Origin of the sequence: Streptomyces sp. NRRL B-1140 (assembly GCF_001280065.1) — a bacterium.
In the GTDB taxonomy this organism is placed as follows: domain Bacteria; phylum Actinomycetota; class Actinomycetes; order Streptomycetales; family Streptomycetaceae; genus Streptomyces.
In genome coordinates, this window is the sequence record NZ_LGEA01000002.1 from 1 (window position 1) to 112,189 (window position 112,189).

Annotated in this window: 103 protein-coding genes and 2 pseudogenes; 52 read left to right on the top strand and 53 right to left on the bottom strand. The window is 72.3% G+C overall.

Annotated elements, in window-relative coordinates:
- On the bottom strand, positions 1 to 1,208 hold a 1,208-nt coding region (locus ADK65_RS01960; RefSeq protein WP_053668021.1), incomplete at its 3' end, for an FAD-binding dehydrogenase.
- A gap of 17 nt (positions 1,209 to 1,225) precedes the next feature.
- Positions 1,226 to 1,864: a TetR/AcrR family transcriptional regulator gene (locus ADK65_RS01965; RefSeq protein WP_053668022.1), complete on the bottom strand. Its 639-nt coding sequence runs from the start codon at positions 1,862 to 1,864 to the stop codon at positions 1,226 to 1,228.
- Positions 1,865 to 1,981: 117 nt separating this feature from the next.
- On the opposite strand from ADK65_RS01965, the gene ADK65_RS01970 reads away from it, so the two are divergent.
- The 3 genes from ADK65_RS01970 to ADK65_RS01980 all read left to right on the top strand — a co-directional run bounded on the left by ADK65_RS01970 (position 1,982) and on the right by ADK65_RS01980 (position 4,739).
- Entirely contained in the window at positions 1,982 to 2,605 is a 624-nt protein-coding gene (locus ADK65_RS01970; protein ID WP_053668023.1) for an alpha-ketoglutarate-dependent dioxygenase AlkB, read from the top strand.
- Between the two features lie 113 nt (positions 2,606 to 2,718).
- A complete protein-coding gene (locus ADK65_RS01975) occupies positions 2,719 to 3,465 on the top strand; it encodes an MBL fold metallo-hydrolase (protein ID WP_053668024.1) in 747 nt (248 codons plus the stop codon).
- 41 nt (positions 3,466 to 3,506) lie between these two features.
- Positions 3,507 to 4,739 carry a DUF4032 domain-containing protein gene (locus tag ADK65_RS01980; RefSeq protein ID WP_053668025.1) on the top strand — a complete coding sequence of 411 codons (1,233 nt, stop codon included), beginning with the start codon at positions 3,507 to 3,509 and terminating at the stop codon, positions 4,737 to 4,739.
- 16 nt (positions 4,740 to 4,755) lie between these two features.
- Here ADK65_RS01980 and ADK65_RS01985 read toward each other — a convergent pair whose 3' ends face one another.
- Complete coding sequence (locus tag ADK65_RS01985; RefSeq protein WP_053668026.1) at positions 4,756 to 5,637, bottom strand: universal stress protein; 882 nt, start codon at positions 5,635 to 5,637, stop codon at positions 4,756 to 4,758.
- Between the two features lie 186 nt (positions 5,638 to 5,823).
- Between ADK65_RS01985 and ADK65_RS01990 the strand changes: the two genes are divergently transcribed.
- From ADK65_RS01990 to ADK65_RS02005, 4 genes are all read left to right on the top strand, one after another.
- The gene (locus ADK65_RS01990) at positions 5,824 to 7,500 is read left to right on the top strand and encodes an FAD-dependent oxidoreductase (protein ID WP_053668027.1); all 1,677 of its coding nucleotides are present in this window, start codon (positions 5,824 to 5,826) and stop codon (positions 7,498 to 7,500) included.
- Positions 7,497 to 8,942, top strand: coding sequence for an ATP-binding protein (locus ADK65_RS01995; protein WP_053668028.1), 1,446 nt, complete (start codon positions 7,497 to 7,499; stop codon positions 8,940 to 8,942). The genes ADK65_RS01990 and ADK65_RS01995 overlap by 4 nt, the downstream gene beginning before the upstream one ends.
- The gene (locus ADK65_RS02000; protein WP_053668029.1) at positions 8,939 to 9,292 is read left to right on the top strand and encodes a UBP-type zinc finger domain-containing protein; all 354 of its coding nucleotides are present in this window, start codon (positions 8,939 to 8,941) and stop codon (positions 9,290 to 9,292) included. Before ADK65_RS01995 ends, ADK65_RS02000 begins: the two co-directional genes overlap by 4 nt.
- Positions 9,293 to 9,410: 118 nt before the next feature.
- Positions 9,411 to 12,335: a helix-turn-helix transcriptional regulator gene (locus ADK65_RS02005; protein WP_053668030.1), complete on the top strand. Its 2,925-nt coding sequence runs from the start codon at positions 9,411 to 9,413 to the stop codon at positions 12,333 to 12,335.
- Between the two features lie 17 nt (positions 12,336 to 12,352).
- Here ADK65_RS02005 and ADK65_RS02010 read toward each other — a convergent pair whose 3' ends face one another.
- Entirely contained in the window at positions 12,353 to 13,606 is a 1,254-nt protein-coding gene (locus ADK65_RS02010; RefSeq protein WP_053668031.1) for an SGNH/GDSL hydrolase family protein, read from the bottom strand.
- Positions 13,607 to 13,821: 215 nt separating this feature from the next.
- Between ADK65_RS02010 and ADK65_RS02015 the strand changes: the two genes are divergently transcribed.
- The 5 genes from ADK65_RS02015 to ADK65_RS02035 all read left to right on the top strand — a co-directional run bounded on the left by ADK65_RS02015 (position 13,822) and on the right by ADK65_RS02035 (position 19,923).
- Positions 13,822 to 14,499, top strand: a complete 678-nt coding sequence (locus ADK65_RS02015) for an AIM24 family protein (protein ID WP_053668187.1) — start codon at positions 13,822 to 13,824, stop codon at positions 14,497 to 14,499.
- Between the two features lie 172 nt (positions 14,500 to 14,671).
- Positions 14,672 to 15,727, top strand: a complete 1,056-nt coding sequence (locus ADK65_RS02020; RefSeq protein WP_053668032.1) for a tetratricopeptide repeat protein — start codon at positions 14,672 to 14,674, stop codon at positions 15,725 to 15,727.
- A complete protein-coding gene (locus tag ADK65_RS02025; protein WP_420708942.1) occupies positions 15,724 to 16,839 on the top strand; it encodes a polyprenyl synthetase family protein in 1,116 nt (371 codons plus the stop codon). The genes ADK65_RS02020 and ADK65_RS02025 overlap by 4 nt, the downstream gene beginning before the upstream one ends.
- Before the next feature lie 126 nt (positions 16,840 to 16,965).
- Entirely contained in the window at positions 16,966 to 17,925 is a 960-nt protein-coding gene (locus ADK65_RS02030) for a threonine/serine dehydratase (protein WP_053668033.1), read from the top strand.
- Between the two features lie 330 nt (positions 17,926 to 18,255).
- Positions 18,256 to 19,923, top strand: coding sequence for a serine/threonine protein kinase (locus ADK65_RS02035; protein ID WP_053668034.1), 1,668 nt, complete (start codon positions 18,256 to 18,258; stop codon positions 19,921 to 19,923).
- Here ADK65_RS02035 and ADK65_RS02040 read toward each other — a convergent pair.
- A complete protein-coding gene (locus ADK65_RS02040; RefSeq protein WP_053668035.1) occupies positions 19,915 to 21,366 on the bottom strand; it encodes a serine hydrolase domain-containing protein in 1,452 nt (483 codons plus the stop codon). The two genes, ADK65_RS02035 and ADK65_RS02040, sit on opposite strands and share 9 nt — an antisense overlap.
- Before the next feature lie 72 nt (positions 21,367 to 21,438).
- On the opposite strand from ADK65_RS02040, the gene ADK65_RS02045 reads away from it, so the two are divergent.
- Complete coding sequence (locus ADK65_RS02045; protein ID WP_053668036.1) at positions 21,439 to 22,410, top strand: LLM class F420-dependent oxidoreductase; 972 nt, start codon at positions 21,439 to 21,441, stop codon at positions 22,408 to 22,410.
- Here ADK65_RS02045 and ADK65_RS36695 read toward each other — a convergent pair.
- A complete protein-coding gene (locus tag ADK65_RS36695) occupies positions 22,307 to 23,002 on the bottom strand; it encodes a hypothetical protein (protein ID WP_078955769.1) in 696 nt (231 codons plus the stop codon). The two genes, ADK65_RS02045 and ADK65_RS36695, sit on opposite strands and share 104 nt — an antisense overlap.
- Positions 23,003 to 23,149: 147 nt before the next feature.
- On the opposite strand from ADK65_RS36695, the gene ADK65_RS02050 reads away from it, so the two are divergent.
- From ADK65_RS02050 to ADK65_RS02060, 3 genes and pseudogenes are all read left to right on the top strand, one after another.
- Positions 23,150 to 24,190, top strand: coding sequence for a hypothetical protein (locus ADK65_RS02050; protein WP_053668037.1), 1,041 nt, complete (start codon positions 23,150 to 23,152; stop codon positions 24,188 to 24,190).
- Positions 24,191 to 24,252: 62 nt separating this feature from the next.
- The gene (locus tag ADK65_RS02055) at positions 24,253 to 24,678 is read left to right on the top strand and encodes an SsgA family sporulation/cell division regulator (RefSeq protein WP_053668038.1); all 426 of its coding nucleotides are present in this window, start codon (positions 24,253 to 24,255) and stop codon (positions 24,676 to 24,678) included.
- A gap of 83 nt (positions 24,679 to 24,761) precedes the next feature.
- Positions 24,762 to 25,394, top strand: a pseudogene (locus ADK65_RS02060) (DUF2238 domain-containing protein); the annotation flags it as partial.
- Here the strand turns inward: ADK65_RS02060 and ADK65_RS39065 are convergent.
- Positions 25,395 to 25,892 carry a DUF6328 family protein gene (locus ADK65_RS39065; RefSeq protein ID WP_234352775.1) on the bottom strand — a complete coding sequence of 166 codons (498 nt, stop codon included), beginning with the start codon at positions 25,890 to 25,892 and terminating at the stop codon, positions 25,395 to 25,397.
- A 148-nt stretch (positions 25,893 to 26,040) separates the two neighbouring features.
- On the opposite strand from ADK65_RS39065, the gene ADK65_RS02065 reads away from it, so the two are divergent.
- Positions 26,041 to 26,388, top strand: coding sequence for a hypothetical protein (locus tag ADK65_RS02065; RefSeq protein WP_053668039.1), 348 nt, complete (start codon positions 26,041 to 26,043; stop codon positions 26,386 to 26,388).
- Positions 26,389 to 26,397: 9 nt separating this feature from the next.
- Here the strand turns inward: ADK65_RS02065 and ADK65_RS02070 are convergent, their stop codons facing one another.
- Positions 26,398 to 27,381, bottom strand: a complete 984-nt coding sequence (locus tag ADK65_RS02070; RefSeq protein ID WP_053668040.1) for an aldo/keto reductase — start codon at positions 27,379 to 27,381, stop codon at positions 26,398 to 26,400.
- A 139-nt stretch (positions 27,382 to 27,520) separates the two neighbouring features.
- On the opposite strand from ADK65_RS02070, the gene ADK65_RS02075 reads away from it, so the two are divergent.
- Positions 27,521 to 29,245, top strand: a complete 1,725-nt coding sequence (locus ADK65_RS02075) for a cholesterol oxidase substrate-binding domain-containing protein (RefSeq protein WP_053668041.1) — start codon at positions 27,521 to 27,523, stop codon at positions 29,243 to 29,245.
- On the opposite strand, the gene ADK65_RS02080 is transcribed toward ADK65_RS02075, so the two are convergent.
- Positions 29,242 to 29,826 carry a TetR family transcriptional regulator gene (locus ADK65_RS02080; protein WP_053668042.1) on the bottom strand — a complete coding sequence of 195 codons (585 nt, stop codon included), beginning with the start codon at positions 29,824 to 29,826 and terminating at the stop codon, positions 29,242 to 29,244. The genes ADK65_RS02075 and ADK65_RS02080 overlap by 4 nt on opposite strands.
- Entirely contained in the window at positions 29,823 to 31,313 is a 1,491-nt protein-coding gene (locus tag ADK65_RS02085; RefSeq protein WP_053668043.1) for an MFS transporter, read from the bottom strand. Before ADK65_RS02085 ends, ADK65_RS02080 begins: the two co-directional genes overlap by 4 nt.
- Positions 31,314 to 31,731: 418 nt before the next feature.
- Here ADK65_RS02085 and melC1 point away from each other — a divergent pair, with 418 nt between their 5' ends.
- Positions 31,732 to 32,103, top strand: coding sequence for an apotyrosinase chaperone MelC1 (gene melC1 / locus ADK65_RS02090; protein WP_053668044.1), 372 nt, complete (start codon positions 31,732 to 31,734; stop codon positions 32,101 to 32,103).
- Between the two features lie 32 nt (positions 32,104 to 32,135).
- Positions 32,136 to 32,957, top strand: coding sequence for a tyrosinase MelC2 (melC2, locus tag ADK65_RS02095; RefSeq protein WP_053668045.1), 822 nt, complete (start codon positions 32,136 to 32,138; stop codon positions 32,955 to 32,957).
- Here melC2 and ADK65_RS02100 read toward each other — a convergent pair whose 3' ends face one another.
- Both ADK65_RS02100 and ADK65_RS02105 read right to left on the bottom strand, forming a co-directional pair.
- Positions 32,958 to 33,671 (bottom strand): ribonuclease H family protein, encoded by a 714-nt coding sequence (locus ADK65_RS02100; RefSeq protein ID WP_053668046.1) that lies wholly within the window; start codon positions 33,669 to 33,671, stop codon positions 32,958 to 32,960.
- Positions 33,672 to 33,722: 51 nt separating this feature from the next.
- Positions 33,723 to 34,520, bottom strand: coding sequence for a VOC family protein (locus ADK65_RS02105; RefSeq protein ID WP_053668047.1), 798 nt, complete (start codon positions 34,518 to 34,520; stop codon positions 33,723 to 33,725).
- Between the two features lie 163 nt (positions 34,521 to 34,683).
- Here ADK65_RS02105 and ADK65_RS02110 point away from each other — a divergent pair, with 163 nt between their 5' ends.
- Positions 34,684 to 35,583 (top strand): SGNH/GDSL hydrolase family protein, encoded by a 900-nt coding sequence (locus ADK65_RS02110; RefSeq protein WP_053668048.1) that lies wholly within the window; start codon positions 34,684 to 34,686, stop codon positions 35,581 to 35,583.
- 17 nt (positions 35,584 to 35,600) lie between these two features.
- A complete protein-coding gene (locus ADK65_RS02115; protein ID WP_053668189.1) occupies positions 35,601 to 36,491 on the top strand; it encodes an aminoglycoside phosphotransferase family protein in 891 nt (296 codons plus the stop codon).
- Between the two features lie 52 nt (positions 36,492 to 36,543).
- Here the strand turns inward: ADK65_RS02115 and ADK65_RS02120 are convergent, their stop codons facing one another.
- On the bottom strand, positions 36,544 to 37,026 hold the full coding sequence (locus ADK65_RS02120; protein ID WP_053668049.1) for a VOC family protein: 483 nt from the start codon (positions 37,024 to 37,026) through the stop codon (positions 36,544 to 36,546).
- A gap of 122 nt (positions 37,027 to 37,148) precedes the next feature.
- Here ADK65_RS02120 and ADK65_RS02125 point away from each other — a divergent pair, with 122 nt between their 5' ends.
- The 3 genes from ADK65_RS02125 to ADK65_RS02135 all read left to right on the top strand — a co-directional run bounded on the left by ADK65_RS02125 (position 37,149) and on the right by ADK65_RS02135 (position 39,734).
- The gene (locus tag ADK65_RS02125) at positions 37,149 to 38,354 is read left to right on the top strand and encodes an epoxide hydrolase family protein (RefSeq protein ID WP_053668190.1); all 1,206 of its coding nucleotides are present in this window, start codon (positions 37,149 to 37,151) and stop codon (positions 38,352 to 38,354) included.
- A 136-nt stretch (positions 38,355 to 38,490) separates the two neighbouring features.
- Positions 38,491 to 39,132, top strand: a complete 642-nt coding sequence (locus ADK65_RS02130) for an ATP-dependent Clp protease proteolytic subunit (RefSeq protein ID WP_053668050.1) — start codon at positions 38,491 to 38,493, stop codon at positions 39,130 to 39,132.
- Complete coding sequence (locus ADK65_RS02135; protein ID WP_053668051.1) at positions 39,132 to 39,734, top strand: ClpP family protease; 603 nt, start codon at positions 39,132 to 39,134, stop codon at positions 39,732 to 39,734. Before ADK65_RS02130 ends, ADK65_RS02135 begins: the two co-directional genes overlap by 1 nt.
- A gap of 22 nt (positions 39,735 to 39,756) precedes the next feature.
- Here ADK65_RS02135 and ADK65_RS02140 read toward each other — a convergent pair whose 3' ends face one another.
- A complete protein-coding gene (locus ADK65_RS02140) occupies positions 39,757 to 40,170 on the bottom strand; it encodes a helix-turn-helix domain-containing protein (protein ID WP_053668052.1) in 414 nt (137 codons plus the stop codon).
- A 227-nt stretch (positions 40,171 to 40,397) separates the two neighbouring features.
- On the opposite strand from ADK65_RS02140, the gene ADK65_RS02145 reads away from it, so the two are divergent.
- Positions 40,398 to 41,285 (top strand): RNA polymerase sigma factor SigF, encoded by an 888-nt coding sequence (locus tag ADK65_RS02145; protein ID WP_053668053.1) that lies wholly within the window; start codon positions 40,398 to 40,400, stop codon positions 41,283 to 41,285.
- Between the two features lie 141 nt (positions 41,286 to 41,426).
- Here the strand turns inward: ADK65_RS02145 and ADK65_RS02150 are convergent, their stop codons facing one another.
- Positions 41,427 to 41,891, bottom strand: coding sequence for an ATP-binding protein (locus tag ADK65_RS02150; protein WP_053668054.1), 465 nt, complete (start codon positions 41,889 to 41,891; stop codon positions 41,427 to 41,429).
- Positions 41,892 to 42,078: 187 nt separating this feature from the next.
- On the opposite strand from ADK65_RS02150, the gene ADK65_RS38740 reads away from it, so the two are divergent.
- The 3 genes from ADK65_RS38740 to ADK65_RS02160 are packed head-to-tail and all read left to right on the top strand — an operon-like array spanning position 42,079 to position 43,213.
- Complete coding sequence (locus tag ADK65_RS38740) at positions 42,079 to 42,219, top strand: hypothetical protein (protein WP_199825555.1); 141 nt, start codon at positions 42,079 to 42,081, stop codon at positions 42,217 to 42,219.
- Positions 42,216 to 42,800, top strand: a complete 585-nt coding sequence (locus ADK65_RS02155; RefSeq protein ID WP_053668055.1) for a PRC-barrel domain-containing protein — start codon at positions 42,216 to 42,218, stop codon at positions 42,798 to 42,800. The genes ADK65_RS38740 and ADK65_RS02155 overlap by 4 nt, the downstream gene beginning before the upstream one ends.
- Positions 42,797 to 43,213: a PRC-barrel domain-containing protein gene (locus ADK65_RS02160; RefSeq protein WP_053668056.1), complete on the top strand. Its 417-nt coding sequence runs from the start codon at positions 42,797 to 42,799 to the stop codon at positions 43,211 to 43,213. The genes ADK65_RS02155 and ADK65_RS02160 overlap by 4 nt, the downstream gene beginning before the upstream one ends.
- Positions 43,214 to 43,223: 10 nt before the next feature.
- Here ADK65_RS02160 and ADK65_RS02165 read toward each other — a convergent pair whose 3' ends face one another.
- Positions 43,224 to 44,402, bottom strand: a complete 1,179-nt coding sequence (locus tag ADK65_RS02165; protein WP_053668057.1) for a DUF6777 domain-containing protein — start codon at positions 44,400 to 44,402, stop codon at positions 43,224 to 43,226.
- 179 nt (positions 44,403 to 44,581) lie between these two features.
- Between ADK65_RS02165 and ADK65_RS02170 the strand changes: the two genes are divergently transcribed.
- Positions 44,582 to 45,883 (top strand): streptophobe family protein, encoded by a 1,302-nt coding sequence (locus ADK65_RS02170; protein WP_078955770.1) that lies wholly within the window; start codon positions 44,582 to 44,584, stop codon positions 45,881 to 45,883.
- A 9-nt stretch (positions 45,884 to 45,892) separates the two neighbouring features.
- Here the strand turns inward: ADK65_RS02170 and ADK65_RS02175 are convergent, their stop codons facing one another.
- Genes ADK65_RS02175 through ADK65_RS02190 form a run of 4 tightly spaced genes read right to left on the bottom strand, consistent with a single transcriptional unit; the run spans position 45,893 to position 50,767 of the window.
- A complete protein-coding gene (locus tag ADK65_RS02175; RefSeq protein WP_053668059.1) occupies positions 45,893 to 46,888 on the bottom strand; it encodes a serine/threonine-protein kinase in 996 nt (331 codons plus the stop codon).
- Positions 46,885 to 47,952: a hypothetical protein gene (locus ADK65_RS02180; protein ID WP_234352780.1), complete on the bottom strand. Its 1,068-nt coding sequence runs from the start codon at positions 47,950 to 47,952 to the stop codon at positions 46,885 to 46,887. Before ADK65_RS02180 ends, ADK65_RS02175 begins: the two co-directional genes overlap by 4 nt.
- A gap of 9 nt (positions 47,953 to 47,961) precedes the next feature.
- A complete protein-coding gene (locus ADK65_RS02185; RefSeq protein WP_053668060.1) occupies positions 47,962 to 50,301 on the bottom strand; it encodes an FHA domain-containing protein in 2,340 nt (779 codons plus the stop codon).
- Positions 50,302 to 50,356: 55 nt separating this feature from the next.
- Positions 50,357 to 50,767 carry a hypothetical protein gene (locus tag ADK65_RS02190; RefSeq protein WP_053668061.1) on the bottom strand — a complete coding sequence of 137 codons (411 nt, stop codon included), beginning with the start codon at positions 50,765 to 50,767 and terminating at the stop codon, positions 50,357 to 50,359.
- Between the two features lie 346 nt (positions 50,768 to 51,113).
- On the opposite strand from ADK65_RS02190, the gene ADK65_RS02195 reads away from it, so the two are divergent.
- A complete protein-coding gene (locus ADK65_RS02195; protein ID WP_053668062.1) occupies positions 51,114 to 51,497 on the top strand; it encodes a nuclear transport factor 2 family protein in 384 nt (127 codons plus the stop codon).
- A gap of 74 nt (positions 51,498 to 51,571) precedes the next feature.
- Here the strand turns inward: ADK65_RS02195 and mgrA are convergent, their stop codons facing one another.
- Positions 51,572 to 52,564, bottom strand: coding sequence for an L-glyceraldehyde 3-phosphate reductase (mgrA, locus tag ADK65_RS02200; protein ID WP_053668063.1), 993 nt, complete (start codon positions 52,562 to 52,564; stop codon positions 51,572 to 51,574).
- Between the two features lie 117 nt (positions 52,565 to 52,681).
- Here mgrA and ADK65_RS02205 point away from each other — a divergent pair, with 117 nt between their 5' ends.
- From ADK65_RS02205 to ADK65_RS02215, 3 genes are all read left to right on the top strand, one after another.
- Positions 52,682 to 53,599, top strand: coding sequence for a LysR substrate-binding domain-containing protein (locus ADK65_RS02205; protein WP_053668064.1), 918 nt, complete (start codon positions 52,682 to 52,684; stop codon positions 53,597 to 53,599).
- 67 nt (positions 53,600 to 53,666) lie between these two features.
- On the top strand, positions 53,667 to 55,163 hold the full coding sequence (locus ADK65_RS02210) for a carotenoid oxygenase family protein (RefSeq protein WP_053668065.1): 1,497 nt from the start codon (positions 53,667 to 53,669) through the stop codon (positions 55,161 to 55,163).
- An 83-nt stretch (positions 55,164 to 55,246) separates the two neighbouring features.
- Positions 55,247 to 55,762: a mycothiol transferase gene (locus ADK65_RS02215; protein ID WP_053668066.1), complete on the top strand. Its 516-nt coding sequence runs from the start codon at positions 55,247 to 55,249 to the stop codon at positions 55,760 to 55,762.
- Here the strand turns inward: ADK65_RS02215 and ADK65_RS02220 are convergent.
- Positions 55,744 to 56,823: an adenosine deaminase gene (locus ADK65_RS02220; protein WP_053668067.1), complete on the bottom strand. Its 1,080-nt coding sequence runs from the start codon at positions 56,821 to 56,823 to the stop codon at positions 55,744 to 55,746. The two genes, ADK65_RS02215 and ADK65_RS02220, sit on opposite strands and share 19 nt — an antisense overlap.
- Before the next feature lie 41 nt (positions 56,824 to 56,864).
- Positions 56,865 to 57,257: a VOC family protein gene (locus tag ADK65_RS02225; RefSeq protein WP_053668068.1), complete on the bottom strand. Its 393-nt coding sequence runs from the start codon at positions 57,255 to 57,257 to the stop codon at positions 56,865 to 56,867.
- 138 nt (positions 57,258 to 57,395) lie between these two features.
- Here ADK65_RS02225 and ADK65_RS02230 point away from each other — a divergent pair, with 138 nt between their 5' ends.
- The 3 genes from ADK65_RS02230 to ADK65_RS02240 all read left to right on the top strand — a co-directional run bounded on the left by ADK65_RS02230 (position 57,396) and on the right by ADK65_RS02240 (position 59,311).
- On the top strand, positions 57,396 to 57,800 hold the full coding sequence (locus tag ADK65_RS02230) for a tautomerase family protein (RefSeq protein ID WP_053668069.1): 405 nt from the start codon (positions 57,396 to 57,398) through the stop codon (positions 57,798 to 57,800).
- Between the two features lie 90 nt (positions 57,801 to 57,890).
- The gene (locus ADK65_RS02235) at positions 57,891 to 58,757 is read left to right on the top strand and encodes a GNAT family N-acetyltransferase (protein ID WP_053668070.1); all 867 of its coding nucleotides are present in this window, start codon (positions 57,891 to 57,893) and stop codon (positions 58,755 to 58,757) included.
- A 95-nt stretch (positions 58,758 to 58,852) separates the two neighbouring features.
- Positions 58,853 to 59,311, top strand: coding sequence for a pyridoxamine 5'-phosphate oxidase family protein (locus ADK65_RS02240; RefSeq protein WP_053668071.1), 459 nt, complete (start codon positions 58,853 to 58,855; stop codon positions 59,309 to 59,311).
- A gap of 7 nt (positions 59,312 to 59,318) precedes the next feature.
- Here ADK65_RS02240 and ADK65_RS02245 read toward each other — a convergent pair whose 3' ends face one another.
- From ADK65_RS02245 to ADK65_RS02260, 4 genes are all read right to left on the bottom strand, one after another.
- Positions 59,319 to 60,227: an oxidoreductase gene (locus ADK65_RS02245; protein ID WP_053668072.1), complete on the bottom strand. Its 909-nt coding sequence runs from the start codon at positions 60,225 to 60,227 to the stop codon at positions 59,319 to 59,321.
- Between the two features lie 55 nt (positions 60,228 to 60,282).
- Positions 60,283 to 61,650: a phospholipase gene (locus ADK65_RS02250; RefSeq protein ID WP_053668073.1), complete on the bottom strand. Its 1,368-nt coding sequence runs from the start codon at positions 61,648 to 61,650 to the stop codon at positions 60,283 to 60,285.
- A 69-nt stretch (positions 61,651 to 61,719) separates the two neighbouring features.
- On the bottom strand, positions 61,720 to 62,610 hold the full coding sequence (locus tag ADK65_RS02255; RefSeq protein ID WP_053668074.1) for a glycoside hydrolase family 19 protein: 891 nt from the start codon (positions 62,608 to 62,610) through the stop codon (positions 61,720 to 61,722).
- A 226-nt stretch (positions 62,611 to 62,836) separates the two neighbouring features.
- Positions 62,837 to 63,274, bottom strand: coding sequence for a MarR family winged helix-turn-helix transcriptional regulator (locus ADK65_RS02260; RefSeq protein WP_053668075.1), 438 nt, complete (start codon positions 63,272 to 63,274; stop codon positions 62,837 to 62,839).
- Between the two features lie 79 nt (positions 63,275 to 63,353).
- Here ADK65_RS02260 and ADK65_RS02265 point away from each other — a divergent pair, with 79 nt between their 5' ends.
- Together ADK65_RS02265 and ADK65_RS02270 are read left to right on the top strand one after the other, a co-directional pair.
- Entirely contained in the window at positions 63,354 to 64,463 is a 1,110-nt protein-coding gene (locus ADK65_RS02265; protein WP_053668076.1) for a substrate-binding domain-containing protein, read from the top strand.
- 68 nt (positions 64,464 to 64,531) lie between these two features.
- Entirely contained in the window at positions 64,532 to 65,581 is a 1,050-nt protein-coding gene (locus tag ADK65_RS02270; protein WP_053668077.1) for an acyl-CoA dehydrogenase family protein, read from the top strand.
- Positions 65,582 to 65,804: 223 nt separating this feature from the next.
- Here the strand turns inward: ADK65_RS02270 and ADK65_RS02280 are convergent, their stop codons facing one another.
- The 4 genes from ADK65_RS02280 to ADK65_RS38745 all read right to left on the bottom strand — a co-directional run bounded on the left by ADK65_RS02280 (position 65,805) and on the right by ADK65_RS38745 (position 68,168).
- Positions 65,805 to 66,956: an LLM class flavin-dependent oxidoreductase gene (locus ADK65_RS02280; protein WP_053668079.1), complete on the bottom strand. Its 1,152-nt coding sequence runs from the start codon at positions 66,954 to 66,956 to the stop codon at positions 65,805 to 65,807.
- Between the two features lie 43 nt (positions 66,957 to 66,999).
- On the bottom strand, positions 67,000 to 67,554 hold the full coding sequence (ssuE, locus tag ADK65_RS02285; RefSeq protein WP_053668080.1) for an NADPH-dependent FMN reductase: 555 nt from the start codon (positions 67,552 to 67,554) through the stop codon (positions 67,000 to 67,002).
- 188 nt (positions 67,555 to 67,742) lie between these two features.
- Positions 67,743 to 67,826, bottom strand: coding sequence for a putative leader peptide (locus ADK65_RS39865; protein WP_350710819.1), 84 nt, complete (start codon positions 67,824 to 67,826; stop codon positions 67,743 to 67,745).
- A gap of 165 nt (positions 67,827 to 67,991) precedes the next feature.
- The gene (locus tag ADK65_RS38745; RefSeq protein ID WP_199825563.1) at positions 67,992 to 68,168 is read right to left on the bottom strand and encodes a hypothetical protein; all 177 of its coding nucleotides are present in this window, start codon (positions 68,166 to 68,168) and stop codon (positions 67,992 to 67,994) included.
- Between the two features lie 227 nt (positions 68,169 to 68,395).
- On the opposite strand from ADK65_RS38745, the gene ADK65_RS02290 reads away from it, so the two are divergent.
- Complete coding sequence (locus ADK65_RS02290) at positions 68,396 to 68,836, top strand: SPW repeat protein (protein ID WP_053668081.1); 441 nt, start codon at positions 68,396 to 68,398, stop codon at positions 68,834 to 68,836.
- 80 nt (positions 68,837 to 68,916) lie between these two features.
- Here the strand turns inward: ADK65_RS02290 and ADK65_RS02295 are convergent, their stop codons facing one another.
- Positions 68,917 to 69,693 (bottom strand): GNAT family N-acetyltransferase, encoded by a 777-nt coding sequence (locus ADK65_RS02295; RefSeq protein ID WP_053668082.1) that lies wholly within the window; start codon positions 69,691 to 69,693, stop codon positions 68,917 to 68,919.
- Positions 69,694 to 69,841: 148 nt separating this feature from the next.
- Between ADK65_RS02295 and ADK65_RS02300 the strand changes: the two genes are divergently transcribed.
- Together ADK65_RS02300 and ADK65_RS02305 are read left to right on the top strand one after the other, a co-directional pair.
- Positions 69,842 to 70,327 carry a nucleoside deaminase gene (locus ADK65_RS02300; RefSeq protein WP_053668083.1) on the top strand — a complete coding sequence of 162 codons (486 nt, stop codon included), beginning with the start codon at positions 69,842 to 69,844 and terminating at the stop codon, positions 70,325 to 70,327.
- A gap of 159 nt (positions 70,328 to 70,486) precedes the next feature.
- A complete protein-coding gene (locus ADK65_RS02305; protein WP_053668192.1) occupies positions 70,487 to 71,221 on the top strand; it encodes a methyltransferase in 735 nt (244 codons plus the stop codon).
- Between the two features lie 10 nt (positions 71,222 to 71,231).
- Here the strand turns inward: ADK65_RS02305 and ADK65_RS39715 are convergent, their stop codons facing one another.
- Positions 71,232 to 71,909 carry a chaplin gene (locus ADK65_RS39715; RefSeq protein ID WP_078955771.1) on the bottom strand — a complete coding sequence of 226 codons (678 nt, stop codon included), beginning with the start codon at positions 71,907 to 71,909 and terminating at the stop codon, positions 71,232 to 71,234.
- A 298-nt stretch (positions 71,910 to 72,207) separates the two neighbouring features.
- On the opposite strand from ADK65_RS39715, the gene ADK65_RS02315 reads away from it, so the two are divergent.
- The 3 genes from ADK65_RS02315 (at position 72,208) to ADK65_RS02325 (ending at position 76,619) form a co-directional block, all read left to right on the top strand.
- Entirely contained in the window at positions 72,208 to 73,776 is a 1,569-nt protein-coding gene (locus tag ADK65_RS02315) for an alpha/beta hydrolase (protein WP_053668085.1), read from the top strand.
- A 50-nt stretch (positions 73,777 to 73,826) separates the two neighbouring features.
- Positions 73,827 to 74,921: a hypothetical protein gene (locus ADK65_RS02320; protein WP_053668086.1), complete on the top strand. Its 1,095-nt coding sequence runs from the start codon at positions 73,827 to 73,829 to the stop codon at positions 74,919 to 74,921.
- A gap of 285 nt (positions 74,922 to 75,206) precedes the next feature.
- Positions 75,207 to 76,619 carry a PP2C family protein-serine/threonine phosphatase gene (locus ADK65_RS02325; protein WP_053668087.1) on the top strand — a complete coding sequence of 471 codons (1,413 nt, stop codon included), beginning with the start codon at positions 75,207 to 75,209 and terminating at the stop codon, positions 76,617 to 76,619.
- 23 nt (positions 76,620 to 76,642) lie between these two features.
- Here the strand turns inward: ADK65_RS02325 and ADK65_RS02330 are convergent, their stop codons facing one another.
- Positions 76,643 to 78,136: a hypothetical protein gene (locus ADK65_RS02330; protein WP_053668088.1), complete on the bottom strand. Its 1,494-nt coding sequence runs from the start codon at positions 78,134 to 78,136 to the stop codon at positions 76,643 to 76,645.
- Between the two features lie 232 nt (positions 78,137 to 78,368).
- Between ADK65_RS02330 and ADK65_RS02335 the strand changes: the two genes are divergently transcribed.
- Positions 78,369 to 79,508: an aminoglycoside phosphotransferase family protein gene (locus ADK65_RS02335; RefSeq protein WP_053668089.1), complete on the top strand. Its 1,140-nt coding sequence runs from the start codon at positions 78,369 to 78,371 to the stop codon at positions 79,506 to 79,508.
- A gap of 68 nt (positions 79,509 to 79,576) precedes the next feature.
- On the opposite strand, the gene ADK65_RS02340 is transcribed toward ADK65_RS02335, so the two are convergent.
- The 8 genes and pseudogenes from ADK65_RS02340 to ADK65_RS02375 form a co-directional block, all read right to left on the bottom strand.
- Positions 79,577 to 80,074 carry a hypothetical protein gene (locus tag ADK65_RS02340; protein WP_053668193.1) on the bottom strand — a complete coding sequence of 166 codons (498 nt, stop codon included), beginning with the start codon at positions 80,072 to 80,074 and terminating at the stop codon, positions 79,577 to 79,579.
- A gap of 112 nt (positions 80,075 to 80,186) precedes the next feature.
- Positions 80,187 to 80,861 (bottom strand): CGNR zinc finger domain-containing protein, encoded by a 675-nt coding sequence (locus tag ADK65_RS02345; RefSeq protein WP_078955772.1) that lies wholly within the window; start codon positions 80,859 to 80,861, stop codon positions 80,187 to 80,189.
- A gap of 75 nt (positions 80,862 to 80,936) precedes the next feature.
- Positions 80,937 to 81,131: pseudogene (locus ADK65_RS02350) on the bottom strand (universal stress protein); the annotation flags it as partial.
- Positions 81,132 to 81,290: 159 nt separating this feature from the next.
- Positions 81,291 to 81,533, bottom strand: coding sequence for a DUF397 domain-containing protein (locus ADK65_RS02355; protein ID WP_053668092.1), 243 nt, complete (start codon positions 81,531 to 81,533; stop codon positions 81,291 to 81,293).
- Between the two features lie 82 nt (positions 81,534 to 81,615).
- A complete protein-coding gene (locus ADK65_RS02360; protein WP_053668093.1) occupies positions 81,616 to 82,782 on the bottom strand; it encodes a thiolase domain-containing protein in 1,167 nt (388 codons plus the stop codon).
- Positions 82,779 to 83,843, bottom strand: a complete 1,065-nt coding sequence (locus ADK65_RS02365; protein ID WP_053668094.1) for a thiolase domain-containing protein — start codon at positions 83,841 to 83,843, stop codon at positions 82,779 to 82,781. Before ADK65_RS02365 ends, ADK65_RS02360 begins: the two co-directional genes overlap by 4 nt.
- Positions 83,840 to 84,781: a Zn-ribbon domain-containing OB-fold protein gene (locus ADK65_RS02370; protein ID WP_053668095.1), complete on the bottom strand. Its 942-nt coding sequence runs from the start codon at positions 84,779 to 84,781 to the stop codon at positions 83,840 to 83,842. The genes ADK65_RS02365 and ADK65_RS02370 overlap by 4 nt, the downstream gene beginning before the upstream one ends.
- Positions 84,782 to 84,893: 112 nt before the next feature.
- A complete protein-coding gene (locus ADK65_RS02375) occupies positions 84,894 to 85,694 on the bottom strand; it encodes a crotonase/enoyl-CoA hydratase family protein (RefSeq protein ID WP_053668096.1) in 801 nt (266 codons plus the stop codon).
- A gap of 174 nt (positions 85,695 to 85,868) precedes the next feature.
- Here ADK65_RS02375 and ADK65_RS02380 point away from each other — a divergent pair, with 174 nt between their 5' ends.
- Complete coding sequence (locus tag ADK65_RS02380; RefSeq protein WP_053668097.1) at positions 85,869 to 87,488, top strand: acyl-CoA synthetase; 1,620 nt, start codon at positions 85,869 to 85,871, stop codon at positions 87,486 to 87,488.
- 117 nt (positions 87,489 to 87,605) lie between these two features.
- The gene (locus tag ADK65_RS02385; protein ID WP_053668098.1) at positions 87,606 to 89,411 is read left to right on the top strand and encodes a hypothetical protein; all 1,806 of its coding nucleotides are present in this window, start codon (positions 87,606 to 87,608) and stop codon (positions 89,409 to 89,411) included.
- Here the strand turns inward: ADK65_RS02385 and ADK65_RS02390 are convergent.
- The 3 genes from ADK65_RS02390 to ADK65_RS02400 all read right to left on the bottom strand — a co-directional run bounded on the left by ADK65_RS02390 (position 89,383) and on the right by ADK65_RS02400 (position 92,574).
- A complete protein-coding gene (locus ADK65_RS02390) occupies positions 89,383 to 90,105 on the bottom strand; it encodes an alpha/beta fold hydrolase (protein ID WP_053668099.1) in 723 nt (240 codons plus the stop codon). The two genes, ADK65_RS02385 and ADK65_RS02390, sit on opposite strands and share 29 nt — an antisense overlap.
- Positions 90,106 to 90,179: 74 nt before the next feature.
- A complete protein-coding gene (locus ADK65_RS02395; protein ID WP_053668100.1) occupies positions 90,180 to 91,013 on the bottom strand; it encodes an alpha/beta fold hydrolase in 834 nt (277 codons plus the stop codon).
- Between the two features lie 58 nt (positions 91,014 to 91,071).
- Positions 91,072 to 92,574 carry an acyl-CoA synthetase gene (locus tag ADK65_RS02400; protein WP_053668101.1) on the bottom strand — a complete coding sequence of 501 codons (1,503 nt, stop codon included), beginning with the start codon at positions 92,572 to 92,574 and terminating at the stop codon, positions 91,072 to 91,074.
- Positions 92,575 to 92,760: 186 nt separating this feature from the next.
- On the opposite strand from ADK65_RS02400, the gene ADK65_RS02405 reads away from it, so the two are divergent.
- Positions 92,761 to 95,199: a penicillin acylase family protein gene (locus tag ADK65_RS02405; protein ID WP_053668102.1), complete on the top strand. Its 2,439-nt coding sequence runs from the start codon at positions 92,761 to 92,763 to the stop codon at positions 95,197 to 95,199.
- A 58-nt stretch (positions 95,200 to 95,257) separates the two neighbouring features.
- On the opposite strand, the gene ADK65_RS02410 is transcribed toward ADK65_RS02405, so the two are convergent.
- Positions 95,258 to 96,808: an acyl-CoA synthetase gene (locus ADK65_RS02410; RefSeq protein ID WP_053668103.1), complete on the bottom strand. Its 1,551-nt coding sequence runs from the start codon at positions 96,806 to 96,808 to the stop codon at positions 95,258 to 95,260.
- Positions 96,805 to 97,917 (bottom strand): NAD(P)H-dependent flavin oxidoreductase, encoded by a 1,113-nt coding sequence (locus tag ADK65_RS02415; RefSeq protein WP_053668104.1) that lies wholly within the window; start codon positions 97,915 to 97,917, stop codon positions 96,805 to 96,807. Before ADK65_RS02415 ends, ADK65_RS02410 begins: the two co-directional genes overlap by 4 nt.
- A 149-nt stretch (positions 97,918 to 98,066) precedes the next feature.
- Between ADK65_RS02415 and ADK65_RS02420 the strand changes: the two genes are divergently transcribed.
- Positions 98,067 to 99,848, top strand: coding sequence for a serine hydrolase domain-containing protein (locus ADK65_RS02420; RefSeq protein ID WP_053668105.1), 1,782 nt, complete (start codon positions 98,067 to 98,069; stop codon positions 99,846 to 99,848).
- 4 nt (positions 99,849 to 99,852) lie between these two features.
- Here the strand turns inward: ADK65_RS02420 and ADK65_RS02425 are convergent, their stop codons facing one another.
- The 3 genes from ADK65_RS02425 to ADK65_RS02435 all read right to left on the bottom strand — a co-directional run bounded on the left by ADK65_RS02425 (position 99,853) and on the right by ADK65_RS02435 (position 104,635).
- Entirely contained in the window at positions 99,853 to 101,430 is a 1,578-nt protein-coding gene (locus ADK65_RS02425) for a phytoene desaturase family protein (protein ID WP_107092199.1), read from the bottom strand.
- A gap of 63 nt (positions 101,431 to 101,493) precedes the next feature.
- Positions 101,494 to 103,725 (bottom strand): serine/threonine-protein kinase, encoded by a 2,232-nt coding sequence (locus ADK65_RS02430; RefSeq protein ID WP_053668107.1) that lies wholly within the window; start codon positions 103,723 to 103,725, stop codon positions 101,494 to 101,496.
- A 61-nt stretch (positions 103,726 to 103,786) separates the two neighbouring features.
- Positions 103,787 to 104,635 (bottom strand): oxygenase MpaB family protein, encoded by an 849-nt coding sequence (locus ADK65_RS02435; protein ID WP_053668108.1) that lies wholly within the window; start codon positions 104,633 to 104,635, stop codon positions 103,787 to 103,789.
- 172 nt (positions 104,636 to 104,807) lie between these two features.
- Here ADK65_RS02435 and ADK65_RS02440 point away from each other — a divergent pair, with 172 nt between their 5' ends.
- Complete coding sequence (locus ADK65_RS02440) at positions 104,808 to 106,319, top strand: ABC transporter substrate-binding protein (RefSeq protein ID WP_053668109.1); 1,512 nt, start codon at positions 104,808 to 104,810, stop codon at positions 106,317 to 106,319.
- Positions 106,320 to 106,324: 5 nt separating this feature from the next.
- Positions 106,325 to 108,079, top strand: coding sequence for an ABC transporter permease subunit (locus ADK65_RS02445; protein WP_053668110.1), 1,755 nt, complete (start codon positions 106,325 to 106,327; stop codon positions 108,077 to 108,079).
- Positions 108,080 to 108,128: 49 nt separating this feature from the next.
- On the opposite strand, the gene ADK65_RS02450 is transcribed toward ADK65_RS02445, so the two are convergent.
- From ADK65_RS02450 to ADK65_RS02460, 3 genes are all read right to left on the bottom strand, one after another.
- Positions 108,129 to 110,501: a glycoside hydrolase family 65 protein gene (locus ADK65_RS02450; protein WP_053668111.1), complete on the bottom strand. Its 2,373-nt coding sequence runs from the start codon at positions 110,499 to 110,501 to the stop codon at positions 108,129 to 108,131.
- The gene (locus tag ADK65_RS02455) at positions 110,498 to 111,373 is read right to left on the bottom strand and encodes a universal stress protein (protein ID WP_053668194.1); all 876 of its coding nucleotides are present in this window, start codon (positions 111,371 to 111,373) and stop codon (positions 110,498 to 110,500) included. Before ADK65_RS02455 ends, ADK65_RS02450 begins: the two co-directional genes overlap by 4 nt.
- Before the next feature lie 131 nt (positions 111,374 to 111,504).
- On the bottom strand, positions 111,505 to 112,182 hold the full coding sequence (locus ADK65_RS02460) for a helix-turn-helix domain-containing protein (protein ID WP_053668112.1): 678 nt from the start codon (positions 112,180 to 112,182) through the stop codon (positions 111,505 to 111,507).
- Positions 112,183 to 112,189 lie beyond the last annotated feature (7 nt).

The window sequence follows — 112,189 nt, forward strand, 5'->3', positions numbered from 1 at the left end:
GCCGCGGTGACGAAGTCGGCGCCCTTGCGCAGGAACGCGTCGACCGGTCCGGGCGCGCCCTTGCCGAGGATGCGTTCCTTGAGGAATCCGGCACGGTCCTTGGCCGTGATGTCGGGGTTCTGCTCGGAGCCCGACAGGGCGAACTCCTTCTCGATGATCTTCTGCGTGAGGATGAACCAGGAGTGGTCGTACCCGGCGATGTCCTCGGTGGTGCGCAGGTGCTTCAGAGTGCCGAGCGTGTCGTAGCCCGGCAGGAAGGGTCCGGGCAGGCGGCGGCCGAGGGCGTCGAACCACATCGAGGACGGCCCGGGCAGGATGCGGATGCCGTGGCCGGGCCAGATCGGGTCCCAGTTCTGCAGTCCCTCGGTGTAATGCCACATGCGGTCGCGGTTGACCAGCCGGACGCCCGCCTCGGCGCTGATGTCGAGCATCCGCCCGTCGACGTAGGCGGGGACGCCGGTGACCATCTCGCGCGGCGGAGTGCCGAGGCGTTCGGGCCAGTAGCGGCGGACGATGGCGTGGTTCGCGCCGATGCCGCCGCTGGTGACGATGACGGCCTGGGCGGTCAGTTCGAACTCGCCGACGGCGTCGCGGCTGGAGGCGACACCCCGGGGGGCGTTGTCCTCGGCCAGAACCGTGCCGCGCACGCCCCGGGCGGTGCCGTTCTCGACGACGAGCGCGTCGACGCGGTGGCGGTGGTGGAAGGTGAGCAGTCCGTCGCGGGAGGCCTGCTTGGCGTACCGCACGAACGGTTCGACGACGCCGGTGCCGGTGCCCCACGCGACGTGGAAGCGGGGCACGCTGTTGCCGTGCCCGTGCGCCGTGAGGTCGCCGCGTTCGGCCCAGCCGACGGTCGGCAGGAACGTGATGCCGTGCCCGTCGAGCCAGGACCGCTTCTCCCCCGCGGCGAACTCCACGTAGGCGCGGGCCCAGCGCACGGCCCAGGAGTCCTCGTCCTCCAGCCGGTCGAAGCCGGCGCTGCCCCGCCAGTCGCTCCAGGCGAGGTCGAAGGAGTCCTTGACGCCGAGGCGCCGCTGCTCCGGCGAGCCGACGAGGAACAGCCCGCCGAAGGACCAGAAGGCCTGGCCGCCGAGATTGCCCGCGTTCTCCTGGTCGACGAGGGCGACCCGCCGGCCCTTGCTGGTCAGCTCGTGCGCCGCGACCAGCCCGGCGAGTCCCGCTCCGACGACGATGACATCGGCATCCATGGCGACCGTTCCCTTCCTCAGTGCTTCGTGTGTTCGGGGGTGCCGCTGCCGTCGGTCAGCAGGGCCGTGAGGAGCTGCTTCAGCCAGCCGCGGGCGTGTTCCAGGTCCCGGTCCAGCAGCAGTTGCGTGGTGACGCCGTCGTACGCGGCGACGACGGCGTGGGCGGCGCCGTCGATGTCGCCCAGCACGGCGGGCAGCGCGGTGTGCCCGCGGGCGCGGCCGAGCCGGTCGGCGATGGCACGCCGCAGCCGCGCGCGGTGTTCGAGCAGGCTGCGCGCCACCTCCGGGTCGCGGGCGGCGTGCACGAGGAAGTCCGTTTTCACCAGGAGCCAGTCGCGGTCCAGGAGCAGCACGTCGGTGACGCGGTCCACGGCGGCGGGCACGTCGAGGTCGGGTCCGTCGAGGGCGAGCGCGCCGGACACCTGCTCGGCGATCAGGTCGGCCCGTTCGCGGTACAGGGCGAAGAACAGCTCGTCGAGACTGGAGAAGTTGGAGTAGAAGGCACCCCTGCTGTAGCCGGCGGCCTCGCAGACCTCCTCGATCGAGACGTGGCCGAAGCCTTTGGCCGCGAACACGGAGAAGGCCGCCCGGAGGAGGTTGGCGCGAGTGTGCGCCCGGCGCCTGGTCACGCGTCCGGCGGTCCCCTCGGCGGCCATGCCCGGCCTCCCCTCGATCCTTCGGGCTTTTCGATACACGACTGTATTGGATACATGAATGTATCGAAAGACCATCTCACCCTGAACACATTTTCGATTTTGGGGTACGCTGGCGGCATGCACCTCCAGGGCTCCCTCTTCGACCAGGCCGAAGAACTGCGGCTCGGGCCTCTGGACGGGATCAGCCGCAGCGACCTCGGTTTCGGCGCCTGGCTCGACGTGCTTCCCGGGTGGCTCAGCGGCTCGGCCGAACTGTTCGAGCAGCTGGCGGCCGAGGTTCCGTGGCGCGCCGAACGGCGGAAGATGTACGACAACGTCGTGGACGTCCCCCGCCTCCTCGCGTTCTACGGCGCGGACGATCCGCTGCCGCACCCCGTGCTGAATCGGGCGAGGGACGCCCTGAGCTCCCACTACGGCGAGGAACTGGGCGAGCCCTTCACGACGGCCGGGCTGTGCTACTACCGCGACGGCCGGGACAGCGTGGCCTGGCACGGCGACCGCATCGGACGCGGAGCCCGCGAGGACACGATGGTCGCGATCCTGTCCGTGGGCGCGCCCCGCGATCTGCTGCTGCGCCCGATGCGGGGCGGCCGCGAGACGGTGCGCCGTCCGCTGGGCCACGGCGACCTCGTCGTGATGGGCGGCTCCTGCCAGCGCACCTGGGAGCACTCCGTGCCCAAGAGCACGCGGGCCACGGGCCCGCGCATCAGCATCCAGTTCCGTCCGCACGGCGTGCACTGAGCCTGCCGAACGCCCACCCCCCACCGGCCCGTTGAGACGAACCCGGCGATTGGGCCGACCGGGGGTTCTGCTTTGCTTTCCCCGTCGGGTGGGACCACACGAGGCGGGCGATCATGCGGGCGGACGTACATCACGTCGCGGACGGCACCTATCTGGTGCACGGCTCCGACACCAACTGGGTGATCCTCACCGAGGGGGACGCCGTGACGCTGGTCGACACCGGCTACCCCGGCGACCGGGAGCAGGTCCTCGCCTCGCTCGCCGAGGTCGGTGCCTCACCGGAGGCGGTCGCGGCCGTGCTGATCACCCATGCGCACAACGACCACCTGGGCTCGGCCGAGTACCTGCGCACCGCCTACGGCACGCCCGTGTACCTGCACGAGGCCGAAGTGCCGCACGCCCGGCGCGACTTCCTGCACCAAGTGTCCCTCGGGACGGTGCTGGGCAACGGCTGGCGACCGGGCGTGCTCCCGTGGGCGGTGCACGCGCTGCGCTCCGGCGGCACGAGGCACAACCCGGTGACGGCCCCCGAGCCGTTCCCGCGGTCCGGCGCCCTGGACCTGCCCGGACGGCCGGTTCCGGTGCACACGCCGGGTCACACCGACGGGCACTGCGCCTATCACCTGCCCGGCGCCGGCGTGCTGATCTCCGGGGACGCCCTGGTCAGCGGGCACCCCACCGCGCGGCTGGAGGGGCCGCAGCTGCTGCCGGACATGTTCCACCACGAGCGGCCGCGGGCCCTGGCCTCCCTGGACGTCCTGGCGGAGCTGGAGGGCGAGCTGCTGCTGCCCGGGCACGGACCGGTCCACCGCGGGCCGGTGCGGGACGCCGCTCTGAGGGCCCGGGAACGCGCCCTCTAGTCTGATGTGACGATCGGCGGCGAGACAAGGACACCCGGCCCATGGCACTGCAGATCAGCGCGACCAACCCGGAGCACCCCGCGCTCCTGCTCGAACTGCCGTGGGACGTGCCCCTGGAGGAGTGGCCGGAGGAGTACCTGGTGCCGCTGCCGCGCGGCATCTCCCGGCACGTCGTGCGCTACTCCCGGGCGGGCGACGAGGTGATCGCCGTCAAGGAGCTGGCCGAGCGCCCGGCGCTGCGCGAGTACGACATGCTGCGCGACCTGGACCGGCTCGGCATCCCGTCGGTGGACCCGCTGGCCGTGGTCACCGGCCGCACCGACGCGAGCGGCGCCCCGCTGGAGAGCGTCCTGGTCACCCGGCACCTGGGCGGCTCGATGCCGTACCGCTCGATGTTCGAGACGACCATGCGCCCGGCCACCATGCACCGGCTCATGGACGCGCTCGCCGTGCTGCTGGTGCGGCTGCACCTGGCCGGGTTCGCCTGGGGCGACTGCTCGCTGTCCAACACCCTCTTCCGGCGCGACGCGGGCGCCTACGCCGCGTACCTGGTGGACGCTGAGACCGGTGACCTGCATCCGCAGCTCAGCACGGGACAGCGCGAGTACGACCTCGACCTCGCCCGCGTGAACATCAGCGGGGAGCTGCTGGACCTGGAGGCGTCCGGGGCGCTGCACCCGTCGGTGGACCCGATCGAGTTCGGCATGGAGATCTGCGCCCGCTACCGCGGCCTGTGGGACGAGCTGACCCGGGCCTCCGTCTATCCGGCGGGCAAGTACCACTACATAGAACGCCGGATCCGCCGTCTGAACGACCTCGGGTTCGACGTCGCCGAGATGCAGATCGAGCACGCCTCGAACGGCGACACGGTCAGCTTCGTGCCCAAGGTCGTCGACGCCGGTCACCACCAGCGGCAACTGCTGCGCCTGACCGGCCTCGACACGGAGGAGAACCAGGCCCGGCGGCTGCTGAACGACCTGGAGAGCTGGATGGCGACCCAGGACGACTACGCGCCGGGCGATCCTCTCGGAGCGCGTCCCGAGGTCCTGGCCCACCGCTGGGTGCGGGAGGTCTTCCGCCCGACCGTGCGGGCCGTGCCGCTCGAACTGCGCGGCACGATGGACCCGGCCGAGATCTACCACCAGCTCCTCGAACACCGCTGGTACATGTCCGAGCAGGCCCAGCACGACATCGGTCTCGACGCGGTGGTCGAGGACTACATCCAGAACATCCTGCCCAAGGCCAGTAAGACGCTGCAGCCGACGGCGGAGTGAGGAGGAGCCGGGGCCCTCACCCGTGCGGCACCACCGCCACCGGGCAGTCGGCGTGGTGCAGCATCCCGTGGGCCACCGAGCCGATGCGCGCCCCGACGGCCGTGCGGTGGGCCCGGCGGCCGACGACCATCAGCTGAGCCGTCCCGGCCACCGACAGCAGCACCTGACCGGCACTGCCCATCTCCACGTGTTCCTCGACCGGCACACCGGGGAAGCGGTCCCGGAACGGCCGGACGGCGGCGGCCAGGCTCTTCCGCTCGTACGGCTCCAGTCCCCCCGCCTCGTCGAGGAGCTTCAGTGAGCCCGGGCTGTAGGCGAAGACGGGCGGCAGGTTCCAGGCCCGTACGACCCGCACGGTCGCCCCGCGCGCGGCGGCCGTCTCGAAGGCGAAGCGCAGCGCGTCGGCGCTGTCTTCCGGGTCGCCCTGCTGGCCCACGACGATCTCCCGCCCGGCGGCCTCCGACGAGGACTGGTCCCCGGCCCGCACGAGCACCACGGGACGGGTGGCCTCGGCGATCACCTGCTGGCCGACCGAGCCGACCAGGAAGCCGACGATGCGGCCGTGCCCGCGCGAGCCGAGGACGAGCATCTCGGCGTCGGCCGCGGCGTCGGCCAGGGTGTCGGCGACGGCCCCCTCGATGACGTCCGTGGTCACCTCGAGGTCCGGGTGCCGTTCGGTGACGGTCCCGACGGCCTCGGTCACCGCGCCGTGCACCCACTCGGCCTGGCTGTCCGCGTCCGTGGCGACCGCGGTCTCGATCAGCTCCGGCGTCTGGAACCGCCAGGCGTGCACCACGCGCAGCGGCCGGTCGCGCCGCACCGCCTCCCGCGCCGCCCAGGCGAGGGCCGCGAGGCTCTCCTGCGATCCGTCGACCCCTGCGGTGATCGGGCGTGTCATCCGGCTGCCTCCCTGTGGAACGTCACTGTGCCGCCCAGTCTTCACCACCGCCGCCGCTGCCCGCGCCCGACGGAGCCGATCTCCGTATCGGAGCGCCGCGCGGCGATCGAACATACGATGGGCGGAGGTCGGCGCGGTGCCCCGGGGACGCCGTGCCGTGAGTCGACCGCCCGGAGTGGGGGACGTATGGCACAGGCCGCCGATTCGGCGCGGACCGTCATCATGACCGTGGACGACGACCCGGGCGTCTCCCGGGCCGTGGCCCGGGACCTGAGGCGGCGGTACGGCGCGTCGTACCGGATCGTGCGGGCGGAGTCCGGCACCTCGGCGCTGGAGGCGCTGCGGGAGCTCAAACTGCGCGGCGATCTCGTGGCCGTGATCCTGGCCGACTACCGGATGCCGCAGATGAACGGCATCGAGTTCCTCGAACAGGCCCTCGACGTCTACCCGGGCGCGCGGCGCGTGCTGCTGACCGCGTACGCGGACACGAACGCCGCGATCGACGCGATCAACGTCGTCGACCTCGACCACTATCTGCTCAAACCGTGGGACCCGCCCGAGGAGAAGCTGTACCCGGTCCTCGACGACCTGCTCCAGGCCTGGCGGTCCAGCGACTACCGGCCGGTGCCCAGCACGAAGGTCGTCGGGCACCGCTGGTCCTCGCGCTCCTCGGACGTACGGGAGTTCCTGGCCCGCAACCAGGTGCCCTACCGCTGGTACTCCTCCGACGAGCCGGAGGGGCGGCGGCTGCTGGCGGCGGCCGGCGAGGACGGGGTGCGGCTGCCGGTGGTGATCACACCGGACGGTTCGCCCATGGTCGAGCCGGAGGCCGTCGACCTCGCCGCCCGCGTCGGGCTGGCGACGACACCGACGGCCGACTTCTACGACCTGGTCGTCATCGGCGGCGGCCCGGCGGGGCTCGGCGCGGCCGTCTACGGCGCCTCCGAGGGCTTGCGGACCGTGCTGGTGGAACGGTCGGCGACCGGCGGGCAGGCGGGACAGAGTTCACGCATCGAGAACTACCTGGGCTTCCCCGACGGTGTGTCGGGGGCGCAGCTCACCGACCGGGCCCGGCGGCAGGCGACGAAGTTCGGCGCCGAGATCCTCACCGCGCGCGAGGTGACGGCCCTGGAGGTCAACGGCGCGGCGCGGGTCGTCCGGTTCTCGGACGGCTCGGCGGTCGCCGCCCACAGCGTGATCCTGGCGACCGGCGTGTCCTACCGTCAGCTCGCGGCGCCCGGCTGCGCGGAACTGACCGGCTGCGGGGTGTACTACGGCTCGGCCCTGACCGAGGCGCCCTCCTGCCAGGACCAGGACGTGTACATCGTCGGCGGCGCCAACTCCGCCGGGCAGGCGGCGATGTACCTGTCCCGGGGCGCCAAGTCGGTGACGCTGCTGGTGCGCGGCGAGTCACTGGCCGCGTCGATGTCGCACTACCTGATCCAGCAGATCGAGGAGTCGCCCAACATCCAGGTGCGGGTCCGCACGGTCGTGGAGTCCGCACACGGCGACGGCCGTCTGGAGCGGCTGACCCTGCGGGACGTGGACAGCGGGCAGACCGAACAGGTCGACGCCCAGTGGGTGTTCGTGTTCATCGGCGCGGCCCCGCTGACCGACTGGCTGGACGGGACGGTGCTGCGGGACGAACGCGGGTTCATCCTCGCCGGGCCGGACCTGACCCCCGACGGCCGCCCGCCGCAGGGCTGGGAGCTGGACCGGCCGCCGTACCACCTGGAGACCAACGTGCCCGGCGTGTTCGTGGCGGGCGACGCCCGCTCGGAGTCCGCGAAGCGGGTCGCGTCCGCCGTCGGAGAGGGAGCCATGGCCGTGATGCTCGTCCACCGGTACCTGGAGCAGTCGTGAGCGGGCGGTCGGCGCCCTGCAACCCGCAGGAGATCGGGGCGCTGTTCCTGTTCGAGAAGCTCACACCCGAGCAGCTCGGCCGGTTGTGCGCCGAGGGGCGGGTGGAGCGGTTCGAGCCCGGACCGGTGTACACCGAGGGCGAGCCCGCGACCTGCTTCTACGTGATGCTCGAAGGCACGGTGGTGCTGTACCGCCGGGTCGGGGCGGACGACGTGGAGGTGACCCGGACCTCGCAGCGCGGGGTGTACGCGGGATCCATGCAGGCGTATCTGGGCGACCGGGTGCGGCAGGTCTACAACAACTCCATGCGTGTGACGGAGCCGTCGCGGTTCTTCGTGCTGCCCGCCGACACGTTCGCGGACATCATGCAGGAGTGGTTCCCGATGGCGGTGCATCTGCTGGAGGGCCTGTTCTTCGGATCGAAGAGCACCCAGCGGGCCATCGGGCAGCGTGAACGGCTGCTGGCACTGGGGTCGTTGTCCGCGGGACTCACGCACGAGCTCAACAACCCGGCCGCGGCGGCCGTACGGGCGACGGCGACCCTGCGGGAGCGGGTCGGCAAGATGCGCCACAAGCTGGCGGTCATCGCGCAGGGTTCGTACTCCCCCGAGGTCATGGCGAACCTCATCGACCTCCAGGAACGCACGGCAGAACGGGTCGCCAAGGCACCGGCGCTGAGTCCGCTGGAGGCGTCCGACCGCGAGGACGCCGTGACCGACTGGCTGGACGACCAGGGCATCGAGGAGGGCTGGCGGATCGCGCCCACCTTCGTCCAGGCCGGTCTCGACGTGGACTGGCTGGACCAGGTCGCGGCGGCGGTGGACGAGGACATCCTGCCCAGCGCGATCGGGTGGCTCAACTACACCGTCGAGACCGAGCTGCTCATGGACGAGATCAACGACTCGACCACCCGCATCTCGCATCTCGTCGACGCGGCGAAGCAGTACTCGCAGCTCGACCGCGCGCCCTTCCGGCACGCCGACGTGCACGAACTGCTCGACTCCACCCTGCTGATGCTGTCCGGCAAGATCGGCAAGCGGATCAAGATCGTCAAGGACTACGACCGTACGCTGCCGAAGATCCCCGCGTATCCCGCGGAGCTCAACCAGGTATGGACGAACCTCATCGACAACGCGGTCGCGGCGATCAACAGCGCGGGCGGCGAGGGGACGCTGACCGTGCGGACGGCCGCGGAACACGACCGGTTGCTGGTGGAGTTCCGCGACACGGGCATCGGCATCCCGGCACAGGACCGGGAGCGGATCTTCGATCCCTTCTTCACCACCAAGCCGGTGGGTGAGGGGACCGGGCTGGGGCTCGACATCTCCTGGCGGATCGTGGTCAACAAGCACCACGGCGGCATCCGGGTGGATTCGGAGCCGGGGAACACGCGTTTCGAGGTGCTGCTGCCGCTGACAGCGGTGGAGGAGGAGTCTCAATGAGTGGCGAGAACGGGATCGACCCGACTGCGCGGCCCAGCGGCAGCGGGTGTGCCGAGTGTGACGCGGCCGGCGGCTGGTGGTTCCACCTGCGGCGGTGTGCGCAGTGCGGGCACGTGGGGTGTTGTGACAGCTCGCCGGCGAAGCACGCGACGGGGCACTTCCGGGAGACCGGGCACCCGTTCGTGCAGAGCTTCGAGCCGGGTGAGGACTGGTACTGGAACTATGAGACGAACGAGCTGTACGAGGGCGGGCCGGAGCTGGCGGAGCCGGTGAGCCATCCGGTCGATCAGCCCACGCCGGGGCCGGCGGGGCGGGTTCCCGTCGACTGGGCGAAGGTCCTGCGCACCTGAACGCCCGGGGTTCGCTGTCCGGTGGCGGCCGTGGGCCGTGTGGGGTGGATCGCGCCCGGGCACCGCGGCGAAGCCGCGCCCCGTCCGGCCCCGTGCCCCTGAAGAGAAGGTTGGTTTAGTGCCACAGGCATCATTCGTCGCGCCGGTGGTCGGCCGGGATCCTGAACTCGATCGGCTCTCCGGCGTGCTGGAGCGTGCGCGCGCCGGCGAGACCCGGGCCGTGCTCGTGGGCGGGGACGCCGGTGTCGGCAAGACACGCTTGCTGGACGAGATCTCGGTTCGGGCCGCCGACGCCGGCATGACCGTGCTCACCGGGCACTGTGTGGATCTCGGCGACGTCGGGCTGCCCTACCTCCCGTTCACCGAGGTGCTCGGGGTGCTGGCCGCCGATGAGCGGTTCTCCGGTGCCCTGGCCGCGCATCCCGTGGTCGAGCGGCTGCTGGGAGCAGGATCCGACTCCGTGCGGGACGTGGACGGGCGGCTGCGGCTGTTCGAGGGGATGGCGGGCCTGCTGGCCGAGGTCGCGGAGGTAGCGCCGCTGCTGCTCGTGCTGGAGGACCTGCACTGGGCGGATCAGTCGTCGCGGGATCTGCTGCGGTTCCTGCTGGGCCGGGGCGTGCTCCGGCACCGGCTGGCGGTTTTCGCCTCGTACCGGGCCGACGACCTGCACCGCCGGCATCCGCTGCGGCCGCTGCTGGCCGAACTGGTGCGGCTGCCCGTCGTCGAGCGAGTGGAACTGCGGCCGCTGGCCGATCCCGACGTGGACCGGCTGGTGCGGGCCCTGGAGTCCCGGCCGCTGCCGGACGCCACGGTGCGGCGGATCGTGGAGCGGGCCGAGGGGAACGCCTTCTACGCGGAGGAGTTGCTCGCCGCCACCGACACCGAGTCGGGTGGTGTGCCCAGCGCGCTCGCCGATGTGCTGCTGATCCGTTTCGAGCAGCTCTCCGACAGGGCGCAGCAGGTGCTGCGGACCGCCTCCGTCGCCGGGCGCCGGGTGGAGCACGACCTGCTGCGGGAGACGGCCGGGCTGCCGGAGGCGGAGCTGGAGTCGGCGCTGCGGGAGGCGGTGGGACGGCAGCTGCTCGTGGCCGGTGACGGGGACACGTACTCCTTCCGGCACGCGCTCGCCCGCGAGGCCGTCTACGCCGATCTGCTGCCCGGGGAGCGGGCGAGGCTGCACGGCGCGTTCGCTCGGCTGCTCGCCGGGCGCGGGCGGGCCGAGAGCGCCGCCGAGCGCGCCCACCACTACCGGGAGAGCCACGACCTCCCCGAGGCGCTGGCCTCTTCGCTGGAGGCCGCCGATCACGCCCAGCGGGTCGGTGCGCCGGCCGAGGAGCAACGGCATCTCGAAGCGGCCCTGGACCTGTGGTCGGCGGTCGGTCCCGGGGCGCGGCCCCCGGGCGTCGACCGGGTGACGCTGACCCTGCGGGCGTCGGCGGCGGCCGCGCACGCCGGGGAACTGCACCGGGCGGTGTCTCTCGCCCGGTCCGCGCTGGCCGGACTCGGTCAGGACCCCGAGTCCGAACTCGCCGCACGGGTCCGCTACACCCTCGCCGGGAACCTGCTCAGCGTGGACAGCCTGACGGCGGCGTTCGCCTACAGCAGCGAGGCACTGGCGATGATCCCGGAGGACCCCCCGTCCCCGACGTGGGTGTGGGCGGCGGCCACGCATGTCCTGGCGGCACGCCACATCGGGGAGAACGAGACCGCGCTCGAGGTCGCCCGCCGGGCCCTGGCAGTGGCGGAGCGGCTGCGGATGAGCGACGCCCAGGCGGACCTGCTGATCTCCCTGGCGGTTTTCGACGGTGAGGGGCGGCGCGGCCGGGAGGGCCGGCAGCTGCTGGTCAAAGCCCGGGAGCTCGCCCGGACTTCGGGCAACGCGGCCGTGGAGCTGCGCGCCCTGTTCAACCTGGCCATGGGCTGTTACGAGTCCGGCGCCCTCGCGGAGTGCGTGCCCTGGCTGACGGAGGGCCTGGACCGGGCCCGGCGCGCCGGGCTGCTGTCGTCGACCTACCCGCTGGAGATGCGCTATCTGCGGCTGCTGGTGCTGAACGTGCTGGGCCGCTGGGACGAGTGTCTGCGCGCCGCGGCGGCCGACGCCGATGTGCTGCCGGCCGCCGGCGGGTACACGATGGGTCCCGCGCTGTACGTGAGGCTCGCGCGCGGAGACCTCGCGGCCGCCGACCGGGCGCGTGCCCTGCTGGAGGGGCCGTTCGACTGGATGGCCACCCTCGTCGCGGGCATCGTGCTCACCGACGCGGCGGCCCTGCGCTCGGATCCCGAGGACGCGGTGCGGTGGGCGCGGACGACGGTCGCGGCCCTCATCGACGAGGCGGGTACCCGCCCGGACGTCACGGTGCGGCTCGCCGCGCTGGCGCTGTCCGCGGTGGCCGACGCGGCGTCCGGGCTGCGGTCGGCCGGTGACGAGGCCGGCTCCCGTCGCTGGACGGACACCGCGACCGAACTGGTGGAACTGGCACGGACGATGGCCACCCGCGACGACGGCACGCCCCAGGGTCCCGAGGGGCAGGCGTGGCTGGCCCGGGCCGAGGCCGAGTGGATCAGGGCCGCGTCGGGGCCTGACGTGGCCGCCTGGGCGAGGGTGGTGACGGCGTTCGGCTACGGCGACGTCTACGAGCGGGCCCGGTGCCGCCTGCGGTACGCCGAGGCCCTGGTGGCGGACGGGCGACGCGAGGAGGCGGCGTCCGAGGCCCGAGCGGTGCGGGAGACCGCGGACCACCTCGGTGCCACGCCGCTGCGCGAACGCGCGGACGACCTGATCCGCCGCGGCCGGCTGTCGGACAGGCCCGGCAGCGACGACCGGGCCGCCGTCCTCACCGCGCGCGAGCAGGACGTGCTGCGGCTGCTCGCCCTGGGCCGCAGCAACCGGCAGATCGGTGAGGAGCTGTTCATCAGCGGCAAGACCGCGAGCGTCCACGTCTCCAACATCCTCGCCAAGGTCGGCGCGTCGAGCCGCGGAGAGGCCGTGGCGATCGCCTACCGCGAGGGCCTGATCACCCCGGAGCCGACGACGTCCGGCTGACGGCACGTGGCCGGGCCCTAGCGGGCCTCGCAGTCGAGGCTGTCCAGGTCGACGGCTTCGGCCATGGCCCGCATGCCCTGGTCGTCGGGGTGCAGATGGTCGCCGCCGTCGTAAGCGGGGAGCATCCGCTCGGGGTCGTCGGGGCTGCGCAGGACGCGGTCGAAGTCGGCGACCCCGTCGAACTCGCCGCTGTCCCGGATGAAGGCGTTGACCTGCCGTCGCACCGCCTCCCCGGCGGGGTCCCACTCCTGCCAGCCCTTGTAGGGGGCGATCGTGGAGCCGACGACGCATTTCCCGGCCGCGTGCGCCCGGTCGATCAGCCTGCGGTACCCGGCGATCAGCCCGGCACCGGTGGCGCCGGGTTCGGCCTTGATGTCGTTGATTCCCTGGAAGAGGAAGACCGTGCGCACGCCCGGCAGCGAGAGCGCGTCGCGCCGCACACGGTTGAGGGCGCTCTGCCCGGGGCCGTCGAGGAGGACCTTGTTGCCGGCGATGCCCGCGTTGGCCACGCCCTCGACCCTGGTGCCGGCGGACTTGCTCAGGCGACGGGCCAGGAAGTCGGGCCAGCGGCGGTCCCGGTCGGTCGTGGAGTGCCAGCCGTCGGTGATGGAGTCGCCGAGCGCGACCACGGCGCCCGTCTTCTCCCGGGGCCGGACGGTGACGGCGTCCAGGTAGAACCAGGAGCCGGTCCGTTGCTTCCAGTGGGCCGCGCTCTCCTCCGCGGCGTGGTCGCCGACGGTCTTGTAGGACGTCTGCATCGCCAGCCAGTGTCCGGTGAGCGCGCCGCCCGCCCGGGGCACGTACATGCTGACGGCGAGGGTGCGCCCGGCCGGTACGCGGCCGGGCAGCGGGTCGCTGTAGACGATGCCGCCGGCGGGGACGGTGACGGAGCGGGCGCCGTCGAAGGTCAGGCGTCTGTTGGTTCCGGGGACGAGTGCGGCACCGGCCCGTCGAAGACCCGCGTGGACGTTGGTGAACGTCGCCGGCCGGTCGCCGAAGGCGTTGGACAGCCGCACCCTGAGGCCGCTGCCGCCCACGCTGGTGCGCACCATCAGCCGGTAACCGCGGCCGTCGGCCGCGCCGTCGGCCGCCTCGCTCAGGTGGCCTGCGGACGAGGCCCAGGTGACCACACTGGGCCCGGCTGCCCTCGGGGGACGGGGCGGTGGGCCGGGCCGCTCCTGGGGCACCGTACCGGTCCCGCAGCCCAGCGCGACGCAGCAGGTGAGGGCGGCCAGGGTGGCTCGGCAGCGGGGGCGGGCGGTGCGGGACATCGTCGGCGCTCCTTCGGCCGGTCGGGGCGGGTGCGGGCGGAGGTCGTCCCGGCGTACCTCACCGTAGTGGTGCGGTCGGCGGCGCTGCGCAGGTGGTCCCGACGGGCGGGCCGTGCCGTCCCGTGCGGTCGGTGAAGAGGGGTGAGCCGTGGGTGGGCGAAGCGGCCTTCGGCGTGATCTTGGCGGAGGGGGACGCTCCGGGCGAGGATGCCGGGATGAAGGGTGACCTCTTTTCAAGTGAGCACGTGGTGCGGCCGGCCGTGGCGCCGGGTATGACGGTCGAGAACGCCAAGTGCCTTCGTTACACGGTGAACGGCGAGATGCTCGCCCGGCAGGGCGCGATGATCTCCTACCGCGGCAGCCTCCGGTTCGAGCGCAAGGGGCAGGGCGTGGGCGGCATGCTCAAGCGCGCGGTCACCGGGGAGGGCCTGCCGCTGATGGCGGTGCGCGGGCAGGGCGAGGCCTGGTTCGCGCACGAGGCACAGAACTGTTTCATCGTCGAGGTCGAGCCCGGCGACGAGTTCACGGTCAACGGCCGCAACGTCCTGTGTTTCGACCCCACGTTGTCGTACCGCATCGCCACCGTGAAGGGCGCCGGCATCACCGGCGGCGGCCTGTTCAACAGCGTCTTCACCGGGTACGGCAAGCTGGGTCTGGTGTGCGAGGGCAACCCGCTCGTCATCCCGGTGTCGCCGGAGTATCCGGTGTACGTCGACACCGACGCGGTCGTGGGCTGGACCGCGGGACTGCAGACCTCGCTGCACCGCTCCCAGTCCCTCGGGTCGATGCTGCGCGGCGGTTCCGGCGAGGCGGTGCAACTGGTGCTCCAGGGCGAGGGGTACGTCGTCGTCCGGCCGAGCGAGGCGACCCCGCACAAGGCGGGTCAGCACTGAACGTCTGTCACGTGATCTGCGCCTCACAGGCAACCCGGTTCGTTCCGCCGACGTCTTGACCGGCAACAGGGGCTGCCCTGGCCCGAGGGGCCGGGGCAGATCTCCACCCCTCTATACACACCATGTATACGCAGCATGTATACATGGCGTGCATACGGACCGAAAGGCATCGATGTACGGCAAGGCATTCGCCCCGGAGTACCAGGGCGCGCTCACCACCCTGTCCGTCAACTCCTCGCTGACCGACGTCCTGGCCGCAGGCACCGAGCAGTTGCGGGCCGCGGAACGCGCCGGACAGCCCGGGGAGGCGGCCCGCTCCGGACTCGCCGTGGCCGAGGCGCACCGCCGGCTGGGCCGGGTCGAGGACGCGGAGCGGGCCTGGAAGGCGAGCTACCGCGCGGCCCGGCAGGCGGAGGACCTCGGGGCGATGGCCTGGGCGTTGTGGAGCGGCGGCACGCTGGCCCGGCAGCGCGGCGCACTCCCGCTGGCCCGCAGGCTGCTCCGGCTGGCGGCCGACCTGGGCGAACGCGGCGGGGACGTCGTCGTCCGCGGCTACTCGCTGGCCGGGCTGGCCGAGACCGGCCGCATCCAGGGCGACTACGAGGCCGTCGGCAGACTGCACGAGCAGTTGCTGGCCGAGGCCCGGCGGCGCGGCGAGGCGCGGCACACGGTGTGGGCGCTGGAGGGCATCGCTCAGATGCACCGCAACACCGGCCGCTACGACTCGGCGTACGCGCTGTTCGAGGAGGCCGCCGAGATCGCCGCTGGTGCCGAGGACCGCCGCGGCCACGCCTGGGCACTGCGCGGCCTGGCCGACGTGGTGTCGGTGCGTGACCGGGACACCGAGCGGGCCCTTGCGCTGCTGACCGAGGCGGAGACGACGTGCCGGGCGATGCGGCTGTCCAGCGCGCTCGCCTACAACCACAAGATGCGCGGCAACGTCCTGTACCGGGCGGGGCGTTACGGGCAGGCGCGCGAGCTGTACGAGCAGGCGCTCGCGGAGTTCCGGGAGATGAGGGAGCCGCGCGGGGAGGCGCTCTCGCGCCTGGGACTCGCCAAGTCCCTGGCCCGCCTGGGCCGCGACCCTGACGAGACGGCGGCCGAACTGGCGGACCTCGCCGTCCTGCTGGAGCGCATCGGCCTGCAGCACGCCCGCCGGATGGTGGCCCGGGCCCACGAGGAACTCGGTATACCGTCGGCCGGGCCGGCGACGGGGGTGGCCCTGTGAGGGCGCTGCCGACGACGGTGGAGACAGCCCGGAGGAAGGTCACGGCGGCCGAGGCACCCGCCACCGCGCGGACGGCGCGCCGGGGCGAGCCGCACGATCGCGCGGCCGGCGCCGGTGACGTCCCGGCGGTTCTGGGCCGCTGCCGCGCCCTGGTCCGGCCCGCTCTGGAGGAAGCCGTGGGGCGTCTGCACCCCTGGGTGGGCGAGATGGCCGGCTACTCCTTCGGCTGGTGCGAGGTCGGCGGGGCACCTGCCGTGGCCTCCGGCGGCAAAGGTGTGCGGCAGGCACTCGCGGTGCTCGGCGCGGAGGCGGCCGGTGCTCCGGGCCGGGCGGGGGTGGCCGCGGCGGTCGCGGTGGAACTGGTGCACGCCTTCTCCCTGCTGCACGACGACATCATGGACGGCGACGCGGACCGGCGACGCCGCCCGGCCGTGTGGAAGGCCTACGGCACGGGGCCCGCGGTGCTGGCGGGCGACGCGCTGTTCGCCCTGGCCGTCGAGACGCTGGCCGCGCAGCCCGGTGGAGCGGCGGGCGTGCGGACGCTGTCCGCGGCGCTGGGTGACCTGGTGCGCGGGCAGGCGGACGACCTGCTGTTCGCCGACCGCCCGTGGACCGGCCCGGAGCGGGTACGGCCCGAGGAGTACCGGGCGATGGCGGAGCACAAGACGGGCGCGCTGCTCGGCTGCGCGGCGGCGCTCGGCGCGGTGCTCGGCGGTGCCCGCCCCGAGACGGCCGCCGCGCTCGACCGGGCGGGCCGGCACCTGGGGGTCGCGTTCCAGATCGTCGACGACGTGCTGGGCATCTGGGGTGACCCCGGTGTCACCGGTAAGCCGGTCCACGGTGATCTGCGTGAGCGGAAGAAGACGTTCCCGGTGCTGGTGGCCCTCGGCACCCCGATGGGCGGCCGGATCGCCGCACTCCTGACGTCGGGTGCGGCGACGGGCACGGCGGCCGCGCTCATCGAGGAGGCCGGCGGCCGCGCGGCGGCCCTGACAGAGGCGCGCCGGCACCTCACCGCCGTCGAGACCTCACTCTCCGGAGTCCCCCTGGCAGCGGAGGCCGTCGGGGACCTGCGGTCGCTGCTGGGGTACCTGGTGCGCCGCGACGTCTGACCCGCCGGGCCGGAGTGCGCCGGTGACACAGGGCCGTGCCCGCGAACCGCTTTGACCTCGGCCCCCCGGGCGCGTCAGGGTTCGATACGGCGCGTTCCGCGACCCCGCGCCGGAAGGACACCTGCCATGATCGGTATGCCGGAGATCGAAGCCGCGGCCGGGCGCATCGCCGGGCACGTCGTGCGCACCCCGACCGTGGACAGTCCCGGGCTGTCGGCGCTGCTCGGCGCACCGGTCACCGTGAAGCTCGAACTGCTGCAGCGCACCGGCTCGTTCAAGGCGCGCGGGGCGGCGGCGAAGCTGCTGTCGCTGGGCGAGGCCGAGCGGGCCGCCGGAGTCGTGGCGGTCAGCGGCGGCAACCACGGGATCGCCGTCGCGGTCATGGCCGCGGCCCTCGATGTGAAGGCCACGGTGGTGATGCCCCGCTCGGCACCCGCCCGTGCCGTGGAGATCGCGGAGGAGGCCGGGGCGTCGGTGCGGCTGACCGACGACATGGACGGCGCGTTCGCGCTCATGACACGGCTTCAGCAGGACGGTCTGACCCTGGTCCATCCCTTCGACGACCCCGCGGTGATCGCCGGACAGGGCACGGTCGGCCTGGAGTTCGCCGCCGACGCCGGTGAACTCACGGACGTGCTCGTGAGCATCGGGGGCGGCGGCCTGATCGCCGGTGTCGCCGCCGCGCTGCGGGCGTGCCGGCCCGGCGTGCGGGTGTGGGGCGTGGAGACCGAGGGCGCCCAGGCCATGTCCGAGGCGCTGACGGCGGGCGGCCCGCAGCCGGTCGCCCTGTCGTCGATCGTCTCCACGCTGAGCGCCCCGTCCGCGTCGCAGCTGACGTACGACCACGTCCGCGCCCTGGTGACCGAGGTCCTCGTCGTTCCGGACCGGGAGGCCGTGCGGGGCGTGCTGGACCTGGCCGAGCACGCCAAGCTGTGGGCCGAACCGGCGGCGGGCTGCCTGCTGCCCGCCGCCCGGCAGGTCCTGGAACGGGTCGGCGACGGGGCGCGGCTCGGCCTGGTGGTGTGCGGAGGCAACGTGACGACGGACGACGTGTTCGCCTGGTCGCGTCGCTTCGGGCTGCGCTGACGTTCCGGCCACCCCGGGAATCCGTCGCGAATTCATCGGAGGGCTCCGAGTTCAGACGTTGCACGCCTCCGCATTTACCGTCGGTTACCACCAGGCGGGGCCGGAATTCGCCAATCAACGGGAAGCGGCGGTCGAATTTTTCTCGTCCGTCTACCCCCGGCTGCCTAGGTGAACCGTGTCCGGGACACGAAAGGCGCTCTTTCCTCGCACACTTGCTCCCACCCTTTGAACGAAAGACAGGAATGGACACGGAGTTGCGATCCGTTTGAACGCGGGCCGCCCCACTCCCCGTACTTCTGGAAAAGGTGAGAGCCAGGTTTCCAGCGAGGGATGGCCATGGGCAGGGCGCACGTCTCCACACACCAGTTGGTCGCCGGCCGGTACCGGCTGCTCGAGATCATTCATCGCGAGACCAACCGCATCTGCTGGTACGCCGAGGACACCGGGGCCGGAGAGATCTCGCGCCCGTGTCTGGTGACCCAGATCGGGCTCCCGGAGGACCCGCACGGGGCCGAGCGCCGGGCCGCCGCCCGCCTGCTGCGCACGACGGAGAACATGGCGCTGCTGTGCCCCGGCCGGATCGCCGCGGTCGTCGACGCGGTCGAGGAGGCCGGCGCGCTGTGGACGGTCAACGAGTGGATCGACGGCACCGCCCTGGGTGAACTCCTCTCCGAGCAGGGCACGTTCAACTACGTGCGGGCGGCGAGGATCGGCCTGGAACTGCTCGACGTGCTGGACGCCGCGCATGCCGAAGGCATCACGCACGGCGAGCTCAGCCCCGGCCAGGTGTTCGTGCGCGAGGACCATTCGGTCGTCGTCACCGGTTTCGGCCTGGCCGGCGCGACCCTCGCGCCCCGGCTGACGGCCCCCGCGTTCGCCTCCCCGGAGCAGGCCCGCGACCAGCGCATCGGCCCCGCGGCCGACCTGTGGGCGCTGGGCGCGATCCTCTACACGACGGTCGAGGGGCGACCGCCCTTCCGGGACCGGGGGCGCCCGGAGAACACCCTGAAGGGCGTGGACCGGCTTCCGCTGCGCACGCCGGTGCGCGCTGGGCCGCTCACCCAGGTCGTGCAGGGGCTGCTCCGCAAGGACTCACGAGAGCGGCTGACCCGCCCGGTGGTACGTGAGGCGCTGACCCGCGCCCTCAGCGAGGACCCCGATGCCGCCCTGGCCGCGGCACCCGTCCCACGGCTGCGCGGCGCCTACGCCGCGGTGCGAACGGGCAACCCGGCGTGGAGCAGACGGACCGTGGTGGCGGGCACGGCCCTGGCCGTCGTCACGGTCGCGGTCGCCGTGCTCGCCGCGACCCAGGGGCTGCCGGGCACGGACGGCGGCAGCGACGCGGCCGAATCGCCGGCCCGTCCGCCGGCCTCCGCCGCCACTCCGGGCGAGGGCACCGGCGGCGGCAGCGCTGAACCGTCCGGGACGCCCAGCCGGCCCAGGTCCCCCTCCACCACACCCTCTCCGTCCTCCCCGCCCGCCGCGCCGCCCGAGCCCACCCCGACACGCGCCCCGTCCTCCCCGAGTACGGCCCTGCCGCCCGGGTTCCAGCGCTACCGGGCGGCGGAGGGCTTCTCCGTCGCGCTTCCCAAGGGTTTCGAGCGGCTGGACACCGACCGTGACGGCGAGGTGTACCGCGTCGTCTTCGGCGCCGAGGGCGACGACCGCACACTCGCCGTCACCTACAGCGACCGGGCGGGCCCGGACCCCGTGGCCGTGTGGCGGGACGACGTCGAGCCCAACCTCAAGCAGGCCGATGGCTACGACCGGGTCGGGTCGATCCGCGCGACGACGTACCAGGGCCGCAAGGCCGCCGACATGGAGTGGACGGCGTACGTCGGCGGCGACCGGGTGCACACCTACGGCCGGGGCTTCCTGCTCGGTGGGGGACGGAGCTTCTCGCTGCGCTGGACCACCCCGGACGCCGACTGGGACAAGGCCGCCAACCAGGAGGCGTTGCGGACCTTTTTCACGACCTTCCGGCCGGACTCAGACTGACCCGCGCGGGGCGCGCAGGGCGGTGAGAGGGCCGGGGTGCAGCGGCGAGGTGCGCCAGTGGGCGGTGAGCGTCCCCTTCGCGCGGGAGCAGGTCAGTGCCAGACGGTGCGGGGTCTCCAGGAACACCACGTCCCCGGCCAGCGTGCCGCCATCGGACCAGCCGCCGCTCACCGCGGCCGGGACGGGTTCCTCCGCGACCGTCCAGCCCTCCCCCGCGATCCGCAGGTCGAGCCGGTCCGGACGGTCCGGACGGTCCCGCTCTCCGGTGAGGGTGAGCGTCCAGCCGTCGGCGTCCCGGGTGAGCCCGGCCGAGCGGAGCGGTCCCGCCCCGTCGGAGGACGTGAACACGGCGCCTGCCCAGTCCCGCTCCCGGCCGAAGGGTTCCGGACGCCCCGGGGCGGGGGGCAGCGCGAGCCGGCCGAGGCGCTCCCGCAGCTCCGCGTCGGCGGCCTCGCGGCCGGTCAGCGGCTCGGGGCCGAAGGCGGGCAGCAGATGCTTCCAGGCCAGGTTCAGGTACTCCTGCATCCGCTCGGTCGCCGAGGTCGCCGCGATCACCACGTCGTGCTCCGGCAGCACCAGGCAGAACTGGCCGAATGCTCCGTCGCCCCGGTAGCCGTGCCGGGACGTCCAGAACTGATAGCCGTAGCCCCGGTCCCAGTCCTGCCGGTTTACGTCTCCCATCAGGCCGGCGGTGGGTGTGCGGGGGTGTGCGGCGCGGGCCGCCCACCCCTCGGGCAGCAGCCGCTCGCCTTCCCAGAGCCCGTCGCGCAGATACAGCTGTCCGAATCGGGCGATCGCGTCGGTGGTGGCGTGCAGGCCGCTGAAGCCGAGCTCGCGGCCGGTGCGGTCCGACAGCCAGGCCACCTCGCCGATGCCCAGCGGATCCAGCAGCCGCGGCCGCAGGTACGCGGTGAGCGGCTGCCCCGTCACCCGCTGGACGATCGCGGCCAGCGTGTAGGTGGCCGGCTGGTTGTAGGCGAAGACGGTGCCCGGGTCGGCGTCCGGGGGCAGCAGCAGGAACTGCCGGACGGGTTCGGAGACGTTCCGCCCGAAGGCCTCGTCGACGGTGTCCCTCCGGTGGCCGCTCGCCATGGATGCCACGTGCCGCACCAGCATGGCCCGGCTGCGCGGGTCGGTGATGTCGGCCTCGAACTCCGGGAAGTACGAGGCCACCTGCGCGTCGAAGTCGAGCAGCCCCTCCGCCTCGGCCAGGGCCGCGGCGGTCGCGGTGAAGCTCTTGCTGAGGGAGTACAGCAGGTGGCGGCGTCCGGCGGTGTACGGCGCCCACCAGCCGGCGGCGACCAGCCGCCCGTGCCGCATGATCATCAGGCTGTGCGGCTCGATGTCGGGCGCCGCTTCGAGGGCATCGAGGAAGGCGTGCACCCCGAGGGCGTCGACGCCCTGGGCGGCGGGGGCGGAGTGCGGCAGGTCCGGGGCGCTCATGCAGGCATCCTGCATCCGTCGGCGACCTTGATCGAGCCGTTTTCAAGTCCCGTGTCAGGGGACTCGCCGGTTATGGTGCAAATCGGATACACGATGATGACCGAGCAGGCCGGCCCCCGAGAGCTCGTCGACCACGTGGTGCGGGCCGAGGAGGCGGGCTTCGACTTCTCGGTGACCTCCGACCACTACTTTCCGTGGCTGCGCTCGCAGGGCCATTCGCCCTACGCGTGGGCCGTGCTCGGTGCGGCGGCCCAGGCCACGTCACGTATCCCGCTGATGACGTACGTGACGTGCCCGACGTTCCGTTACCACCCGGCGGTGGTGGCGCAGAAGGCCGCGACGCTGCAGTTGCTGTCCGAGGGCCGGTTCCGGCTGGGACTGGGATCGGGCGAGAACCTCAACGAGCACGTGGTGGGCGGCGGCTGGCCGTCAGTCGACGTGCGGCACGAGATGTTCGAGGAGGCCGTGGAGATCATCCGCGCCCTGTTCGAGGGCAAACACGTCAACCATCACGGCGCACACTTCGACGTGGAGTCGGCCAAGTTGTGGGACCTGCCGGACGAGGCACCGCCCATCGGCATCGCCGTCTCCGGGGAGCGGTCCTGCGAACTCGCGGGCCGGCTCGGCGACCTGGTCATCGCCACCGAGCCCAAGGGCGGGCTGCTGGAGTCGTTCGACCGGCACGGCGGCCGGGGCAAGCCCCGCGTCGGCCAGCTGCCGGTCTGCTACGACCCCGACCGGGACGCGGCCGTCGAGCGGGCGCACTCCCAGTTCCGCTGGTTCGGCAGCGGATGGAAGGTCAACTCGGAGCTGCCGCATCCGGACTCCTTCGAGGCGGCGACCCAGTTCGTCACACAGGACGACGTCGCCGAGGCCATCCCGTGCGGTGACGACCCGGACGCGTTCGTCGAAGCCGTCCGCCCGTACGCCGAGGCCGGCTTCACCGAGGTCGCCCTGGTCCAGATCGGTGGTGAGTCGCAGCCGGCGTACCTGGACTGGTCGGAGAAGACCCTGCTGCCCGCGCTGCGCAACGCGTTCGGCTGAAGCCCTCGGCCATCTCCTGCACGGCTTGTTCGACGAGTTGAGCCCTCCGCTCCGGGGGGCTCTTCTTCACGAGGGCGCTGATCCGCTGGGCCTCCTCGGTCGTGGGCAGGTACCCCGCCAGGAGCAGGGGCAGCACCAGGCGCCGGACGAGCACTTCGCCGGCCGAGCTGACCTGCGGCCTGCGCACCACCGAGACGTTGACCCGGATCGCGTGCTCGTTGCCCGGCGGGACTCCCGGCCGGTCCGTCTCGATCGCGGCATAGCGGTAGCCGTGCGCCCGGTCGCAAGGAGCGCAGCCGGCCGGGCCGCGGGTGAGCCGGTCGCCGCAGTCGGGGCACCGGAGCCGGTCGAGAGCGGCGTCCACCAGCCGCCAGTCGTGCCGGTCGGGTTCGGCGACGACCATCTCGGCCAGAGTCCGCTCCTGCTCGCCGCCCGCCGTCGTGTCCCACCGCCGCAGGAAATCGGCCCACTCCCCCTCGACGATGCCGTCCACCAGGTCTCGGCAGACGGCGCAGCCGGGGGCACCGCCGTACGCGTACCCGCCGCACTCCGCACAGCGGAGCGGCACCTCGCCCTCTCCGGTTCGCCCCATGCCCGGCATTCTCACGCACCCGCGGCCGCGGACGATAACGGTTTTCGGTGGGCCGTGCGGGCGGTGAACGGCGAGGTCAGCGGGTGCCGCTAGGCTTCCGTCCGCATCTCGTGCCGTTCCGTCTGCCCCGCCCCTGGAGAGTCGTCCGTGACCGTAGCCATGACCCCGCCCGAGACGTCCCCCGCCTCCCCGGCGCCCGTGTCCGACCTGGTCGCGCGGGACGCGCGGGAGTTCGGGGCGTACGCCAGGACCGGAGGGTGGGCCTTCGGACTGAAGGTGGCGCGCAGTGTGCGGCCCGGCGGGCAGGGCGCGGGCGAGACGCCGAAGGTGTCCGCGAAGGAGTTCGCGGAACTCGCCGGCTGCTCCCCGGAGCGGGTCATGCGCTACTACAAGGCGTGGGACCGGGCGGCGGACGACGGGATGGTCCCGCAGTTCGAAGCGCTGACGCCGGGTCAGGAGGTGGACCTGCCGGACGCCGACGTGTGGCTGAGCTACTACGTCTCCCGCAACAGCGCCACCTCCGAGCGCGGCACAGCCATCTCCGAGGCGGCCGAGGCGGAGGGCATCCGGCCCACGAAGGCGCTGGAGGTCGCGGAGAACCCCACCGCCCTGCGGGCCGCGATCCTCGCCGACCCCTCCACCGCCCGCGCGGCCCGCCAGGCTCTGCTGGACCGCGTCCGTGAGGATCCGGACCTCCAGTCGGAGCTGGCTCGCGACGTCGTGCGCACCGACGAGCTGAAGAAGGCCGTCGCCGGTGAGAGCAGGGCGGCCGACCGGATCGGATACGTGCGCCAGATCGCCGAGTCGGGTCAGTTCAAGACGCCCGCCGGGCAGACCGTCGACGCGCCCTCTGAGCTCCGTCAGGAGGCCGAGCGCCATCTGTCGCTCATCGACGAGCTGGACGAGGGCGAGGATGCCGGCGAGTGGGCCGCCGAGGCGTACGACACGATGAAGTCCCTCGTGGTGGAGACCGTGGAAGCGGACCCGGGGCTGCGGGTGCAGGAGCGGCGCACGAAGTTCTACAGCAGCCTGCAGAAGGCGACGAAGGTGTTCGAGGAGCTGACCTTCGACGACGCCGGGGAGTTCTACGAGGACGACATGGTCCAGCGCCTGGAGGACCTGCAGAGGGCGGTCGCCGTCTGCATCGAGTCGCTGCGCGGTGCCCGTGGGAATCACCCGGCCGGCTGAGCATTTCGGCGAAATCGGGGGTACTAGAGGGCTCTACGTCGGTTCTTCCCGGAGGCCCCCTCGTGAACTCGTTCGTCCACAAGACCCTGGTGGTGCAGCTCCAGGCGGGTGACACGGAACGTTTCTCCGTGCTCGCCCACCTGAGCTACGACGCCGCGGACCCGTTCGCCGTCACCGTGGTCTTCAGCCATGACGGCCGTGTCCTCGCCCGGTGGCAACTCGACCGGGAGATGCTCGGCGAGGCGCTGCGCCGTCCGGTCGGGGTGGGCGACGTGCGGATGCGCCCGCAGTCGCGGGGGATGTGGCAGGAGCTGCGCATGGAGTTCCTCGGCGATGCCCGTCCCGACGGCGGCCGGCACCACGCGGTGGTGTTCGGATGGGCGCCGGGGTTCGCGGCGTTCCTGCGTGAGACCCACGCGGTGGTCCCGCCGGGCCGCGAGGAGGTCCACGTCGACGACTTCCTGGAAGGGGTCCTCGCCGGGGGCTGATGCGCGGCCGGTATGAGTAGGCGTACTCATGCCGCGGGCCCGCCCTCGGCACGACGATGAGCTCCCCTGATGAGGAGCCCGCCATGTCCGCTCTGTCCGACGCACGACCGGGGCGCCGGCCGTCGCTGCGCGCCGTCCTCGCCTGCGGCGTGCTCGTGGTGCTGATCCTGTCCGGATGGAACCCGCACGACCGGATGACCTGGTTCCTGGAGGTCGTCTGGGTTCTCGTGGGCCTGCCGCTGCTGTTCCTGACCCGGCGCCGCTTCCCGCTCACCGACGTGCTGTGCTGCCTGCTGGCCGCCCACGCCGTGGTGCTGATGGTGGGCGGCCACTACACGTACGCCGAGGTCCCGCTCGGCGACCGGGTCCGCGACGCCTTCGGCCTGGACCGTAATCCCTACGACCGGCTCGGTCACCTGATGCAGGGCTTCGTCCCGGCCGTGCTGGTGCGCGAGCTGCTGGTGCGCACCTCGCCGCTGCGCGGCAGCCGCTGGCTCGCGCCACTGACGGTGTGCGCGTGCCTGGCCTTCAGCGCCGTCTTCGAGATGCTCGAATGGGCGGCCGCCGTGGCCGGCGGGCACGCGGCGGACGCCTTCCTGGCCACCCAGGGCGATGTCTGGGACACCCAGTGGGACATGTTCTGCGCGCTGATCGGGGCGAGCGTGTCGCTGCTGCTGCTCAGCCGGCTGCACGACCGGCGACTGGCCGCGCTGCCGTCACCGCGAGGTGTAGCGGTGGCGGGTCCACAACGGCAGGACGAACCAGCACAGCAGGTACCAGCCGACCACGCCGGCCACCAGGTAGGGCACGAAGCCGTCGTGCGTCGCCACGCGCAGGATCAGCAGCAGTGACGCGGTCGTCGTGGCGAGCAGCAGCACGAGGCCGAGCAGGGTGAGCCGTGAGGCCAGCCGCACCGCCTGCGGTTTGACGCGCCGCCCGGCGACGAGGCGGTGCAGGGACACCGGTCCTATGAGCGCCCCGGTCGCGCAGGCACCGAGGACGACCGTGACCAGGTAGATCGTCTGGTCGGTGTCGGAGAGATCCGCGTACTTGGGGGTGAACACGACGGTGAGCAGGAAGCCGAACAGGATCTGGACGCCCATCTGGGCCACGCGGACCTCCTGGATGAGCTCCTGCCACATCCGGTCCGCTCTCTCCTCCTCCGTCTCGTTGCGCCCCCTGCGCATGGCCCCGCCCTCAGCCGCGTCCGCCACAATTCCTCCCTGCGTGAGATGCGAGCTCTCCTCCTTCCCGGGTTCCCAGGAACGACTCCCCGTCCCGGGAGCGGCGGCGGTTTGAGCGATCAGGGGGCGGTTACACGGACGGCGCGAATGACGCAGAGTCCTAGGAGGTCGTGGACGCATGTCCGGTACGCAGCTCACCGTGACGCTCAGCGGCGGAGGCACCGACGACGCACGAGCGGTCGTCCGGGCCCTGGAAGGCACGTTCGGGGCGCCGGACGAGCGCCCCGCCGACGAGAACGCGACGGTCCACACGGCGACCTTCGACGGGGAGAGCGGCGCGGGTTCCGCCGCCGGTGACGGAAAGACCCCCGGGCGGCTGTCCGCGCCGGTGACCGTCACCGTGCAGGGCAGCCCGGAGGCCGTACGGCGGGCGAGCGACACGCTCACCCGGGTCTTCACGGCACGCGACGACGGTGCCGCCTCCGGCGACCAGGAGCAGGAGAGGCAGCTGCTCCTGGAGCCCTGAGGGCGGGCGTCACCAGCGGGACTCGACCTGGTCCTTGATACGCCGGTCGTACAGGTCGCGGATCGCCGCCAGGGTCTCACCGGGCAGTTCGGGCAGACGGGCGGCGGCCGCGTTGGCCCGGGCCTGCTCGGGTGAGCGGGCGCCGGGGATCACGGTCGTGACGCCGGGCTGCTCGACGATCCAGCGCAGGGCCAGCTGGGCCGGGGTGTATCCCTCGGGGGCGAGTGCCGCGAACTCGGCGGCCGCCTCCACGCCGGTGGCGTAGTCGACGCCGGAGAAGGTCTCGCCCTGGTCGAAGGCCTCGCCGTGCCGGTTGTAGGTGCGGTGGTCGTTCTCCGGGAAGACGGTCTCCCGGGTGTACTTGCCCGAGAGCAGGCCGGAGGCCAGCGGTACCCGGGCGATGATGCCGACGCCCGCCGCCCGGGCGGCGGGGAGCACTTCGAGCAGGGGTTTCATGCGGAACGGGTTGAGGATGATCTGCACGCTCGCCACGTTCGGCCGGGCGATCGCGGTCAGCGCCTCCGCGCAGGTCTCGACGCTGACGCCGTAGGCGGCGACCCGCTCCTCCTCCACCAGGGTGTCGAGGGCGTCGAACACCTCGTCGGTGGAGTAGACGGGAGTGGGCGGGCAGTGCAGCTGCACCAGGTCGATCCGGTCGACGCCGAGGTTGCGCCGGCTGCGGTCGTTCCAGGCGCGGAAGTTGTCCAGGACGTAGTTCCCGGGAATCTGGTCGACCCGGCGGCCCATCTTCGTGGCGACCATGACGTGCAGGTCCGGGCGCCCGCTGAGGAACGTGGCGATGGTCTGCTCGCTGCGGCCGTCGCCGTACACGTCGGCGGTGTCGAAGAAGGTCACCCCGGCTTCGGCCGCCGCCTCCAGGACCGTGAGGGCTTCCTTGTCGTCGACGTCTCCCCAGTCGGCCCCCAGCTGCCAGGTGCCCAGACCGATGACGGAGGCGTGCTGACCCGACCTGTCGAATGTGCGCTCGTCCATGGGCGTCAGTCTGTCACCTGTCACGACACCGTGCGGAGCGTATCCCTCCGGCCTGCCGAGCCTGCCCAATTCACTCACACGAGTGAATTGATGCGACAGGAACACGTCACGTGTCAACCGGCCCCTAGCGTGACGTCACGTGACCACCGGTTCAGCGAACAACCATCCGTCGGACGCCTCGTCCTGGACGCGCCGGCGCCTCCTCCTCACCGCCGCCGCACTGGCCGCCGTACCCGGTCTTCCGGCGGATCCGGCGGCCGCCGCCGCGGAGCTGCCCGGCTTCCCCGCGGACGTCGCGCTGTACCGCTCGGCGTACCGGAACTGGGTCGGTGAGATCACCGCCGACGGTCTGTGGGCCTGCGCGCCGGACGGCCCGGACCAGGTGGTCGCCGTCGTCAACTGGGCGTGGCGGCACGGGTGGCGGGTGCGCGCCCGGGGCGCGTCGCACGGCTGGTCGCCCCTGACGGTCACGGAGGGGACGCCGTCCGGTGCGCCGGTCCTCCTCGTCGACACCACGCCTCACCTCACCGGCCTCGCCCTGGACTCCCCCACCGCCGTGCGCGCGGGAACCGGTGCGACCATGGAGGCCCTGCTGACCTTCCTGGAGGAGCACGGCCTCGGCGTCACGGCCGCCCCCGCTCCCGGCGTGCTGACCCTGGGCGGCGCGCTCGCCGTCGACGCGCACGGCACCGCGGTACCCGCGCGGGGTGAGCGACGGCGGTCCGGGCACACCTACGGCTCGCTCAGCAATCTGATCCTGTCCCTGACCGCGGTCGTGTGGGACTCCGGGGCCGGCGCGTACGCGCTGCGCACGTTCCACCGCGACGAGGCGGACTGCGGCGCGCTGCTGACGCACCTCGGGCGGTCCCTGGTGACCGAGGTGGTGCTGAGGGCGGGCGCGAACACCGACCTCAGGTGCGTGAGCCGTACGGACATCCCGGCCGGGGAGCTGTTCGCCGCGCCCGGGTCGGGCGACGGGCGGACCCTCGCGCGGTTCCTTGACGAGGCGGGGCGGGTCGAGGCGATCTGGTTCGCCTTCACCGAGCACCCCTGGCTGAAGGTGTGGAGCGTCTCCCCCACCCGGCCGCTGACCTCGCGGAAGGTGACCCGGCCGTACAACTACCCGTTCTCCGACAACGTCCCGGGGCCGGTGGCGGAGCTGGCCGGGAGGATGACGTCGGACGCGGCCTGGTACCTGGCGCCGGTGCTCGGCAACGCCCAGTACGAGGCCGCGGCGCTGGGGCTCGTGACGACGCTGTCCGCCGATCTGTGGGGGCCGTCCAAGAACACACTGCTGTATCTGAAGCCGAGCACGCTGCGGGTGCACGCCGACGGCTACGCGGTGATCACCTCACGGGACCGGGTGCAGCAGGTCGTCTCCGAGTTCGCCGCCTTCTACCGCGAGCGGCTGACGGCGTACGCCGCCCGGGGCAGCTTCCCGGTCAACGGCTCGGTGGAGATCCGGGTGACCGGCCTGGACGACCCGGGCGACGTGGGGGTGCCCGGGGCCCGCCCGCCGCTGCTGTCGGCGCTCCGGCCGCCGGAGAACCACCCCGAGTGGGACACGGCCGTGTGGCTGGACGTCCTCACGCTGCCGGGCACGCCGGACGCGGAGGCCTTCCTGCGCGAGATCGAACGGTTCCTCCTGCGCACGTTCGACGGCGGTTTCGCCCTCACCCGGGTGGAGTGGTCCAAGGGGTGGGCGTACACGGAGGACGGTGTGTGGAGCGACGAGGAGGTGCTGGGCGACGTCGTACCGGCGGCGGTCGGCTCCGCCGAGTGGGCGGAGGCGGACACGGTACTGGACCGGCTCGATCCGCACCGCGTGTACGGCAACGCCTTCCTGGACCGGCTGTTCGGCTAGGGCGTGAGGTGCGCCTGGACGGTCGGGGCGTACCGGTCCGTCAGGGCGTCGACGGTGCTCGCCCTCAGTTCGGTGCCGCGGGCGATGCCGTACATCACGCCCAGGCCGAGCAGGGTGGCGACGGCCAGTTCGGCGCGCAGGGCCGCGTCGGGGCCGGTGAGGCGGGCGGTGAGGCGGTCGGTCACCTGGGTGCGGAAGTTGGCGCGCAGGATGTAGCCCTGCTCGCCGTGCAGGGGGGCGAACACGATCCGCAGGAGCGGGTCGGCGCCCTGCTCGGACTGGCTGACCAGGACGTGCCGGACCATGTGCGGGCCGAGGTCGTCGAGCGGCGCGTCGAGCAGCGCATCGGCGTCGGTCTCGAAGGACATGACCCGGGCGAACAGCGTGTCCTTGTTGCCGAAGTACTTGAGGATCAGCGGCGGGCTCACTCCGGCGCGGTCGGCGACGGCCTTGAGGGTGATGTCGCCGTGTGCGTGCCGGGCCAGCAGGTACCGGGCGGCTTTCAGGATGGCCGTCCTGGTCGACTCGGCGTCCCTGCGGGCGGATGAGGGCGTGGCGGCTGGAGTGCTCACGGCACTCATGCTCCCTCCCTCGCCTGTTCGCGCGCGCCCCGGGTGCGGTTGCGGTCCTGATCCGGGCCGCCGGTGGCTTCCCCGGCGAAGTCGCCGGGGATGCACAGGGCCGCCGCCGCGGCGAGCAGCGCGACCGCACCGGCCATCGCGAACGCCAGCAGATAGCCGTGGAGGGTGGGCACCGGGGCGCCGCCGACCGGACTGGTGTGGTGCACCAGGACGGCGGCCACGGCGGCGCTGGATCCGGCCTGGCCGATCGTGCGCATCAGGACGTTGACGCCGTTGGCCGAGGCGGTCTGCCCGGTGGGTACGGCCCGCAGGATGAGGGTGGGCAGCGCCGAGTAGGCCAGGGTGGTGCCGACCGCGACGACCGTGGCCCCCGCGATGATCATCCAGAGCTCACGGCTGTCGGCGATGCGGACGGCGTATCCCGCGGCGATGACCGTCGCCCCGAGAGCCAGGGTGATGCGCGGTCCGCGGGCGGCGGAGATCCGGGCGGAGACGGGCGACAGCAGCAGCATCACGATGCCACTGGGCAGCAGGCACAGCCCCGTGGCGACGATGGACAGCCCGAGCCCGTACCCGGTGGCCTCGGGCGCCTGCACCAGCTGGGCCGTGACCAGGGTGTTGGCGTAGAACGCGAACCCGGCGAGCAGCGCGGCCACGTGGGACAGGCCGACCCGGGGCCTGCCCGCCAGCCGCAGGTCGACCAGGGGGCGTTCTGCCCGGAGCTGCTGCCACGACCAGAGGGCGAGCACGAGGAGGGCGGCGGCGAACAGGCCCAGGACACGGCGGCTGCCCCACCCCCACTGACCTCCCTGCGACACCCCGAGCAGCAGGCAGACCAGCCCGGTCGCCAGTCCGATCGTGCCCGGTACGTCGAAGCGGCCGGGCTCGCGCACCGGTGACTCGCGTACCGCCCACCACACCGAGGTCACTCCCGCGGCGCCGAGGGCGCTCGTCACCCAGAACATGGTGTGCCAGTTCGCGTACTGCACGATCACGGCGGCCAGCGGCAGACCGAGCGCGGCGCCGATGCCGACGGTGGAGCTCATCAGCGCCACGGCCGACCCCCGGCGCTCCGGCGGCAGCTCGTCCCGCAGGATGCTGATGGACAGCGGAACGACCGCGGCGGCGGCACCGGACAGGGTGCGGGCGGCGATGAGCACGGCGATGTCGGAGGTCAGGGCGCACAGGACCGATCCGGCGGTCATCAGCCCGAGGGCCGCCATGAGCACCCGCCGCTTGCCGTACATGTCGCCGGCCCGGCCCAGGACCGGCGTGAGGACCGCACCGGAGAGAAGGGTGGCCGTCACCATCCAGGAGACCGTGCCCGCCGAGGCGCCGGTGAGCCGGGGCAGGTCGGGGAGCAGGGGCACGACCACGGTCTGCATGACGGCCATGAGGATGCCGCCGAACGCGAGCACCGGGACGGTGAGCCGTTCCCGCGGGGTGCTCGCCCCGGGTGGCTTGCGTATCGCGGGGGTGTGGTCCATGGACGCTCCAGCGGGCAGCGCGCCGGGCTACGGCGCGGGTGAATTGCTATTCACCCTAGCTGGTGAATAGCAATTCACCCAACTCACAAACACGCCTAGTCGCGATCTGCTTACGCGTGGTAGCGCCACGTGTGCCGACGATCTGACCACCGAATTGCGCCAGTTTCGCGGCGTGACGTGCACCACGAGCAACGCACCGCACCGGCAGAAACATCCGCCACACCACCCTTCGCGGGCGGAACTTCCCCTTCCGTGCCCGCGCGCGATCCCTCCGCAGCAAGATCATCTTGGTTCAATCTTGCATGACATGGGGGGAATTGCCCGGATCGCAGCCAACCGGCTCGGGCGGATTTCTCCCGGTAGCGGGCGGGCCGGTAGGCATGCGGGGTCATCTACCGAACCGACCCAGGAGGTCCGTATGCCGGAACTCAGCCGTCGCAGCGCGCTCACCGCCGCGGCCGCCCTCGCCACGAGCGCGGGTGCCTTGTCAGCCGTCACCACCCCGGCCTCGGCCGCCGGGCACCACGACTCCCCCGGGACCTTCGACGAGGTGTACAAGGGCCGCCGCATACAGGGCCGCCCGGCCACCGGGTCCGGCCACCACGCCCATCACGGCGCGGGATACGCGGTGTTCGTCGACGGGGTGGAGCTGCACGTGATGCGCAACGCCGACGGCAGCTGGATCAGTGTCGTCAGCCACTACGACCCGGTCGCCACCCCGCGCGCCGCCGCCCGCGCCGCGGTGGACGAGCTGCAGGGTGCGCCCCTGCTGCCCTTCCCCGCCAACTGACCCCCACCGAAAGGCATCTGGAGCACCCGCACATGGCTGTCCGCAAGAACCAGTCCACCCTGACCGCCGACGAGAAGCGGCGTTTCGTCGCCGCGCTGCTGGAGCTGAAGCGCAGCGGCCGCTACGACGAGTTCGTCACGACGCACAACTCGTTCATCGTCTCCGACACCGACAACGGGGAGCGGACCGGGCACCGCTCACCGTCCTTCCTGCCCTGGCACCGAAGATTCCTCCTGGAGTTCGAGCGGGCGCTGCAGTCGGTGGACGCGTCGGTGACGCTGCCCTACTGGGACTGGACCGTCGACCGTACGCCGCGCGCCTCGCTGTGGGCGCCCGACTTCCTCGGGGGCACCGGGCGGGAGCGGGACGGCAGGGTGACGGACGGGCCGTTCTCCGCGTCCGGCGGGAACTGGCCGGTCACCGTGCGGGTCGACGGCCGTACGTTCCTGCGGCGCTCCCTGGGATCCGGTACCCGCGAGCTGCCGACGCGGGCCGAGGTCGAGTCGGTGCTGGCGATGCCCACGTACGACATGGCGCCCTGGAACAGCGGCTCGGACGGCTTCCGCAACCACCTCGAAGGGTGGCGGGGTGTCAATCTGCACAACCGCGTCCACGTCTGGGTCGGCGGGCAGATGGCCACCGGGGTCTCCCCCAACGACCCGGTGTTCTGGCTGCACCACGCGTACATAGACAAGCTCTGGGCGGAGTGGCAGCGCCGTCACCCCGGCTCGGGCTACCTGCCCACCGCGGGGACGCCGAACGTCATCGACCTGAACGAGACGATGCGGCCGTGGCACGACATGAGTCCGGCGGACCTGCTGGACCACACGCGGTTCTACACGTTCGACGTCTGATCAGACGCTGGCGCCCGAGCGGCACTCCGGGTGGCCCCAGCCGCTGTCGTTCTTGGCGATGGGTTCGCCGGCCGTGTACGAGCGGCCGCACTGGCAGCGGCCGGGGAACTTCGCCTTGATGGTCCGCGAGGAGGCCTTGCCGCCCGCGCCCTTGGCCGTGCGGGCCGCGCCGCCGCGCGGGCGGGACCGGGGAGTCTTCGCGGGGGTGTCCGGGGAGGGCGGCGGCTCGGGAGAGCCGAGGCCGCTGCCCGCGGGCTCCTGGGCGGTGGCGGCCTGGCTGGCGGCGCGGTCGGCGAAGTCGTTGAGCCGGTCACCGTCGACCTGGTGGGCGGGGACGTAGCGGAACTCGACCGAGCGGCCGTCCAGGAGCTCGTCGATGCGCACGACGAGGTCCTGGTTGGCGACCGGCTTGCCGGCGGAGGTCTTCCAGCCGTTGCGCTTCCAGCCCGGCAGCCAGGTGGTGACGGCCTTCATCGCGTACTGCGAGTCCATCCGGACCTCGAGCGGCACGTCCGGGTCGGTCGACGCCAGGAGGCGCTCCAGCGCGGTGAGTTCGGCGACGTTGTTGGTGGCCCTGCCCAGCGGCCCCGCCTCCCACCGCTCCGGCGTCTCGGAAGCGTCGGCGACGACCCAGGCCCAGCCCGCCGGCCCGGGATTTCCCTTCGAAGCCCCGTCACACGCGGCCACAACACGTTCACGCATGCGCTCGATCATGCCATGGCCGCGGGTGCCGTCCGGCCGCGAGGGCCGGGTGCCCGTGCCGCACTAGGCCACGTCGGTCAGCTTCGGCATCTCGCCTTCGGTCTTCGTGGTGTCGATCACCGAGAAGCTCGCGCCCTGTGGGTCGCTGATGGCCGCGAACCGGCCGAACGGAGTGCTCATGGGGCCGAAGCGCAGCACGCCGCCCAGCTCGGTGGCCTTCGCCACGGCCTCGTCGCAGTCCTCGACGGTGAAGTAGACGTTGATGTACGGCGGCATCTCGGGCGGGAACTCCTCACCCATCTTCATCCGGCCCAGCACGGTGCGTTCGCCCAGGTCGTAGACCCGGAAGTTCATCTCGCCGTCCTCCATGTCCCGCTGCCGGTAGGAGAACACGGCGGGGAAGAACGCGTCGGACTTCTCCGGCTCGCGGGTGAAGACCTCCGCCCAGGTGTAGGCGCCGGGTTCGGCCATCGCCTGGAAGCCCTCGTGGGTGCCGGCCTGCCAGACGCCGAAGACGACACCACCGGGATCGCGGGCCAGGCACATGGTGCCGAAGTCGGCGACCCGCATCGGCTCCATCAGCACCTCGCCGCCGTGATCACGGATCCGGGCGGCGGTGGCGGCGGCATCCCGGGACGCGAAGTAGAGGCACCACTGCGACAGGCCCTCCTGGCCCGGCATCGGCGGGACGACGGCGGCGACCGCCTTGCCGTTCACGGAGGCCTCGGTGTAGTTGCCGAACTCCGCCGCCGCCTCGGCGAAGGTCCAGCCGAGGACCTCGCCGTAGAAGCTCTTGGCCCCTTCGAGGTCGCTGAACATCGCGTCGGCCCAGCAAGGGGCTCCTTCAGGTTGCACGGCCATGGCTACGGCCCTCTCCGCGAGTGGATTCGTCCGTTTCCTCACGCTAGCCATCCGGGGGCGGACGCGCGCGTCGAGCAGACCCGCACACGGCGCACGTCTTCCCCCCGGCGCCCGGTTGTGCTTGCCTGAGTGCCGTTTCGGTGGCCGGGGCGGGAGTTGCCGTATGCGCAAGCCGTGGGTCGTGGGGGTACTGCTGGCCGGGATGTTCCTCGGCGGGTGCGGGGATCCGGCGTCCGCACCCGAGGAGCCGGCACCGGCCGTGCCCCGGGCGTCGGCCACCACCCACCAGCGCGTCCCCGCCTCCCCCGGTCCGGGGCCGGAACGGGCGCCCACGGTGCTGTACCTGGGCGACTCGCTGGCGATGGAGGCCCAGAAGGTCCTGGGCGAGGAGTTACGCCGGGACCTGGAAGCGAAGTACACCGGTGCCCCGTACTCCGGCACCACGCTGTGCGACTACCTGGAAGGCACGGCCGACCGCTCCCTGGTCCCGGCCCCCGACAAGGCCGCCGCCCTGGTGCGCAGGCTGCGGCCGGACGTCGTGGTCCTGCAGTTCTGGGGGAACTCCTGGGGCTACACGCCGTGCATGGACGGCATCACCTACGACAAGTCCCCGGCCCGGTACTTCACGCGGTACGAAACCGACGCCCGCCGGCTCACCGAGCAGATCGCCGCGGCCGGGGGCGACGGCCGCCCGCGGATCGTCTGGGTGTCGCAGGGGCCGGACCCGATCACCCCCGAGCGGGTCCGGCGCGTCAACGCGCTGTACGAGAAGCGTGCCGCGGCCTCGGGCGGCCTCGTGGCGGACGCCGGGAAGACGGTGAGCCCGGCCACCGGCCGGTACAGCTGGACGCAGTACCTGCCGTGCACCGCCTACGAGCGCGGCCACCCCGGCCTCTGCACACAGCCCGGCCGCGGCCGGACGGCCCTGCACCGCGACGACGACTATCTGCACTTCTGCCTGGCCCCCACGACCTCCAGGCCGAAGCCCTGCCCGGTCCGCTCCCCCGGGATCCTGCGCATCGCCCGGGAGATCACCAAAACCGTTCGACAGGCGGCGCGTTGACCGCTCGAATGGGCGGCATGGGTGCGGTGCGGATGCATGAGGACGAGCTGGACATCGACGTCTCGGTCGTCGGCCGGCTGATCGCGGGACAGTTCCCGCGGTGGGCCGGACTGCCGCTGCGGCGGCTGGAGTCCTCCGGGACGGAGAACGCCATGTTCCGCCTCGGCGCGGACAAGGTCGTACGGCTCCCCCGGCACCCCCGTGCCGTGGAAGCCATCGCGCACGAGCTGCGCTGGCTGCCCCGGCTGGGCCCGGCCCTGCCCGTCGCCGCACCCGAAGCCCTCGGGCGGGGCGAACCCGGGGACGGCTTTCCCTGGCCCTGGGCGGTGTACGGCTGGCTGGACGGCCGCAACCCGGAGCCCGGCGCGCTCGACGAACCCGCCCTGCTCGCCCAGGATCTGGCGGCGTATGTCACCGCCCTGCGCCGTGTCGACGCGTCGGAGGGGCCCCCGGGCTACCGGGGGGTGCCGCTGGCGGCCCGGGACGCCTTCATGCGTGAGGCCCTCGCGCAGCTCGCGGGCCGGGTCGACACCGCCGCGGTGACGAAGGCCTGGGAAGCGGCCCTGCGCGCTCCGGAGCACACCGGCCCGCCGGTCTGGGCCCACGGCGACCTGATGGCCGGGAACCTGCTGGTCGAGGGCGGACGGCTCAGCGCCGTGATCGACTACGGGACGGCAGGGGTCGGTGATCCGGCCGTCGACCTCATCGCTGCCTGGTGCCTGCTGCCGGCCGCGGCCCGCGGAGTGTTCCGCGAGGCCGTGGGCGCCGGCGAGGCCGAATGGGCCCGGGCCCGGGGCTGGGCCCTGTCGATCGCGGTCATCGCGCTGCCCTACTACTGGGACACGAATCCGCCCGTCGCGGCGAACTCCCGGCACGTGCTCGGGGAGATCGCCGCGGAGACGGCGTAGGTGTCGGGCCGGCACGCTGCGCGGGACGGCTCCGCCCCGTCGGCGGGGCGCGTCATTCGCCGGCGTACGCCTTGTCCAGGGCGGCGATGTCGAACTTGCTCATCGCCATGAACGCCTGGGTGACGCGGGCGGCCTTCGCCGGATCCGGGTCGGTGATCATCGCGTCGAGCCGGTCCGGGACGACCTGCCAGGACACGCCGAACCGGTCCTTGAGCCAGCCGCAGGGGCCGGGCTCGCCGCCGTTCTCGGTGAGCCTGTTCCAGTAGTAGTCGATCTCCTCCTGGTTCTCGCAGAAGATCATGAAGGAGATCGCCTCGCTGAACCTGAACTCGGGTCCGCCGTTGAGGCCCAGGAACCGGTGTCCGTTGGCCGTGAACTCCACGGTCATCACGCTCCCGGCGGGCTGCGGGGCGCCCTCGGGGTAGCGGGCGACCTTGCCGATGCTGGAGTTCTTGAAGACCGAGACGTAGAAGTGGGCGGCCTCCTCGGCCTGGCCGTCGAACCAGAGGCAGGTGGTGAATCCGTCGGTGGTCATGGGTCCTCCCGGGTGCGTGGAACGCTGTCACCACTGTCGACCGGTGCGCGCTGGGGAACTCATCGGCCGGCCGGCCGTCAATTCAGGTGGCCGTTACACCGTTCGGAACTAGCATCATGCTCATGACGTCCACGCCCGCCGGCAGCGGCATCCGTCCCTTCCGCATCGACGTACCGCAGAGCGACCTCGACGACCTCCACGACCGCCTCGACCGCATCCGGTGGCCCGACGAGCTGCCGGGCGTGGGCTGGTCCTACGGCGTTCCCTCGGGCTATCTGCGCGAGCTGGTGCGGTACTGGCGGCACGACTACGACTGGCGGGCCGCGGAGGCGCGGCTGAACGCGTGGCCGCAGTTCATGACCGAGATCGACGGCGCGCAGGTGCACTTCGCCCACGTCCGCTCCCCCGAGCCCGACGCGACCCCGCTGGTCGTCACGCACGGGTGGCCCGGTTCGATCGTGGAGTTCCTCGACGTCGTCGGGCCGCTGACGGATCCGGCCGCCCACGGGGGCGATCCGGCCGACGCCTTCCACGTCGTGCTGCCGAGCATCCCCGGCTTCGGGTTCTCCGGTCCCACCCGGGAGACCGGCTGGGAGGCGCGCCGGATCGCCGACGCCTGGGCCGAGCTGATGACACGCCTCGGCTACGAGCGGTTCGGCGCGCAGGGCGGCGACTGGGGGGCGGCGATCTCCCGCGAACTGGGCCGCGTCCACCCCGGCCGGGTCACCGGCGTCCACCTCAATCTGCTGCCGGGCGCCCAGGCGGCCACCGAGCCGACCGCCGAGGAGCTCCAGGCCCTGAGTCCCGCGGAGCGGGAGCGCACGCTCACCTCGTGGCGGCGCTGGACGCAGTGGTCCCGCGACGGCACGGGCTACTTCCATGTGCAGTCCACCCGGCCGCAGACCGTGTCCTACGCGCTCACCGACTCCCCCGTGGGCCAACTCGCCTGGGTCGTCGAGAAGTTCCAGGAGTGGACGGACTCCGGGGAGCTGCCCGAGGAGGCCGTCGACCGGGATCTGATGCTGACGAACGTGATGCTGTACTGGCTGACGGGCACGGCGGGCTCGTCGGCCCGGGTCTACTACGAGCGGGCCCACGCCCGGGGCGAGCGGGTGGCCGCTCCGCACGAGCCCTCCACCGCGCCGACCGCCGTGGCGTCCTTCTTCGGCGATCCGCAGATCCCGCTGCGGCACCGGGCCGAGCGCACGGAGAACATCGTCCGCTGGACGGAGTTCGACCGCGGCGGGCACTTCGCGGCGATGGAGCAGCCCGACCTGCTGGTGGGTGATGTGCGGGCGTTCTTCCGTCAGTTGCGGGAGAAGGGCTGAGGGCGTCGGGCTCTGCCGGCAGCGGATCTGCCGAGGGCAGAGAAACCGTTCGCGGGGCTCGCCCGAGGCCAAGAGTGGAGTCGACGGCACATCCCGACACGTCGGCGGCACCTGCCGCCGCACCTGAGGAGAACCGATGACTCCACTCACGACCCTCGCCCCGCGGGCGGAGGAGGGCGACACCCCTCCGACCCGTTTCGACGACCACCTGGCCGCCCAGCTGCTCGCGCAGCGCATCGTGCTGCTGGGCACCCAGGTCGACGAGGTCTCCGCCAACCGGGTCTGCTCCCAGCTGCTCATCCTGTCCGCGGAGGACGCGCACACCGACATCAGCCTGTACATCAACAGCCCGGGCGGCGCGGTGCACGCGGGCCTCGCCATCTACGACACGATGCGGCTCATCCCGAACGACGTCTCCACCCTGGCCATGGGGTTCGCGGCCAGCATGGGCCAGTTCCTGCTGAGCGTCGGCGCCCCGGGCAAGCGCTACGCCCTGCCGAACGCGCGGATCATGATGCACCAGCCCTCGGCGGGCATCGGCGGCACCACCGCCGACATCGAGATCCAGGCGGAGAACCTGGAGTTCACCAAGCGGACGATCGAGCGGATCACCGCCGAGCACACCGGTCAGAGCCCGGAGACCATCTCCCGGGACGGCGACCGGGACCGCTGGTTCACGGCGGAGGAGGCCAGGGAGTACGGCATGGTGGACCGGGTCGTGGAATCCCTCGCGGACGTCCGCCCGGCGGTCACCCGGCGCAGGATGGGGCTGCAGTGATGGGTACGTACACGATTCCGAACGTCGTCGAGCGCACCCCGCAGGGCGAGCGGTCCTACGACGTGTTCAGCCGGCTGCTGTCCGAGCGGATCATCTTCCTCGGCACCGGGATCGACGACGGCGTCGCCAACGTCGTCATCGCCCAGCTCCTCCACCTGGAGTCGTCGTCGCCGGAGAGCGAGATCGCGATCTACCTGAACTCTCCGGGTGGCTCGTTCACTTCACTCATGGCCATCTACGACACGATGACGTTCGTGCAGGCGCCGATCTCCACGTTCTGCGTGGGGCAGGCGGCCTCCACGGCGGCCGTGCTGCTGGCCGGCGGAGACCCGGGGCGGCGGTTCGTGCTGGAGCACTCACGGGTGCTGCTCGGTCAGCCGGCTGCAGGAGGGCAGCGCGGCATGGTCTCCGATCTGGCGCTCCAGGCCAAGGAGATGGTGCGCATCCGCTCCCAGGTCGAGGAGGTGCTGGCGCGGCACACCCACCACGACGTGGCGACGCTGCGGGCCGACATGGACCGCGACAAGGTGTTCACCGCGCAGGAGGCGGTGGGCTACGGGCTGGCCGACGAGGTGCTCAGCCGGCGCCTCGCGAGGGTATGAGGCGCCGGCCGGCCGACGCGGCTCAGGCCGCCAGGCACATTCCGTCGTGCGACGAGGGGGACGCGCCGCGGCGGTCGCTGCCCGCGTAGTGCGAGCTGAGCCGGATCAGTTCGCCCCGCGCCCTGGCCAGCAGGTCGCCGAGGCTCAGCCCGAGGGCGTGGGCGGCGGCCGCGAGGACCTCCGACGAGGCCTCCTTGCGGCCCCGTTCCACCTCCGAGAGGTAGGGCATGGAGATCCTCGCCTCGTCTGCGACGTCCTTCAGTGTGCGCTCCTGCGCGAGGCGCTCGCGGCGCAGGACGTCACCCACCAGGTCCCGCCACAGCGGCTCCTTCACGGCGGGGTCGGGCGGCGCCTGGCGTGGGGGTGCGCCCGGGGGACGAGCGCCGTGCGGGCGCAGCGGAATGACTCGGGCTTCTTTCGGCAGGTGGTTGCTCACTTCTCCAGCCTAGGAATCCCGGCCGTCGGGGGAAGGGCCCGGCGTTCCGCCCTGGGGGGAACCACGGCGCTCGTGACGGGACGGGGACGACGAGCCAGGGGTATAGCGTGACATTCCTTCCCTTTTCGCCCATGGCAAAATCGGAGGGCATGGTGCGCGTCAACCCGGGTACCCGCAACTCGGGAGTACCTATGCAGATGTCAGCCGTGACGTTCGTGGGAGAGGTAATGGAGACCGCCGTGATCCGGTCGAAGGCACAGGCCGTCGAAGAGAACGCCGAGGCCAGCGCGGGTGACGGAGCACTGCCAGGAGTCGTGGACCCGCGGTCCGTGGCTCCGCGGGACGCGAGGCAGCTGTCCCGCCAGTTCTTCCAGCGCCTGACGGAACTCGAAGAGGGAACGCACGAGTACCAGTACGCGCGCAACACCCTCATCGAGATGAACATGTCACTCGTGCGCTTCGCCGCCGGCCGGTTCCGCGGCCGCGGGGACGACATGGAGGACATCGTCCAGACCGGCATGATCGGCCTGATCAAGGCCATCGACCGGTTCGAGCTCTCGCGCGAGGTCGAGTTCACCTCGTTCGCCCTGCCGTACATCGTCGGCGAGATCAAGCGGTTCTTCCGGGACACGACGTGGGCGGTGCACGTGCCCCGGCGGCTGCAGGAGCTGCGTGTCGAGCTGGCCAAGGCCCGTGAGGAGCTCGCCAGCCGACTGGACCGCGAGCCGACGGTCGCCGAGCTGGCCACGCTGATGAACATCTCCGAGCGTGAGGTCGTGGAGGGGCAGATCGCGGCGAACGGGTACAACTCGTCGTCGCTGGACGCCGCACTGACCGGGGACGGCCCGGAGGGTGGCGAGGCGGTCCTGGCCGACTTCATCGGTGTGGAGGAGGACGGGCTGCGGCTCGTCGAGGACTTCCACTCGCTCGCCCCGCTCATGGCGGAGCTGAGCGAGCGCGACCGGCAGATCATCCACATGCGGTTCGTGGAGGAGGCCACCCAGGCGGAGATCGGTGAGAAGCTCGGCTGCTCGCAGATGCACGTCTCCCGGCTGATCAAGCGGATCATCACGCGACTGCGCGAGGGCATGCTGGGCGAGCTGGGCTGCGCCTGACAGAGTCGTGCGACCAGCGGGTGCCGTCCCCCATGCGGGAGTGGGGCGGCACCCGCGAGCGTTGTCCGGACCAGGTTCTCGAACAGCTTCCGTCGCTCGTCGACGATTCGTTCCGTCCGGTGACGCATTCACCCGGACGGCTTATGCGCCCGTTGCGCCCGAGAGCGGCAGAACGGCACGCACACGCTTGCCGACCGGCACCCGTTCCACGCTGACCTGCTCCGCGAGTGCCTGGACGATCTCCAGACCGTGCCGGCCGATGCGCTCGGGATTGCGGGGAAAGACGCGGGGCAGTGCGGAGCTGCTGTCGTAGACCGACACCGTCACGGCGGCATCGGTGCCGACGAGCTCCAGGATGTACGGCCCGTTGCTGTGCCGGTCGGCGTTGGTGATCAGCTCGCTCACCACCAGCAGTACGGCACCGTCGACCCGCTCGTCGATACGGGCGCACCACTCGGTCCTGAGCTGGTCGAGAAACAGCGCGGCGAAGGACCGCGCCTCGGCGATGCATCCCTGCTCGCCGGTGTAGTGTGCCGCCCGCCTCAGCGGTTCCACGGGCACGTCGAAACCAGTCGGTATCACTGCCCCGTCCAGGTGGTCGATCATTCTTCTCTCTCCGGGAAGCCGGACTGGCCGGACGCTCTGCACCAGTGCTCGTACCCCGGGCCCGGCTTCACAGTCCTGACAGATTCTCCCCCATTCGATGACGCGGGCATTGTCCCCCCCTCGCGGGGCACCCGGGAAGAATCAGGACCGGCCGAGGGCGGCCGGGCCGGATCGCCGGAGGTGCGCGGTGGCCTGGTGGACATGGCTGGTCGTGGTGGTCGCGGCGCTCGCCGCCGTCGCGGCGGTGACGCTCGCCGTGCAGGCGGGGCGACGGTCGGGGACCGTCATCGCGGTCCGGCGCCGGCCCGGCGGAAAGGGCCTGCGATGAACGAGCTGCTGGCCGCGCGCAGTCTGACGACCCTCCCGGTGGTCACCCTGGGCGGCGACGCCGTCGCACAGGTCAAGGACACCGTGTTCGACGCCGCCGCCGGCCGGATCACCGGTTTCACACTGAGCGGGCGCGGCCTGCTGAGCGGGCCTCTGAAGCAGAGCCTGCCGTGGCCGGCGGTGCACGCGCTGGGTCCGCACGCGGTCATGGTCCGCGACGCCCTCGCGCTGCAGGACACCTCCGTCGTGGTGGCCCGTCGCGAAGCCCAGCAGGGCCGGGTGCTGCACGCGAAGGTGCTGACCGACGAGGGCGCCGAGGTGGGCACGGTGCTCGACGTGATCGTCGAGGGCGGCACCAGCGGCCGGGTCGTGGGCTTCCGGATCGCCGCGGCGAAGGCACTGGTGCAGGGCTCCCGACGCCGCCGGCACCGGGTCTACGTGCCGCGCGGCGAGACACTCGCCGTCTCGGGCCGTGCCCTGGTCATTCCGGCGGACGCCACCCGCTACGTCGCCGACGACCTGCCGGCCTTCGTCGCCCGGGTCGGGGCCTTCCAGGCCGGGCGGGAGGGGTCGGCGCCATGATGCTGTTCTCCGAGGCGCGGGGCCTGCCGGTGCTGACACTGACCGAGGCCGAGGAGGTCGGCGCGCTGAGGTCGCTGACCGTCGACGCCGTGACGGGTGTGGTCACACACGTCCGGGTACGGGGCCGGCACTCCCGCAAGGACACCGTGCTGGCCTGGGGCTCCCTGCACGCCATCGGCCCGGACGCGGTACTGGTCCGCACGACCGCCGAACCGGCAGAGGTGCCGCCGCACCACGAGCTGCCGGGCCTGAGGATCCTCACCGAGACGGGGGACACCCTGGGCACGGTCCAGGACGTCGCCTTCGAACCGGAGACAGGCCGTGTGGAGGCGGTCGTCACCGCGCACGGCGATCTGCCGGGCGACCGGCTGCTCGGACTCGGTGACTACGCCCTGGTGGTCCGCGCCGCCTGAGCCGGCCGGATCAGGAGGCCGGGGCCTGCTCCGTCGTGCCACCGCCGGTGTCGCTTCCGGTGTCGCTCCCGGTGTTGCTGTCGGGCGGCGGCGGCTGGGTGTCGGACGACGGCGGCTCGTCCGTCGTCGGTCCCGACGTGTCCGTGTCCGAGGTCGGCGGTTCACTCGTGGGCGGCTTCGACGACGTCGAGCCGGTCGGGGCCGTCGGCGTCGTGATGGTCGCCGACGGGGACGGCTTGCCGGGCTTCTTCGTCTTGTGGTCCTTCTTGCCCGTGTCGCCCGCCTGGCGCTCGAACCACTCACCGTCGGGCTCGCACATCACGAAGACGTCGACCGGCTCCGGCGCGGGCGCCACCGCGACGACGTTCGACGCCTTGTACCCGGGCCACGGGGCGCCGGTCGTCTTCGGCGCGCTCTGCTGCGCGACCGGCGGGGACAGCGGGTTGCCGCAGGCACAGCGCACCCGGGGCACGCCGCGGTCGTCGACGAGGACGGCCGTGCCGGCCTGGAGGACGGCCTGATAGCTGGTGGCGGCGCCGCTCTTGTAGCCGTGGTTGGTGACGCGGGTGTCCATGCGCAGTTGCACGGGGGTGAGCGAGCGCAGGTAGGAGGGGACGCCGGACGGCTGGACCCGGACGACCGAGGCGAACGCGCGCTGTTTGTCCGGGGCGTCCCCGAAGTACGCGATCTGCTTCTCCACGTCACAGCTGGCGACGTTGCGGGTGCCGCCGTACAGGCCGGGCGCGTCGCCGCTCACACCCCGCACTGCGTTCTGCGGGGCCGACTCGGTGGCCCCCGAGGGCGTGACCGGTGAGGCGGAGCTGTCCTCCTGGGCCGTCGACTCGGTGAAGGCGTCCGGTCCCGTGTCGGCCGCGGGCTGGAGGAAGACCTCGCCGCTGGCCGTGCTGGTGCCACCGTCGGACGCACCGGTACCGCCGTTGTCCGGCCGGGAGAGCACCACGGCCAGGACCACGGCGGCCACCACGGCGGTCGCGATGATCGCGACCCGGGGTACGGAGCCCCACCACGGCCGGCGGGGCTCCGGCTCCCGGCCGCCTCCGCTCGGCGGCTGCGGCGGCGGGCCGCCGTCCGAGGGCGGCTCGCCGCCGGAGGGCGGCTGGGAGGGGCCCGACAGCGGGCCCGAAGGAGGTCCTGTGGGGCGGCCGGACGACGGTGGATCGACGCTCACGAGCTCTTCTCCCGCGTGGGTTCTCTGCGGCCTTCGCACACCGAAGACGATTTTCACCGGTGTATACCGCTTTTTCCACTACGAGTTCATTGTGTGCCCCGGTTCCGTGCGCCCCGCAAGCCGACGCGGACGGACCCCTCCGGCGGGCGCCGTGCCCGGGGGCTGCTTAGCGTGGCAGCGTGAGTTCGCGCACCCCCTCCGGCCAGGCACGTGTCTCCGGCGTGCGGGCCGGGTCCCGCCACGGCTGGGCGCAGGCCCTCGTCACGGTGCTCGCCGGGCTGCTCGCCATGGCGGTGGTGGCCGTCCTGGGCCTGTGGGCGGCCGGGGCCGGTGACCTTCCGGACGGTTCCTTCGGACCCATCGTCGCGGCCACCGTGGTCACCGCGGTGGGCGGCACCGTGAAGCTCACCGGAAGCGCGGGCGACCTCGCCTCGACTCAGGCCGGGCTGACGGTGATTCCGCTGTCGGTCACGCTCACCGGGGCACTGGTGCTCGCCTGGGGGTTCCTGCGGCCGCTGCGGCATCGCGCGGTCGCCGGCGCGGCGGAGCTGGCCGGATGGGCCGGCCGGGTGGCGGCCCTGTGGCTGATCGCGCTGATCGGCCTGACGCTCGCGGCCCGCCACACCTTCGACATCCCCCTCGGGGACGATGACACACTCGCCGAACTCGGCGACCTGTTCGGCGCATCGCCCGAGGTCGGCTTCACCACCGATGTCCCGCTGTCCGTCTTCGTCGGCGTGGTGTGGCTGGCCGGTGTGCTGGTGGTGACGCTGCTGGTGTCACGCGGGGCACCGTTGCCCGCGGGGCTGCTGCGTTTTCAGACGTCGGTGCGGCCTGCCGCCTTCGCGATGGTCGCGCTGCTGCTGGTCTGCGTCGTCATCGGCGTGATCGTGGCCCTGGTCGTCGCGGCCACCAAGGGGCACGCGCGGGAGACGTTCGCGGTGATCCTGCTGGGCATCCCCAATCTGGTCTGGCTCGCGCTGACGATCGGGCTCGGCGCCACCTGGAACGGCAGGGTGGAGGGACCGTTCGGCCTGCCCATGCCGCATGTCCTCGACGAGGTGCTGCGCACCCCGGACGTCTCCGAGCTGAATCTGCGGACTCTCGCCGAGCACGACGGCCGGGTGTGGTGGCTGCTGGTTGTCGACGTCGTGCTGCTGCTGGCCGCCGGTTTCGTGATGGCGGCCCGGTCACCGGCCCGGGTACGGGCCTGGCAGCACGCGGTGCACATGGCACTCGCCCTGATGCTCACGGTGTTCATGATCTGCCTGGTGGGGCGGATCTCCGCGCACTTCGGCCTGTCGGTGCTGGGCATCGGTGACCTGGGCGGCGGCCTGGGGGGCGAGCTGTTCCTGAGACCCAGGCTGTGGGGTGCCGTGGGCCTGGCCGTCCCCTGGGGGCTGGCGGCCGGGTTCGCAGGAGCACTGCTGGCGCGGCGCGTACGGCGGCGGGGCGAGGTGCGCACCGGCGGCGGAAGCTGAAGCAGAGCCCTACATCCGTTGCACGAAGACCGGTTCGGCCCAGCGGGGCGGCTGCTTGGGCCGCTCCTCCCCCGCGCCCGGCAGCTGCCGGTCCACGCGGGTGGGCGTCCTGGGGGCACCGGTTTCGCCGCCGGTCGTCGCGGCACGCAGTGCGGCCACGAACGCGAGGCAGGACGGGTACCGGTCGTCGGGGCTCTTGGCGAGGGCCTGGGCGAAGACGGGGTCCACCCGTGGGTCGAGGTCGGGCCGGTCCTCGGTCAGCGGCGGCGGTTCGTCGTACTGGTGGGCCCAGAGCAGGGCCATGTCGTCGTCGCGGAGGAAGGGCGGGTGGCCGGACAGGGTCTCGAAGACGACGCAGGCGAACCCGTACACGTCGCAGCGGGCGTCGACCGGCTTGCCGGAGATCTGCTCGGGGGCGACGTAGTCGAGCGTGCCGACGAACTGGCCGACCGTGGTGAAGCCGGTCAGGGACAGGGACTTCTTCGTGAGGCCGAAGTCGGTGAGGTAGACGTGCTCGGGGTGGTCGCTGTCGGTGCCGCGGGCCACCAGGATGTTGCCCGGCTTGACGTCCCGGTGGACCAGGCCGTGATCATGGGCCGCGTCGAGTGCGGAGGCGACCTGGGCGGCGACACGCAGGGCGGTGACGGGCGGCATCGGACCGTCGCGGTCGAGGACGTGCCGCAGATCGCTGCCGGGGACGTACCGCATGGCGATGTACAGCACGCCGTCCGTCTCGCCGGCCTCGAACACCGGCACGATGTGCGGATGGTCGATCGCCGCGGCGGCCCGCGACTCGTGGGTGAAGCGGCGGCGGAAGGTGTCGTTGCGGGCGAGTTCGGGGGCGAGCAGCTTCAGGGCGACGGTGCGTTCCAGGCGCAGGTCGCGGGCCCGGTACACGACGGCCATGCCGCCGCGCCCGATCTCCTCCTCGATCCGGTACCCGGCGATCTGCTGACCGACCAGCTCGGACGGCCGCCCGGAGAACAGGCTCGTCTGGCGGGTCAACGCCCGTCACCCTCGGGTGGGACGACCCGGGTGGGCTCCTGCCCCACGACCCGCGTGGGCGGCGCCACGCCCGGCCGCTCCGCCTCCGGCTCGCCCTCACCCTCGCCCTCCCGGCCCTCGGGCGACACGAGGCGTGTGGGCTCAGGGGCATCGACCGTGACGACCCGTGTGGGCTCGGGGGCGTCGGGGGCCACCACCCGCGTGGGCTCAGGACCATCCGGGGGCACGACCGATGCCGGCTCGGAAGCATCCGGGGCCACCACCGGTGCCGACTCCGAAGCATCCGGGGCCACCACCCGCGTGGGCTCAGGACCATCCGGGACCACCACGCGGGTTGGGTCAGGCCTCTCCGGAGGCACCACACGGGTCGGCCCGGCAGCATGCGCAGCCACCACCCGCGTGGGCTCCGGAGCCTCGGGGGGCCCGGCCCCTGTCGCAGGTTCGGAGGCTGCGGGCGGCGTCGCCGCCGGGGGCTGGGGTGCCTCGGGCGAGGCATCCCCTGACGGTGCCGGTGTCTCGGGCGGCACCACCCGGGCCGGGGGACGCACGGACGCCTCGGCCGAGCGGGACGCCGGTTCCGCTTCGGGCGTCTCGTCCGTCGCGTACGTGGTCATCCGGGTACCGTCGGCGTACACCCAGTGCCCGTGGGCGGAGTCGTACAGCCACACGGACTCACCGTCGACGACGACACCGATCCGCAGGCCGTGCGTGCGGGTGCGGAACGACTCCCGGTCGAGGCCGGCCGCGAGATCCTCCACCGCGGAGCGGTAGCGTGCCAGGGCTTCCTGTGCCCGGCCCAGCAGCGGCCGCGGATCGGCGGTGCGGGTGAGCGGCCCGTCCGCGGCGGGCGGATCCTGCGGAACGGCGACCAGGCGGCGGCCGTCGACCCAGGCCGACCAGCCGTTGAAGCACAGCACGTGCCCCCAGTCGCCCTGCCGCTCCAGCAGCTGAACCGGCAGCAGGGGGTCGAGGTCCACGGTGGGCCGGGCCGGGTCGGGGGCCTCCCACGCGGGCATCCCGTGCTGCGGGACGACGTGCGTGGGCCGGAAACCGGGGCTCGTCATCGGCGCTCCCTACTTCCGCATGACGGCCGGTTCATGCCGGCGCAGCAGCCGCGACACGAGGAACCCGAAGAGCACCGACAGCACGACCAGCATCCCCACGTCCAGCAGCCAGGTGCCCACTTCGTGTTCGAAGAGCGGGTCCTTCGTCAGGTCGTCGGGAACGATCCGGGCGAGCTCCACGGTCCCGGCCATCGCGGCCAGCGCCCAGCGCGCCGGCACCAGCCAGCCCAGCTGCTCGAGCCCCGGGGTGTCGGCCAGCTTCAGCAGGGCGCCGCAGAACACGACCTGGACGATGGCGATGAGCACCAGCAGCGGCATCGTCACCTCTTCCTTGCGCACCAGGGCCGAGACGAGCAGACCGAGCATCATCGCGGTGAACGCGAGCAGGGCGACGGCGACCGTGATCTCCACCAGGGGCGGCATCAGCACGCCCTCGCCTCCCGGGGCGCCGAGGTCGACACCCGCCAGGGCGACCAGGGTCAGCACCACCGCCTGGAGCACGGTGATGACGCCCAGGACGATGACCTTGGACATCAGGTACGCCGATCTGGACAGGCCCACCGCCCGTTCACGCTGGTAGATCACGCGTTCCTTGACGAGTTCGCGTACGGCGTTGGCGGCCCCGGTGAGCACCGCGCCGACACACAGGATGAGCAGCGCGTTCATCGCCGTGTCCTGCGTCAGCTTGCCGCCCGCCAGGGCACGGGCCATGGCGCCCATCACGAACGGCAGGGCGATCATGATGATCAGGAAGGTGCGGTCGGCGCCGAGTGCGGCCGCGTACCGGCGTACCAGCGTGCCGAGTTGGGCGCCGCGGCTGCGCGGCCGGGGCGGGGCGGTGATGACGACGGGCTGGGACCGGGGCCTCTGGGGCTGGGCGGAGGCGTCGGCCACGTACCGTCCATGGAAGGGCGAGGCGAGGTACTGCCCCGCCCAGTCCCGGTCCCTGTCCCGTTCGAAGGCCTCGAAGGCCTCCGGCCACTCCTCGAAGCCGAAGAAGGGCAGGGCGTCCTCGGGCGGCCCGTAATAGGCGATCTTCCCGCCTGGCGCGAGGACGAGAAGCCGGTCGCACACGTCCAGGCTGAGCACGCTGTGGGTGACGACGATGACGGTCCGGCCGTCGTCGGCCAGGCCGCGCAGCATGTGCATCACCGAGCGGTCCATGCCGGGGTCGAGACCGGAGGTCGGCTCGTCGAGGAACAGCAGCGACGGCTTCGTGAGCAGTTCCAGGGCCACGCTGACCCGCTTGCGCTGGCCGCCGGACAGGCTGTGCACGGGCTGGTCGGCGCGCTGTTCCAGGCCCAGTTCGCGGATGACCTCGTCGACCCGGGCGCGCCGCTCGGCCTTGGCGGTGTCCTGCGGGAAGCGCAGTTCGGCGGCGTAGGAGAGCGCTTTGCGGACGGTCAGTTGCGCGTGCAGGATGTCGTCCTGCGGGACGAGGCCGATGCGCTGGCGCAGCTCGGCGTAGTCGCGATAGAGGTCGCGGCCGTCGTACAGGACGGTGCCGTGGCCCGCGGGCCGCTGGCCCGTGAGGGCGTTGAGGAGCGTGGACTTGCCGGCGCCGCTCGGGCCGACGACGGCGAGCAGGCACTTCTCCCCCACCGGGAAGGACACGTGGTCCAGCAGCGTCTTGCGGCCCCGGTCCACGGTGACGGCGAGGTCCTGCACGTCGAGGGAGACCTCGCCGGTGTCGACGTACTCCTGGAGCTGGTCCCCGACGAGGCAGAAGGCCGAGTGGCCGATGCCGACGATGTCGCCCTCGCCGACGGGGGCAGTGGTGACGCGGCTGCCGTTGAGGTAGGTGCCGTTGTGGCTGCCCAGGTCGGTGATCTCGTAGCTTCCGTCGGCCAGGGCACGCAGTTCGGCGTGCCGGCGGGAGACCACGAGGTCGTCGATGACCAGGTCGTTGTCGGTGGCGCGGCCGATGCGGACGGTGCGGGAGGGCAACGGCCGAACGGTCGTGGGCTGCCGGTAGGTGCCGGTGTGGGCGGGCATGGAGACGGCGGAGGGGCGTTCCGGCCTGGGTGCGGCGGGGGCGGGGCGTCCCGTCAGGGTCATGCGCGGTCCGTCGGCCGGGTTCCCGAAGCGGATGACGCTGCCGGGCCCGACGTCCCGTTCACGGATGCGGCGGCCGTCGGCGTAGGTGCCGTTGGTGCTGTCCTCGTCCTCGATGGTCCAGTGACCGTCCTCGGGCTTCAGCACCGCGTGGTGCCAGGAGACCCGGTCGTCGTCGATGACGATGTCGCACAAGGGGTCACGCCCCACGTGGTAGTCGCGGCCCGGCATCATCACGGTGGTGCCCGTCTCCGTCTCGAGGACGAGCTCTGGTGCTACCGAGGGTTGCGCCATGGTCAAAATTCTACCGATGTGACCTGGTATGCGCCTGGGCGAGAGTGGGGGGAGGTCAGCCGACGGTGATGCCGACGAAGGGGGCGGTGCGCTGCATCCGCAGGGCGTCCACGGACTCCGCGAGCAGTTCGTACTCGGTGGTGTCGTCGCTGGTGGCGATGCGCACCAGCCGCCCGGCCGCCAACTCCTCGGCGACCCGCTCCTGCTGGGCGGGATCGGCGCACCAGGCGCGCAGCAGCATGGGCACGTCGGGCACGGTGGGGGCGACCGGCACGAGCGAGCCCGACGGTAAGTGCTCGGCGTCCGGCCGGGGGTCGAGGCGCTGGGCGATCCAGGAGGCGCGGTCGCGCAGCCACCACAGGGCCAGGGCCAGGGTGGGCGCCCGGTAGGTGCCGAGGGGGACTCCGATCCGACGGCCGTCGCAGACTCCGTACGCCGTGACGTGGCACAGAAACTCGTCGTGCACGTGACCCTCCCCCGTCGCCCCGGCCCGTCCGCCGGCCGGCCTCGCCCCTTCTGCGGTCCGCGTGCTGTGCGTGAGGGCGCCGTCGCTCGATGTGAAAAGCGCCTTCGCAGGTCAGTATGTTCACTACTGAATCACTGTCACCACGACTTTCCGGCCACTCTCCTGGCATATTCACACCCCGAGTTGGCCGAAATGCGGCGAGCAGCGGCGACGGCTCATGACTCCGGAGGTAATCGACGCTCCCGGCGGGTGCGGGCAAGGTGGTCGTACCGGGGCGACCGAGCGCGGCACCCGGTCCCTGAACAGCAATGACGATGATGACGACCTGTCCGGAGGCTGATCGCCCATGTCCGCAACCGCCCACCGCCACGAGGACGCCGTCGCCCGCTACTTCGAGGCCTGGAACGCCGACTCCCCGGAGGCACGCGCCAAGGCGGTCGCCGCCGCCTGGACCGAGGACGGCGGGTACACCGACCCTCTGGCCGACGTCAGCGGCCACGAGGAGATCACCGCGGTGATCGCGGCGGCCCGCGAGCAGTTCCCGGGGTTCGAGTTCCGGCTCACCGGTGGCGTCGACGGGCATCACGACATCGCCCGCTTCTCGTGGGAGCTGGTGAGCACGGCCGACGGCTCGGCACCGGTCGCCGGGTCGGATGTGATCACCCTGGACGGGCAGGGCCGGATCCGGGCCGTGTTCGGCTTCCTGGACCGGGTGCCCGCCGGGGCGTGAGTCCCGGCAGGCCCGGAGGCGTCCGCCCCCGCCCGGGTGGCCGGAGGCGGACTTCTCCGGGCACACCAGGTTCGCTACTGCTTGACGATGGCGTCGATCCGGGCCAGCTCGTCCGCGTCGAAGTCCAGGTTGGCGATCGCGCCGACGCTGTCCTCGATCTGGCGCGCGCTGCTCGCGCCGACCAGCGCGGAGGTGACCCGGCCGCCGCGCAGCACCCAGGCCAGGGCCATCTGGGCCAGGGTCTGGCCGCGGGACTTCGCGATGTCGTTCAGGTCACGCAGCCGGCCCACCAGGTCCTCGGTGAGGGCGTCGGAGTTCAGGAAGGGGCTGTCGCTCGCGGCCCGGGAGCCCTCGGGGATGCCGTCCAGGTAGCGGGCGGAGAGCACGCCCTGCTCCAGCGGGGAGAAGACGATCGAGCCGACCTGGAGTTCGTCGAGAGCGTCGAGCAGGCCCTCGTCCTCGGGGCGGCGGTCCAGCATCGAGTAGCGCGGCTGGTGGATGAGCAGCGGGGTGCCCAGTTCGCCCAGGATGCGGGCGGCCTCGCGGGTCTGCTCCGCGGAGTAGTTGGAGACACCGACGTACAGCGCCTTGCCCTGCTGCACCGCCGAGTGCAGGGCGCCCATCGTCTCCTCGAGCGGGGTGTCGGGGTCGGGGCGGTGCGAGTAGAAGATGTCGACGTAGTCCAGGCCCATCCGCTTCAGGCTCTGGTCCAGCGAGGACAGCACGTACTTGCGGGATCCCCACTCGCCGTACGGGCCGGGCCACATCAGGTAGCCGGCCTTGGTGGAGATCACCAGCTCGTCGCGGTACGGCGCGAAATCCGTCTTCAGGAACTCGCCCAGTGCGGACTCGGCGGCGCCGGGCGGCGGGCCGTAGTTGTTGGCGAGGTCGAAGTGGGTGACGCCGAGGTCGAAGGCGCGGCGCAGGATGGCGCGCTGCGTCTCGACGGACCGGTCCGGGCCGAAGTTGTGCCACAGGCCGAGCGACAGCGCTGGAAGCTGCAGACCGCTGCGTCCGGTGCGCCGATAGGGCATGTCCGCATAGCGGTCGGGGTGTGCGGTGTACAACGCGACTCCAGAGGGGTTGGCACGGGCGGGAGCAAACCGGTGTCCACTCTGGCGTGACCTGCGCCCATGCGTCCAACAGAAGAATCCGATGGAATTCAGCGGCTACGCTTCTCAGTCATGGAACTGCGTCATCTGCAGCACTTCGTCGCGGTCGCCGAGGACCAGCACTTCACCCGCGCGGCGGAACGCCTTCTGGTGTCCCAGTCGGGCCTGTCGGCGTCCATCCGGGCGCTGGAGCGGGAGCTGCAGACGCCGCTGTTCGTGCGCACGACCCGCCGGGTGACGCTCACCCCGGCCGGACGGGCGCTGCTCGGTGAGGCGGAACGGATCCTCGCCCAGGTCCGCTCGGCCCACGAGGCGGTGGCCGCGGTGCAGGGCGTGCTGCGCGGGATGCTCGCGCTCGGTTCAGAGCAGTGCATCGCCGGGGTGCATGTGGCGGGGCTGCTCGCGGCCTTCCGCCTGCGCCATCCGGACGTGGAGATCTGTCTGCGGCAGGCGGGCTCGGGAGCCCTGGCGGAAGACGTGGCGGCCGGGCGCCTGGATCTGGCGTTCGCGGTACGCACCGCCCAGGAGGACACCGACCAACTGCGGACCGTACCGCTGACCTGCGAGCCGATGACTGTGCTGTGCCATCCGAGCCACCGGCTCGCGGCGGCCGGGGCCGCGGTGACGCCGGAGGATCTCGGCGGTGAGGTCTTCGTCGACTTCCACCCGGACTGGGGGCCGCGGCGCACCACCGACGCCGCGTTCGCCGCGGCGGGCGTGCGCCGGAGCGTCGCCCTGGAGGTCAACGACGTGCACAGCCTCCTCGACCTGGTGGACGAGGATCTCGGCATCGCCGTCGTGCCGCGCCACTTCCGGCACAAGCGCGCCTCGCTGGCCGCCCTGCCGGTGAAGGGTGCGGAAGACGCCGTGTACGAGACGGTGGCCCTGCTGCCGCCCGAGCAGGCGACCAGTCCGGCGGCCCGGGCGCTGATGGCGCTGCTGGAAACAGGGGGTCTGGCACCACCCCAGGAGGGTGTCCAGCCCTCCTGACCGGACCCGTCCCGCGCACCAGAACCGTGACCGTCCCCGAAACGGACCACGGTCAGGAGTACGGCAGATGACGGATCACACACGACGGAGCGTGCTGCGCGGCGCGGCCGCGGTCACGGCGGCGGGCGCGCTCGTCGGCTCCGGCGCCGGAGCCGCTCCGGCCCTGGCGGCCCATACGGCGCCGCGCCGCTTCCCCTTCCTGGAAGGCGCGTTCGCGCCGGTCACCGAGGAGCTGACGGCCTTCGACCTGCCGGTCACCGGCCGCATCCCGCGTGAGCTGAACGGCCGCTACCTGCGCAACGGCCCCAACGTCCTGGGCCTGGAGGACCCGCGCGCCCACCACTGGATGCTCGGCGACGGCATGGTGCACGGCGTGCGGCTGCGCGAGGGCCGTGCCGAGTGGTACCGCAACCGCTGGGTGCGCTCCTCGCAGGTGGCGGAGAAGCTCGGCGAGCCCTACCCGGGCCCGGTGCCGCCGGACGACTTCCCCTGCAACACCCATGTGATCCCCTACCGGGGGCGGATCCTCGCGCTCCAGGAGAGCGGGCCGCTGCCGTACGAACTCGACGACGAGCTGAACACCGTCGGCACCCACGACTTCCGGGGCACCCTCAAGGGCCCGCTCACCGCGCACACGAAGTTCGACGTGCACGCGGGCGAGCTGCACGCGATCGCCTACTACCCGACGTGGGACCACGTCCGGCACCTGGTCGTCGGACCGTCGGGCCGGGTCGTGCGGATCACGAGGATCCCGGTGGCGGACGCGCCGATGATCCACGACTTCGCGCTCACCGAGAACCACGTGGTCATCCTCGACATGCCGGTGACCTTCGACCCGGCGGGCGCCGAGCGCGGCGACCTCGTGCCCTACGTCTGGAACGACCGGCACCCGGCCAGGGTGGGCGTGCTGCCCCGCAAGGGCGGCACGGTGCGCTGGTTCGAGGTCGACCCGGTCTACTACTCGCACACGCTCAACGCGTACGACGAGGGGCCGCACATCGTCGTCGACATGACGAACTTCGACGCGCCGTTCCTCGTCGCCGGCAACGGCTCGGGCGGCCCCCACACCGCGGGCACCCCCCGTCTCGACCGCTGGACGATCGATCTGCGGCACGGGCGGGTGCGGACCGGGACCCTCGACGACCGCCCCCAGGAGTTCCCGCGTGTCAACGAGGCACTGGTGTCCCGCCGGCACCGGTACGGCTACTCGGCGGCGGCCGCGGAGATGTCGCTCGCCTACCAGGCGGTCGACGGCACGCCGCCCGACGGCGCCTTCGCCAACGCGCTCATCAAGCACGATCTGCTGCGCGGCACCTCCGAGGTTCACCGGCTGCCCGCGGGTGCGGCGGCGAGCGAGGCCGTGTTCGTGGCGTCCGACCCGGATGACGGGAGGACGGCGGAGGGCGACGGGTACGCGATCGCGTATGTGCACGACCCCGACCGTGGGGCGTCGGACCTGGTGATCCTCGCGGCCCAGGACTTCACCGGGGAGCCGGTGGCCCGGATCCATCTCCCGGGCCGGGTGCCGCTGGGCTTCCACGGGAGCTGGATTCCCGACGCGTGATCGCCCGCGTGTGCTCCCCTGCGCGTGATCCGGGGCGTGCACTCCCCGGCGCGTGATCCCCGGCGATGCGCGATGGTGGAGTCATGCATGCGAAGGACATCCTCATCGACGGTTTCAACCGCATCCGCGAAGAAGTCCACGCCACCGTCGAGGGGCTCGGGCCCCAGGAGCTGAGCGCCCGCCCCTCCCCCGACACCAACTCGATCGCCTGGCTGGTCTGGCACCTCACCCGCGTCCAGGACGACCACATGGCCGACGCCTTCGGTCTCGAACAGGTGTGGCTGTCGCAGGACTGGGCGAAACGCTTCGGGCTGGACCTCCCCCGGCGCGACACGGGCTACGGGCACAGCCCCGCCAAGGTCGCCCGGGTCCGCGTCGACTCGGCCGAACTGCTGACCGGCTACCACGACGCCGTGCAGGAGCAGAGTCTGGAGGCCCTGCGGGGCCTTGCCGCCAAGGACCTGGAACGCGTCATCGACGAGCGCTGGGACCCGCCGGTCACGCTGGGCGTCAGGCTGGTCAGCGTCCTGTCCGACGATCTCCAGCACGTCGGACAGGCCGCCTACCTGCGGGGGCTGCTTCAGAGCGCGGCGGCGTAACCGGGCAGCACCACGTCCCGGATGAGCGCGTTGCGCTCGTCGAACGGGATGAACGCGCTCTTCAGGGCATTGACGGTAACCGTGCGCAGATCCTCGACGGTCCAGCCCGCCTGCTCGACCAGCAGGGACATCTCACGGGTCATCGTGGTGCCCGACACCAGGCGGTTGTCGGTGTTGAGGGTCACGCGGAAGCCGAGGTCCTTGAGCGCGGTGATCGGGTGCTCGGCGATCGAGGTGGCGGCGCCCGTCTGGAGGTTGGACGTCGGGCACATCTCCAGCGCGATGCGCCGGTCGCGCACCCAGCCCGCGAGCCGGCCGAGCTTGCCTGCCGCGAGGTCCGGGATGTCGTCGGTGATCCGCACGCCGTGCCCGATGCGCTGGGCACCGCAGACCTGCAGGGCCTGGTGGATGCTGGGCAGGCCGTGCGCCTCACCGGCGTGGATGGTGAACGGCACGTTCTCGCGGCGCAGGTGCTCGAAGGCCGCGAGGTGGTCGGCGGGCGGGAAGCCGTCCTCGGCACCGGCGATGTCGAAGCCGACGACACCGGCGTCGCGGAACGCCACGGCCAGATCGGCGGCCTCGCGCACCCGGTCGAACATGCGCATCCCGCACAGCAGGGTGCCGACCCGCACCGGAGTGCCCGCGGCGGCCGCCTTGGCCATGCCCGCCGCCAGGCCCTCCTGGACGGTCTCCACGACCTCGGCCATGGTCAGCTCGCCGTTGGTGTTCAGCTCGGGGGCGTAGCGGACCTCGCCGTACACGACACCGTCGGCGGCCAGGTCGAGCACGTACTCCTCGGCCGTGCGCAGCAGGCCCTCACGGGTCTGCATGACGGCGAGCGTGTGCTCGAAGGTGGCTATGTAACGCACCAGATCGCCGGAGTTGGCGGCCTCGTAGTACCAGGCGGCGAGCTCCTGCGGGTCGGTGGTGGGCAGGGTGTGGCCGACCGCCCCGGCCAGCTCCACCACGGTGGCGGGGCGCAGGCCGCCGTCGAGGTGGTCGTGCAGCACGGCTTTGGGGAGGTTGCGGATCAGGTCGTCGTCTACGCGCGTAGCAGTCATGGCGGTCTTTCCTCGGGCGGGTGGTTCTGAGGGTGGAAAGGTCAGCCGGCGGGCTGGAGCAGATCCCAGCGGTTGCCGTACAGGTCCTGGAAGACGGCGACGGTCCCGTACGGCTCGTGCCGCGGGTCCTCCAGGAAGGTCACGCCCGCCGCGGTCATCCGGGCGTGGTCGCGGGCGAAGTCGTCGGTGTGCAGGAAGAAGCCGACCCGTCCGCCGGTCTGGTCGCCGACCCGGGCGGCCTGGGCCTCCGCCTTGGCGCGGGCCAGCAGCAGGCCGGTGCCGGTTCCCGGGGTGCCCGGTTCGACGACGACCCAGCGGGATCCGTCGGCCCGGGGCTCGTCGTCGGTGAGCCGGAATCCGAGGGCGTCGGTGTAGAAGCGGATCGCCTCGTCGTAGTCGTCGACGACGAGGGTGACCAGGGCGATACGTCTCATCGGGGCCTCTCGGAGCGGGCGGTTGACCGGTGAGGTTATACGTAAAACTCGACGGATGCCAACTACTCGGGCGACTTTCGCGAGCAGCTCTGTAACTACTAGTATGTACAACCCGTTTCAACCCCATCCGGAGGTCCCATGCCTTTCGTCCGCATCGACACGCTCCACGCCGGACCCGAACGCCTGGCAGCACTCGGTCGTGCCGTGCACGACGCCCTGACCGAGACGATCGGCATCCCGCCCGACGACCGGTTCCAGGTCCTCGTGGACCACGACGGCACGAGCGGCACCCTGCGCTACGACGACTACCTCGGCGTACACCGCGACGAGGGCATCGCCTACATCGCGATCACCCTGCGCTCCGGCCGTACGCCCGCCCGGAAACAGGCGCTGTACCGCCGGACCGCCGAGCTCGCGCAGGCATACGCGGGCACCGAGCCGCGGAACGTGTTCATCGTGCTGACCGAGAACGAGTCGGCCGACTGGTCGCTGGGCGGGGGTGTGGCGCAGTACCTGGACAGCCCTGAGTCTCCGGCGACCTAGGGGTGCCGCCGCGCCGGATGCGCCCCGGCCGGGAGGCGCACAGGATGGAAGCGAAGGGTGGGTCGCCGTGCGGGGTGTACCGAGAAGGGGATGGCGATCGTGGATCTCATACTGCGCCCGGGCGCTGCGGACGATGCCGCAGAGTGCGGAAGGATCTGCTACGAGGCCTTCGCCGGCATCGCCGGGGAGCACGCGTTCCCGCCCGACATCCCGAGCCCCGACGTGGGTGTCGCGCTGATCGAGGGAGCCCTGGCCCACCCGGGTTTCTACAGCGTCGTCGCCGAGCTCGACGGGCGGGTCGTGGGCAGCAACTTCCTCGACGAACGCTCGATCGTCGTCGGGGTCGGGCCCGTCACCGTCGACCCCACCGTGCAGAACGCGGGCGTGGGCCGCCGCCTGATGCTGAACGTGATGGAGCGGGCCGACGAACGGGGGGCACCGGGCATCCGGCTGGTGCAGAGCGGCTACCACAACAGGTCGTTCTCTCTGTACACGGGCCTGGGCTTCGCCCACCGGGCCACGGTGGCCTGCGTTCAGGGCCCTCCGATCCGGCGTGCGATGCCCGGTTACGAGGTGCGGGAGGCGACGGACGCGGACCTCGGGGCCTGTAACGACGTGTGCCGACAGGTCCATGGCGTCGATCGTGGCGGCGAGGTCGCCGACGCCCTCAAACAGGGCACCGCCCGGGTCGTCGAGCGTGCGGGACGGGTCACGGGGTACGCCACCGACCTGGCCTTCTTCGCGCACGCCGTGGGCGAGACCGCCCCGGACCTCCAAGCCCTGATAGCGGCGGCCCCGCGGTTCGGCGGTCCCGGCATCCTCGTCCCCGTGAGCGACAGCGCGCTGCTCAGATGGTGCCTGTCCAACGGCCTCAAGGTCGTGCAGCTGATGAGCCTCATGTCCATCGGCCTGTACAACCGGCCCGACGGGGCTTACCTGCCCTCGATCCTCTACTAGGACCTGCGGCCCGAGACCCCGGACGAAAGTCCTGGTCCCGGGCCTGGGACCGTGGACCGAGGCGCCGGGCGGCGCCGCTCGCTACCGTCGCGTCCATGACGATCACCGAGCCACCCCGCACCCCCGAGCAGCGCAAGGCCGACGTGTTGGGCCGCCTGCGGCGCGAGATCGACATCTGGGTCGCGACGGCGGATGCCGGAGGGATCCCCTGCCTGGTGCCGCTGTGGTTCGTGTGGCACGACGAGGAGGTGTGGCTGTGCACCCGGCTGACCAACCCCACCGGCCGCAATCTGCGCGACGGCGGCCGGGCCCGGCTGGCCTTCGGCGACACCCGGGACGTCGTGCTCGTCGACGGTGAGGTGCGGACCTGCACGATGGGCGAGGTGCCGCCGGCTGCGGCCGAGGCGTTTCGCGCGAAGACCGGCTGGGATCCGCGCACGGACCACGCGTCGTACGCGTTCTTCCGGGTGCGCCCGCGGGCGGTGCAGGCGTGGTGCGAGCAGCACGAGCTGCCCCGCCGGCACCTCATGCGGGAGGGTGTCTGGGTCGTGTAGAGGTCGCTCAACCGGCCTCGTGCCGACGCGAGTCGAGCCGCTTCAGTTCCTCGTCGGTGAGGCGGATGGCGCCCGCTGCCACGTTCTCCGTGAGGTGGTCGGGGTTGCCGGTGCCGGGTATGGCGAGGACGTGGGGGCCCTGGTGCAGGGTCCAGGCGATGCGGATCTGGGCGGGGCTCGCGCCGTGGGCGCGGGCGACGGCGCGGACGTCTTCGTCGTGGGCGGTGGTGGCGCCCTGCTCGCCGGCCTCACCCGCGACGGCGTAGAACGGCACGAAGGCGATGCCCTCCTCGCCGCAGATGCGGAGCAGTTCGTCGGACTCGGGGTCGGGGCGGTCGAGGGCGTACCGGTTCTGGACGCAGACCACGGGCGCGATGGCCCGGGCCTCGGCGAGATGGCGGGACGTGACGTTGGAGACGCCGAGGTGCCGGATCAGACCCGCGTCACGCAGTTGCGCGAGGGCTCCGAAGTGCTCGGCGACGGAGTCGTACCTGGGCATCCGGCGCAGGTTGACCACGTCCAGGTGGTCGCGGCCGAGCTGGCGCAGGTTCTCCTCCACGTGGCCGCGCAGGTCCTCGGGGCGGGCCGAGGTGCCCCACTCCCCGTCGTAGGCCCGGTACGGGCCCACCTTGGTGACGATGACGAGGTCGTCGGGGTACGGCGCGAGCGCGCTGTTGATGAGTTCGTTGGCGGAGCGCAGGGACGAGAAGTAGAAGGCGGCCGTGTCGATGTGGTTCACGCCGAGGTCGATCGCCTTGCGCAGGACGGCGATCGACCGCTCGCGGTCGCTCGGTGTGCCGTGGTGGAAGGCGGCGCTGCCCGTCAGCCGCATCGCGCCGAAGCCGAGGCGGTGGACGGGCAGGTCGCCGAGTTTCCAGGTGCCCGCGGCGGCCGCGGTGATCGTCTGTGAGCTCATCGGCGGAGTCTCACACACGGCGGCCGGGCCGGTGAAACGGCTTTGCGGATACGTACTACGGATACGTGTAGGAGTTGAGTGTGGTGACGGCGGAGGTTGGGTTGCCCCGGTCGTAGTGGTCCACGGCGAGGAAGTTGGGCTTCTTGCGGGCGGCCGGCTGGCAGAACCTCTGGGCGCGGTCGGCGAGTTTGGTGTTGTCCGTGCCGGCGGTACCGGCGAGCGGCACGTCCCGGAAGTGGTTCATGACGAAGAGCGGGCGGAACCCCGGTTCGGTGCGGGTCAGTGGGATGTCGGTGTCGGCGCCGGACCAGCGGCTGTAGCAGGACCAGTCGGAAGTGCCGACGCCCGAGCCCATCGACCAGTAGTTCTCGACGGTCCATTCCCGCTGGTACATGACGCCGAAGCTGTCCCGGGTCAGTCCCGCCGCCTGGTCGGCGGAGCGGCTGTGGTCGGTGAAGATCAGCAGTCGGTCACCGGCGGCGGCCAGCTCCGTCATCGTGGGCCAGCCGCTGTGCCGTACGCCGGTGAGGTCGGGCCGGTAAAGCACGTCCGGCAGGCCGTCGACACGGGCGAGTTCGGCGCGCAGGACGGCCGGGTCGACGTAGTCCTCCAGGAAGACGGTGACGAACTGGTCGGGGTGGGCCTTCAGGAAGTCGACCATGCGCTGGAGGTCGACCCACAGGGCGACGGGCCTGCTGACGAGAGTGCAGCTGTTGTGGCACAGGATCGCGCCGTCGGGAGTCTGGTGGATGTCCAGCATGAATCCGCGGACGCCGTCGGCGAGTTGGCGTTCGATGCCGCGAGTCTGGTTGGGCACGAGGTTGACGAAGGGCGGGGCGAAGCCGCCGTCGACACCGTTGGCGTACGCGTTGTGCGTGGTGAGGAACGTGATCTGGTCGAGGGTGCGGCGGTCCTGCGGCGGCATGGGCTGCGTGACGGGCGTGACCGGGGTGAGGTACCAGGCGGCGAGGTCGCCGGGTCCGCCGAGGGCGAGCCGGGCGGGGTAGGTGGCGCCGGACGGCTTGGGCGCGACCGTGAGGTGGCGGGCGGTTCCCGGAACCTTGAGCGTGTAGCGGTCGGCGCCGATCGGGCTGATCTCCCAGCCGGCGTCAGCACTCGCGCAGGCGACGGTCGCCGCCTGGTCGCCACTGCGGCCGAGGCAGCTGCCGGGCGCGACGGTGTTCTCCAGGAGGTAGGAGGACCCGCTCGGCTTCAACTGCCACTGCTGGCGGTCCTCGTTGCCCCGGGGTCTGTGCTGCTCGACCGCGCCGCCGCTGTCCGCCGCGTTGAGCCCGGTGGTGACGCTCTGGACGTAGTAGGTGCCCTCGGCGGGAGCGGCGGCGGCAGCGGGCTGAGGGGCCACGACCGCGGCGGCCAGTGCCGCGGCCGTGGCAAGCAGGGCGTGGGGGGTGCGTAGGCGCATGAGGGATGCCCTTCGGTCAACCGTCAGGTTCATGACATCCCGCATGACACCACGCCGCACGGTCCCGCGTCAGCAGTACAGGTTGCCGCCGGGCGACGTCCCGAGGATCTGCGTGAAGCGCTGGTAGTTGGTCACCCGGCTCTGCACCTGCGCCGGGTTCTTGCCGTCGCACTCCAGGGAGCCGTTGATGCTGCGGATCGTCTGGCCGAAACCGGCGCCGTTCACCATGGCGTTGTGCGGGGTCATGCTGCCGGGGCCGGTCTGGGTGTTCCAGTACCACAGGGCCGTCTTCCAGGCGACGGCCGAGTCGTTCTGCACCAGCCAGGGGTTGTTCAGCAGGTCGATGCCGAGCGCGTCGCCCGCCGCCTTGTAGTTGAAGTTCCAGCTCAGCTGGATCGGGCCGCGCCCGTAGTAGGCGGCCTGCCCGGCCGGACAGCCGTAGGGCCGGCTCCAGTCGCAGTAGTGCGGGTAGTTGGCGGTGTTCTGCTCCACCACGTGTACCAGACCGCCGGTCTCGTGACCGACGTTGGCGAGGAAGGCCGCGGCCTCCTGCTTCTTCACCGTGTCGCCGCCGGTGTTGGCGAACCCCGGGTAGGCGCCGAGGGCAGCGGTGAGACCGCTGTAGCTGTAGAACGAATTCCGGTTCGGGAACATCTGGTTGAACTGCGCCTCGGTCACGACGAACCGCGCGTTCGGGGTGCCCGGACCGTTGTCACAGGCGTACGGCTCCCAGTACCAGGTGCTGACGACCGGGTCGTAGCCCGGGTTGGCGTGCTCGGCGATGTAGGCCTTGCCGTCGGTGTAACGGACGATGTCGCCGGCCGCGTACGACTTCCCGGCCGTCCAGTTCGGATAGCTGGAGCACGCGGCGGCCGAGGCGTTCGTGGCGGGCAGGAGCACCGGTGCGGTGCCGGCGAGGGCCAGGGTGGCCAGGACAGCGGAGATGCGACGTCTCGACACGGATTCAACTCCTTCGCGGAGCACGGCCGCACCCCGGCGAGGGCAGGGCGAAGCAGTCCCTTGACCGCTTGCGCCGGTGTTCCGGTCACGGCGTGGGGGGGGCCGTGGTGGGGGCTGGAAGCCACACTCAACCGCTTTGGTCTGTACCAGTCAAGGGTGTAGACCAGTCAGGTACAGACCTGCCGGAATCACGCCGGACCACGGCCCGCCCTGCCCCGCTCGGGGCTCACACGCGCGCCGAGCCCTCCAGGATCGCCGCCAGCCGGTCCAGCAGGGACCGCAACAGGTCGTCGTCGCCGTCGCGGAGCGGCGGCCAGCCGGCGCGGACGGCGCGTTCGACACGCAGCCAGTACTCCTGGCCGCGCGGGGTGAGATGGGCCAGGACACGGCGCCGGTCGAACGGATCGACCCTGCGGTGCACCAGATTCTGATCGACGAGCTGGTCGACCAGCTTGGTCAGTGTCGGAGGCGGCAGGAAAGCGGCCTCGGCGAGCCCCGTCATGTGGTGCCCCTCACCGTCGGACAGCGCGGCCAGCACCCGCCACGCGTCGAGCGAGCAGCCTTCGGCCTCCAGCACACCCTGCAAACGCCGGGCCGCCAGCCGTTCGGCCCGCGTCAGCAACTGCACGAGGTCGTCGGGACGACGCGGGGTCGGGCTGGGCATCCCTGCTCCTAGGTCACGAGGGATGTCCATCGTAGGAGACGCACTGGAGTTCGTCCGGTGGAGCCGAGATCATGACGCCATGTTCCGGCACGACCTCCCAGCGCCCGAGTGGTTCACGGCCGACGACTCCGTGCTCGGCGTGGCCCTCGTCTTCCCCCTGCGGGGTCCGGCCGGGATCTTCGGGCCCACCTGCGAACTGTGTGCCCGGCTGGCCGCCGAGGAGGTCAACCGGGACGGCGGCGTGCTCGGCAGGGAGCTGCGGCTGGTGCCGGTCGACGGCTCGGGCCCGCCCGACGAGATCGCGGACGAGATGGAGGCGCTGGTATCCCTGGGTGCAGTGCAGGGCGTCACCGGCTGGCACATCTCCTCCGTACGGCAGGCGCTGGCGCCTAGGATCGCGCACCGCGTCCCCTACGTGTACACCGCGCTGTACGAGGGCGGCGAGGACACGGCGGGGGTCTTCCTGACCAGCGAGACGCCGCACGAACAACTCCGTCCGGCGATGGGGCTGCTGGCGCGCGAGCGCGGGGTGCGGCGCTGGTTCGTGGTGGGCAACGACTACGTGTGGCCCCGGCACACGGCCCGCTCGGCGCGCGCCTACGCCCGGGCCAACGGCGGACGCATCACCGGTGAGGCCTATCTCCCGCTCGGCTCCGAGGACTTCGAGCCGGTGCTGCGCCGCGTCGAGCGCACGGACGCCGACGCGGTGCTGATGCTGCTCGTCGGCAGTGACGCGGTCCGCTTCAACCGGGCGTTCGCGGCATACGGCCTGCCCGCGCGCTGTCTGCGGCTGAGCACACTGATGGACGAGAACATGCTGGTGGCGAGCGGCCCCGAGGCCACGCAGGACCTCTACAGCACGGCCGGGTACTTCGCCTCGCTGGCCGATCGGGACGCCCTCGACTTCCACGGACGGTACGCGGCCCGCTACGGCGTCCAGGCGCCCGCCCTCGGCAGCCTCGGCGAGTCCTGCTATGAGGGTGTGCTGCTGCTGGCCGCACTGCTGAGGAGGGCCGGGACGCTGGACGTCTCGGCGATCGGCGCGACGGCGGGAGCCGGGGCGGTGTCGTACGAGGGCCCGCGCGGGCTGCTGCATCTGCGGGACGCCCATGTGCGCCAGCGCATCTACCTGGCGCGGGCCGACGGGCTCGACTTCGACGTGCTCACGGAGCTGGACGCGCCGCGCTGACCGCGCAGGAACCGGCCGACACACCCCCGGATCCGCATCCCGCGCCGCCCCGCCGCGAGAATCCCCGCATGACCACCACACCGCACCCTCTCGTCACCCACGCACAGCGACTCGCGCGCGATCTCCTCGTCCCGCAGGCCGAACGCGTCGACCAGGAGGGGGTGCCCGCGAGCCACCTCGAGGCAGTGAAGCGGGCCGGACTTCTCGGGGTGGTCGCGCCACGGGAGTACGGCGGCGCCGAGGCGCCCGTGGCCGTGGCGCGCGAGACCGCCGAGATCCTGGCCGGGGCGTGCTGCTCCACCTGGTTCGTGCAGACCCAGCACCACACACCGGTGAAGCTGCTCGCCACCCACGACTCGCCCGTCCGGGAGAAGCTCCTGCGTCCGCTCGCGACCGGCGCGCTCATGGCCGGCATCGCCTTCGCCCATGTCCGCGCCTTCCCCCGGGTGCCGGTGCGGGCCGTGCGGCGGGAGGGCGGCTGGCGGTTCGAGGGAAGAGTGCCCTGGTACACGGGGTGGGGTCTGAACGATGTGATGCTGCTGGCCGGGGTGACGGACACGGCCGAGGTGGTGTTCGGGTTCGCCGAGGCCCGCGAGCAGCCGGGCCTGACGCCGTCGGCGCCCATGCGGCTCGCGGCCCTGACCGCCGCCCGTACGGTGTCCCTGGAGCTGGACGGCCTGTGGCTGCCGGAGGAGTCGGTGGTGCTGCGCACGTCGCAGGAGGAGTTCGCCCACGTCGACCTGCCCCGGGCCGCCAACGCCAGTCCGGCCGTGTTCGGGGTGGCGTACGCGGCGCTGGACCTGGTGGCGCAGAACCCGGACGGCCGGGACACGGCCCGTTCCCTGCGCTCCCGGCTCGACGAGGTCCGCACGGAGGCCTACGCCCTGGCCGACCGGCCCCCTTCACGCGACTGCGTCCCGGAACGACTTGCCGTGAAGACGCGTGCGTACGACCTGCTGAGCGCGGCCACGACCGCGGCGATCGTGGCCGGGGGCGGCCGGGCCATGGCACTGGGCAGCCCGGCGCAACGGCTGGCGCGCGAGGGGATGTTCCTGCTGGTGCAGGGTCAGACGGCCGAGGCACGCCGGACGCACCTCGGCTCGCTGGCGGCCCACTAGTGCGGTGACCGCGTGGTTCACCTGGTTGGCGGTGGGAGCGGTCTTCCGGGGTGCCGACCATCGCGGACAGGGAGCGGTTCGTCCGGCCGCTCTTGCCCACGACCTTCGCCCGCAGGACATGCGAGTCTCTCCTGTTCACCGAGGGGCGGTCGTGCCCACTCGGTGACCAGGACGCCCGGGCCCTGCACCAGGGTTGGTCTCCGGCGGAAGACGTGGCGGGGTGTCAGCTCGCCACCGGCACGAAGGGGGCCGCGGCGGCGGGTGCGCCCTGACCGCCCGCGGGGTGCCGCCACAGCCCCTGCGCGGCGAGGCGCGGCAGGACTCCCTCGCCGAACCAGTACGCCTCCTCCAGGTGCGGGTAGCCGGAGAGGATGAACTCGTCGATGCCCAGGGCGTGGTACTCCTTGATCCGCTCGGCGACCTCGTCGTGGCTGCCGACCAGGGCGGTGCCCGCCCCGCCGCGCACCAGGCCGATGCCGGCCCACAGGTTGGGGTGGATCTCCAGGCGGTCGCGGCGGCCGCCGTGCAGGGCGAGCATGCGCTGCTGCCCCTCGGACTCGCTGTGGGAGAGTCCGGCCTGCACGGACGCCACCGTCTCCGGATCGAAGCCGTCGAGCAGCCGGTCCGCTTCGCCCCAGGCCTGCTCGGCGGTGTCCCGGGTGATGACGTGCAGCCGGATGCCGAAGCGCAGGGTGCGGCCCCGGGCTGCGGCCAGCGACCGGATGCGGGCGATCTTCTCGGCGACCTGGGCCGGGGGTTCGCCCCAGGTGAGGTAGACGTCGGCGTGCCGGGCGGCGACATCGCCCGCGATGGGCGACGAGCCGCCGAAGTACACCTCGGGCACGGGGTCGGGCACCCGGGCCAGCGCCGCCTCCTCCACCCGGACGTGCTCCCCCTGCAGGTCCACGGTGCCGCCCTCCCACAACTCCCTTACGACGCGCAGGAACTCACCGGTGCGGCGGTACCGGGCGTCCTTGTCGAGGAAGTCACCGAAGGCGCGCTGCTCCTTGTTCTCGCCGCCGGTGACGACGTTGAGCAGCAGCCGCCCGCCGGTCTGACGCTGGAAGGTGGCGGCCATCTGCGCGGCGAGCGTGGGCGAGATCAGGCCGGGCCGGAAGGCGACGAGGAACTTCAGGCGTTCGGTGTGCTGGGCGACCATCGCGGTCGTGAGCCAGGCGTCCTCGCACCAGGCGCCGGTGGGCGTGAGAGCTCCCGCGAACCCCACTTCCTCGGCGGCCCGGGCGATCTGGCTCAGGTAGGCGACCGTCGGCGGCCGGTCCCGCCCGGACGCGGTGGCCGGGGTGCCGTGACCGCCGCCGACGACATGGCGGCTGTCACCGTTGGTGGGCAGGAACCAGTGGAACGTGAGGGACACGGGGTGACTCCGATCGGGGGAACGTGCGTGCGGCGGCGTGGTGTCAGCCCGCCACGGCGAGCAGCGGGGTGCGGTCCAGCGCCGCGGAGAACTGGTCGACCACCTGGTCCAACGCCTCCGAGGCGTCCGGCGCGACGGTCAGGGAGCCGTCCTCGTGTGCGGTGAGGTGCTGGTCGAGGGTGAACCAGCCCTGCACGATGTGGTCCGCGCCCATGGAGCTGAGGACCGGGCGCAGGGCGTAGTCGATGGCCAGGACGTGGGCGACGCTGCCGCCGGTGGCGAGCGGCAGCACGGTCTTGCCGGTGAGGGCGTATTGCGGGAGCAGGTCCAGAAGGGCCTTCAGAACACCGGAGTAGGACGCCTTGTAGACGGGCGTGCCGATGACGACGCCGTCGGCCCGGGCGAACAGTTCGGTGGTCTGGACGATGGCGGGGTGGCGGAAGTCCGCGCCGAGCAGGGCCTCGGCCGGGATGGTACGGACGTCGAGCGGGATCACGTGATGTCCCTGGGCCGCCAGCCGCTTGTCGAGGTGGCGCAGCAGTCGGCTGGTGCGGGAGGAGGCGGAAGGGCTGCCGGAGACGGACAGGATGGTGGCCATGGGCTCTCATTTCCTGGAGAGGGCGCGACTGCGCGGGGAATCGCCGAACTCGGGCACGCCACGTTCGAACGGCGTGCGGAGGTGCCGGATTCAGGCGGGGGAACATCACCGTTCAGGGCATGCCGCCTGCACGGCGGACAAGGCCGGCGGCGGAAACGGCGGTGAAGGGAAGCGGCGAGCCGGGAGACTCAGGCTGCGGCGCGACAGGAAGCGCTGGAGACGCGTGCGAGGTCGACATGGCGTCGCCGCGTGAGGTCCAGTCGCATGGTCATGCCATGGATCGTGGCAGCGGAGGTCGAGGGCCGTCAAGGAAATCGCGGCTCATCTCGTATCCCGGACCGGCCTGTTCACGGCAGGCACCCCGGAAGAACCGTGCGCGCCCTCCCTGTTCGTCACGACCAGGGAGGGCGCGCTGTTGCCGTGCGACCGCGCCGAGCTCAGTCGCCGTCCTCCGGAACGACCACGAGGAAGGCGTCCGACTCCAGGTCCATCACGACGGTGGCCGGCTCGCCCTCGGCGCGGCGGCGTGCCGCGTACTCCTCCGCGGGCCACGATCCGCGCGGAGACCCCGCCGGGAACCGTTCCAACACCTTCGCGCCGATGGCCGTGGTCACGTCCGCTGCCCTCCCTGTCCCACGCCGTCCGCCGGACGACGTCGCCGGTCTGTGTCGTACACATCCGGATGCCCCCGATCCGCCCGGACATGTACCGCCGGGCAGAGACACCCGCTCTGCTCCAAGCCCTACACATAAAGGGAAAATAAGAGCAGAATGACCCTTACGCGGCGTTTACCGCACACCCCTCCAGACGCGGTCGCCCTGCACCATGAAGGAGACGAGTCATGGCCAACGTCTCGCCCACCAGAGGTGACATCACCACCCACCCCGACGCCTCCGAGATGCGGGACCGTTACGCCCGTATGCTCGGCGGCCGTGATGTGGCGCTCGTGGACGGACCGGTGTTCCTGCTCGGTCTGTACTGCGCCGCCTCCCCGTGGATAGTCCACTACACGACCAGCCAGCCTTCACTCGTGACCCACAACCTGATCATGGGCATCGCCATCGGCCTGCTGGCGCTCGGCTTCACTCGCGCTCCGGAGCGCATGTACGGCCTGAGCTGGGCCATGTGCGCCCTCGGGGTGTGGATGATCATCTCGCCGTGGATCGTCGGCGACAGCCCGGACGCCGGTGTCGTGTGGAACAACATCGTCATCGGCGCACTGGCCGTGATCTTGGGGCTGGTGTGCGCCGGAACAGCGGCGAAGGCCACGCCCAGGCCGTAGCGCCGACCGCAAGGGATTCGAAGGCCGGTCCGCCCCCTGGGCCGGCCCGTTCATGCCCCGCTGCCGCGGGGGCCGTCGTGCTAGGTCGTGTACACGTACGGCGTCGTGGTGGTCAGCGCCGCGAAACCGAGCCGTTCCAGGATCGGCCGGCTCTCACTGGAGGCGTCGACCTGCAGGTAGCGGAAGCCCCGGGCCGCGGCGGCCCGGGCACGGTGGGTGACCAGGGAGCGGTAGACACCCCGGCCGCGCCAGCCCGGGACGGTGCCGCCGCCCCACAGGCCCGCGAAGGGGGTGCCGGGCACGAGCTCCATGCGGGCCGCGCTCACCGGCTGGTCGCCGGCCAGGGCCACGACGGCGACGACGGTGTCCGGGTCGGCCGACAGCCGGGCGAGGAGCTGCTGTCGCAGCCAGGAGCTGTCCGCGCCGAACGCCTTCTCGTGGACGTCGGCCACGTGGTCGACGCCCGCCGCGTCGGTGACCGGCACGACGCGCACGCCCTCGGGCAGTGCGGTGTCGAGGGCGAGAGCGCCGATCTCTCCGATCATCAGCGTCTCCTCTTCCCCGGACGTGAACCCGGCCGCGCGCAGCCGCCGCCCCAGGTCGGCCGGCCGGTCGTGCCCGTACACCTTCCACTCGAAGTCGAGGCCGAGTCCGCTGTAGTGACGGATCTGCCCGGCGATCGCCGCGTCCGCCCCGGCCTGGTCGAGGGCGGACCACACGATGCCGTTCCAGCCCCCCGCGGAGGCGACCTGACGGACGACACCGCCGGTCCGCTCGACTCGGGCGTCCGGACCGTCCGGCCGGGCCCCCGCACGCAGCTCGTGGTCGAAGAGGGCGAGCAGCTCCGCATGATTCATGAGCACACCTCAGCAGGCACCGAACCGGAGGGCAAAGGATTTTGCGGGTCGGCGGCCGCCCCTCGGCCCGCGGCCCCGCTCCTTCTCCTGCGGTGCGCAGACGCCATAAGGTCCTCGCGATCACATCGTCTCGCGAAGGGCCGGTCCCATGGTCGTGAAGGACACGGAACTGCCGTACCTGCGCCGCTGCGTGGAACTCGCGGCCGAAGCCCTGGAGGCCGGGGACGAACCGTTCGGTTCGGTCCTGGTGGGCGGTGACGGCACCGTCCTCGCCGAGGACCGCAACCGGGTGGCCTCGGGCGACCGCACCCGGCACCCCGAGTTCGAGCCGGCCCGCTGGTCGGCGGCGCACCTGACGCCAGGCGAACGGGCGGCGGCCACGGTCTGCACCTCAGGCGAGCACTGCCCGATGTGTGCGGCCGCCCACGCCTGGGTCGGCCTCGGCCGGATCGTCTACGTCGCCTCGTCCGAACAGCTCAGTTCCTGGCTGAGCGAGCTGGATGCCCCCGCGCCCCCGGTCCGGCCACTCCCCGTCCGCGAGGTGGCACCCCATGTAGCCGTGGACGGCCCCGTGCCCGAACTGAGCGACCAGGTGAGGGAGTTGCACGCCAGGTTCCACCTCGGCCACGGCTGAGAACCTGGACTCGGCCGACCCGGCGGGCGGGCGACCGAGATGCAGGGCCATCCGGGCGAACGTACGATCGATTCCAAGTGGACCCAGAGGCATGACCAGGCGTACGCCCCGGTCTCCCGACGGGTGCGCTGCCCCATGTGGCTGAAGGGCTGGCCGGCCATGACGACGCACAACGACGACGTGGACTGGGACCGCTGGCCGGTCGCCGACTACCTCGCGGAGCACTACCGCGACGTGCATCCCTGGGACGCGGCGGTCATCGCGCACCACAGCGCCTACTACCGGCACCTCCCGCCGGGCGGCATCGCCCGCTCGGTGGAGTTCGGGGCGGGCCCCAATCTCTACCCGCTGATGCTCGCGTCCGCCACGAGCCGCAGGATCGAAGCCGTCGAGGCGGGGGCGAGCAACGTCGCCTACCTCACGGACCAGATCTGTCACCGTCCTGACGCGAGCTGGCTCCCGTTCCACGCGCTGTGCCGGGAGCTCAACCCCGAGGTGCCCGCGACCCTGGCCGGGGCGCTGGCACCGGTCGACGTCGTCCACGCCGACGTCCGGTCCCTCCCCCCGGGTACGTACGAACTCGCCTCCATGCACTTCGTCGCCGAGAGCGCCACGGAGGACTTCGCAGAGTTCGCCGACTTCTGCCGCACCTTCGTCCGAACGGCCCGGCCGGGCGGCCGCCTGGTCGCCGCCTTCATGGAGAACATGCCGACCTACCGCATCGGGCCGGCCTCCCGCTGGCCGGGTTGTCCGGTGAACCCGGCCACCGTCACGGAGGTCTTCGCACCCCTGACCCGGGAGCTGGACGTGACCCGCATCGACATGGGTCCGACGGCGCCGGGCCACGGCGACACGGGGATGGTGCTGCTCACGGCGGTGGCGGAGGCGGTGTGACCCGAACGGGTCAGCCGTCCGCGCCCGGGCGGAACCTGCGACGCAGCACCACTCCCCCGGCCACCAGTGCCGCGCTCGCCGCGACGGCCTGCAGGGCGTGGTCCGTGCCCGTGTGGGCCAAGGCGCCCCGGGCGTGCGGGACGGTGCGCGATGCCGGCTCGGGGGCCGGGTTCGCCCGGTGCGGCGGGGCCGGCTTCGGAACGGGCTCGGGGACCGGCTTCGGCGGGTGCTGTGGACGGACCGGGCGGTGATCGCCGGGGGTGTTCGAGGACTCGTTACCGGTCGCCGCGTTGCCGATACCGACCACGTCGACCGAGTTGCCCGTGGCGTTGACGGGGAGGTCGACCGGCAGCTGCACGACGTTGCCGGAGATCACTCCGGGTGAGCCCTTCGCTCCGCCCTCGGCCACCGCGCCGCCGGACCCGCCCGGCCGGCCGCCGCGCCCCTCGTCCCGGTTCACGCAGCTGTTGCCGGCCGCAGGGTTCAGGACCCCCACCACGTTCACGGTGTTCCCGCACACGTTCACCGGGACGTGCACCGGCAGCTGGACCGTGTTGCCGGAGAGCACCCCCGGCGACCCGGCCGCCGAGCCGTCCGCACCGGAACCGGCGTACGCGGGGACGGTGACGGCCATCGCGCCCGAGGCGGCGGCGACGGCGATCACTCCGTTTCGGGTCATCCTTCGCATGGACCCCTGCCTTCCAGACATCGTCGCGGGCACTCACCCGCACCGGGGAGAACGCCGGACGCCCGGTCCGAGTTATGGCTTATCGGCCTTTCACTCCATCGAGCGGGCCGGTTGTCGAACTAGCGGTAAAGACCTTCGTATTCCGGCTCCGCGTCCGGGCCCGCGCGGGGGCGGGCCTCGTGGGAAACGGTTCGCCGCGCGGCCCCGCCCGCCCGGAGGCGAGGCCCTCGGGGCGCGCATATGGTGAGCGAGGGCGTCCCGGTCCGCTGCGGGTCGCCCCGCGTCCCTGGAGGCATCGATGCTGGCCAAGCTGTCCACGCGCCCCTCGATACGGCGCTGCGCGGTCACCGGCACGGCCGGGCTCGCCCTGCTGGGCACGGCACTGCCGGCCGCCGACGGCCCCGCGCCCGGCCTGTCGCACTTCTACGACCAGAAGGTCACATGGACCGAGTGCGAGGGCATGGACATGCCGAAGGATCTCCAGTGCGGGAAGGTCACCGTTCCGCTCGACTACGCCAGGCCCGGCAAGGGCACCCTCGACCTCGCCGTCGCCCGCTACCGGGCCACGGGCAGGTCCCGGGGATCGGTCCTGCTGAACTTCGGCGGACCCGGCGGTCAGGGCGTGGCCCAACTCGCCATGGGCGGCAAGGACTTCATGGGCCTGACGAACGGCTACGACGTCGTCTCCTTCGACCCGCGCGGCGTCGGCCGCTCCTCGCCGGTCAGCTGCGGAAACGCCTCGGACGCCCTGGACGCGACGGACGGCAACGCCGACGTGGCCGACCCCGGGGCCGTGCTCGAAGAGCTGCGTGCCGCGGCGGCCGAGTGCACCGAGCACTCGGGCCCCGTCCTGCCCCACATCGGCACGGTCAACGCCGCCCGCGACCTGGACGTCATGCGCGACGCGCTCGGCGACGACAAGCTCAACTACCTGGGCTTCTCGTACGGGAGCCGGCTCGGCGCGGTGTACGCGGCCCAGTACCCCGGGAGGGTCGGCAGGATGGTGCTGGACGGCGTCGACACACTGACCGAACCGCTGGCCGACCAGGGCGTGGCGAGCGCCCGGGGGCAGCAGACCGCCCTGGAGAGCTTCCTGACCTGGTGCACCGAGGACATCGCGTGTCCTTTCGGACGCAATCCCCGAGAGGCCCGGGAACACGTCGTACAGGTGGTCGAGTCGCTCGACAAGGACCCGCTGCCGACCGATTTCGGTGAGGCGTTCACCGGTCAGGACTTCGCGGGCGCCCTCGGGCAGGGCCTGTACAGCAGGGAGCTGTGGCCGTCGCTGCAGAGGGCGGTCGCCCAGTTGCTGGAGGACGGCGACACCCGCGGCCTGGAGGCGTTCCTGTCCGGAGGCTTCACCCTGCCGCTGCGGCGGCCCCCGCACGCCGGACTCACCGACCCGGCGGACATCCCCCTCGACAACCTGCCGGCGGCCCTGATGGCGGTCAACTGCGCGGACGATCCCGACCGCCCCGCCGCCGCGCAGGTCACCGAGGACCTCGGCCGGCTGCGCGCCCGTTACGAACAGGCGTCACCGGTGTTCGGACGGTACCGGCTCACTCAGGTACTGATGTGCTACGGCCGCCCCAAGGGCACCGACTACATCCGTGACGACGTCAAGGACGTCGAGACACCGAGGATGCTGCTCGTCGGCACCCGGGGCGACCCGGCCACGCCGTACCGCTGGACGGTGGAGACGGCGAGGCGGCTCGGATCGTCGGCCGTGGTGCTCGACAACCGGGGCGAGGGCCACACCGGCTACGGCTCGTCCAAGTGCGTGCACAGCAAGGTCGACGCCTTCCTGCTGTACGGAACGCTCCCGCCGGACGGCAGCTCCTGTGGCTCCGACCGCGATGACGAATGAGGACGATTACCCCGAATGCCCTCATCGTGAATTCGCTCTATCGTTCTGTCATGGAGAGCGTTCTGAGTTCCGCGACCCTTGCCGAGCTGCGGCGCCCGCGGCCCTACCCCGCGGTCTCCGTGCTGACGCCGACCCACCGGCGCGATCCCTACAACGCCCAGGACCAGGTCCGGCTGCGCAACGTGGTCGCCGAGGCCAAACGGCAGCTCGAAGCCGATCCGGCCGTCACCCGCGAGCGACGCGCCGAGGTCGCCGGGCACCTCGACCGGGCTCTGAGCGAGATCGACCTGACACACGCAGAGGAGGGCCTCGCGATCTTCGCCGCTCCGGGCGAGCACCAGGTCTGGTCACTGACCAGATCCGTACCCGAACGCGTGGTGCTCTCGGACACCTTCCTCACCCGCAACCTCGTCTCCGCCCAGACGGCCGGGCGGCCCTTCTGGGTCCTGTCGCTCGCCGCGGACCGCGTCACGCTGTGGAGCGGCGGCGTCGACCGGGTCACCGCGGCCCGCCTCGGCGGCTTCCCCCTGACGCGGCGCGTGGAGAACTTCGACCCGGAGCGGCAGCAGCGGATCGGTGACACCCCGAGCGCCTTCCGGGAGGAACGCACGCGCCAGTTCCTCCGTGAGGCCGGCATCGCGATGAGCGCCGTGCTGCGCGGCCATCCCCGGCAGTTGTACGTCACCGGCGAGCCGGCCGCCCTCTCCCTGCTGGACGAGGTGTACACCGCCGCCCGGAGCGCGGTGCACATCCCGCACGGCGGGCTCGCCCACGGGACTCCCGAGGTCGTGTGGCAGGCCGTGCGGCCGGTGGTCGAGGCAGAGGCCCGCAGGAGTACCGACGCCGTGACGCGCGCCCTCGAAACGGCCCGCGGCCGAAGGGAGTTCGCCGCCGGCGTCGACGAGTTGTGGCAGAGCGCCCGGGACGGCCGCGTCCGGCTGCTGGCCGTCGAGGAGAACTACCGGGTGACGGTACGCGACGCCGGGGACCATCTGATCCTCGTCGAGACCGGCGACCTCGACTCCCGTGAGGACATCGTGGACGAGATCGTCGAACAGTGCCTGGAGACCGGTGCCGACGTCCGCTTCGTACCGGACGGCACACTCGGTGAGGCGGCCGGCATGGCCGGGGTGCTGAGGTACTGACGGAGCAGGCTCACCGCGCTCGAACGCAGTGCCGTCGAACATTCGAATCAGCCCCGCACCGGTGACCCGACGGGACGTCAAATGCCGTGTGTAATCTACGACTTGGAGCCCCTGGCAGTGCACCCGGCGGCTACCTCGGAGTAACTCCGCGAGACGGTGGCATATGCCAGAAGCACCACCGTATCGTGTGTCGCCGAATCCCTTACAGGGCGTCGCGGGCTGTGCAACAGTCGTAACGGTCCCTCCGTCCGCCCTGGTCGTACCGTCCCCGCATCGGAGTGCGTCATGCCGTCCCACCTCTCCGCGGACCGCCCAGCCGCCCAGCCGCCCCGCCGCGGCTCGGTCGACGCGCTCATCTCGCAGACGCGGCGGCTCAAGGGCGACGTGGACGCGGTGCGCCGCGACACCGAGGGGGAAGGAGCCGATCACCCGCGCGAGCGCTGGCAACGGGCCCTGTACGACCTGGCCCTGCACCAGCTCAACGACCTCGACGAGCACCTGGCCCAGTTGCGGGACGGCCCCCTGCCCACGACGGCGGACCCGGACCCCGTCGCATCCGCACCGGACTCAGGCTCATTGCTCAGCCGCGTCGGCAGCGCCGAGTGGAACCTCCTGACAGACGAGGCCAGTTGGTCCGGGGAGCTCTACCGCATCCTGGGCCGCGACCCGGCCGCTCCCCCTCTCACCCTCGACGAGCTGCCGTCCCTGGTGGTGGACGAGGACCGGCCGAAACTGACGGCGATGGTCACCGACTGCCTCGTCGACGCGAGGCCCATCGACGGCGAGTTCCGCATCACCCGCCACGACGGCGGCGAACGGACCGTCCACATGATGGGCGAACCGGTGCTCGACGCCGACGGCAGCACCGCCTCGATGTGGGCCGTGCTGCGCGACGTCAGCGAACTGCGCCGCAGCCAGCGGGCGGTGAGCGAGACCCGTGACTCGCTCCACCACCGGCGGGAGGCCGCGCGGAGCGAGCAGCGGCTCGCGGTCGAGCTGCAGGAGGCCGTGCTGCCGCAATGGCGCGGATCCCGGCTCCCGCACCGGGGGCCAGGGACCCTCGACCTCGCCTTCCACCACCTGCCGGCCTCCACGAACACACTCATCGGCGGCGACTGGTACGACGCGCTCGACCTGACCGACGGCGAAACACTCCTCAGCGTCGGCGATCTCACCGGCCAGGGCGTCGGCGTCACGTCGAACATGACCATGCTGCTCGGTGCCGTTCGCGGCATGGCGATGGCCGGTGCGCAGCCAGGGCAGTTGATGGCCTGGCTGAACCAGTTACTCGACGTCACCGTGCAACCCGCCCTGGGCAGCGCCGTCTGCTGCCGCTACCGGCCCACGACCCGGACCCTGGTCTGGGCACAGGCCGGACACCCCGCCCCGCTGTTGTTCCGCGACGGGACGGGGCGCGTGCTGAACGCACCCGACGGCGTCCTGCTCGGTGCCACCTCGGGCGCCGGCTACGGGCAGGCCGAAGAGACGCTCGAGGTGGGCGACCTGCTGCTCCTGCACACCGACGGGCTGGTGCCCGGGCACACCGGATCGGCGGCAGCGCAGCTGCTCCTCGGTCTGGCACCACGCCTGGCCGGCAACCGCACCGCCGAGGACTGCGTGCGGACCGTGGCCCAGGAGTTCGGCGAGGGCGCGCGCGAGGACAACGCCTGCGTGCTCGTCGCCAAGGTGACGTCGTAGGAATCTCGGACCTGTGCGCTCGCTCAGGCCTGAGCGTGATCGGCGCCCCTGCCCTTCGTCCTCGGCAGGGCGAGCTTGATCTCCTCCCGCAGCTCCTCGATCTTCGGGTAACCGGAGTACTCGGCCGTGAGCCGGTACATCTGACGCAGCCGGTCCCAGGTGCGATGAGAGGAGTTGGACCCCATCGACACCAGGGCCAGGCGCGCGTACCGGTCGGCCTGTTCGGGGTCGTCAGCGATGAAGCAGGCCGACGCCATCGACAGGTAGTCGAAGATCTTCGACCGCTGCCGGCCGTCGACGCGCAGGGCGAGAGCCTTCTCCGCGTAGTGCTGGGCATGCGCCGCCGCACCCGGCTCGAACTCGGCGAGCGTCCGGTAGGCCAGGGCCTGCATGCCGTACAGGTCCTCCTCCTTGAAGGTCTGCATCCAGTCCGGTGTCGGGACGTCGGCCTTGTCGGAGACGAACAGGTCCTCCGCCCTCCCGAGGGTGCGACGCATCGCCTGGCCCTTGCCCAGCGACGCCTGGGCCCAGGCTTCGACGGTGAAGAGCATCGCCTGGGTACGGGGCAGCACCTCGTCACCCGAACCGGAGGTGGCGAGCTTCATCAGGTGCAGGGCGTCGTCCGGCCTGCCCAGGTGCACCATCTGGCGGGCCGCGCGGGACAGTGCCTCGCCCGCACGGGGCCGGTCCCCGCCCTCGCGGGCCGCGTGCGCGGCGATGAGGAAGTACTTCTGGGCCGTGGGCTCCAGGCCGACGTCGTGCGACATCCAGCCCGCGAGGACGGCGAGGTTGGCGGCGACGCCCCACAGGCGCCGCTGGAGGTGGGGTGGGTGACGGTAGGCGAGCATGCCGCCCACCTCGTTGAGCTGGCCCACCACGGCCTTGCGCTGGAGCCCGCCGCCGCGGGCCGCGTCCCAGGCGCGGAACACCTCGACCGAGCGCTCCAGTTCCTCGATCTCCTGCGACCCGATGGGGGCGGCCTCGTAGCGGTCGAACCCAGCGGGGTCGGCGTGCAGGGGATGGTCGGGGTCGGGGGCGTCGGCAGCCAGGGAAGGGTCGGTGTGCAGCCAGTCGTACATGGCGCTGCTGAGTGCGGATCCCGCGGCGAGCGCGGCGCCCGCGCCCACCAAGCCGCGTCGGTTGAGCATGAGGTCCATTCCCGTGAATTCGGTGAGGACCGCAGCCGTCCGCTCGGGCGCCCACGGCACGCCGTCGGGAGCGTCCTCGCTCCCGCCGCCCTGCCGTTTCCCCGCACGCCCGTGCCGGACCAGACCGAGGTCCTCGATGGTCACGACACGGCCGAGACGCTCGGTGAACAGAGCCGCCAGCACCCGCGGCACCGGATCGCGCGGGATCTCTCCCGTGTCGATCCACCGCCGCACCCGGGAGGTGTCGGTCGACAGCTGGGGATGGCCCATGGCCGCCGCCTGCCGGTTGACCAGCCTCGCGAGTTCGCCCTTGGACCAGCCGGCCAGGCCGAACAGGTCCGCGAGCCGGGTGTTGGGTTGTCCGCTCACATCAAGCCCCCAGGTTCTCGGCTGAGTTGACAGTAGCCCGGGGAGACTTGCCGGGCGACTATTCGCCAGGGTTCGCCAGGGTGCGCCAGATGGTGTGCCACCGGCCATCCGGTGTCAGGTAGGAACGCGCCACCCCGACCCGGTCGCCGGGGACACTCCCCAGGGTTCTTCCGGGCATCCGGGCCGGGTGGTGCGCTGTCGTCGCAGGCACACGAAGGGATCTGTCTCGCCCATGTACGCAGCATCGTCCTCCGTGTCCGCACCGCCCCGGTCGCTGCACCCGCGTCCCACGGACAGCGGCCCCTACCTCGCCCCCGCGCGGTCGGCGGCCCCCGTGATCGGTGCGGGCAGGGCTCGGCGCGGCGCGGTCCTCGGCACCCAACCGCTCAGCGGGAGACTCGACTTGTCCGGCCCGCAGGGGGCGCAGCTGCGCACGGCGATCGCGTCCGTGCACCGCATCTGCCCGGAGTTCGCCCCGGTGCAGGTGCTGCGCCGCAACGGACGGTCCGTGCTCCTGGTCGGCACGACCGGTCGCAGCACGGCTGTCGCCAAGTGTTTACTGGACCACTCGCCCGCCTGGTCGGAACGGATCCGCCATGAGATAGCGGCATACCGCTCGTTCGTCCGGCACCGCCCACCCGTGCGGGCGCCGAGACTGATCGCGGCGGACCCGGACAACTGCACGCTGGTGATCGAGCGGATGCCGGGCCGGGTGGCGGCGCTCCAGCGGCACCCGGCGGTGGCGCCGCCCCGGGCGGACATCAGAGCGGCGCTCGGCGCGATCTGCCGGCTGAACGCCTGGCGGCCGCCCGCGGGTACGTTCGACGCGCCACTCGACTACGCGGCGCGGATCTCCCGGTATCACGAGCTGGGCCTGCTCACCGACCGGGACCTGGGTGACCTGCAGAAACTCCTGCACGGGATCGCGCAGACCTCCGGACGGCAGGGCATGGGCCAGTTCTGCCACGGCGACGCGCTGCTGTCGAACATGCTCCTGTCACCGGCCGGTCCAGTGCTGGTGGACTGGGAGCACGCGGGCTGGTATCTGCCGGGATACGATCTGGCGACCCTGTGGTCGGTGCTCGGGGACGCACCGGTCGCCCGTCGCCAGATCAGCCAGATCGCGCAGTCGGCGGGGCCCGCGTCCAGGGATGCCTTCCTGGTGAACCTGATGCTGGTGCTGACCCGTGAGATCCGGACCTACGAGACGGCCGTGCAACGCTCGATGCACGATCCGACCCCGGCCGCACCGGGCACGGCCCACCCGGGTGCTGCGCCGACCGGCGAGGAGCAGAGGCTGCTGCTGCGGCGGCTGCACGACGACTGCCAGTTGGCCCGGCGCGCCGTGCGCGCGGCGGTCGGCACTCGCTGACGGGGACGAAGGGGCCGCTGGACACCTGAGCAGGTGTCCAGCGGCCCCTTCGTGAACGGCGGTTCGGCTCAGCCCTGCTGGAAGAGTTCCGCGGGCAGCGGTTTGAGGAGGGCGTAGAGGTCGTCCGTGATGGGGCGGTCCCAGGCGGCGATGGTCACGAGGACGTTGTCGCTGCGGTCGAACTGCACGCAGGAGATCCGGCTCTCGGAGAGCTTGACGCGGCGCACGATCAGAAGGTTGTCGCCCTGCATCACCGGCGAGTCCTCGGTGCTGACGACGGTGACCTCCTCGTCGTTCTCCAGGGCCAGCAGCAGCTGGGCCACCTCGAAGGGGACCTCCCCCTCGGGGACCTCACGGGCCGGGGAGCCCTCCGGCAGATTGCCGATGATCATCGCGGGGCCGCGGCCGCCGAACAGGTCGTAGCGCAGGAAGACGCCCTGGCAGGTGCCGTCGGGCGCGGGCAGCAGCCCCGCGCCGAGGTTGCCGGGCCAGTCGCCCGGGTCCATGGCCAGTACGTCGAAGTCGGGCCCGGCGGGAGTGGCGCTGCGGCGGCGGAGGAACGACATGTCGCCCATGGTACGTGGCCGGGCCTGCGAAGTGCGGGGCGGGCGGCGCACCGGTGGCCGGGTCGTCGCCGTGCGCCGGACGTGGTGCGGGACCACTCGGGGCCCGGCCGGTTCAGGCCGTCGCCTTGTGGCGCTGGTGGTGGCGGGCCACGCGGGCGCGGTTGCCGCAGGAGGGCTTGCACCACTCCTGGCGCGGGTGTTCCTTGAGGAAGTACCGCACGCAGCGCGGCGCGTGGCAGGCTCGCAGCCGGTCGCGGTCGGGGCTCGCGAGGAACGCGATCACTGCGTGGGCGAGGGCCGCGGTCAGATCGTCAACGGCACCGGTGGGCGTTCGGTGGACGACCGGGGTGGCGCCCTCCGGCCAGTCGAGGACGGGGACGGTGGGGGTGCGGGCGGCCGCCTCGTTCAAATGCCGCACCGCTTCCGGGAGGGGCATGAGGCGGGCCGCGTCCGCGGGGCTCGGCTCGCCGGGGCGCACGGCCCGGGCGAAGAGCGCGCGGACGGCGGCCCGCAGCTCGCGGACGGCGGTGAGCTGCGCGGCGTCGGCGGTGGACCCGCCGATGGCGCCCTCGGCCGACTGCGGTGCCGTGCCGGTGGCGGAGCCCTCGCGTTGATCGTCGGCCCGCTTGGTCGCGGTGCACGGCAGGAGCTCGAGGTGGGCCCGGACCCACTCGGTCAGGCCTGCCGGGCCGGCCAGGTCGTCGGTGACACCGCCGTTGCCGTCGTGGCGGATGGTGAGGGCCAGGTCCAGGGCGAGCCGGGCGTCCCTGCTGATCGGTTCCCGCATGCGGCTAATGATAGGCCCGATCGCATCCATTACGGCCAGGTCAGTCGTCCGAGGGCGACGGCGGGATCACGGCGACGCCTCGCCGTGGACCTCGCGTCCGGCCCGGAGCACCACGACGACCGGGCAGTCGGCGTTGCGGGCGGCGGCCATGCTGTTCGAACCGAGCACCAGACCGGCGAAGCCGCCGCGGGCGGCGTCAGCGGCCCACTCCAGGGCACGCAGGCTGTCGTCCGAACCGTCGACTGCCGCGACGACGGGCAGGGTGCTCATGAGTTCGTCACCCTTGAGATCCGGCCGTCCCCTCCCGGGGCCGGCCTGACTCAGGCGGTGGCTCCGGAATGGCGCCTCCGGTCGCGTGTCCGGACATGCGGACGGAACACCCCTGGATCGGCCCCCGGGTCCCGCCCGTCCGGACGGGTCGCCCCGTCCTCAGGTGAGGTCGAACTCTCCTTCCCGTGCTCCTGACACGAACGCGCCCCACTCGGCGGGCGTGAAGATCAGCGAGGGGCTCTCCGGGCGGGCACTGTTGCGCATGGCGATGAAGCCCTCCACGAAGGCGATCTGGACATCCCCCCGCCCTCGGCTGCTGGACTGCCACTCGGCGTCTGTGAGGTCAAGCTCCGGCTTGTCCCAGCCTGTGAGCGGGCGCTGCTGGGTGGTGGTCTCGGCCACGTCCGTGCTCCTCCCGGTTCGTCGTCCGCGGCCAGCCTAGCGATCGTGTCCCACGGCCGACAGGGCACGTGAGAGGGACCTTTCAGGAGTCCGGGGGACGGTCGCCCACGAGCCACATCGAGAAGAACTGCGATCCGCCGCCGTAGGCGTGTCCGAGGACCCGGCGAGCCCCGTCCACCTGGTGTTCTCCTGCCTGCCCCCGTACCTGGAGTGCCGCTTCGGCGAAGCGGATCATGCCGGAGGCGCCGATGGGGTTGGTGGACAGCACACCGCCCGACATGTTGACGGGCAGGTCCCCGTCCAGTTCGGTCACGCCCGCCTCGGTGAGCTTCCAGCCCTCTCCCTCGCCGGCGAAGCCCAGGTTCTCCAGCCACATGGGTTCGTACCAGGAGAACGGCACGTAGATCTCGGCGCCGTCGATCTCGCCGCGGGGGTCGGTGACCCCGGCCTGCCGGTAGACGTCGGCGGCGCAGTCCTGCCCGGCCCGCGGGGAGACGAAGTCCTTGCCGGCGAAGAGGGTCGGTTCGCTGCGCATCGCGCCGCCGAGCATCCAGGCGGGCGGTCGCGGGGCACGGGCGGCACCGGCGCGGTCGGTGAGGATCATGGCGCAGGCGCCGTCGGAGGAGGGGCAGGTCTCCGAGTAGCGGACCGGGTCCCACAGCATGGGCGAGGCCATGACCCCCTCGAGGGTGATGTCGTGTTCGTGCAGATGCGCGTAGGGGTTCTTGAGCGCGTTGCGGCGGTCCTTGTAGGCGACCAGGGCGCCGATCGTCTCGGGTGCGCCGCTGCGCCGCATGTAGGCGCGGATGTGCGGTGCGAAGAACCCGCCGGCTCCGGCCAGCAGGGGCTGCTGGAAGGGGATGGGCAGGGACAGGCCCCACATGGCGTTGGACTCGGACTGCTTCTCGAAGGCGAGGGTGAGGACGGTGCCGTGGACGCGGGCCGCGACGAGGTTCGCCGCGACGAGCGCCGTGGAGCCGCCGACGGAACCGGCGGTGTGCACACGGAGCATGGGTTTGCCTACGGCGCCGAGGGCGTCGGCGAGGTAGAGCTCCGGCATCATGACGCCCTCGAAGAAGTCGGGAGCCTTGCCGATGACGACGGCGTCGATGTCGGCCCAGGTCAACTCGGCGTCCGCGAGGGAGCGTTGTGCCGCCTCCCGGACCAGTCCGGCGAGGGACACATCCCGGCGGGCCGCGACGTGCCTGGTCTGACCGATGCCGATGACGGCCACGGGCTCCTTGCTCATCGTGGTTCCCCTTCGAGTACGGCGACCAGGTTCTGCTGGAGGCAGGGGCCGGAGGTGGCGTGGGCGAGGGCACGGTCGGACGCCCCGCGGTGGATGCGGGCGGCGGCCTCGCCGATGCGGATCAGGCCGGCCGCCATGATCGGGTGGGCGGCGAGTGCTCCGCCGGAGGGGTTCACGTCCACGTCGTCGCCCAGCCGGAGGGCCTTGCGCAGGACGATCTCCTGTGCGGTGAAGGGCGCGTGCAGTTCGGCGGTGTCGACGGGCCGCTCGAAGACCCCGGCCCGTTCGGCGGCCAGGCGGGTCGACGGCGAGTCGGTCAGGTCGCGCACGCCGAGGCCGTGCGCCTCGATGCGGTGGTCGATGCCGCGGATCCAGGCGGGACGTGCGCACAGTTCACGGGCGCGGTCCCCCGCCGCGAGGAGCACGGCCGCGGCGCCGTCTCCGATGGGTGGACAGTCGCCGGTGCGCAGGGGCCTGACGAGGTAGTCGCCGTGCCGCACAGGGCCGCGCAGCTGGGCGTGCGGATTGGCGCGCGCCGCCTCGCGGTTGCGTGCGGCGACGGCGGCGAGGGCGGGCTCGTCCGCGTCACCGGCGTCGATGAGGGCCTGCGCCTGGAGGGCTGCGAGGGCCACCGAGTCGGGCCACAGGGGGGCCATGTAGTACGGGTCGAGCTGGCGGGTCAGGACGTCGCGGACCGAGCCGGGGGAGGACTTGCCGTACGAGTAGACCAGGGCGGTGCCGGCGTCGCCGGTGAGGAGTTTCGTCCAGGCCTCGTACAGGGCCCAGGCGCCGTCCATCTCGACGTGCGACTCGGAGATCGGCGGCCAGGCGCCGACGCCGTCGAGGGCGAGGGTGAAGGAGAAGGCGCGTCCGGCGAGGTAGTCGCTGGAGCCGGAGCAGGTGAAGTCGATGTCGGCGGTCTTGAGGCCGGTGGCGTCGAGGACCTCGTGCAGCACCGGCATCAGCATCTCCACTTCGGAGAGTTCGTCGCTGGTGCGCCGGTGGCCGGTCTGGGCGAAGGCGACGACGGCGATCTCGCGGCCCCGCGGTGCGCTCGTCACAGCAGCTCCTTGTACGTGTCGTAGTCCGCGTCGGGTTCGCCGGTGGGCCGGTAGTGGTCGGGGTAGCGGGCGCCCTCGGTCCACACGGGCTCGACGCGCAGGCCCATGCGGACCTCGTCGTAGGGGATGCCGCCGATCCGGCCGTGCAGCGCGAGGCCGGCGCCGTCGAGGGCGATGTGGGCGTAGACGTAGGGCACTTCGATGTCGAGGTTCTTCGCTTTGATGTTGACGATGCAGAAGGTGGTCACGGTGCCGCGCGGCCCCACCTCGACCTGCTCGGCCGTGGCGACCCCGCAGGTGGGGCACGCACCCCTCGGGGGGACGTACACCTTGCGGCAGGACGGGCAGCGTTCGCCGACGGTCCGCCGGCCGGAGAGGGCGTTGATGTAGGCGGTCTGGGCACGGCCGGGCGAGTAGGTGTAGTCGAGGCGGGCCTCGGCGACGATGCCGGTGACGGGGTCCTCGAACTCGCCCGTGTGTCCCGTCGGTTCGGCCCGGTGGCCGTCGTAGGGCTCGAAGCAGGCGATGTCCGTGATGGCGCCGGTGCGTTCGCCGGCCCAGCGGACGCGGACGCGCATGCCGGTGTGGACGGCGTGGGGGCCGGGGGCGTCGAGTGCGTGCAGGAGGGCGGTGTCGGCACCGTCGAGTCGCACCAGGACCCAGGCGAAGGGCGTGGACAGGGGCTGGCCCCGGCGGGGTTCGTGATTCCAGGCCCAGGTGGTGACGGTGCCCGTGACACCGACGGGGACGAGGTCGCGGATCTCCTCGGCGGTGACGGGGTCGTACTCGACGGGCGGGACCAGGGTACGGCCGTCGCGGGTCTTCACCCCGAGGATCACCCGTTCGCGCAGGCCGGTCAGGAAGGCGCTCTGGACGGGCCCGAGAGAGCGGGTGAAGGGAAATTCGACGACGAGTGGCGCCTTGAGAACTGCGGACATCGATGGCCTGCCTCCTTCGAAATCGGCGTGTACGGGGCGCCCCTCAGGGGCGCGGGGAACTGCGCGCTCAACCATCGACGACCCGCAGCAGCGAACCGGCCGCGGCGCAGCCTCACGCGCGCCGGTAGACGGGCGGTCGCTTCTCCGCGAAGGCGCGGGCGCCCTCCTTGGCGTCGGCGGTGCCGAAGACGGGCCAGCCGCGGGTGAGTTCGGCGGCGAGGCCGTCGGACTCGGTCATCTCGGCGGTCTCGTAGACGGACGCCTTGACGGCCTCGACGGCCAGCGGACCGCAGGCGTTGATCTGTTCGGCCATGTCCAGCGCCCTGCTCAGTGCCGTGCCGTCGGGGACGACGTGGCCGACCAGGCCGATGGCGGCGGCCTCGCGGGCGCTGTAGGGGCGGCCGGTGAGGAGCATCTCCAGGGCGTGGGTGCGAGGGATCTGGCGTTGCAGCCGGACGGTGGAGCCGCCGATGGGGAACAGGCCACGCCTCACCTCGAACAGGCCGAAGGTGGAGGACTCGGCGGCGACGCGGATGTCGGTGCCCTGGAGCATCTCGGTGCCGCCTGCGACGCAGTGCCCCTCGACGGCGGCGATCACCGGCTTGCGCGGGCGGTGATGGCGCAGCATCGCCTTCCAGTGCAGGTCGGGGTCGGCTTTGAGCCGGTCCCGGTACTCCTCCCCGGCCATACCGTCCCCGGCGAGGGCCTTGAGGTCCATGCCGGAGCAGAACGCGCCGCCCGCGCCGGTGAGGACGATCGAGCGGACCGAGTCGTCCGCGTCGGCCTCCAGCCACCCGTCGTGGAGGCCGACGAGCATCGGCAGTGAGAGCGCGTTCCTGGCCTGCGGCCTGTTGAGCGTGAGCACCAGTGTGGCGCCTTCGCGCTGCACGGTGAGATGTTCCGTCCCGCCCATGGCGAACTCCCCTCTCCTGGAACGAGAACAGGTTGCAGTAGGGCGGGTGGCACTTCAAGAGTTTTCTGACAGACAGTCAGATTCTTTCGCGCGGGCCCTTCACACTTGGACCGCCCTTTGCTCTGATGACCGCGAACCGTCCGATGCCAGGCACGCCCGGGGTCAGGAGGAACGGTGGAGTACAACCTTGCCGACCTGTTCGAGTCGGTCGTCGACGTCGTCCCCGGCCGTGAGGCGCTGGTGTACGCCGACCATCCCGGCACGGGCGCGGAGCGCCGCCTGACGTACGCGGAGCTGGACGCCGCGGCCAACCGCGTCGGCCACCATCTGCTCGACAGCGGGATACGCCCCGGTGAACACCTCGGGCTCCACCTCTACAACGGCGTGGAGTACCTGCAGACGGTGCTGGGGTGCCTGAAGGCACGGATCGTGCCGGTCAACGTCAACTACCGTTACGTAGAGGAGGAGTTGGTCTACCTCTACCGGGACGCGGACCTGGTGGCGCTGGTCTTCGACGCCGAGTTCACCAACCGGGTGGCGGCGGCTCTGCCACGGGCGGGGAAGCTGCGGCACCTGCTCCGGGTGGGTGGTCCGGCGTCGGGGGCCGCGGAGGTGCCCTGCGTGGAGTTCACCCAGGCCGAGGCCGCCGGTTCGCCCGGGCGTGGCTTCCCGGCCCGTTCGGCCGACGACCAGTTCATCATCTACACCGGCGGCACGACCGGCATGCCCAAGGGCGTGATGTGGCGGCAGGAGGACCTGTTCTTCGCGGGCCTCGGCGGGGGCGCCCCGACCGGGGAGCCGGTGAAGAAACCGGAGGAGCTCGCCGAGCGGGTCGCGGCGGGCGGTGCGGGGATCACCTTCTTCCCGACGCCTCCGCTGATGCACGGCACCTCCACCCTCACGGCGTTCATCGGCTTCAACTTCGGGCAGCGAGTGGTGATCCACCGCAAGTTCGTGCCCGAGGAGGTGCTGCGGACCGTGGAGAAGGAGCGGGTCACCAGCATCTCGCTGGTGGGCGACGCCATGCTGCGGCCGCTGATCGACGCGCTGAGCGGCCCGCTGCGGCACATCGACCGCTCGTCGCTGTTCAGCGTGTCGTCGTCCGGCGCGATCATGTCGGACACGGTGCGCCGACAGTTCCGGGAACTGGTGCCGAACGCCATGCTGCTGAACAACTTTGGCTCCTCGGAGTCCGGCTTCAACGGCACGGCGACCGAGGACTCCGGCCCGGAGCGGGGCTTCCGGGTGCGGGTCAACGCCCGTACCCAGGTGGTCGACCCGGGCACGTACGCGCCGGTGGCGCCCGGCGAGGTGGGCCGGATCGCGCAGTGCGGACATGTGCCGCTCGGCTACTACAACGACCCGGACAAGACCGCCGCGACCTTCTTCGTCAGGGACGGTGAGCGGTGGGTGCTGCTCGGCGACATGGGCACCGTCGACGAGGAGGGCGTGGTCACCGTCCTGGGCCGGGGCTCGCAGTGCATCAACACCGGCGGCGAGAAGGTGTACCCGGAAGAGGTCGAGCAGGCGCTCAAGGCCCACCCGGACGTCTACGACGCGCTGGTGGCCGGGGTGCCGGACCCTCAGTGGGGCCACCATGTGGCGGCGGTGGTGCAACTGCGCGCGGGCGCGGCGCGGCCGTCGCTGGAGGACATCCGGGCCCATTGCCGCGACCGGCTCGCCGGTTACAAGATCCCGCGCCGGCTGGTGATCACCGAGTCGATCCGGCGGTCGCCGAGCGGCAAGGCGGACTACCGGTGGGCGCGGGAGGTGGCGGTGACGGCGGACGGGTGATTCTCCGGCCGGGGGCATTGAACCTAAGGTGACGTGCGGACGTACTGGTGGTGGCAGACGGGCCCACCGGGGCTCTGTTCGGCATGCCATCGCAAGACCGCACGGAAGGACCACCGGGTGTCGCTCTTCACTCGCTCCCGTCAGCTTTCGGACGACACGGCCGAGGGCGGGGCGAAACCCGATGGAGACACCGGCACGGCGGATCCGGTGGACGGCACCGCCATGGACGACGCCGCCGAGAACGCCGCCCCGGCACCGCCCCCGGCGACGAAGCCCGGCTGGTTCGGCTGGCGGCACCGCTACCCCCGTGCGGCACGGGGCGTCTCCCTGGGTACGACCGTGCTGGCCGGGGCCCTGGTGCTGTTCGCGCTGCTGGTGCCGAACCGCATCGAGCGCATCGAGTTCGCGTCGTTCGTCCGCATCCCCGCCGAGGGAGTCCTGCTCGCGGGCCTGCTGCTCGCCCTGCCGCCGAAGCCCCGCCGGATCACGTCGGTGGTCGCGGGGGCGTTCCTCGGGCTGCTCACGGCCTTGAAGTTCACCGACATGGGTTTCTACCAGATCCTGGCCCGGCCGTTCGACCTGGTCCTGGACTGGATCCTGATCCAGAACGGCACGGACTTCCTGAGGGAGACGTTCGGGCGCACCGGCCAGGTGCTGGCCGTGGCCGGGGTGATCGTGCTGCTCGTCGCGCTGCTCGTCCTCACCACCCTGGCGGTGGTGCGGCTGACGAACCTGATGGTCCGGCACCGGCCGGTCGCGGGCCGTACGATCCTGATCCTCGGCACGGCGTGGATCACCTGCATGACGCTGGGGGTGCAGATCGGCACCGTGCCGGTCGCCACCAAGGGCAACGCCGAGTTCGTGGGCAACCGGGTGGACCAGGTGCGCGCGGGGCTGCGGGACGCCCGGATCTTCGACAAGCAGGCCTCGGTGGACGCCTTCGCCAAGACGCCGCCCGACCAGTTGCTCACGGGGCTGCGCGGCAAGGACGTGCTGTTCACGTTCATCGAGAGCTACGGCAGGGTCGCGATCGACGACCCGGCGATGGCGCGGCAGACCGACGCCGTGCTCACGGAGGGCACCGGCAGGCTGAAGGCGGCCGGTTTCGAGTCGCGCAGCGGCTGGCTGCAGTCGCCGGTGACGGGCGCGGGCAGCTGGCTCGCCCACTCGACGTTCCTGTCCGGACTGTGGATCAAGAACCAGCAGCGGTACCGCAGTCTGACCACGAGCGATCGCATGACCCTGACGAAGTACTTCGGCAAGACGGGTGCCTGGCGGACCGTCGGCATCGTGCCGGGTGTGCGCCGGGCCTGGCCGGAGGGGAAGTACTTCGGTTTGGACCACATCTACGACTCCGAGCATCTCGGCTACCACGGCCCGTACTTCAGCTGGACGCCCGTGCCGGACCAGTTCAGCCTGGAGGCCTTCCAGCGGCTGGAGCACGGCAAGAAGGACCGCGAGCCGATCATGGCGGAGATCATCCTGGCCTCCAGCCACAACCCCTGGTCCCCCATCGCCCACATGATCGACTGGAACGACCTCGGCGACGGCTCGGTGTTCCACCGGATCAAGAAGGAGGGCACCGACCCCACGGAGGTCTGGAAGGACCCTGAGAAGGTGCGCGCCGAGTACCGCAAGGCCATCGAGTACTCGATCCGCAGCCTGACCGAATGGGTCGAGCGCTACGGCGACGACGACACGGTGCTGGTGTTCCTCGGTGATCACCAGCCGGTGCCGACGGTCCTCGCCGGGGACACCGGCAAGGACGTGCCGGTGACGATCGTCGCCCACGACAAGAAGGTCCTGGACCGGGTCGCCGACTGGGGCTGGACGGACGGCCTCAAGCCGGCCGGGAACGCGCCCCGATGGGGCATGGACAAGTTCCGCGACCGCTTCATGACGGCGTACGGGCCGCAGGGCTGAGGAACTCCGTCACGGCCGCGAGGAACTCCCTCGGACGGGTCTCGTGCACGAGATGTCCCGCGTCGAGGGTGATGTGGCGGGAGTCGGGGAGCAGTTCGGCGAATGCGGCGATCTGCTCCTGCGGGATCGGGCTGCTCGGCCCGCCACCGATCAGCAGCGTGGGCATGGTGATCCGGCCCATGTGGTCCCACCACACGGGGTTCGGGGCGTTGCGCTGTTCGTCGGTGGCCAGGATCATGTCCCAGTCGTACGGCGTGTCCCCGCCGGGCCGTTCCGCGCGTGGGCGGGGCGGGTCCAGCGGGAAGGGCGCGGGCACGTCCTCCAGGACGAGCCGCCGCACGAGCCCCGGACTGCGCTGGGCGAGCAGGTAGGCAACGGCGCCGCCGAGCGAGTGGCCCACGACGTCGGTGCGGTCGATGCCGAGCACGCCGAGGAGGGCGTGGATGTCGTCGCGCATGGTCTCGTACGCGTATCCCCCGGGCCAGTCGCTCCGGCCGTGTCCGCGCAGATCGGGGGCGTACACACGGCGGGGCCCGGCGGGTCCGGTGGCCAGGGCCGGGGCGATCGGCGTCCAGTCGGCGCCGTCGGCCCCGCGGGCGTGCAGCAGGACAAGGGGCTCCGCGTCCTGCGGTCCCCAGACGCGGTAGGCCTGAGTGATGCCGTTCGCCCGCACGGTGCGTGGTGTTGTGTCCATGCCGGGCACGCTAGGCGAAGAGTGCGCCGGAGCCGGAGCCGCTCTGCCGACAGCAGAGGCGCGTGCGTCCCTGGTCAGGAGAAGAAGGCGGCCACCCGCTGCGTGAACCCTCGCGGGTCGTCGAGCCACGGGTAGTGCCCCGCTCCCGGCTGCACCGCGAACTCGGCCGCCGGGAAGGCGTCCGCGGCACGCCGGGCGAGCGCCGGGCTCGGACCGCCGTCGACCTCACCGGCCAGGACGAGCACGGGAGTTCTCACCCGGGCCAGCGCTCCGCGCGTCGTGGCCTGTTCGTAGGCGCCGTCGCCGCCGTAGACCTCCGCCGCGTCGTCGTTGGTCTCGGTCTCCTCGCGGTCGGCGTGGGCCCGGGCGGTGTCGTCCCAGCGTCCGTAAAAGAACGGGAGGAACACCGGGTCGAAGTCGCCGGTGCCCTCCAGCCAGGCCACGAACGCCGGGAACGCGTCCGGGAACCAGGGTTCCGACGCCCGCAGTCGGGCCGCCGCGAGCCGGTCCCCGGGCGTGGCCGGCCACCCCAGTGCCCACGGGGTGGCGGTGACCAGCGCCAGCCGTCCCAGCCGCTGCGGATACCGGGCCGCGTACAGCATGGCCAGACTGCCGCCCGCCGAGTGCGCGAGCACGTCCATCCGCTCCAGGCCCAGATGGCTCCGCAGCGCCTCGACGTCGTCCACGAGCCGGTCGCAGCGGTACGTCCCGGGATCCGCCGGCGTCTCGGACTCCCCCGTGCCGCGCAGGTCGAGGAGGACCAACTGCCGGTGGGCGTCCAGTCCGCCCAGGTCTCCCAGGTAGGCGGAGGCGCGCATGGGTCCGCCGGGCAGCACGACGAGCGGCTCGCCCGCACCGCGCAGGTGGAAGGCCAGCCGGGTCCCGTCCGGGGCACCGAAGATCGGCATGCCGTAGATCCTCGCGTCCGGAGCCGGTCCGGCACAACCCGGTTCCCCGGACCGCGCGCTACCCGTTCCCCAGGACGTTCCTCAGCTCGCGCTTGAGGATCTTGCCGCTGGCGTTGCGCGGGAGTTCGTCCACGAACACCACCCGCTTCGGCGCCTTGAAGGGGGTCAGTCGCTCCCGGACATGGTCGATCAGTTCCGCTTCCGAGACCTCGCCCCGCGGCACGACGACGGCCGTCACCGCCTCGATCCAGCGCTCGTCCGGCAGGCCCACGACCGCCGCTTCGGCGACGCCGGGGTGCGTGTACAGCGCGTCCTCGACCTGCCGTGAGGCGATGACGACCCCGCCGGAGTTGATGACGTCCTTCACCCGGTCGACGATCGTGAAGTAGCCGTGTGCGTCGCGCACCGCGAGGTCGCCGGAGCGGAACCAGCCGTCGCGGAAGGCCTCGGCGGTCTCCTCGGGCTTGTCCCAGTAGCCCTCGCACAGCTGCGGGGAGCGGTAGACGATCTCGCCGGGGGCGCCGTCGGGTACGTCCTCGCCGTGCTCGTCGACCACGCGCGCGTCGACGAACAGCACGGGCCTGCCACAGGAGTCCATGCGGCCCTTGTGCTCGTCGGGCGCGAGGACCGTGGCCAGCGGGCCGATCTCGCTCTGGCCGAAGCAGTTGTAGAAGGCCAGGCCCGGCAGGCGCTCCCGCAGCCGTTCCAGTACCGGGACCGGCATGATCGACGCGCCGTAGTACGCCTTGCGCAGGCCGCTCAGGTCGCGGGTGGCGAAGTCGGGGCGGCCGGACAGGGCGATCCAGACGGTGGGCGGCGCGAACAGGCTGTCCGCACGGCCCGCTTCGATCAGGTCGAAGAGCCGGTCGCCGTCGGGTGCGTCGAGGATGATGTTCGTCGCGCCCACGGCGAGGTAGGGCAGCAGGAAGACGTGCATCTGCGCCGAGTGGTACAGCGGCAAGGAGTGCGCGGGGCGGTCGCCCGCACTGAGGTCGAGAGCGGTGATCGCGCTCAGGTACTCGTGCACCAGGGCCCGGTGCGTCATCATCGCGCCCTTGGGCAGGGCGGTCGTCCCGGAGGTGTAGAGCAGCTGCACGAGGTCCTCGGAGCGCGGCTCGGGGCCGTCGTGGGCGGGTGCCCCGGGCAGCCGTGCGAGCAGCGATTCGTCGGCGTCACGCAGCGGCAACGTCCGTACGCCGCTCGGCAGTCGCGCCGCCAGGCCCGGGTCGGTGAGGACCAGGGAGCTGCCGGACTGGCCGATGATGTAGGCGAGGTCGTCGCCGGTGAGGTTCTGGTTGACGGGTACGTGCACCAGCCCCGCCCGGGCGCAGGCCAGGAAGGCGATCAGATAGGCGTCGGAGTTGTGGCCGAAGGCGCCGACCCGGTCCCCGGGGGCCAGCCCCTGGGCGAGGAGGATGCTCGCCGCGCGGGAGACGGCGTTGTCGAGTTCGTCGTACGTCCAGGTCCGCTCGGCGTACTCCACGGCGACGCGCGCGGGTGTGCGCCGGGCGCTGCGCCGCAGGACTCCGTCGACCGTGCTGCCATGTCCGGGCGTCGTCATGGCACATGATCCTCTGTCGGCCACCCGGGGAGGTCAAGGACCCCGGGCGGGCCGGGAGCCGGGGCGCTGACCGGCCGCGAGCAACCCCGCCGCGGTCGACGGCGTCCGGTGTCATGAAACCGGCGGACGTGCGAACCAGGTTCGTACCCACGTCACTCCTTTCCCTCGACCATGTTGGAGGGCACGATGCGCAGCCGTCTGAGACGACTCGTTCTCGGGGCCACGGCCCTGTTCACCGCCGCGTCGGCGTTACCCGCGGCGGCCGCCACAACCCAGCAGCGGGCAGAGCGACACCTTTCCGGCGACGGCCACTCGGCCGTCATCCGCTACACCGAGTACGGCATTCCGCACATTCTCGCGAAGAACTACGCCGACCTGGGCTTCGGCACGGGCTGGGCGCAGGCCGCAGACGAGGTGTGCACGCTCGCCGACGGGTTCGTGACGCTGCGGGGCGAGCGGTCACGGTACTTCGGCTCCGACGCGCCCGCCGGCGGCGACCTCTCGGCGGCCAGGACGAACCTCACCAGCGACCTGTACTTCGGCGGGGTCCGCGAGAGCCGCACCGTGGAGAAGCTGCTCGCCGAACCCGCGCCCGTGGGTCCCAGCCGTCAGGTCCGGGACATGATGCGCGGCTGGGCCGCCGGTTACAACGCCTGGCTGAAGCAGCGGAGTATCACGGACCCTTCCTGCGCGGGCGCGTCCTGGGTCCGGCCGGTCTCCGAACTGGACGTTGCGGCCCGGGGCCTGGCGATCGCCTCGATCTCCGGCGAGGGGCGGTTCGTGGAGACGATCACGACCGCGCAGCCGCCGGCCGGAGCCACCACCGCCCCCGGCGCCCCGTCCGCCCGCACGCCGGGCGGAAAGGCAGCGGCGAAGGCCGCGGCGGACGCGGCAAAGGAGCTGTGGGGCGATCCCGGCATGGGCTCCAACGCGGTCGCCTTCCGCGGTGACACCACGGCGAACGGCCGTGGCCTGCTGCTGGGCAATCCGCACTATCCGTGGGACGGCGGGCGGCGGTTCTGGCAGTCGCAGCAGACGATCCCGGGCGAGCTGAACGTGTCCGGCGGTTCCCTGCTCGGCACCCCGGCGATCTCCATCGGGTTCAACGCACACGTGGCGTGGAGCCACACCGTCTCCACCGGCATTCCGGCCGGCTTCCACCGGCTGACGCTCGATCCGGCCGATCCCACGGCCTACCTGGTGGACGGCAGGCCGGAGCGCATGAAGAAGCGGACCGTGACGGTCGCCGTGAAGGACGGCGCCCCGGTCACCCGCGCTCAGTGGTGGACCCGTTACGGCCCCGTCGTCACCTCCCTCAGCTCTCAGGTCCCGCTGCCGTGGACCGCCGGGACGGCCTACGCCCTCAACGATCCGAACGCGGCCAACCTCCGCTTCTCCGACACCTCGCTCGGCTTCGGCAAGGCGCGCAGCACGGCCGACGTCCTCGCCTCCCTCGACCGGCACCAGGGCATCCCCTGGGTGAACACGCTCGCCGCCGACCGCGCGGGGCACTCCCTGTTCACCCAGTCCCAGGTACTGCCCCGCATCACCGACGAGCTGGCGCAGCGCTGCTCCACGGACCTCGGCAGGACCACGTACCCGGCGTCGGGGATCGCGATCCTCGACGGCTCGCGCGGCGACTGCGCGCTCGGCAGCGACCCCGACGCCGTCGTGCCGGGGATCTTCGGCCCGTCGAGGATGCCGACACTGAAGGACGCCCCGTACGCGGAGAACTCCAACGGCACCGCGTGGATGACCAACGCCGACCGGCCGCTCACGGGGTACGAGCGGATCTTCGGCACGGTGGGCACCGCGCTCGGTCTGCGTACGCGTGGCGCGGTCGAGGACGTCGCGGCGATGGCGGACCGCGGCGGACTGACCGTGCGCGACCTGCAGCGGCAGCAGTTCGCCAACCGGGTGCCCGCGGGGGATCTCGCCGCCGAGGACGTGGCACGGGCCTGCTCCGCGCTGCCCGGCGGTGCGGCGACGGGCAGCGACGGCACGACGGTGGATGTTTCGGCGGCCTGTGGGGTGCTGAAGGCGTGGGACCGCACCATGGACACCGGCAGCCGGGGAGCGCTGCTCTTCGACCGGTTCTGGCGCAGGCTCGAACAGACGGTGCCGGCCGACCGGTTGTGGAAGGTGCCGTTCTCGGCGGCGGACCCGGTCCGCACGCCGAACACGCTGAACACCGAGGCGGCCGGTTTCCCTGCCGCCCTCGCCGACGCGGTGGCCGAGCTGCGGAGAGCGGGCATCGCGCTCGACGCGCCCCTCGGCGCGCACCAGTTCGTCGTGCGCGGCGGTGAGCGCCTGCCCGTGCCGGGCGGCGCGGGGCGGCTCGGAGTGTGGAACGTGCTCGAACCGACGTGGGACGCGGCCGGCGGCGGCTACACGGATGTGCCGTTCGGGTCCAGTCATCTCCAGGCGGTCGGCTGGGACGGCAGCCGCTGTCCGGTGGCCCGCACGCTGCTGACGTACTCCCAGTCGTCGAACCCGAAGTCCCCGCACTTCGCCGACCAGACGCGGCTGTTCTCCGGTGAGAAGTGGGTGGCGTCGCGCTTCTGCGAGAAGGACATCGCGTCCTCGCCGAAGCTGAGGGTCGTGCGGGTGCACGAGCGTCGCTGACCGTGCGCGAGGGGTGCCGCTCCTCGGGGGGCGGCACCCCGCCCGCTCCGGCGGGGGCTCACACCGGTCGCGTCCGGCCCTCCCAGTACGGCTCCCGCAGCCGCCGCTTGTACAGCTTGCCGTTGGGGTCCCGGGGCATCTCGGTGATGAAGTCGACGCTCCTGGGGCGTTTGTACCCGGCGAGCCGGTGGGCGCAGTGGTCGAGGAGGTCCGCCGCGAGGGCCGGGCAAGGCCGGTGTCCGGGGGCCGGTTCGACGACCGCCTTGACCTCCTCGCCCCAGTCGTCGTGCGGGATGCCGAAGACGGCGGCGTCGGCGACGGCGGGGTGGGCGAGCAGGGCCGATTCGATCTCGGCCGGGTAGATGTTGACGCCTCCGGAGATGATCAGGTCGATCTTGCGGTCGCGCAGGAACAGGTAGCCGTCCTCGTCGAGGTGGCCCAGGTCTCCGACGGTGAAGAAGTCGCCGATGCGGTTGGTGCGGGTCTTGGCCTCGTCCTTGTGGTACGTGAAGCCGCCGGTGGTCATCTTCATGTAGACGGTGCCGAGTTCACCGGGCGGCAGCCGGTTGCCGTCGTCGTCGAAGATCGCGAGCTCGCTGATGGGCCAGGCCTTTCCGACCGTGCCGGGCTTCTTCAGCCAGTCCTCGGCGGTGGCGAAGGCGCCGCCGCCCTCGCTGGCCGCGTAGTACTCCTCCACACAGGGGCCCCACCAGTCGAGCATGGCCCGCTTCACGTGGTCGGGGCAGGGCGCGGCACCGTGGATGGCGTGCCGCATGGAGGAGACGTCGTAGCGGTCCCTCACCTCGTCGGGGAGGGCCAGCAGGCGGTGGAACTGGGTGGGGACCATGTGGGTGTGGGTGCAGCGGTGGGTGTCGATGAGCCGAAGCATCTCCTGGGGCGTCCACTTGTCCATGAGGACCAGCCGGTGACCGATGTGCAGGGACGCGCCGGCGAACTGCAGGACGGCCGTGTGGTAGAGCGGCGAGCACACCAGGTGCACGTTGTCGTCGAACGGGCGGATGCCGAAGATGCCGAGGAAACCGCCGAGGTACGCCTCCTCCGGCGGTTTGCCGGGCAGCGGGCGGCGGATGCCGCGGGGGCGGCCGGTGGTGCCCGAGGTGTAGTTCATGACCCAGCCGAGCGTGCGGTCGGCTGGCGCCGACTCGGGCTGCCCGTCCAGGAGTTCGGCGTACGGGCGGAAGCCCTCGACCGTGCCGGCGGCGTACCGGTGGGTGGCCGGCAGGCCGGCCTCGTCGGCGGCGGGGCGGGCCGCTTCGGCGAAGCGCTCGTGGGCGAGGAGCACCTTGGCCCCGGAATCGGAGACGATCCAGGCGATCTCCGGTCCGACGAGGTGGTGGTTGACGGGGACGAGGTAGAACCCGGCCTGGCTGGCGGCGAGGTAGGCGGTGAGGAACTCGACGCCGTTGGGCAGGACCACCGCGAAGGTGTCGCCGCGTTCCAGCCCGGCCGCGCGCAGGCCGTGTACGAGCCGGTTGGCCGCGGCGTGCAGGCGTCCGGCGGTCCACTCCTCGCCGTCGGGCGCGACGAGTACCGTGCGGCCGGGATCCTCGGTGGCCTGGGCCCAGAAGCCCACGGGGGGTGTGCTCACGACTGTCCGCTCCTTCCGGCGATGCGGTTGACGCGGTCCACGGCCTGCTCGAAGCCGCGGGTGAGGTCGTCGAAGACGGCCCGGACGCTGCGTTCGCTGTTCATACGGCCGACGATCTGGCCGACCGGCGTGCCGAGCAGCGGATCGACCTCGTACTTCTGGATGCGCGAGACGGCCTCCGCCACCAGCAGGCCCTGCAGGGGCATGGGCAGGGTGCCGGGCCCGGCCGGGTCGTCCCAGGCGTCGGTCCACTCGGTGCGCAACTGGCGGGCGGGCTTGCCGGTCAGCGCACGGGAGCGGACGGTGTCGCCGGAGCCGGCCGCGAGGAGCTTGCGGGTCAGGGCGGGCGAGTGGAGGTCCGCTTCGGTGGTGGTCAGCCACAGGGAGCCCAGCCACACCCCCTGGGCTCCCAGGGTGAGGGCCGCGGCCACCTGCTGTCCGCTGCCGATGCCGCCCGCGGCCAGGACGGGCAGCGGTGCGACGGCGTCGACGACCTCCGGGGTGAGCACCATGGAGGCGATCTCGCCGGTGTGTCCGCCCGCCTCGTAGCCCTGCGCAACGACGATGTCGATCCCGGCGTCCTGGTGCTTGCGGGCGTGCCGGGCGCTGCCCGCGAGGGCGGCGACGAGGACGTCCTGGTCGTGGGCGCGGGCGATGACGTCGGCGGGCGGGGAGCCGAGGGCGTTGGCGAGGAGCCGGATCGGGTAGTCGAAGGCGACGTCCAGCTGGCTGCGGGCGACCTGCTCCATCCAGCCGGTGATGCGCCATCCGGACGCCTCGCCCTCGGCGAGTTCGGGCACACCGTGTTTGGCGAGGGTGTCCCGGACGAACTGCCGGTGCCCTTCGGGGATCATCGCCTCGACGTCGGCTTCCGTCACGCCCTCGACCTTCTTCGCCGGCATCACGACGTCCAGCCCGTACGGCCTGCCGTCGACGTGGGCCTCGATCCAGTCCAGGTCGCGCTTGAGTTCGTCGGGGGCGGTGTAGCGGACCGCGCCGAGCACGCCGAAGCCGCCGGCCCGGCTGATGGCCGCGGCGACGGCGGGGAACGGCGTGAAGCCGAAGACGGCGTGCTCGATTCCCAGGGTCTGGCTCAGCTCCGTCTGCATGGGCGCAGGATGCCGGAGTCCCCCGGAGGACGGAAGAGGTTTTCTGATGCTCCGTCAGATTGGTTGGGGGCTTTCCGCCGGATTCGCGGTGACACCCGGGGGACATACTTCCCGGGACATGCGAGGCGGTCGATGCGAAGGGATGCGCGGTGACGGGCAGAGCGGCGAACGGCGGACCGACCCGGCGTCAACTGGCCCGAGCGGGCGTGGCCCTGGGCGGTGCGCTCACCCTCGCCCCGTTGCCCGCGGGGCCCGCCGAGGCCGCTCCGGCAAGGAGCGGCCGCCGCCCCACCCTGCGGCACGGCTCCGCCGCACGCGCCGGGCTGCTCCCCTCCCATCTGCGCCGGCTCGTCGCCGACGCGGAGACGTTCCTCGCCCCCTCCCCCAAGCATCCCTGGTACGCGGGCGCCGTCCTGCTCGCCGGACGCGGCGGCACCGTCGCGCTGCACCGGCCGATCGGCATGGCGGTGCGCTACCGGGCCTACGACGAGAAGACCGACACGGGTGTCGAGTTCCCGCCCGGCGAGCAGATCCCCATGGCCGAGGACACCGTCTTCGACCTGGCGTCGGTGTCGAAGCTGTTCACCTCGATCCTCGCCGTGCAGCAGATCGAGCGGGGCGCACTGGGGCTGGAGGCGAAGGTCTCCTCGTACCTGCCGGACTTCGCCCGCGCGGGCAAGCAGGACATCACGATCCGTCAGCTCCTCACGCACACCTCCGGGTTCCGTGCCTGGATCCCCCTGTACGGTGCGCCCACGCACGAGGACAAGCTCCAGCTCATCTGGACCGAGAGGCCGGTCAGCGCGCCAGGCGCGGCGTATCTGTACTCGGACCTGAACCTCATCTCGCTGCAGCTCGTGCTGGAGCGCGTCACGGGCCGCACTCTGGACACCCTCCTGCGCGACGAGATCACCGCGCCGCTCGGCATGCGCCGCACCCGCTACAACCCGCCCGCGTCCTGGCGGCCGAAGATCGCCGCCACGGAGGACGCGCGTGCACCGTGGTCCGGCCTCGACCGGGGCCTGGTGTGGGGCGAGGTGCACGACGAGAACGCCTTCGCACTGGGGGGCGTCGCGGGTCACGCGGGTGTGTTCTCCGACGCCTGGGACCTCGCGGTCCTCGGCCGTACGCTGCTCAACGGCGGCGTCTACGGGCGGGCCCGCATCCTGAGCCCGGAGTCGGTGGAGCTGATGTTCACCGACTTCAACACCGCCTTTCCCGGAGACGAGCACGGCCTGGGCTTCGAGCTGTACCAGCACTGGTACATGGGTGCGATGGCCACGCCGCGCACGGCCGGGCACACCGGCTTCACCGGCACCTCGCTGGTGCTGGACCCGACGACGGACTCGTTCCTGATCGTCCTCGGCAACTCGGTCCACCCGGTGCGGAGCTGGCGTTCCGGTTCGGCCCCCAGGGTCGCCGCGGCGAACCACATGGCGCGGGCCGTGCCGGTCCGGCCGGCGCGGGGACGCACGGCCTGGTTCTCCGGGACGGCCCTCTCCACGACGGCGACCCTCGCCCTGCCCGCGCTCGACACGTCCGCCGGCCGGGCGCGGCTGCGCTGCGCGCTGTGGTGGGACATCGAGCCGGCAGCCGACGTGCTGGTCCTGGAGGCCTCGGCCGACGGCGGCACGAGCTGGCAGCCCGTGCCCTTCACCACCTTCCGCCGCGGTCAGCACCCTGAGCAGCACCCGTCGGGCTCGGTCACCGGCTGGTCCGGCCGCGTCTGGCACGGGCTCACCGCCGACGTACCCGCCGCACGGGAGCTCACCCTGCGCTGGCGGTACACGACGGACCGGCTGTACGTGGGGCGCGGCTGCTACGCGGACGGCCTGCGTGTGGAGGACGCCGGGGACCTCCTGTTCGACGAGCGGCGCCCGGCGGACGCGGCGCGCGTGCAGGCCGTGGGGTGGACGCGGGAGGCCGACTGATCAGTCACCCTCCGGTGTTCTCCAGCACGGCCATGGCGGCGTTGTGTCCCGGCACCCCGCTGACCCCTCCCCCGCGCACCGCGCCCGCCCCGCACAGCAGCACGTTCGCGCGGCCGGTCTCCACGCCCCAGCGGCCGGTGCCGTCCTGGGCGTAGGGCCAGCTCAGCTCGCGGTGGAAGATGTTGCCGCCGGGCAGGCCGAGGTCCCGCTCCAGGTCGAGCGGGGTCCGGGCCTCGATGCAGGGCCGTCCGTCCGCGTCGGTGGCCAGGCAGCCGGCGAGGGGTTCGGCCAGGTGGGCGTCGAGCTGAGCGAGGGTGGACTTCAGCAGGTCCTCGCGAGCGGCGTCGTTGTCCCGTTCGAACAGGCGGGCCGGGGTGTGCAGGCCGAAGAGGGTGAGCGTCTGGTAGCCCTGCGCTGCCAGGCCGGGGCCGAGGATGGTGGGGTCGGTGAGCGAGTGGCAGTAGATCTCCGAGGGCGGCGCGGCGGGCAGGTGCCCGGCGGCGGCCTGGGCGTAGGCGGTGGCCAGTTGCTCGTAACCCTCGGCGATGTGGAAGGTGCCGGCGAATGCCTCGCGCGGGTCGACGGCGCTGTCGCGCAGCCGGGGCAGCCGCTTCAGCAGCATGTTCACCTTCAGCTGCGCGCCTTCGGCGGGCACCGGCGGCGTGTCGCCGGTGAGCTCCGCCAGGGCCCGCGGTGAGGCGTTCACCAGGACGTGCCGGGCGGCGACGGTGCCTTCGCCGTCGGCCGTGCGGTACGTGACCTCTACGGTCCGGCCGTCCGTGGCGATGCGCTGCGCCTCGTGGCCGGTGGCGAGGACCGCTCCGGCCGCACGCGCCGCGCCGGCGAGGGCGTCGGTGAGCGCGCCCATGCCGCCGACCGGCACGTCCCAGTCTCCGGTGCCGCCGCCGATCACGTGGTAGAGGAAGCAGCGGTTCTGCTTCAGGGAGGGGTCGTGGGCGCCGGCGAAGGTGCCGATGAGAGCGTCGGTGAGGACGACACCGCGCACCAGGTCGTCCTGGAAGTGCTCCTCCACGGCGACACCGATCGGCTCCTCGAACAGCATCCGCCAGGTCTCCTCGTCGTCGAGGCGGCGGCGCAGTTCCTCGCGTGCGGGCAGCGGTTCCGTGAGGGTCGGGAAGATCCGCCGGGCGGCGCGGCCGGTCCTGCCGTAGAACTCCTGCCAGGACCGGTACTCGCGGTCGGAGCCCGTGAGCCGGGCGAACGCCTCCCTGGTGCGGCGCTCGCCGCCGCCGACGAGGAGTCCGGTGGACCGGCCGTCGCGTTCGGCGGGTGTGTAGGAGGAGACGGTACGGGTGCGGACCCGGAAGTCCAGCCCGAGGTCCCGGACGATCTTCTTCGGCAGCAGGCTGACCAGGTACGAGTAGCGGGACAGCCGGGCGTCGACCCCGGTGAAGGGCCGGGTGGACACCGCGGCGCCGCCCGTGTGGTCCAGCCGCTCCAGGACCAGCACGGAGCGCCCGGCCCGGGCCAGATAGGCGGCGGCGACCAGGCCGTTGTGGCCGCCGCCGACGATGACGGCGTCGTAGGTCCGGTGTGCGCGGGGTCCCTCGGGTGCGGTCATGGTTCTTGGTAACACGGGGTGATCCGGGTCGGCCAGACGGCGCCTGCCCCCGTCCCGCCGGGGTCAGTGACCGGCCGCGGCTCGCTGCTCACGCAGGGCCGCCACTCTTCGGTACAGGGCCATGGCCTCGGTGCCGCGGCCGAGCTGTTCGAGGCAGTGGGCCTCGTCGTTGCGGCTGGCGAGGGTGTCGGGGTGGTCGGCGCCGAGGACGCGTTCGCGGGCGCCGGCCACGCACCGGTACTCGGTGAGCGCGTCGGCCCAGCGGCCCAGCCAGCCGAGGCCGACGGCGACCTCGCGGCGGCTGACCAGGGTGTCCGGGTGGTCGGGGCCGAGGACCTGCTCGCGGAGCGCGGCCACGTCACGGGATTCGGTCAGGGCCTCCTCCCAGCTGCCGAGCCGGCCGAGGTTGACGCAGATTCCGTGCCGGGCGCGCAACGTCTCGGGGTGGGCGGAGCCCTGGCTGCGGGTGCGGTCCGCGACCAGGCCGCGGTAGAGGTCCAGGGCCTCCGCGCTGCGGCCGAGCCGGCCCAGGCTGATGCCGATCTCGTGCCGGGCGGCGAGCGTGTCGGCATGGTCGGGGCCGAGGGCCCGGCCACGGGCCTCGGCGACGTCCCGGTAGATCTCCAGGGCTTCGGCCCAGCGGCCCAGCTGGCCCAGGGTGTAGGCGACTTCGTAGCGGGTGACGAGCGTGTCGGGATGGTCCGGGCCGAGCACGCGGGCCCGGGCTGCGGCCACCTCGCGGGCCATGCGGGAGGAGTCCTCCAGACGGCCGAGGCGGCTGAGGTTGAAGGCGAGGTTGTGGCGGCAGCGCAGGGTGTCGGGGTGGTCGGGGCCCATGAGCTGCTCGCGGGCGGTGAGCACCGAGGTGTAGACGCGGTGGGCGTCGAAGGGGCGGCCCAGCCGGCCGAGGACGTAGGCCATCTCCTGGCGTGCGGCCAGCGTGTCGGGGTGATCGGCGCCGAGGGTGCGGATCCTGGCAGCGGCGACGTGCTTGTACTCGCGCAGGGCGTCCGCGGCGCGGCCCGTGCGGCTCAGGGTGAAGGCGATCTCGTAGCGGCTGGAGAGGGTGTCGGGGTGGTCGGGGCCGAGGAGGTGTTCGCGTTCGGCGGCCACGGCCCGGTGCACCTCGCCCGCTTCCGTCCAGCGGCCGAGCCGGCCGAGGCTCAGCCCCGCGTTGTGCCGGCCGGCCAGGGCGGTGAGGACCTCGGTGGGCGGGGCGGGCCGCTGCGCGGGGACGGGTTCGGCGACGACGGGGCCGGTGGCGGGCCGTGCGATCCACTCGCCGGACAGCCCGGCCGCCGGGTCGGGTGGGGTGGTCCGCAGTCCCGTGCCGGTCGCCTTGTGGCCGGTGGTCATGCCGCGTGTCCAGGCGGGCAGCCGGGCCGGACCCGCCGGCTCGCCGGGAGCGGGGCGGGCCCCCACGACGGCGGGTGCGTACGCGGGCGCGGCCCGGTGGGCGCTGATCCGGCGGGCCAGCTCGCGGGCGTCGTCGGGGCGCTGCGCGGGTTCCTTGGCGAGCAGGTCCAGGATGATCCGCTCGAGGTACTCGGGCAGTTCGGGCCGGTGCTCGCGCGGCGGGCGGGGTGGGGTGTCGCGGTGGCCGACGAGGATCGCCCAGGCGTCGCCGAGGTCGAACGGCGGTACGCCGGTGGCGATCTCGTACAGCACACACCCGAACGAGTACAGGTCGCTGCGCCGGTCGACCTCGGTGCCGCCGATCTGCTCCGGGGACATGTAGTGCGGGGTGCCCATGGCGATGCCGGTGCCGGTCAGCCGTGAGGTGAAACCGATGTCGTGGCCGAGGCGGGCTATGCCGAAGTCGCAGATCTTCACGGTGCCGTCGCCGAGCCGCATGATGTTCGCGGGTTTCAGGTCCCGGTGGACGATGCCCTGTTCATGGCAGTAGGCGAGGGCGGCGGCGACCTGCTCGGCGATCTCCTCGACGTCCGCGACGGGCAGCGGGTGCTGCTTGTTGTCCTCCAGGAGCTGGCTGAGGTTGCGGCCGTCCAGCAGCTCCATCACGAGATGGAGGACGCCGTCGGACTCGCCGAAGTCGTGCACGACGGTGATGCCCCGGTGCTGCAGCGCGGCGGCCACCCGCGCCTCGCGGCGGAACCGCTCCCGCAGCACACGGGTGAACGCGTGATCGTGGTTCGGGCCCAGCGGTTTGAGGCACTTGACGGCGACGTGCCGGCCCAGGGACTCGTCCCGGGCCCGCCACACCTCGCCCATGCCACCCCGCCCGATCAGATCGAGCAGCCGGTACCGGCCCTGGATGAGCCTGTTGTCCCCCATCTCGCGCGACGCTCCCCCCGGTAGCTGTCCGCCCGCCCCTCGGCCCACCCAGTATGGCGGCCTATCGTCCGAGTTTGTACGGTGCGGGGCGGGCGTCGGGGCCGAGCCTCTCCATGGCGCGCAGGATGTGTTTGGGCGGGAGTTGCCAGCGCACACGTGCGGGAACGCGGCGCAGCAGGAGGCCTGCGAGGCGCAGTCGACGGGTGACGGCGGCCGGGGCGGGGGCCGGCCTGCCGTACAACTCGTGGGCGTACGGCGGCAACGAGGCGTACGCCAGGTGTGCCACGCGCCGCCACAGCACCTCGCGCGCCGGCACGAGGAGCGGGTGGGTCGGCGGGCGGAGCAGGAAGTCGTCCACCTCACGTGCCTCGGGACCCGAAGCCAGAACCGGGCGCACCTTCTCGAAGTACGCGGCCAGCTCGGCCCGGTCCCCCGGTACGGCGTCGGGGTCGAGGCCCACCAGGCGTGCGCTCTGCCGGTGTTCGGCGACGTAACGGTCGGCCTCCGCGTCGGTGAGCCGGAATCCTGACCGGCGCGCGACATGCAGGTACGAGTCGATCTCGGCGCAGTGCACCCACGTCAGCAGGGCGGGTTCGTCGACTCCGTAGCACTCACCGGTGTCCGGGTCGGTGGCGGTCAGCATGCGGTGGATCTTCCGGACCCGGGCCCCCGCGCGCTCCGCCGCCTCGGTGGTGCCGTACGTCGTCGTGCCGACGAAGCTCGCGGTGCGCAGGAGGCGGCCCCAGGCGTCCCGCCGGAAGTCGGAATTCTGCATGACCCCGCGGACCGCGCGTGGATGCAGGGCCTGGAGGTAGAGCGCACGGACGCCCGCGATCCACATCACGGGGTCGCTGTGGAGCTGCCAGGTCACCGATTCCGGACCGAACAGCCCCGGGTCCGCGCCGGTCATGCGCCTCACCTCCGCCCCGGCGGACACGATGACACAGGTCGCACAACAGGTCGAGAGGCTGTCCTCCGGACCACCGCCGCCTAGTGGTTGAGGATTCACCTACCCTGCGGGAGTTTGGTAAGCCTCGCCTTATATGCTGACGCCGCCGATCTCCCGCACGACAGGATCCGACATGCGCACCACCTCCCGCGGCCTCATAGCGGCGCTCACTCTCACCCCCCTGCTGGCCGGCTGCTTCGCGCCCGGTGAGAGCGACACCGGCGCGGGACCGGGCGGGCGGCTGCGGGTCGCGCTGGCCGTGCCGCCGGCGCAGGCGCTGTCCCCGTACAGCAACGACGCCACGGTGCTGAGCAAGCTGTCCGTCGCCGAAGGCCTCACCGCCCTCGACAAGAACGGCACGGCCAAGCCCGCCCTGGCGACGTCCTGGAAGCAGGACGACGACACCACCTGGACCTTCGAACTGCGCAAGGCCGAGTTCCAGGACGGCACCGAGCTCACCGCGCAGGCCGTCGTCGACGCACTCGACCACGCCGGCGCGGCCAAGCCCAAGCCCCGCGTCCTGAGCGACGTGTCACTGACCGCCAAGGCGGAGGACGCCGACACCGTCACCCTCACCACCAGGTCGCCCGACCCGGTGCTGCCGCTGCGGCTGGCCAGTCCCGCGCTGGCGATCCTGTCGGCGAAGGCGTACGCGAAGGACGGCGCCGTCAGCCCCGTCGGCACCGGCACCGGTCCGTTCGAGATCACCCGGCTGAACGGCAGGACCAAGGCGACGCTCGACCGCTTCGACGGCTACTGGGGCGGCAAGGCCGAGGCGCCCGGCATCGACGTCAGCTGGATCGCCGACGGGACGGCCCGTGCCAACGCGCTGCGCGGCGGCGAGACCGACATCGCCGAGTGGATCCCCACCGCCCAGGCGAAACTGCTCGACAGCAAGACCCGGCACGAGGTCCCCTCGGTGCGCACCGACAGCCTGATCCTCAACACCGGCAGCGGCCTGTTCACCGACGCCGGTCTGCGCGCCGCCGCCCGCGAGGCCGTCGACGGCTCCTCGCTGGTCGGCTCCGTCTTCGGCGGCTACGCCGACCCCGCCCAGGGCCTGTTCGGGCCGGCCGTCCCCTGGGCGGCCGGCAAGCGCGTCGCGGTGACGGGCCGAGCCGAGCCCGCGACCGCCTCCGAGGTGAGGACGGGCACCAAGGGCAGGACGCTGCGGCTGGCCACCTACACCAACCGGGCCGAGCTGCCCGAGGCGGCGACCGTGCTCCAGCAGCAGCTGGAGAAGGCTGGGTTCACCGTGAAGCAGGACGTGCGCGAGTACACGCAGATGGAGGGCGACCTCCTCGCCGGGAAGTACGACGCCCTCGTCTTCTCGCGGGTGACGCTCCTCGACACCGGTGACGCGGTCGACTACCTCGCCAGCGACTTCACCAGCGAGGGCGTCTACAACATCGCCGGCCTGAAGAACGCCGCGGTGGACAAGGCGATCCGGGCCGCCGCCGCGGAGCGGGACACCGAGCGCCGCCAGGAGAAGATCATGCGGGCGGAGGCGGAGATCCTGCGCACCGACGCGGTCGTGCCGCTGGTCCACGAGCAGGCCGTGCAGGGCATCGCGGACGACGTCGAGGGTGTGATCCTCGACCCGCGTGAGCGGTCCCTGATCGACGTCGACACCCGTCTGAAGTAACGCGCATGAGCCTCACGCACGCCTCAGCCGCCCGCTCGTCCCTCTGGACGGCGGCGGCCGGCCGTGTGCTGGCCGGTGCCGTCCTGCTGGGCGCGGTGGCCCTGCTCCCCTGGCTGTCCGGCGCCGACCCGGCCCGTACGGTGCTGCGCGCACGCTCCGCGGACCAGAACCCCACACCGGCTGAACTGGCCACCGTAAGGGAGCAGTTGGGTCTGGACGAGGGGCCTTGGGTCCATCTCGCGCACTGGCTGGGCGGCCTGCCGAGCGGGGACGCGGGCGTCTCGTGGGTCTCCGGCGCGCCGGTCATGCGGCAGGCGACGACGGCCCTGTCGGTCTCCCTGACGCTGCTGCTGGGCGCGTTCGCGGTCACCGTGCTGGTCGCCGGACTGGTGTGCGCCCGCACGGTGTTCCTCGGATCCCGGCGCCGGCTGCGGCAGGACAGGGCGGGCACCACGGCCGCCGTCCTCGCGTCGCTGCCGAAGTTCCTGCTCGCCTCGGTGCTGGCCACCGTGTGCGGGGTCTGGTGGGGGTGGTTCCCGTCCAGCGGATGGGAGGGGCCGCAGTCGATGGTGCTGCCCTCGCTCGCCCTCGGGATCCCGTCGGGCGCGATGCTCGGCGGCATGCTCGACCAGGCCCTGCCCGCCGCCTTCCACGAACCCTGGGCGCGCACCGCCTACGCCATGGGGCTGCCGGCCGGGCACATCGGCCGGGGCGCGCTGCGCCGCACCCTGCCCGGCCTGCTGCCCCAGCTGCTGCCGACCGTCGTGGCCCTGGTCGGCGGTGCGGTGGCCGTGGAGAAGATCTTCAACATCCCCGGTCTCGGCCGGCTCGCTCTGGAGTCCGCCGTCGCGCAGGACCTCCCGGTGCTGCAGACGGCGACCCTGGCCCTGGTCCTGCTCGGCGTCACCGCGGGCGTCCTGATCCGGGCCCTGCGCCACGCACTGCTCGGGCGGCCCCTGCGCGACGGCGCCCTGCCGGCCCTGCACCGGCCTCCGCTCACCGTGCCGCGCTCCCTGCGCCGGGTCACCGCGGCGTGCGCGCTCGTCCTGCTCGCCCTGGTGACGGCGGGCCTCCTGCGCGACCCCCTCCAGGTCGACACGGCGGCACGGCTGCTGTCCCCGTCTCTCGAACACCCCCTGGGCACCGACGCGCTGGGCCGTGACCTCCTGGCCCGGCTGGGCCACGGGGCGCTGCGCACGGCCTGGGTCGCCCTCGTCGTGACGGCGGTCAGCGCCGTCACCGGACTGCTGCTGGGCATGGCACCGAGGGCGAGCGCGGGCCCCACCGAGGTCGTGTCCACCCTGCCCGCCGTTCTCGCGGGTCTGCTGATCGCGGGCGTGACCGGGCCGTCCGTGTGGGGCGCCGCCTGCGCGGTCTGCGTGGTCGGATGGAGCCCGTACGCCGCCCAGACCGCGGCCCTGCTGGAAGAGGAACGCGCGAGCGGGCACATCGCCGCGTCCGTCGCGCTCGGCGCGGGACGGCTGCACCTCCTGCGCCGCCACCTGCTGCCCTCGGTGGTGCCGGCCCTCCTGCGCAACGCCCTGCTCCGGCTGCCCACGACCGTGCTGGTCCTGGCCTCCCTGGGCTTCCTGGGCCTGGGCGAACAGCCGCCCAGCCCCGAGTGGGGCCGCCTGCTCTCGGAGAACCAGCCGTACGCCGAACTGGCCCCCTGGACCGTCCTCGGCCCGGCCGCCGCGCTGGTGGTGCTGTCCGTCCTGGCGGTGACGGCCGGCGTGCTGGGACGGGCGAAGGGCGAGTAGCACGCGCACCTCGCGCGGGGGCGGCTCTCGCTGCGCCGGGTGAGGCGCCTCACCGGTGGGTGAGAACCAGCCGGCACGTCTCCCCCGGTTCCACTCCGACCGCCCGGTCGGGCAGCTCGACGTCGATCGGCGGGAGGCCGGACGGCGGCACGGCGATCTCCAGCCGCCCGCTCGTCAGCCGCAGCCGGATGCCCCAGTGGCCCTGGTAGCGGATGGAGAAGCCGTACGAGGACAGCTCCGGCACCGGCACGGGGTCCAGCCACAGTGACCCCGCACGGGTCTGAAGACCGGGCAGTCCCCGCTGGACCAGGTCGAGGGTGCCGGCCATGGCTCCCAGGTGGATGCCCTCGCCGGTGGTGCCGCCCTGCAGGTCGGCGATGTCGCCGCGCAGGGCCTCCTGGCAGTACCGCCATGCGTCGGCCCGCCGGCATCGCGCCAGGACCCAGCCGTGGACGAGTCCGCTGAGGGTGGAGCCGTGGCTGGTGCGGGCCAGGTAGTGGTCGACGGTGCGCCGCCAGGTCGCCTCGTCCAGCCGGTGCCCCAGGCGGCCGAAGAGGTGCTGGAGTTCGGACGGCGAGAAGAGGTAGCCGAGCATCAGCACGTCGGCCTGCTTGGACGCCTTGTAGCGGTTGACGCTGTCGTCCTCGGCCTCCAGGATCCGGTCCAAGCGCCGGATCTCGCCGTAGCGTTCGCGGTAGGCGTCCCAGTCGAGTTCGGCGAGGTCGCCGTACCCCTCGAACTGGCTGATGACATCGTCGTGGAACGGCACGTGGAGCGTGCGGGAGACCTCCTCCCAGCGGTCGGGTTCGCCGTCCTCCAGGGCGATGCGTTCGACGAGATCACGCCGGCGCGGTGCGGGCAGGGCGCGCAGCACCTCCCGTGCGCGGGCGAGGACCCAGGCCGCCGTGACGTTGGTGTAGGCGTTGTCGTCCAGGCCCGGCCGCTCGGCACCCGGGTAGGCGTCGTGGTACTCGTCGGGGCCCATCACGCCCCGGATGCGGTGCCGCCCGAGGTTCTCGTCCCAGGTGGCCGAGTCGGCCCAGAAGCGCGCGATCTGGACCAGGGTCTCGGCCCCCTTGGTGTGCAGGAACTCCTCGTCGCCGCTGGCCTCGCAGTACTGCCACACGTTGTACGCGATCGCCGACCCGACGTGGTGCTGGAGATGGGTGTGGTCGGGCAGCCAGCGGCCCGAGCGGGGGTTGAGGTGCAGGCGCTGGGTCTCCTCCCGCCCGTCGCTGCCGCTCTGCCACGGATACAGCGCACCCCGGCGGCCGGTGGCCCGCGCCGCGGCGCGGGCCCGGTCCAAACGCCGGTGGCGGTAGTGGAGCAGGGCCCGGGACACCTCGGGGAAGTGCAGGTTCAGATACGGCAGGACGAACAGCTCGTCCCAGAAGACATGGCCGCGGTAGGCCTCGCCGTGGAGCCCGCGGGCCGGTACCCCCACGTCGAGGTCGGCGGTGTGCGGTGAGAGGGTCTGCAGGACGTGGAAGAGGTGCAGGCGCAGGATGGCGCCCGCTTCGCCGGGGACGTCGATCTCGGCCCGGCGCCACAACTGGTCCCAGGCCGTGCGGTGTGATGCCAGCAGGCCGTCGAAGTCCGGTGCCGCGCCGGCCCGGTCCGCGGCTGCCTGCAGCGGGTCGCTGATCGCCGGATCGCGTGAGGTGTGCAGGGCGACGGTCTTGTCGACGGTGACGGTACGGCCGGGAGTGAGGGACAGCGTGGCGCGCTGAACGGCGCGTGCCGGTTCGTGCCCGTCCCTGATCGGTTCGGGGGCCGTGAGCCGGGCGGCCATGCCGATCCGGATGTCCGAGGTGCGGGTCCGGCAGCGCAGCCAGGCCGTGCCGGGCGCGGCGGTGCCGGTGTGCACATGGGTCAGGTGGCGGCCGTCCAGGTCGCGGTAGCGCGGCACCCCGGCATTGACGACCGCTCCGTCGAGCGCGGCCTCGATCTCCAGCTCGCCGGTGAAATTCTCGGCGGTGAAGTCGGTGCGCAGTGCCGCGAGGTGCGGATCGCCCATGTGCACCAGCCGTCGCTGCCGCAGGGCCAGCACCCGCCCGTCTCCGAGGGCGTACCGGGTGCCGCGCTCCAGCAGTCCCGAGTCCAGGCGCAGGGTCTGGCGGTGGTCGAGGACGGTCGCCGAGTCGGGGGTGAGCCACGGCTCGCCTGCCGGGCGGGCGCGCAGCGCAAGCCAGTTGGGGAGGTTGACCAGGTCCTCGTTCTCGACGCGGCGTCCCGCGACCTCGGAGGTGAGACGGTTGTAGCAGCCCGCCGCGTAGGTACCGGGATAGTGCACGTCGTCCGCCGCGCACTCGGGCAGCGCGCCGCGCGTGGCGAAGTAACCGTTGCCCAGCGTGCACAGCGACTCCCGCAGCCGTTCCTCCTCGGGGCGGTACCCCTCGTACTCCCAGGACCGGCCCGTCACGGGAGCTGCTCCCGCTCCACCTGCTGCGGCACGACGGCCACCGGGCACGCGGCGTGGTGCAGCAGCGTGTGGGCGACCAGGCCGAGCTGGAGCCCGAAGTGGCCCTGGCGGCGGCGTGCTCCGACGACGACCAGGTCGGCCGCGGCCGAGCGGTGCACGAGCACTTTGCGGGCCGGGCCCTCGACCGTGGTGCGGTGCACCCGGACAGCGGGGTGACCGGCCACGGCGACGCCGAGCAGGTCGTCGAGCTCGGTGCGGGCCCGCTCCTCGTGGTCCCGGCCGGATGCTTCGGCCGCTTCGTGCGCGGCGCGGCGCCATGCCCGGACCACGTCCAGGACGCTGCGGCGGGCCTCGGCCTCACGAAGGGCGAACCGCAACGCTTCCTCGCCGGTGGCGGGGCTTCCGGCGCCGAGCAGGATCCGCCGGTGGGTGCCCGCCAGGCCGGCCCGGTCGCCGCGAACCACGATGACGGGGCAGTGGGCGCGGGCCGCGACGGCCAGGCCGACGGAGCCGAGCAGCAGTCCCTTCAGCCCGCCGCGGCCCCGCGAACCGGTGATCAGCGCGGTGGCGTTGTTGCCCTCGTGCAGGAGGGCGTCCGTCGCGTCGGCGAGGAGGACCTCGGTGGACACCTTCACCTCGGGGTTGCGCCGCCCGGCGCGCTCAGCGGCGGAGGCGACGATGTGGTCGGCAAGCACGCGTCCGGCGGGGCGGTCCGGACCGATCGAGGGGATGCGGCCCTCGTACCTCTCCCACAGGGAGCCGTGCACCAGCCGCAGGGAAAGCCCGTGGCGGGCCGCCTCGTCCACCGCCCAGTCGACCGCGGGCAGGCTGCCCTCGGACCCGTCGACCCCCACGATCAGGGGAAGTTCCATCGTCATCGTTCCCACCGCCTCGTGCACGGCATGATGCGGACCCACTCTCACCGTCGCATCCGGGACAGCCGGGCGCGAGGGGCGACCACCTGGCCCCGGGCCTCTCAGCCGGGCATCGGGGAGCGGCGCGTTCAGACCACGGTGATCCGGCGCCCGGTGACGGTGACGGGCTCGATGCGCAGCCACAGGTCCCGCCGGCCTCCAGCCCAGGGGGTGCTGTGTGCCTGCTCTTCGAGACGGGCGGCCTCGTCCGGATCCGTCACGGTCGTCGCGGGCCCGCGCACCAGCACGCTCCAGCCTTCGCTGAACGCCTCGTCGATGCGGTCGGCCTCGAAGGCGACCAGGTGACCGTCGGCCTGTGCCGGGGTCGTTCCGGGCGCGGTGCGGAAGACGATGCCGCCGTCGACGACGCTGTAGTTGACCGGCACCACGACCGGCCCGGAGTCCGCGGAGACGGCGAGGCGCCCCACCCCGTGTGGGGCGAGCAGCGAACGGCACTCCGCTTCGGTCAGCTCCGTGAACCGGGGGGTGCGGGCGGCCCGGCCGAGGCCCGGAGGCAGCTCGGTGTCGCCACCGGTCAGATGCCACACGGTGGTCTTGAGCGCTCCTGCCAGCCGGAGGAGGGTGCCCGCGCCCGGATCGGCCGGCGGTCGCTCCTCGAGGTACTGCAGGTAGGCCGGCGACATGCCCGCCCGTGCGGCCGTCTCCTGCCGGCTCAGGCCGAGTTCGGTGCGCCGCTGGGCGATCCGCCGCCCCAGGTCGCCCATCGGGCGCCCTTCCCCGGCATGCGACGAGGCCCGTTCGGTCATGACGCGT

Bases quoted from the DNA above. Each gene is read 5' to 3' on its own strand.
- ADK65_RS01965 (WP_053668022.1), bottom strand. From the start codon at position 1,864: ATGGCCGCCGAGGGGACCGCCGGACGCGTGACCAGGCGCCGGGCGCAC.
- ADK65_RS01970 (WP_053668023.1), top strand. From the start codon at position 1,982: ATGCACCTCCAGGGCTCCCTCTTCGACCAGGCCGAAGAACTGCGGCTC.
- ADK65_RS01975 (WP_053668024.1), top strand. From the start codon at position 2,719: ATGCGGGCGGACGTACATCACGTCGCGGACGGCACCTATCTGGTGCAC.
- ADK65_RS01980 (WP_053668025.1), top strand. From the start codon at position 3,507: ATGGCACTGCAGATCAGCGCGACCAACCCGGAGCACCCCGCGCTCCTG.
- ADK65_RS01985 (WP_053668026.1), bottom strand. From the start codon at position 5,637: ATGACACGCCCGATCACCGCAGGGGTCGACGGATCGCAGGAGAGCCTC.
- ADK65_RS01990 (WP_053668027.1), top strand. From the start codon at position 5,824: ATGGCACAGGCCGCCGATTCGGCGCGGACCGTCATCATGACCGTGGAC.
- ADK65_RS02000 (WP_053668029.1), top strand. From the start codon at position 8,939: ATGAGTGGCGAGAACGGGATCGACCCGACTGCGCGGCCCAGCGGCAGC.
- ADK65_RS02010 (WP_053668031.1), bottom strand. From the start codon at position 13,606: ATGTCCCGCACCGCCCGCCCCCGCTGCCGAGCCACCCTGGCCGCCCTC.
- ADK65_RS02015 (WP_053668187.1), top strand. From the start codon at position 13,822: ATGAAGGGTGACCTCTTTTCAAGTGAGCACGTGGTGCGGCCGGCCGTG.
- ADK65_RS02020 (WP_053668032.1), top strand. From the start codon at position 14,672: ATGTACGGCAAGGCATTCGCCCCGGAGTACCAGGGCGCGCTCACCACC.
- ADK65_RS02030 (WP_053668033.1), top strand. From the start codon at position 16,966: ATGATCGGTATGCCGGAGATCGAAGCCGCGGCCGGGCGCATCGCCGGG.
- ADK65_RS02035 (WP_053668034.1), top strand. From the start codon at position 18,256: ATGGCCATGGGCAGGGCGCACGTCTCCACACACCAGTTGGTCGCCGGC.
- ADK65_RS02040 (WP_053668035.1), bottom strand. From the start codon at position 21,366: ATGAGCGCCCCGGACCTGCCGCACTCCGCCCCCGCCGCCCAGGGCGTC.
- ADK65_RS02045 (WP_053668036.1), top strand. From the start codon at position 21,439: ATGGTGCAAATCGGATACACGATGATGACCGAGCAGGCCGGCCCCCGA.
- ADK65_RS36695 (WP_078955769.1), bottom strand. From the start codon at position 23,002: ATGGGGCGAACCGGAGAGGGCGAGGTGCCGCTCCGCTGTGCGGAGTGC.
- ADK65_RS02065 (WP_053668039.1), top strand. From the start codon at position 26,041: ATGTCCGGTACGCAGCTCACCGTGACGCTCAGCGGCGGAGGCACCGAC.
- ADK65_RS02070 (WP_053668040.1), bottom strand. From the start codon at position 27,381: ATGGACGAGCGCACATTCGACAGGTCGGGTCAGCACGCCTCCGTCATC.
- ADK65_RS02080 (WP_053668042.1), bottom strand. From the start codon at position 29,826: ATGAGTGCCGTGAGCACTCCAGCCGCCACGCCCTCATCCGCCCGCAGG.
- ADK65_RS02085 (WP_053668043.1), bottom strand. From the start codon at position 31,313: ATGGACCACACCCCCGCGATACGCAAGCCACCCGGGGCGAGCACCCCG.
- melC1 (WP_053668044.1), top strand. From the start codon at position 31,732: ATGCCGGAACTCAGCCGTCGCAGCGCGCTCACCGCCGCGGCCGCCCTC.
- melC2 (WP_053668045.1), top strand. From the start codon at position 32,136: ATGGCTGTCCGCAAGAACCAGTCCACCCTGACCGCCGACGAGAAGCGG.
- ADK65_RS02100 (WP_053668046.1), bottom strand. From the start codon at position 33,671: ATGATCGAGCGCATGCGTGAACGTGTTGTGGCCGCGTGTGACGGGGCT.
- ADK65_RS02105 (WP_053668047.1), bottom strand. From the start codon at position 34,520: ATGGCCGTGCAACCTGAAGGAGCCCCTTGCTGGGCCGACGCGATGTTC.
- ADK65_RS02110 (WP_053668048.1), top strand. From the start codon at position 34,684: ATGCGCAAGCCGTGGGTCGTGGGGGTACTGCTGGCCGGGATGTTCCTC.
- ADK65_RS02115 (WP_053668189.1), top strand. From the start codon at position 35,601: ATGGGTGCGGTGCGGATGCATGAGGACGAGCTGGACATCGACGTCTCG.
- ADK65_RS02120 (WP_053668049.1), bottom strand. From the start codon at position 37,026: ATGACCACCGACGGATTCACCACCTGCCTCTGGTTCGACGGCCAGGCC.
- ADK65_RS02125 (WP_053668190.1), top strand. From the start codon at position 37,149: ATGACGTCCACGCCCGCCGGCAGCGGCATCCGTCCCTTCCGCATCGAC.
- ADK65_RS02130 (WP_053668050.1), top strand. From the start codon at position 38,491: ATGACTCCACTCACGACCCTCGCCCCGCGGGCGGAGGAGGGCGACACC.
- ADK65_RS02135 (WP_053668051.1), top strand. From the start codon at position 39,132: ATGGGTACGTACACGATTCCGAACGTCGTCGAGCGCACCCCGCAGGGC.
- ADK65_RS02145 (WP_053668053.1), top strand. From the start codon at position 40,398: ATGGAGACCGCCGTGATCCGGTCGAAGGCACAGGCCGTCGAAGAGAAC.
- ADK65_RS02150 (WP_053668054.1), bottom strand. From the start codon at position 41,891: ATGATCGACCACCTGGACGGGGCAGTGATACCGACTGGTTTCGACGTG.
- ADK65_RS02155 (WP_053668055.1), top strand. From the start codon at position 42,216: ATGAACGAGCTGCTGGCCGCGCGCAGTCTGACGACCCTCCCGGTGGTC.
- ADK65_RS02160 (WP_053668056.1), top strand. From the start codon at position 42,797: ATGATGCTGTTCTCCGAGGCGCGGGGCCTGCCGGTGCTGACACTGACC.
- ADK65_RS02180 (WP_234352780.1), bottom strand. From the start codon at position 47,952: ATGACGAGCCCCGGTTTCCGGCCCACGCACGTCGTCCCGCAGCACGGG.
- ADK65_RS02185 (WP_053668060.1), bottom strand. From the start codon at position 50,301: ATGGCGCAACCCTCGGTAGCACCAGAGCTCGTCCTCGAGACGGAGACG.
- ADK65_RS02195 (WP_053668062.1), top strand. From the start codon at position 51,114: ATGTCCGCAACCGCCCACCGCCACGAGGACGCCGTCGCCCGCTACTTC.
- ADK65_RS02205 (WP_053668064.1), top strand. From the start codon at position 52,682: ATGGAACTGCGTCATCTGCAGCACTTCGTCGCGGTCGCCGAGGACCAG.
- ADK65_RS02210 (WP_053668065.1), top strand. From the start codon at position 53,667: ATGACGGATCACACACGACGGAGCGTGCTGCGCGGCGCGGCCGCGGTC.
- ADK65_RS02215 (WP_053668066.1), top strand. From the start codon at position 55,247: ATGCATGCGAAGGACATCCTCATCGACGGTTTCAACCGCATCCGCGAA.
- ADK65_RS02220 (WP_053668067.1), bottom strand. From the start codon at position 56,823: ATGACTGCTACGCGCGTAGACGACGACCTGATCCGCAACCTCCCCAAA.
- ADK65_RS02225 (WP_053668068.1), bottom strand. From the start codon at position 57,257: ATGAGACGTATCGCCCTGGTCACCCTCGTCGTCGACGACTACGACGAG.
- ADK65_RS02230 (WP_053668069.1), top strand. From the start codon at position 57,396: ATGCCTTTCGTCCGCATCGACACGCTCCACGCCGGACCCGAACGCCTG.
- ADK65_RS02235 (WP_053668070.1), top strand. From the start codon at position 57,891: ATGGCGATCGTGGATCTCATACTGCGCCCGGGCGCTGCGGACGATGCC.
- ADK65_RS02240 (WP_053668071.1), top strand. From the start codon at position 58,853: ATGACGATCACCGAGCCACCCCGCACCCCCGAGCAGCGCAAGGCCGAC.
- ADK65_RS02245 (WP_053668072.1), bottom strand. From the start codon at position 60,227: ATGAGCTCACAGACGATCACCGCGGCCGCCGCGGGCACCTGGAAACTC.
- ADK65_RS02250 (WP_053668073.1), bottom strand. From the start codon at position 61,650: ATGCGCCTACGCACCCCCCACGCCCTGCTTGCCACGGCCGCGGCACTG.
- ADK65_RS02260 (WP_053668075.1), bottom strand. From the start codon at position 63,274: ATGCCCAGCCCGACCCCGCGTCGTCCCGACGACCTCGTGCAGTTGCTG.
- ADK65_RS02265 (WP_053668076.1), top strand. From the start codon at position 63,354: ATGTTCCGGCACGACCTCCCAGCGCCCGAGTGGTTCACGGCCGACGAC.
- ADK65_RS02270 (WP_053668077.1), top strand. From the start codon at position 64,532: ATGACCACCACACCGCACCCTCTCGTCACCCACGCACAGCGACTCGCG.
- ssuE (WP_053668080.1), bottom strand. From the start codon at position 67,554: ATGGCCACCATCCTGTCCGTCTCCGGCAGCCCTTCCGCCTCCTCCCGC.
- ADK65_RS39865 (WP_350710819.1), bottom strand. From the start codon at position 67,826: ATGACCATGCGACTGGACCTCACGCGGCGACGCCATGTCGACCTCGCA.
- ADK65_RS02290 (WP_053668081.1), top strand. From the start codon at position 68,396: ATGGCCAACGTCTCGCCCACCAGAGGTGACATCACCACCCACCCCGAC.
- ADK65_RS02295 (WP_053668082.1), bottom strand. From the start codon at position 69,693: ATGAATCATGCGGAGCTGCTCGCCCTCTTCGACCACGAGCTGCGTGCG.
- ADK65_RS02300 (WP_053668083.1), top strand. From the start codon at position 69,842: ATGGTCGTGAAGGACACGGAACTGCCGTACCTGCGCCGCTGCGTGGAA.
- ADK65_RS02305 (WP_053668192.1), top strand. From the start codon at position 70,487: ATGACGACGCACAACGACGACGTGGACTGGGACCGCTGGCCGGTCGCC.
- ADK65_RS39715 (WP_078955771.1), bottom strand. From the start codon at position 71,909: ATGCGAAGGATGACCCGAAACGGAGTGATCGCCGTCGCCGCCGCCTCG.
- ADK65_RS02315 (WP_053668085.1), top strand. From the start codon at position 72,208: ATGCTGGCCAAGCTGTCCACGCGCCCCTCGATACGGCGCTGCGCGGTC.
- ADK65_RS02320 (WP_053668086.1), top strand. From the start codon at position 73,827: ATGGAGAGCGTTCTGAGTTCCGCGACCCTTGCCGAGCTGCGGCGCCCG.
- ADK65_RS02325 (WP_053668087.1), top strand. From the start codon at position 75,207: ATGCCGTCCCACCTCTCCGCGGACCGCCCAGCCGCCCAGCCGCCCCGC.
- ADK65_RS02335 (WP_053668089.1), top strand. From the start codon at position 78,369: ATGTACGCAGCATCGTCCTCCGTGTCCGCACCGCCCCGGTCGCTGCAC.
- ADK65_RS02340 (WP_053668193.1), bottom strand. From the start codon at position 80,074: ATGTCGTTCCTCCGCCGCCGCAGCGCCACTCCCGCCGGGCCCGACTTC.
- ADK65_RS02345 (WP_078955772.1), bottom strand. From the start codon at position 80,861: ATGCGGGAACCGATCAGCAGGGACGCCCGGCTCGCCCTGGACCTGGCC.
- ADK65_RS02360 (WP_053668093.1), bottom strand. From the start codon at position 82,782: ATGAGCAAGGAGCCCGTGGCCGTCATCGGCATCGGTCAGACCAGGCAC.
- ADK65_RS02370 (WP_053668095.1), bottom strand. From the start codon at position 84,781: ATGTCCGCAGTTCTCAAGGCGCCACTCGTCGTCGAATTTCCCTTCACC.
- ADK65_RS02375 (WP_053668096.1), bottom strand. From the start codon at position 85,694: ATGGGCGGGACGGAACATCTCACCGTGCAGCGCGAAGGCGCCACACTG.
- ADK65_RS02390 (WP_053668099.1), bottom strand. From the start codon at position 90,105: ATGGACACAACACCACGCACCGTGCGGGCGAACGGCATCACTCAGGCC.
- ADK65_RS02395 (WP_053668100.1), bottom strand. From the start codon at position 91,013: ATGCCGATCTTCGGTGCCCCGGACGGGACCCGGCTGGCCTTCCACCTG.
- ADK65_RS02400 (WP_053668101.1), bottom strand. From the start codon at position 92,574: ATGACGACGCCCGGACATGGCAGCACGGTCGACGGAGTCCTGCGGCGC.
- ADK65_RS02405 (WP_053668102.1), top strand. From the start codon at position 92,761: ATGCGCAGCCGTCTGAGACGACTCGTTCTCGGGGCCACGGCCCTGTTC.
- ADK65_RS02415 (WP_053668104.1), bottom strand. From the start codon at position 97,917: ATGCAGACGGAGCTGAGCCAGACCCTGGGAATCGAGCACGCCGTCTTC.
- ADK65_RS02425 (WP_107092199.1), bottom strand. From the start codon at position 101,430: ATGACCGCACCCGAGGGACCCCGCGCACACCGGACCTACGACGCCGTC.
- ADK65_RS02430 (WP_053668107.1), bottom strand. From the start codon at position 103,725: ATGGGGGACAACAGGCTCATCCAGGGCCGGTACCGGCTGCTCGATCTG.
- ADK65_RS02435 (WP_053668108.1), bottom strand. From the start codon at position 104,635: ATGACCGGCGCGGACCCGGGGCTGTTCGGTCCGGAATCGGTGACCTGG.
- ADK65_RS02440 (WP_053668109.1), top strand. From the start codon at position 104,808: ATGCGCACCACCTCCCGCGGCCTCATAGCGGCGCTCACTCTCACCCCC.
- ADK65_RS02445 (WP_053668110.1), top strand. From the start codon at position 106,325: ATGAGCCTCACGCACGCCTCAGCCGCCCGCTCGTCCCTCTGGACGGCG.
- ADK65_RS02455 (WP_053668194.1), bottom strand. From the start codon at position 111,373: ATGGAACTTCCCCTGATCGTGGGGGTCGACGGGTCCGAGGGCAGCCTG.
- ADK65_RS02460 (WP_053668112.1), bottom strand. From the start codon at position 112,182: ATGACCGAACGGGCCTCGTCGCATGCCGGGGAAGGGCGCCCGATGGGC.